Raw genomic sequence first — 111,161 nt, forward strand, 5'->3', positions numbered from 1 at the left:
CCAACATGGCCCTCGGTGGTATTACGCCAAAACAGAAACTGGCGCTCGCCGCTTAACCTCTACTTTTAGCGTGCTCTAAAAATGGGGGGATTACCCGGGAACAAGCTCGTCAATACAAGCTGATGACAGATAAGGGCATTGATCCTAGGGAGGCGGCTGCAACTAAACGTGCTGATGAAGCAACCGCCGCTACGGCTCTAGCTCGGACTACAGCACGCGACTCCATGACACTCGGGGATGTGTGGCCCACGTACATCAATGACCGCCAAGGGCAATGGAGCGAAGGCCATCTGCGCAACCACATCACTCTAGCCTCCCCTGGCGGCGAAACACGAAAGCGCAGTAAGAGCTTAACCACAGCAGGCCCACTCTCCGTACTTATGCCTGTTCGCCTGTCAGAGCTAACCAGCGACTACGTTGCCTCATGGCTCAACCGCGAAGCAGCTACCCGGCCTACAAGCGCCGCTCAGAGCTTCCGAATCCTACGCGCTCTGGTCAAGTGGATGGAAGATCAGCCTAGCTATCGCAGTATCGCACCCGAAGGAGTCTACAGCTCGACCAAAGTACGCGACGTAGTACCAAAAGCAAAGACTAAAGCGAATGACAGCCTCCAGCGTGAACAGCTGAACCTTTGGTTCAAGGGCGTTCGGGGAATCGATAACGGTTACCGGTCAGCCTTCCTGCAAGTTCTACTGCTTACAGGAGCAAGACGCACAGAAATTCTCAAGCTACGTTGGACAGACGTAGACCTGACGTGGAAAACGATGACGATCAGCGACAAGATCGAGGACACACGAGTCATCCCACTCACTCCCTACGTTTCACATCTTTTGTCAATGCTTCCACGTAGAAACGAGTGGGTGTTCTACAGTGCGGCCTCATCGTCAGGCCACCTTGAAGAACCAAAAGACGCACACGCCAAAGCGCTACAATCTGTCGGCCTGCCCCATCTTTCGATACACGCATTGCGGCGGTCGTTTGGCACACTAGCAGAGTGGATCGACCTTTCACCGGGAGTAACGGCTCAAATCATGGGCCACAAACCGAGTGCCATTGCGGAAAAATACTACAAACGACGCCCAATCGATATGCTGCGTGAACAGCACGTACGGCTTGAACACTGGATTCTGAACGAAGCTAAAGTTACATGGAACACATCAAACTGACCGCACTCCGGGACTTCGCTATTGAGTACATCCCGCGAGCGCAGCACACAAGAAGCCAGTCACACGCCAACATAGACGATTACCACCGTGCTTTGTACGGCGTGGCCGTGCTTACCCTCGCCGCCCCGAAATCGTCAGCCGTCGAACAGACTGCGGCTCAATTACTCCAAGTTGTGACTTCCATGCTGGTAGCTTGGGACGAGTTCCGACGCATGACGCCACAGCTTCAGAAGGAAAACGATGACGAAGCGGTGTCGAACGCCCTTGAGCTTTCCACGCTTACGGGCATCTCCTTACCGTTCTTGAGCGCTCCAACAGATCGCCCGACGTTACCTGATGAACCTAAAAAGCAGCCACGGTTAGCGTCAAGTCACAATCAAGAGCAGACGATCGACCTACCGCCGTTGAAACCCGGCCTGATGTTGACTACACGAGAAGCAGCAGACTATCTAAGGTTGGAGGTGCAAACGCTGCACAAGTGGTCGAGCTCCGGAAATGGGGCAGTTACGCCGGTTAAGATAGGGAAACGGCCTCTGCGATGGCCCTCTACTGACATCCTGCGGATCATGGAAGGCAAGACATAGAAATTACAAACTTGATGGGAAGGCTACTACATACCAATTAGCTTACCTTCCCCGGCTTCCTGGCCCTCCTGGCCTCTCCTGGCCGCTCCAGTAGTCCACAGAGTAGCCACTTATCCGGCGATCCTGGATATGCCCTCCTGGTTGAGCAAAACCAGTTGCGCCCTTCTTCTTTTACCGCGTGAAATTCTACGAAATCCAAAAGTCTCTCTCTATAGGATACCCCCCGTTTTACCTGCCTTGGGGAAACTAAATTAATTTGTAACAGAAGTTGACAGGTATGGACTACTATGAAAAAAACTTGACAAGCAGCAGGTCATCGAGTATAATTTCACATATAGAGCTTTCGTACGCAATTAACCGCTCTACCCCATCCGATTCAAACCCCATTTGAACAAACTAATTTATCCGATTCACCTTGGAGGAACCCTTATGCACGCAACAAACGCAACAAACGTACTCCCACCTTCATTCGGTGGAAAATTGAGAACCGATGACTACTACGAAAAAGTGTCGTCCATTGTTCGTATCCTGAAAGGCAAGAGCAGCCTACGTATTATGGCTATGCATCTCAATAGTCAAGGCTTTACCACTCCGCGTGGTATGCCATTTACTCGTGACCGCCTTGTACGTTTTATCAAATCCAATCCACTCTAATAAGGAAACTATATGACCAAAACCATACCCGCAGTAGAAGTAACCCAATCGACGCCACTAGCTGAAATTATCAAACGCCCGGACAGCATCACTTTGTTCGGCAACGCCTATCAGGTACTAGAAGAATATGCAGTGCACGCTAGAAACGGCTACCACTTGTTCCCCGGTGTGACACCACAGTTCTTCCAGCACACCGGCACCATGTCGCTTCTCTTGGCACTGGGCGAGCCTCTTCCACTTGCTAGCCAACGAGCCGCCGAGAGCATGGCCCAGGCACAGAAGCAGGAAGCCGCCGAATTCAGCCGCCGAGTGACGAAGGAAGCCCAGCGAATCGCCGCAGAGAACGCCAAAGCCGAGCTGGAAGCGCGTGTAGCCGCTGCGCAGACTATTGCTGACGAACAGGTAGCACGCATCCGTGCAGACGCAGACGCTGCCATCGCCCGTATCACTGCCCGCGCGTAAGTCACCTGCCTCCCATAGTAGGAGCGCACCCCGCCGACCTCCGGCACCAGTAACACCGACAACTAGAACCGCAGCCCGTACCGGCTTACCCACTGGTAGCTTTCTGTGCGCCTGCGCGTTCGCAAACTATTGAAAGAACTGACCATGTACAGAACAGACCAACTAGAGGACAAATTTCGCATTACAGAGAACTTTTCTGTCTCGTTGTCAGGCCACGCCTGGAGCCTGCTACGAGAAATGACCATGCGAACAGGAATGACAGTTCCTACCCTGATCGAAACCGCTCTGACGGGCTATAGCCATGCGTGGAAGGAGTCAGAATGACCGTACGCCGCATTCCCAATACTAATCGCCAGGAGTTGACATCTTCAAATGGAGGGGTAATCGAGCGTAGCTATGTGTACCTCCCCGCTCCGATTTGGGCACAACTTCAAGAGTTGGCACGTAGTACCGGAACCTCCGTCTCGCAAATCATCGAATCTTTTGCCATCAGTGGCACAGCTAAATTAAAGGATAACCACAATGTTCGCACAACTCGCTCTAGCACCTAAATCTACAGCTTCTAATACCGATATCCGCACGGTTTCCGCTTCACAAGCTGCACAATTGTATGCGCGATACAAAGAAAGTCAGTCGTGGTGTGTTGATATGAGCGGTAATTTCCCGATTTTATTACACGCTCTATCGAACCGCACAGCCACTCCACAGGACTTAAAACTTGATTTCCCGCAGTGGGCGCAGCTTTCAAAGCTCCGAGTAGAAGGCAAAGAGTTTGCTAAATTCTTGACTTCGTTGCCAGACCGTGTGATGTCAATCCTTCCTCGCGTCTACGGAATGGGTATGCGTCCTTGCGCCCAGCGATTCATCGTTGATGACGATGGAATTGCATTGGCAAATACGTACAACCCAGTGAAGCACGACCCGGTAATGCCCCTGCCAGCTCTATACGTCAAGACAGTAGAACTATTCGGCCAAAATGTGCCAGCCATACTTGAGGAAATGCTTGTACGTGTGTTCCCGGTTGAAGATGAGCGGAAATTCATGGTTCAGCGACTCGCAGCGATTATTCAGACGCCTATGAAGCGTGCAAAGCACGGCGTATTCCTGTGCGGTCAAGGTGGCTCCGGCAAAAGCAGCATCCTAGACATTCTCGAAACAGCACTAGGCCGGAGGCACATCGATAGATCGTCTAGTTATGCAGGCGCAAACGACAAACACTCTGAAGTCTATTGCAACAATATCGTCGTAGCGCACGAAGATAAGGCAATTGGCAGCAATGCAGATTTATACACATATACCAACCTGAAGCAAGTGATCGACTATGGACGGCGGAATGTAAACATCAAACACGGCCAGCGTGCGGTGATGCGTGAAGTTTACAGCAACATTTTTATCACGACGAACAAGCCTGACCTGTTCCCTTGGGATAGTAATGAGCGTCGATTCTACGCGCCGCAAGAAACACGACATAAGGTAGACGAAGAAGAATCAAAGACGTTCTTCACAAAGTTCCATGATTTTCTAGCACTCACAGAGACTCCAGCATTCTTGCATGAATGGCTCATGGAAGTTGATCTAACCGGTTTTAACTATGGTAGCTGCCCTCGCACCCCGTATATGGAAAGTCTGATTAACGATGCTGGCTCTATGTTAGACAAGCATCTTGAAGAATTTCTTGAAGAAAGAGACATATTCCATCCGCTATTACTGGATGACTATTTGAAGACAAAGAAACAGTTTTGTAAATCTGACGAATTGAAGAGTGCATTGATCGCTTTGGGGTTCGAATATCAGCGGATGATGTTCAAATGTGAAGGTATTAAGGAAGCGCGTTTCCGGGTATGGCGAAAGAAGGGGCCTCCGGGCCGTCATTTCAGGCCACTAACCGAGGCAGAGAGCCGGGAGATGATGACCTTGGAAGGATGCACATTCTAAAAGCCAGATAAAAACCAACGAAAAGCCAGCTCGGTCTATTGGAACAAAGCATTTTAAATCAACGACTTACGATCAAAAAGCCTTAAAAACCCTAGAAGCCAGCTTGCTCGGAGCCGCTTATACAATACGAAGTGCAATCTTTTCTGCACTGAGGAATGAAAGGAATCATCATGGCTTATAAATCGCCAGAACAGAAAGCAGCAGACGTACTGCTCCCGCTAGGGTGCATTCACCAGAAAAACACTTATTTGCCGTTCAGTTTCGTAGACAAGGAAGATAGGGAGTTTCCCGCCAAGGGAGATTTTTACCATCCTGGGCTAGACCTTTACATTGAAGTAAAACATAGCCATTTGAACGGCAAGACTAGTAAAACAAAGGCGGAAAACGCTTACAACCGGATCGAGCCGTTCAAGCGCACTGGTCGATATGCAACGCACTATCAGATTCAGTCCGGATGGAACCACGCAGCCAGCAAACATGCAATCGTTCAATCTAAAATTGGACGCGCTCAATACGCAATTGTGTTCACCGAAGAGCCTGACGAGGAAACTATAAGCCGAATCGAGAAGCAAGGCATCCAAGCATTTAGTCTCTCTCGATTCGTTGGAATGCTTCAGCTACAACTAGAATTTGAAACGGAACCGACGTGACCGAATCACATCGACTCCAATGGCTATGAGGCGATTCCGTAGTATGCGCTTAGTGCGTTCGTTAAGACTCCAGTTGCAACACCCAACTTGACTTCCCATACGCCACTTGCAGCTTTATTTATCATGCCCCCGATCCATTTTTTTACTTTTGGTCCGTAATCGGATTCAACCACTGGGAAGTCTCTGTCCTCGGCAATGGCTGCATCGAGATCATCAATATCTGCCTCTTGCACCTTGATATCACGAAGCTTGTCATGTAAAGCTTTTCGGTCACCTTTAACGGTGACATTGTGAATGCTCTGTTGGTTATGGCTACCATTAATCTGGAAAGTAGCATTGTTTCCAATCACAGCGCCATTAAACATCGAGGTTACATCGGTATTAGCAGCAGCGGCCTTTGCTTCATTATCACTCACGGAATCTCCAATCTCATCTTGTAATTTAAGAATAAAAGTAAGCAATCGAGACCTAACCTCGATCAGAATTTGCTGGAACTGTCCAACCTGAAAAACCGTTGATGCTTGCTGGATAGCATAGCCATTTTCGTAAACGCTGCTCAGTCCTGCACAAATCTCCGGTTCAATCGGCGTCCCGTATGTGCTTCCCTTCTCGACGCCATTAACAGTCGACTCAATCACGCTAATGGATCTCATCTCCAGGTTCTGCTCAAGAAAGTTACGATGTTCCTCAGACAGGTGTCCTAATGCAATCTGTTGCTTGTAGTGGAAATAGAATCCATTTGTGATCGTTCCAATAACTTTACCGTGCAACCGACGATATTCTGGAACTGATTCACGTGTTGAGTAGCCAGTAAGTTCCGCATCGACCCATTCCACTAATTCGGACTGGCCAATCCGATAGAGCAGCACCTTCGTCTTTAGTAGTGCAGTACTGAGCGATCCATCATCCGCCATCAACAGATCGATAATTTCATTTAACAGTTTCAAAACAAAACCTTTCGCCCGAGTATTCAACCTATATTAAAGGAAAAAAATGAAAGACACCTTACGCCGCCACGCGGCCCTGCAAGCAGCAGCACAGGCTAAGACACCGCCACCGGCAGCCCAGAAAGCCGTTCCAGCGGCCCGACACTGGGGTTTACCGGACCCAGGCCACGAGTACCGTATCCCGGCTCCAGCACCGGCACCGAAGGCGAAGCAATCCAGCCTAGATACCAAGATGGTAGAGAGACTGGCGAAGTATCGATGACAAGTGTATGGGAGTTGGAAAAATTTTACTACGCCCTCAAGAAACCGTTTCTAGGGCAGAATCGAATCAACAACAAGGAGATTTTATGAGAAAACAATGGACCAAAGCTGAACGCATCTCACTGTCAATGCTGGATCGGCTTCTTACGACCCAAGGGACCCGACCGATGTATTGTCCTGATATTGTCGACTCACCTGATGCCCTGTTCCTAATTGGTGGGGAAAAAGTTGCAATCGAATGCCGTTACGTGACCTCCGAAAATTTGATGAAATTTATGGGCCGCTTCCCTAAAAAGGATTCAGTGTACGAGGTTGTTCTGCCGCGTGAGCCTCACTTGTGGGTGAAGGATGCCATCGAGGACAAAAATCGTAAGATTGAGAAGTATATGGCCAATACCGGTTCGACGGAAGCGTGGCTACTACTTCATTCATCGCCATATCACTCTATTTTGACAAATGGCGACAACGACACGATCACCCGTACGCTACTGACAGTAGGCACATACCTCGTGAAACATCACTTCACGCGAATTTGGTTTGCCGAGTTAAGTAACAGCTCATCTGAGCTAATCGAAATCTTTGGCCCTGGCATTGCCAAACCATCGTTAGATTGGGATGAGTACGTTGCTACGTTTACTCCCGACTACCCACACGACACCTACTGGTTTTCACCGACCACTGTTCAAGAGAACGACGAGGTAGGGAAACACACTAATATTAACTTGAATAACTTGGGAGGCAAGCCAATTGGGCTTCAACCTCTCGATCCGAAGTACAAGCTAGACTACAGCTACTTGAGCGATCCTGAGCGACACGCAGGCAAGAGTCTGACTTACCGATTCTATGACAACAAACCAGACTACTGATGCAAAGGGTCAAATAGGGTCGTCATCACATGAACAGTCAAAAACTCAACAATTGAGCCCCTTTCTTACCCTAGAGTTCTCTTGTAAACGGTTGGCTAGTTAGGGTATACTCTATTTAACTTCTCAACCAAGCAAAAGGAAGCCAGCATGAACAAGCCAAACGCCCGGATTTATCAACGAGTCTCGACAAAGGGCCAAGACCTGAGCCGTCAGGACGCACTCCGGGCTGAGGCCGAAGCGAAAGGCTACCGGGTTGTAGCCACTTACAGCGAGAAGGAGTCGGGTACTACTGAGAAGCGCCCAGAATTGCAGCGTATGCTGGCAGACCTGAACGAAGGCGACATCATCATTGCTGAGCACCTTGACCGGATCACCCGCTTGCCGATGGATAAGGCTGAGGCGCTCATGGCAGCGATCAAGGCTAAAGGCGCAACAGTGTCGGTCCCCGGTCTGATTGACTTGCCAAAGGCGGAAGATGGTATGACGGGCATCGTCATGGAAGCAATGCAAGCGATGCTGTTGAAGATGGCCCTGTACCAGTGCCGTGCGGACTGGGAAACCCGCCGTGAGCGTCAACGCCAAGGTATCGAGCGGACGAAGGCTGAGGATGCCGGTAAGCCACTGGCTGAACGTAAGAATCAGGGCCGGAAGGCTGACACGTTCACCAATGCCAAGATAGTAGAACAGCGTGGCCTAGGCTTCACCATCGCTGCGATTGCCAATAAGCTGAGTGTCAGCGAATCTCAGGTCAAGCTCATCTTGAAGAAGGATGCAGCAGCAAAGGCAGCATAAGCCACAGGGGGCGCTACAAGCCCTCCAGCACCAATCGGGCTACGAACCCCTAGCTAGCCTGATTAAATTCAACTGAGAGGCTCTCATGGCATCCTTGCCCCACTCCAAGGCTAGAATGATCCCAGACTTGAAGCGCATTCAACTAGCATACCCTCTCAGACGCGATTACAGCCCCGTAGAGACGTTTGCAGCTATAACCCTCCCTTACTACCCTTGACCCTCTCCGGCCCTCTGTCAATATTTCAGGCGAGCTGGAGAGACATTCCAAAGGCACCCGCTACCTGTTAAGCACCCCCCTCGATCCCGTTGAGATATTAGTGGCCTGACGACAGGCTTAGACGACAGGCCCCATTTCTGAAAATTATTTTGGAAAAAATCGAGCCAAAGTGTTTTCCCGGACGGCACGACACACACTCAGCAAATAGCTTACAGAGCGCTTACAGGTCAGTTTATGAGGGACTAGCTTACAGGCCAAAAACGCTGTAAGTCTTTGATTTTATTGGCCCGCCCTGAGGGAATCGAACCCCCGACCCACAGCTTAGAAGGCTGTTGCTCTATCCGACTGAGCTAAGGGCGGTGCAAAACGGTGTGACCGGAAAACAAAACAGGCCGTCGATGACGGCCTGTTCTGATGAATCTTGCTGGTCGGAGTACAAGGATTCGAACCTTGGACCCCCTGGTCCCAAACCAGGTGCGCTACCGGGCTGCGCTACACTCCGCCGTGGGCAACATTATATGCCAATCGTTCGCGAAACGCCAGCCCTTGTCAGCCCCTCGATGCGTCGCCAATTCCAGCAACGCAGTCAACGCATTTACGCCGACAACTTGGCGGCAATGCGACGTGCCAGGCTGTCCGCAAGTTCCGCCTCTTTCGCCTCGACCATCACCCGGATCAATGGCTCCGTGCCCGATGCCCGGATCAGGACGCGGCCGTTGTCGCCCAGCTCGCGCTCGACTGCTTCTTTCTCGGCGACCATCGCCGCATCGGCGGTCCAGTCGAAGCCCGGCGCGACTTTCTTGTTGATCAGGGTTTGCGGGAAGAGCGTGAGCTCGTTGCAGCATTCGGCCAGCGACTTGTTGCCACGCACCAGCGCCGACAACACCTGCAGGGCCGAGACGATGCCGTCGCCGGTGGTGTGCTTGTCCAATGCCAGCAAGTGGCCCGAACCTTCGCCGCCGAACAGCCAGCCGCGCTCCCTCATCACTTCAAGCACATAGCGGTCGCCCACCTTGGCACGCGCAAAGCCGATACCCATTTCCTTGAATGCCACTTCGAGCGCCATATTCGTCATCAAGGTGCCCACGGCGCCGGCCACGGGGCCGGTGCTCATACGGTCGCGCACCATCACGTACAGCAGTTCGTCGCCGTTGTAGACCCGGCCAGTGGCGTCGACCATGATCAGGCGGTCGGCGTCGCCGTCGAGCGCGATGCCCAGGTCGGCCTTGTTGGCCACGACAGCTTCGGACAGCGCTTGCGGCGCAGTGGCGCCAAAGCCGGCGTTGATGTTGAAGCCGTCTGGCTGGGCGCCAATGGAAATGACTTCGGCACCGAGCTCATGGAACACGTGCGGCGCGATGTTGTACGCAGCGCCGTGGGCGCTGTCGACGACGATCTTCAGGCCGCGCAAGTCGAGCTCGCTCGGGAACGTGCTCTTGCAAAATTCAATGTAGCGGCCCTGGGCATCGCGCAGGCGCGATACGCGGCCCAGTTTCTCGGACGACACGCAGCCCATTGGCTGGTCGATCGCGTCTTCGATCTCGAGTTCCACAGAGTCCGGCAGCTTGGTGCCATGGCCGGAGAAGAACTTGATGCCGTTATCCTGGAACGGGTTGTGCGAAGCCGAGATCACGACGCCGGCCTGCAGGCGCAACGCACGCGTCAGGTAAGCGATGGCAGGCGTTGGCATCGGGCCGGCCAGCATGACGTCGACGCCGGCCGCCGAGAAGCCCGACTCCAGCGCTGCCTCGAGCATGTAGCCCGAGATGCGCGTGTCCTTGCCGATCAACACGACGGGACGACCGCTGCTCGATTTTTTTCCCTTTGCCAGCACGGTGCCGGCGGCGTAGCCGAGGCGCATGACGAAATCAGGGGTGATTGGCGCTGCGCCCACGAGGCCGCGAATGCCGTCGGTGCCGAAATATTTCCGTGCCATCTAGTTCTCTTTTCTCTTATTGAAACGAATTTTTATGGATGCATGGCCGCGTGCCACACCTTCAGCGCATCGACCGTCTCCGCAACATCATGCACACGCACGATTCTAGCGCCCTGTGCTACCGCAGCCAATGCCGCGCCGACACTACCAGCGGTGCGCTGCTCGACCGGGCGCCCGGTGACGGCGCCGATCATCGACTTGCGCGACATGCCGGCCAGCACCGGCAAGCCGAGTTCGTCCCGGATGCGACCCAGGCCGCGCAGCAAGGCATAGTTGTGCTCGACCGTCTTGCCGAAGCCAAAGCCCGGATCGACGCAGATGCGTGCGCGCTCGATGCCTGCCGCGGTCATCGCCTCGATGCGCGCGGCCAGAAACGCAATCACGTCTCCCACCACGTCATCATACCGGGGCGCCTGCTGCATGGTGGCCGGCGTGGCTTGCATGTGCATCACGCACAGGCCGCAGTCGCTGTCCTGCACCGCTTCGAGTGCACCCGGCGTGCGAAAGCCGTTGACGTCGTTGATCATGTCGGCGCCGGCGATCAACGCTTCACGCATGACTTCTGGCTTGGTGGTATCGACCGACAGCGCGACGTCCAGCGTACGCAGTGCGTACAGCGTCGGCATCACGCGGCGTAATTCTTCATCGAGGGGCACGCCAGGAGAGCCAGGGCGGGTCGATTCGCCGCCGATATCGATCATCGTGGCGCCATCGCGGATCATGGCTTCGGCGTGCGTCAGCGCAAATTCCAGGCCCTGGTAGCGGCCGCCATCGGAAAAAGAATCGGGCGTGATGTTCAGGATGCCCATCACGACAGGTTCGAGGGAGGCGGCGCCGTCGAGCGCGAAGCTGAACTGGCCGCATTGCAGTGTCTTGTTCATGGTGTCAGTGGTGCTGGCGCCCCGAGCGGGATCGGCAAGCGAGCGTCGCAAGCGGGTGCCGTCAACAAAAAAGGCACCCTTGCGGGTGCCTTCGTGGGGTAGCGCGAGCGTCAGGCCGGTGCGGTGGCGTTTGGTGCCACACCACCAGGACCGCTGTCGCCTGGCGGCGTGCGCTTGGTCAGCACCGTCGTTGGCTTGCGTGGCTCTTGCCCGGCCATGATGTCGTTGATCTGGTCTGCATCGATGGTTTCCCAGTCGAGCAGCGCCTTCGTCATCATCTCGACCTTGTCGCGGTTTTCTTCAAGCAGGCGACGCGCCAGGGCGTACTGCGTGTCGAGGATGGCGCGAATCTCGGCGTCGACCTTTTGCTGGGTCGCTTCCGAAATGGTCTTGGTGGCGCCGCCGAAGAAGCCTTCGTTCTCGCTGTCTTCGTAGACCATCACACCCATGCTGTCGGACATACCGAAGCGCGTCACCATCGAGCGGGCCAGCTTGGTGGCACGCGAGAAGTCGTTCGACGCGCCGGTGGACATCTGGCCGACGAAAATCTCTTCGGCGATACGACCGCCGAACAGGATCGAGATTTCCTCGAGCATCTTGTCTTTGTAGCCAGACAGTGCGTCGTGCTCAGGCAGCTGCCAGGTCAGACCCAGCGCATAACCGCGCGGCATGATCGTGACCTTGTGCACCGGATCGGCCTTCGGCAACAGCTTGGCGATCACCGCGTGGCCCGACTCGTGGTACGCCGTGTTGCGACGTTCTTCCTCGCGGATGACCATCGACTTGCGCTCCGGACCCATGAAGATCTTGTCCTTTGCATCTTCGAAGTCGATCATCTCAACCAGGCGCTTGCTGCGGCGGGCTGCGAACAGCGCCGCTTCATTGACCAGGTTGGCCAGGTCGGCACCCGAGAAACCAGGCGTACCGCGGGCCAGGATGTCAGCTTTCACGTCGGTGCCAATCGGCACTTTGCGCATGTGCACGTTCAGGATCTGTTCGCGGCCGCGGATATCCGGCAGGCCCACCATCACCTGGCGGTCGAAACGGCCCGGACGCAGCAGCGCTTTGTCGAGCACGTCGGCACGGTTGGTGGCAGCGATGACAATCACACCCGACTGCGCTTCAAAACCATCCATCTCGACCAGCAGCTGGTTCAGTGTCTGTTCACGTTCGTCATTACCACCACCCATGCCGGCGCCGCGGTGACGACCAACAGCGTCAATCTCGTCGATGAAGATGATGCAAGGCGAATGTTTCTTGGCGTTCTCGAACATGTCACGCACACGACTGGCGCCGACACCGACGAACATTTCGACGAAGTCGGAGCCCGAGATCGAGAAGAACGGCACCTTGGCTTCGCCGGCGATAGCGCGGGCCAGCAGCGTTTTACCGGTACCCGGAGGGCCGACCATCAGCACGCCGCGCGGGATACGACCGCCCAGTTTCTGGAACTTGGTCGGGTCGCGCAGGAAGTCGACGATTTCGGAGACTTCTTCTTTCGCTTCATCGCAACCGGCGACGTCCGAGAACGTCACGGTGTTGTTGGTGTCGTCGAGCATGCGTGCCTTCGACTTGCCGAAGGAGAACGCGCCGCCCTTGCCGCCGCCCTGCATCTGACGCATGAAGAACACCCACACGCCGATCAGCAGAAGCATCGGGAACCACGAGATGAAGACCTGCTGCAGGAACGAAGGCTCTTCTGGCGGCTTGACGTCGAAACGTACGCCGTTTTCGCGCAGGTCGCCGATCAGGCCGCGGTCGAGACCGGTTGCGGTCGCGCGCACCTTGGTGTCATCAGCGCGCGTGGCGGTGATGTTGGTGCCTTCGATCAGCACTTCCTTGATGCGGCGCGACTTCACTTCATCGAGCAACTCGGAATAAGCGATGGTCTTGCTGCCGCCGGCGACACTGTGGGTGTCAAACTGCTTGAACAGCATGAACAACAGCAGCGCGACGACCACCCAGATGGCGGATTTGGAAAACATATTATTCACGAGCACTCCTCCGATGCGTACGCATCTCTACCGATTTCAGTATTCTGATTTTACCCGCAATAAGCCAACGCTGCCACGCAACGCTGGCGGTAGTGTGGAAATACCATCGAATGACTGTCTTATTCATTCCCCTCATTGCCCACCGCCCAAAACGCAGTTGCAATGCAAGGGGTCACGCGGCAGATGTGGTGGCCGCGCGAGGGAATTTCAAGGGGCGATCTGTCGCCACACGCTATTTACGCACTTGGATTTTTCAAACCCCGGCCCAGCAGGAAAATCTCGGACGATTTATCGCGGCTGGCCTTGGGCTTGATTTGCTTCACGGTGGTGAACTCGAGCCGGAATTTTTCCAGGATCTGGGTAAAACCCATGTCCTTGAAACACTTCACCAGAAGCGCCCCGCCCGGCTTCAGATGCGCTTGCGAGAATTCGATCGCCAGATCGATCAGATGTTCCATGCGGGCGGCGTCGGCATGGCCGATACCCGACAGATTGGGTGCCATATCGGACAGCACCACATCCACCTTACGGTCGGCCAGCACGACGTCGAGCTGCGTCAGCACTTCTTCTTCGCGGAAGTCGCCCTGGATATATTGAACATCGGCGACAGGTTCCATTGGCAGGATATCCAGGCCGATGATGGTGCCGTGGATGCCGCCGCCGTCCTTGCCGGCCAGCTTGCGCCGGGTGTACTGGGCCCAGCTGCCGGGGGTGCAGCCAAGGTCGACGACAACATTGCCCGCCTTGATGAGTTTTTCTGCCTCGTCGATTTCTTTCAGCTTGTACGCGGCACGGGCGCGGTAGCCCTCTTTTTGCGCGAGTTTGACGTAGGGATCGTTAATATGGTCGTGTAACCAGTTTTTGTTTAATTTGTTCTTGGCCATTCGCGTAGAATACTGCTTTTATAGGTCCATCAAAAATTTATTATGCTTAAACTCACTCCGGCCGAGCGCAGCGCTCTGCGCGCAGAAGCCCACGGGCTCAGTCCTGTTGTCATGATCGGCGCCGACGGCCTGACCGAATCCGTGATGAAGGAAGTCGCCAACAGCCTCGACTCGCACGGCCTGATCAAGGTGCGCGTGTTCGGTGACGATCGCGAAGCGCGCGTTGCCATGTACGACAAGATCAGCGCCGACCTCGAAGCGGCCCAGGTCCAGCACATCGGCAAACTGCTGGTGCTGTACCGCCCGAAGGTCGAGACGGCCAAGGAACGCAGCAGCAAGTCCGGCCCGGGCATGCGTGAAGTCACGATCGTCAAGGCCAGCGCCAGCGGCACCAAGAAGCCGAGCGTCACCAAGGTCATGCTCAAGGGTAACGAGCGCGTCACGGCAGGCGGCAACATCAAGCGCGCCAAGCCGCGTCAGACCAGCTCCAAGAAGAATTCGCTGAACAAGTAAAAAAAACCGGGGCAACCCGGTTTTTTTACGGCAACCTGGCGGTGAAATCGTCAGGTTAGCGCAACCTGACCAGCAGCCACGCGCCCAGCACACTCTGGATCATGTGGAACACTTGCGACACGCCATGCATCACGGCAAACTGCGTCCAGTATGGCGAGGCGCGCACGCCTGCCTCACCGGCCAGCACGCGCAGATGTGCCATCCCGGGCTGCAGACCCACGAAGATCACCAGCGCGCACGCCAGCATCGCGATCACGAGCCAGCCGAGAAAGCGCCGACGCGGCGCGGCGAGATCCTTCGACAGCCACAGCAGCACCAGCAGCACGACCGCACAGGCGATCGACAGCCACGCCTGGCGCGTGAGCAGCACCGCGACCAGATCGCCCGCCTGCCCGCTACCGAGCACCTTGAACGCCGCTGGCGCGGCGATATAGCCCAGCGCCCACAGGCTGCCGGTCCACAGCGCCGCCACCAGCAGGCGCGCTGCCGGCACGCGCGCTGCCCAGCCTCGCACTGGCCCCGCCGTGAGCCGCTGCGCGCCGCTGTCCATCAGATGTAGCGCACTTCCAGGATTTCGTATTCGCGCGGGCCGGACGGCGCCTGCACTTCGACGACGTCGCCGGCGTATTTGCCGATCAGCGCGCGCGAGATCGGCGAGGTGATCGACACCTTGTTCATCTTCAGGTCGGCCTCGTCCATCCCGACGATCTGGTACGTCACCTTCTGGCTCGACTCGAGGTCTTCCAGATCAACGGTGGCGCCAAACACCACGCGGCCTTCGGCGTCGAGCGTGGTCGGGTCGATCACCTGCGAGGTGCTCAGCTTGCTTTCCAGCTCGGCGATGCGGCCTTCGACGAAGGCCTGGCGTTCCTTGGCGGCGTCGTATTCGGCGTTCTCGGACAGGTCGCCATGCGAACGCGCTTCGGCGATCGCGTCGATCACGCTGCGGCGTTCCTTCGTCTTGAGCTGGTGCAGCTCTTCTTTCAGGAGTTCTGCGCCGAATTTGGTCAGTGGTGTGGTCATGGTTCTCTGCTTGTGATTTATTTGACGAATGTACCGAAGCCGCAAGAAAGCGAAAACCACAGAGGCACGCGGCGCCAAGGCCGCGCGAGCTCTGTGGTTGACTGGACTTCCAGTGTGACGGGTACTGCGTCTGCTTAGTTTAAGGTTTTATGCAGACCTTGTAAATCATACACACGCAGTTCGTCGATATGCGGCATGCCTTCGATGGCCGCTTCGGCGCCGGCGATCGTCGTGTAGGTCACCACATGGGCGGCCAATGCCGACGTGCGGATCGCGCGCGAGTCGACGATGGCGCTGCGCTTTTCTTCCACCGTGTTGACGACCATGACGATTTCGCGGTTCTTGATCATGTCGACGACGTGCGGACGGCCTTCCAGCACCTTGTTCACGGCGCGCACCGGAATCCCGGCGGCAGCAATCACGGCGGCCGTGCCCTTGGTCGCGACCAGGTCGAAGCCCAGCGCCACCAGATCACGCGCCACGCTCGTTGCGCGCGGCTTGTCGGACGACTTCACCGACAGGAACACGGTGCCCGAACGCGGCAGCTTGATGCCGGCTGCCAGCTGCGACTTGACGAAGGCTTCGCCGAAGGTCATGCCCACGCCCATCACTTCGCCGGTCGATTTCATCTCGGGGCCCAGGATGGTGTCGACGCCCGGGAATTTCACGAACGGGAACACGACTTCTTTCACACTGTAGAACGGCGGGATCACTTCTTTCGTGATGCCCTGCTGCGCCAGCGTCTGACCGACCATGCAGCGCGCTGCGATCTTGGCCAGTTGCAAACCGGTGGCTTTCGACACGAACGGCACGGTACGCGACGCACGCGGGTTCACTTCCAGCACAAAAACAGTATCAACCGTCTGACCGTTTTCTTCCTTCTGCTGGATCGCGAACTGCACGTTCATCAGGCCGACCACGTTCAGGGCCTTGGCCATCAGCGAGGTCTGGCGCTTGAGCTCATCGATCGTTGCCTGCGTCAGCGAGTACGGCGGCAGCGAGCAGGCCGAATCGCCCGAGTGCACGCCAGCCTGTTCGATGTGTTCCATCACGCCGCCGATGAAGGTGGCCTCGCCGTCCGAGATGCAGTCGACGTCGACTTCGATGGCGTCGTTCAGGAAGCGGTCGAGCAGCACCGGCGAATCGTGCGAGACCTTGACCGCTTCGCGCATATAGCGCTCGAGGTCACGCTGCTCGTGGACGATTTCCATCGCCCGACCACCCAGCACGTACGATGGACGCACGACCAGCGGATACCCGATTTCTTCGGCCAGCGTCAAAGCGTCGGCTTCGGTGCGGGCGGTGCGATTCGGCGGCTGGCGCAGGCCCAGCTCTTGCAGCAGTTGCTGGAAACGCTCGCGGTCTTCGGCGGCATCGATCATGTCCGGCGAGGTGCCGATGATCGGCACGCCGTTCGCTTCCAGGTCCAGTGCCAGTTTCAACGGCGTCTGGCCGCCGTACTGCACGATGACGCCGACCGGCTTTTCGATCTCGACGATTTCGAGCACGTCTTCCAGCGTCAGCGATTCGAAATACAGGCGGTCGGACGTGTCGTAGTCGGTCGAAACCGTCTCTGGATTGCAGTTGACCATGATGGTCTCGTAGCCGTCTTCGCGCATCGCGAGGGCCGCGTGGACGCAGCAGTAGTCGAACTCGATGCCCTGGCCGATGCGGTTCGGACCACCGCCCAGCACCATGATCTTCTTGCGGTCGGTCGGGTTCGATTCGCACTCTTCGTCGTACGTCGAGTACATGTACGCGGTGTCGGTCGAGAACTCGGCGGCGCAGGTGTCGACGCGCTTGTAGACCGGACGGATGCCCAGCGCATGACGGCGCGCACGCACTTCTTCCGGCTTCACTTTCAGCAGGAACGCCAGGCGACGGTCAGCAAACCCTTTTTGCTTGAGCTTGTACAGCAGCGGCTTGTCGAGCGCTTCGAGCGTCTGCGTCTCGAGCCACAGCTCGATGTCGACGATCTCCTTGATCTGCACGAGGAACCACGGATCGATCTTGGTCAGGTTGTGCACTTCTTCGAGCGTGAAGCCCTGGGCAAACGCGTCGCCCACGTACCAGATGCGGTCGGGACCAGGCTCGCCCAGCTCTTCTTCAATCTTTTCGCGGTCACGGGTTTTTTCGTTCAGGCCATCGACGCCCACTTCCAGGCCACGCAGGGCTTTCTGGAACGCTTCCTGGAAGGTGCGGCCCATGGCCATCACTTCGCCCACCGATTTCATCTGCGTGGTCAGGTGCTTGTCGGCGGTCGGGAACTTCTCGAACGTGAAGCGCGGGATTTTCACGACGACGTAGTCGATCGACGGTTCGAACGAGGCCGGCGTGGCGCCGCCCGTGATGTCGTTGCGCAGTTCGTCCAGCGTGTAACCCACGGCCAGCTTGGCCGCGATTTTCGCGATCGGGAAGCCGGTGGCTTTCGAGGCCAGCGCCGACGAACGCGACACGCGCGGGTTCATCTCGATGACGATCATGCGGCCGTCTTTCGGGTTGATCGCGAACTGCACGTTCGAGCCGCCGGTATCGACGCCGATTTCGCGCAGCACGTCGATCGACGCGTTGCGCAGGATCTGGTATTCCTTGTCGGTCAGGGTCTGCGCCGGTGCGACCGTGATCGAGTCGCCCGTGTGCACGCCCATCGGATCGAGGTTCTCGATCGAGCAGATGATGATGCAGTTGTCGTTCTTGTCGCGCACGACTTCCATCTCGTACTCTTTCCAGCCCAGGAGCGACTCTTCGATGAGCAGCTCCGAGGTTGGCGAGGCTTCCAGGCCGCGTTTGCAGATCGCTTCGAATTCTTCTTCGTTGTAAGCGATGCCGCCGCCGCTGCCACCCATCGTAAACGATGGACGAATGATGGTCGGGAAGCCCATCTCGCGTTGCACGACCCACGATTCTTCCATCGTGTGCGCGACGCCCGAACGGGCCGAACCCAGGCCGATCTTGGTCATCGCGTTCTTGAACTTCAGGCGGTCTTCGGCCTTGTCGATCGCTTCCGGCGTCGCGCCGATCAGCTCGACATTGTATTTCTCGAGCACGCCATGGCGGTGCAGGTCGAGCGCGCAATTGAGCGCGGTCTGGCCGCCCATCGTCGGCAGGATTGCGTCCGGACGTTCTTTCTCGATGATGCGCTCGACGACCTTCCAGGTGATCGGCTCGATGTAGGTCACGTCCGCCGTTTCCGGGTCGGTCATGATCGTGGCCGGGTTCGAGTTGACCAGGATGACCTTGTAACCCTCTTCGCGCAGGGCCTTGCAGGCTTGCGCGCCGGAGTAGTCGAATTCCACGGCCTGGCCGATGACGATCGGGCCGGCGCCGATGATGAGGATGCTTTTGATGTCACTACGTTTTGGCATATTATTTTTTCTCCGCTGCTTGCATCAGGCCGATGAAGCGGTCAAACAGGTAGGCGACGTCGGTCGGCCCAGGCGAGGCTTCCGGGTGACCCTGGAAGCAGAACGCGGGTTTGTCGGTACGCTCGAAACCCTGCAGCGAGCCATCGAACAGCGACACGTGCGTGACGCGGCAGTTGGCCGGCAAGGTCGCGGCATCCACAGCGAAGCCGTGGTTCTGCGACGTGATCAACACCTTCTTGGAATCAAGATCTTGCACCGGGTGATTGGCGCCGTGGTGGCCGAACTTCATCTTCATGGTTTTCGCGCCGGAGGCCAGCGCCATGATCTGGTGACCCAGACAGATGCCGAAGGTCGGGATGCCTTTTTCAATCAGCTCGCGCGAGGCTGCGATGGCGTAGTCGCACGGTTCCGGGTCGCCCGGGCCGTTGGCCAGGAAGATACCGTCCGGATTGAGCGCCAGTGCGTCGGCGGCGGTGGACTGCGCCGGCAGCACGGTGACCTTGCAACCGCGCTCGGCCAGCATGCGCAGGATGTTGCGCTTGACGCCGTAGTCGAAAGCGACCACGTGGTATTTGGGATTGGTCTGCTTGCCGAAGCCTTCGCCCAGCTTCCATTCGGTTTCGGTGAACTCGTACGGCGCCTTCACCGACACGACCTTGGCCAGGTCCATGCCGGCCAGGCCCGGGAACGAGCGCGCCAGTTCGAGCGCCTGCGCTGCCGACGGCTCGGCGCCCTGCGACGACGTGAGAATCGCGCCGGCCTGGGCGCCCTTCTCGCGCAGGATGCGGGTGAGCTTGCGAGTATCGATGCCAGCAATTGCCACGACGTTCTCGGCCTTCAGGTAGTCGCCAAGCGACTGCGTGGAGCGGAAGTTGGACGCCAACAGCGGCAGGTCGCGAATGATCAGGCCAGCGGCATGCACTTTCGAGGCTTCGACGTCGCTCGTGTTGACGCCGTAGTTGCCGATGTGCGGGTACGTCAGCGTGACGATCTGGCGCGAATAGCTCGGGTCAGTGAGGATTTCCTGATAACCGGTCATGGCGGTGTTGAACACCACTTCGCCGGTCGTGTGACCGACGGCGCCGATGGAATAACCTTTGAAGATGGTCCCGTCGGCAAGGGCCAGGATGGCTGGGACAGAGGGGCCGGAAAAGAATGGCGGCAAGGGCAACTCCCGTAAAAGTTGCCGTAGCTGCGCCACGTCAGACCGACATCCAGCTAACCCCGCTGCACTGCTTGCGCCGGGTGTTGGAGGTCATGTTGAATGATGGTTGGTGGGTATGCGCTACGGCGAAGTTTGAATTAGATAAACTTCCGAATTATAGCGCGTAGAACGACGTTCGGCAATGCGGCGTTGCAGCAAATACGGGCGCGAATCGTGCACAAATTGCGCGCCCGCCGCCTTGAATCGTGCTGATTCAGGCCGCGCCAAGGGCGGCGATACCCGCCTTGGCGATCTGCACATCCTCGTTCGATTTCACGCCCGAGACGCCGACGGCGCCGATCACGTGGCCATCGACAATCACCGGCACGCCGCCCTCGAGCATCCCTTCGAGCTTCGGCGCGCTCAGAAACGACATGCGCCCGCCATTGATCACGTCTTCATACACCTTCGACTCGCGGCGGCCGAGTGCGGCCGTATTGGCCTTGCTTGGTGCGATGTGCGACGAGATCGGCGGCGCGCCGTCGAGCCGCTGCTGCCACAGCAGGTGGCCGCCGTCGTCGACGATGGCGATCGACACGGCCCAGCCGTTGGCAAGGGCTTCGGCTTCGGCGGCGGCGCCGATCTGTTTCGCATTAAGCAGGGTCAGATAAGGTTTGGTGTTCATCGTGGGCTTTCTCAGGGAACTTGCTGTTTGAGTTTCAGTTTGGCCTTAATTTGCGGCATGACCGCGGCGGCGGCCTGTTCGCCCGCCAGGATGGCCAGGTTGCGGCCACCGAAGTCGCTCGATCCCATATTGCCCAGCGCGGGCGTGATGACGATGTCGGCATCCTTGAGTTCGAAGTGATTCAGGCGCTGACCCATGATCGAGAAGGTCTGCATCAGCACGTCGAGCGAGCTGGCCGTGGCTGCGCCCTCGGTCGCGCTCGAGATATTGACTGCGATAATAAAATCGGCGCCCATGTCGCGCACGTAGCGCACCGGCACCGGCGCGACCAGGCCACCATCGACATAGCTCTTGTTGCCGATGACGACCGGCTGGAACACGCTCGGCACGCTCGATGATGCGCGCACGGCCATGCCGGTATTGCCGCGGCTGAACAGGATCGGCTGGCCCGTTTTCAGGTCGGTGGCCACGGCGCCAAAGCGCAGCTTCAGCTTTTCAATGGGCACGTTGTTGACGGCCTTGTTCACATAGCCCTGCAACGCTTCACCCTTGAGCAGGCCGGTCGATTTGCTGAACAGCGGCAGCGCCCAGTCCGAGATGGTGGCTTCGTCCATCGTCATCGCCGTCTTTTGCAGGGCAAAGCCATTCACGCCCGACGCATACAGCGCGCCGACGACGGAACCGGCGCTGGTGCCGACGACGATTTCCGGGTAGATGCCCTGGGCTTCGAGCGCCTTGATGACGCCGATATGCGCGAACCCGCGCGCGGCGCCGCCGCCGAGGGCCAGGCCGATACGGATTTTCTTGGGAGGCAATGGCGCCGCCTTCGGGGCGGCGACGGGAACGACAGGGGCCGGCGTTGGGGTGCTGCCGCAGGCGGCCAGCAACAGTGCGGCGCAGGCCACGAGGGAAGTACGTCGAGAGAGCATAGATGGGCCGATAAGAACGAGGCACGATTGTACATCGGCTGGTTCTTGGCGGCATGCATGGGCTGGCACGACAGCAAGCAGTGACCCGATCCGATCGGAAGGGCCATAAATTTGTTTTGAAATGAGAATGATTCGCATTATAATTCCCGTCGCAATACTGCTCGTCTGATCCGATCAATAACCAGAAAGCGCTCGCCATGAACAAAATGCTGCTCTCCTCCCTCGTCGCCATGCTGGTGGCCGCGCCTGCCGCACAGGCCCACCACATCTGGTTCGAGCAGGACGGCAAGGCGGTCAAGCTGCAATTTGGCGAGTTCGCGCTGAACCAGCGCGAAACCACACCAGGCCTGCTCGACAAGTTCGGCGCCCCGGGCGCGATGCTGCTGGGTGCCAAGGGCGAGCGCGCGCTCAAGCTGGAAAAAACGGCCAAGGGCTATATCGTCAGCGGCGCCACGCCGGTCGCGGGTGACGCCATCGTCGCTCAGGACAATGCCTACCCGAGCTGGGAAACGGATGAGGCGGGCAAGAAGCTGAACCACATCTGGGTGCCTGCCGCGCGCATGGCCACCGGCTTTGCTGCGCAGCAGCCGAAACTCACGCTCGACCTCGTCCCGACCGGCAAAGCCGGCGAATTCAAGGTGTTCTACAAGGGCCAGCCACTGCCGAAAGCGAAGGTCAATGCAATCGTCCAGAGCGGCTGGGCGAAAGAAGCGGAGTCGGATGACAGCGGCATCGTCAGGTTCGACATGCCATGGAAAGGCATGTATGTGCTGGAAACCGAGCACACGGACAAGACGGCGGGCGAGCGCGCCGGCCTGCAATACGCAACGTCCAGCTACACCACGTCGCTGAGCGTCGTGCAGCCAAAGGGCATCGCGGCGGTAGCGGCCGGCCCGGCCATGGCGCCAAGCGCCGATCACTGATCCGGGCGAGCGTGTCTCCAGTGAACCAATCTGCCGTCTGACGAAAGGCCCGGGCTTCATGACCACGATCACCTGGCGCTACCGTGGCGGCGTCACCGCCCGCGCGGTGGCCGCCATCGGCGGCGGCTATGTGCTTGCAGCGCTCGCCGGCGCACTCATTGCGCTGGCACTGCCGCTGCCGCGCGCCGATGCCGTCACCATCGCCACGCTGCTGTCGTTCGTCATCTATCCCTGCGTCATCCTGTGGGTCTTCGCCACCGGCAGCGCGCTGCGCGCCTGCGTTGGCGTGGCGACGGCGGGTGCGCTGCTGGGCGCGATGCTTTGGCTGGTCGGAGGAACCGCATGAAGGACGGCTTGCGGCAATCGATGGCGTGGGTGCACACGTGGGCCGGTCTGCTCGTCTGCTGGCTGCTGCTGCTGGTGTTCATGGCCGGCACGGCGGCGTATTACCGGCACGAGATCACGTTCTGGATGACGCCCGAACTGCACGGGGCGGCCGCGGCGCCGTCGACGCTCACCCCGGCGCAGTCGGCGCAACTGGCCGTGCGCGTACTGCAGGAACGCGCGCCCGACGCGACGCGCTGGTCGATCGACCTGCCCGACGAACGCAATCCGCTGATCCAGGCCAGCTGGCAAAATCCGCCGAAGAAAGACATGTCGCGCGCAGAACGCCGCAATGCGCTGCGCGACCAGAACGTCACGCTCGATCCAGCGACGGGCCTGCCGACGGCGAGGCCGCGAGACACCCGTGGCGGCGATTTTTTGTATCGGATGCACTTCGATTTGCACTACATGCCGGCAATGTGGGGCCGCTGGATCGTCGGCATTGGCGCGATGTTCATGCTGGTGGCGATCATCAGCGGCGTGATCACGCACAAGCGCATCTTCAAGGACTTCTTCACGTTCCGGCCAAAGAAAGGCCAGCGTTCGTGGCTGGACGCGCACAACGCCACCGCCGTACTGGCGCTGCCGTTTCACCTGATGATCACCTACACGGGCATCGTGACGCTGATGTTCATCTACATGCCCGCGCCCACCAAGGCGCTGTACGGCGACGAGCAGAACACGATGTTCAGTGACGTCTTCGGCAACTTCGAGCGCGGCGAGCCGGCAACCATCGCCGCCCCGCTGGCCGACATCGCGCCGATGCTGCAGCAGGCAGAGCGTGCGTGGGGCATGACGCCGTCACGCGTGGCGATCAGCCATCCGAACGATGCGGCGGCGCGCGTGGAACTGTATCGCCCGTCGGGCCGGCAGTTGTCGAACCTCGAGCCGGCGATGACGTTCGATGGCGTGAGCGGCGCTCTGGTGTCGGCAACGCCGCCCTTGAGCACGCCGCTCGCCACGCGCGCCGCGATCTACGGCATGCACCTGGCGCACTTCGCCGATCCCCTGCTGCGCGCGCTGTTCTTCGTGTGCGGCCTGGCCGGCTGCGCGATGGTCGCCACCGGCGCGCTGCTATGGGGCGTGCGGGAGCGCCAGTCGTATGCCAAGATCGTGGCCAACGGCGGGCGCGTCGGCTACGGCGTGCGTCTGGTCGACGCACTGAACATCGGCGCCATTGCCGGCCTGCCGATCGCGTTCGCCGCCTACTTCTGGGCCAATCGCCTGCTGCCGGTGGAGATGGCGCAGCGCGCCAGCGCCGAAGCCAACTGGTTCTTCATCGCCTGGGGCGCCGCCGCCATCCTCGCGCAGATCCGGCCGACACGCGCGATGTGGCGTTTCCAGCTGATGGTGGGCGCGGCGCTGATGGCGGGCATCCCGATCCTTAATGCATTCACGACGGAGTCGCACCTTGGTGTGTCGCTGTTCGGCGGGCCGGGACTACTGCGGGTGGCGGCGTTCGACATCGTCGTTCTTCTGCTGGGCGCGTTGCTCGGCTGGGCCGCCTGGTGGCTGGGGCGCCAAGCGCAAAAGAAGGCAGCCACCAAACAACCGGCGGCTGGTGCCGGAACCACATCGACCATGGAGCCGGTATGAGCATGCTGTTCCTCAGCAGCGTTTCCCTCGCCTTCAGCGCATTCGCCGCGAAAGGCATCGTGATGGACCGCCACTACGCCGACTTGCACGGCCGCGGCAAGGCGCCGGCCCCAGCCCTGAGGATGCGCATGCGCGCACTGGCCTGGCTGGGCCTCGCACTATCCTTTGCCGCCTGCATTGCCGCCCGCGGCTGGCACGTCGGCCCGGTGCTGTGGTGCGGTGTGCTGTCGGTCGCTGCCTGGACCGTCGCCGCAATGCTGCAATATGCCCCCCGCAAAGTCGCCCAATGCGCATGGGTCGGCATCCCGGCAGCAGCACTGGCCACCGCCCTCCTCCTGCTGCCCTGATAACAATTAGGGTCAGAGTCGAATTGTTGGGCAATTTCCCATCCCCGCCTCGAAAATTTGCCTCCCCTCAATTCCCTCGCTTCAGCTTGCCCAAAAGACAATTAGGGTCAGAGTCGAATTGTTTGACAACTTTCATAGTCGCTCATTAATTCGACTCTGACCCTCATGTTTTTTTAGGCAAAATCGCCAAAAAAATTCACCCACTATATTGGACGGCGGCTTTGCTTGCTCGTGCCCATCGTTCCTATCAAAATCAATTGTTTCACACGTTGAAGTGCCGAAAAAATAATGAGGGTCAGAGTCGAATTATTGAGCAATTTCCCAGAATTGCCGTTAATCCGACTCTGACCCTTATTGTCCTAAACAAACATTTCCGTGCAATTTTTGATCCGCTAAAAGATCTTCCAAGCATGTCAAAAAGTTGTCAAACAATTCGACTCTGACCCCAATTGGAATGCAATTTCTTTTGGGGTTGGACGGTTATGCTGGCAGGGATGTGTTGGGGAGCGTCGCGGCGAAGGTGCTGCCTTTGCCTGGTTGCGACGTGATCGTCAGTTTGCCGCCGTGGCGCAGCAGCACGTGCTTGACGATGGCCAGGCCCAGGCCAGTGCCCTGCGTTTCGCGCGAGCGGCTCTTGTCGACGCGGTAGAAACGCTCGGTCAGACGCGGGATGTGTTCCGGGTCGATGCCGATGCCGCAGTCGGTCACGGCAAACGACAGCGCGTCGGGGCCGCGCGACCAGGCCAGGCGGATCGTCCCGCCGTTGGGCGAGTAGCGCACGGCGTTCGACGCCAGGTTGGCGAAGGCGCTGCGCAGCTCTTCCATGCTGCCCATCACGTCAGGGCCATCCACCGCCACCTCGATCGTGTGCCGGCCGCCCGACAGCGCGCGCGCCTCGGCGGCGATCGATTCGACCAGGTTCTTGATGTCCACCCGTTCGCGCTTGAGCGGGAATTCGTCCGATTCCAGCCGCGACAGGGTCAGCATGTCCTGGATCAGCCGCTGCATCCGCTGCGCCTGCTCGGTCATCAAGGTCAGGTGCGCCGTGCGCGTGGTCACGTCCAGGCCCGGATCGGCCATGGCGATTTCGAGGAAGCCCACGATCACCGTCAGCGGCGTGCGCAGTTCGTGCGACGCGTTGGCGATGAAGTCGCGCCGCATCGCTTCGATCCGCTCGGTGTCGGTCGCGTCGTGTGTGACCAGGATCTGGCGCCGGTTCTCGAACGGAATGATGCGGCATTCGATCTTGCGGCCCCTGAACGCCAGCGTCAGCGGCTGCTCGTAGCGGCCCAGGATGATGTAGTCGATGAAGTCGGGATGGCGCACCAGATTGGTCACGCGCAGTCCCTTGTCGCGCTCCATCGTCAAGCCCAGATGGCGCTCGAGCGCCGGGTTGCACCACTCCAGGAACAGCACGTCGTCCATGATCGCGACGCCTTCCGGCAGCAGGTGCATCGCCTGGCGGAAGCGGGCCAGCCACTCGGTGAGTTCGGCCTGGTGCTTCTTGTCGTCACGCCGCAGGTGGTACAGGCGCGCGAAGGCTTCGGTCCAGGCGCCCCACCCGTCGGGCAGGCGCGTCTCTTGCGGATGCTCGAGCCATTCGCCCAGCTTTTGCAGGTACGACAGCTGCACGATGATGGCCGTGACGGCCGCGGCCAGCGCCAGCGACAGCCCGGCGATCGGCCCGGACCACCACCAGACCAGGCCGGCGCAGGCAAACAACAGCCCCAGGCGCAACAGCGCCGGGACCCAGAACAGCAACTTGGGATTCATCGCGTCCTTCGACACAGACTATTTTTCGGACAGCATGTAGCCGACGCTGCGCACCGTGCGGATCAGGCCATCGGCCGATTTCAGCGCCTTGCGCAGTCGCAGCACGTGCACGTCGACCGTGCGCTCTTCGATCACCGCATGGTCGCCCCACACCTTGTCGAGCAACTGGGCGCGCGAAAACACGCGCTCACGGTGCGCCAACAGGTACTTGAGCAGCTTGTATTCGGCATTGCCGATATCGATCTGCTGGTTCTCGACCGTCACGGTGCAGCTGTTCGGATCGAGTGTCACGCTGCCGGCGCGCAGCGGCGCTTCGGCCAGGTGCGGGCTCTTGCGGCGTAGCAGCGCGCGCGACCGGGCCAGCAGCTCACGCGGCGAGAACGGCTTGGTGATGTAGTCGTCGGCACCGCTGTTCAAGCCCGCCAGCTTGTCTTCTTCCATGCTCTTGGCGGTCAGCATGATCACCGGCAGCTCCTGGAAGTCGCGGTCGGCGCGCAGGCGCGACAGCAGGCGCAGGCCACTCTGGTCGGGCAGCATCCAGTCCAGCAGCAACAGGTCGGGCTTGCCCCGGCTGATGCTGTCCCAGGCACCGGCCGCGGTATCGGCGGTGCGGATTTCCCAGCCCGCTTCGCGCAGCGAATAGGTCACCAGTTCGACGATCGCCGGCTCGTCCTCGACCACGAGGACGGAGGTGGTGTCGGCCATGCTCACAGTACGGGCGGCTCGCCGAGCGTCGGCTTGCTGTGGCGGATATCGCGCCCCTCGACCACGTAGATCACGTATTCTGCGATGTTCTTGGCATGGTCGCCGATGCGCTCGATGGCCTTGGCTACCCACAGCGTGTCGAGTGCCGATGAAATCGTGCGCGGGTCTTCCATCATGAACGTGACCATCGTGCGCAGGATGACACGAAATTCATGGTCGACCACTTCGTCGCCCGCGATGATCTGCAAGGCCTGCTTGCCGTCCAGGCGCGCGAACGCGTCGAGCGAATCGTGCAGCAGCTCGGACGTCGCCTTGGCGATCGTGCGGATCATGTCGAAATGGGCAAAGCCCGTCGCGCCCCGCTCGTGCAGGCTTTTCGCCGTGCGCGCAACCTTGGTCGCTTCGTCGCCGATGCGTTCGAGGTCGGTGATCACCTTGATGGTGGCCATCACGGTGCGCAGGTCGTTCGCGGTCGGCTGGCGTTTCACGATCAGGTGGCTGCAGGCGTCGTCCAGCGCGACTTCAAGCTGGTTGACAGCCTGGTCTTCGGCCATCACGCGCTCGGCGCGCGCGATGTCGCCGATGCGGAAGCACTCCAGTGCTTCTTCGAACTGGGTTTCCACCATGCCGCCCATCAGCAAGACCTGGGAACGGATCCCTTCGAGTTCCTGGTCGTACTGCTTGGATGAATGCTCGCCTGTCATACAAACTCTCCGTCAATATTCTTGTGAAGTCGTCCATGGGGACGACCGAAAAAGGTCAGCCTGCTCGATCAGCCGAAGCGGCCGGTAATATAGTCTTGCGTTTCCTTGCGCGCCGGATTCATGAAGATCTGGTCGGTCTCGCCGAATTCGACCAGCTCGCCCAGGTACATATAGGCGGTGTAGTCGGAGCAGCGCGCGGCCTGCTGCATATTGTGGGTCACGATGGTGATCGTGTAATCCTGCTTCAGTTCGCTGATCAGTTCCTCGATCTTGGCGGTCGAGATCGGGTCCAGCGCCGAGGTTGGCTCATCGAGCAGCAACACATCGGGCTTGACTGCCACGCCGCGCGCGATGCACAGGCGCTGCTGCTGGCCGCCCGACAGCGACAGGCCGCTCTTGGACAGCTTGTCCTTGGCTTCTTCCCACAGCGCCGCTTTTTTCAGGGCCCACTCGACGCGCTCGTCCATCTCGCCTTTCGACAGGTTTTCGTACAGGCGCACGCCGAACGCGATGTTGTCATAGATCGACATCGGGAACGGGGTCGGCTTCTGGAACACCATGCCGACCTTGGCGCGCAGCATGTTCACGTCCACGCCAGCATCGAGAATATTGCCGCCGCGGTACATGATCTTGCCTTCGGCGCGCTGGCCCGGGTACAGGTCGTACATCCGGTTGAGCGTGCGCAGCAGCGTCGACTTGCCGCAACCCGACGGGCCGATGAAGGCCGTCACTTGCTTGGCGTGGATGTCGAGGCTGACATTCTTCAGACTCTGCGTTTTACCGTAAAAGAAGTTCAGGCCTTCGATTTCGATCGTCTTGGCTTTGGCCGCAGCCGGGGTCGGAGTCGTATTGAGCATGGCTTGGTTCATCACTTTATCGTTTATCAGAGTGAATTAATTCGGGGTTTTTTGGCTGAACAGCGTACGCGACAGAATGTTCAGCAGCAACACGGTCGTGGTCACCAGCAATGCACCGGCCCAGGCCAGCGAGCGCCAGTCGTCATACGGGCTCATGGCGTAGGTGTAGATCACCACCGGCAGGTTCGCCAGCGGCGCATTCATGTCATGGCTGTAGAACTGGTTGTTCAGCGCGGTAAACAGCAAGGGCGCGGTTTCACCAGTGACGCGGGCCACGGCCAGCAGCACGCCGGTGACGACACCGGCCTTCACGGCGCGCAGGCGTACCGTCAGGGCCACTTTCCAGTGCGGCGCGCCCAGCGCGTAGGCCGCTTCGAGCAGACTGGCCGGCACCAGGCGCAGCATATTGTCGGTGGTACGCACGACGACCGGGACCGCGATCAGCGACAGCGCGATCGTGCCGGCGTAGCCCGAGAAGTGCTGGACCTTGGCCACATAGATGGCGTACACGAACAGGCCGATCACAATCGACGGGGCTGACAGCATGATGTCGGTCACGAAGCGCGTGACTTGCGCGAACTTGTTGTTCTCGCCGTATTCAGCCAGATAGATACCGGCCAGGATGCCAACCGGGGTGCTGATGAGCGTCGACAAGCCGACCATCATCACGCTGCCCAGGATGGCGTTGCGCAAGCCGCCACCGGGCGTGCCCGGGGCCGGCGTGTCGGCCGTAAACAGCGTGGCCGACAGACCGCCCAGGCCGTTGTACAGCAGCGTGAACAGAATCCAGGCCAGGAAGGCCAGGCCAATGCCCATCGCGCACACCGACATCGTGATGCCGATGCGGTGCGCCAGAAGGCGACGGCGATACACCGGGTTCTTGGTAGCAGTGTTCATCTTATTTCGTACCTTCGTTACGGGACATACCGAGCAGCATGATCTTGGCCGCCGACAGCACGATGAACGTGATGCCAAACAGGATCAGTGCCAGCGCAAACAGCGACGACGAATGCAGCGTGCTGGCCGCTTCGGCAAATTCGTTGGCCAGCGTCGACGAGATCGAATTGCCGGGCGAGAACAGCGAGGCCGACAGCGAGTGCGCATTGCCGATCACGAACGTCACGGCCATCGTTTCGCCCAGCGCGCGGCCCAGACCCAGCATGACGCCGCCCACCACACCGTTGCGGGTATAAGGCAGCACGACCTTGCGCACCACTTCCCAGCGCGTGCAACCCAGGCCATACGCCGATTCCTTCAGCACGGTCGGCACGATCTCGAACACGTCGCGCATCACCGAGGCGATGAACGGGATGATCATGATTGCCAGGATCAGGCCGGCGGTCATGATGCCGATGCCCATCGTCGGGCCCTGGAAGATGACACCGATCACCGGCAACTGGCCGATGGTTTCCTTCAGCAGCGGCTGCACGTGGTCGGCGAACATCGGCGCGAACACGAACAGGCCCCACATGCCGTAGATGATCGACGGCACGCCGGCGAGCAGCTCGACGGCAGTGCCCAGCGGGCGGCGCAGCCAGTTCGGGCAGATCTCGGTCAGGAACAGCGCGATGCCGAAGCTGATCGGGAAGGCAACGGCCAGCGCGATGATCGAGGTGGCCAGCGTGCCCCAGATGGCGATCATGGCGCCGAACTCGTCGTTCACCGGATCCCACTCGACGCGCGTGATGAAGCCCGGACCAAACTGCGAGAATGCCGGCGCAGCGCCGATCGCCAGCGAGATGATGATCCCGATCAGCACCGCCAGAACCGTTGCAGCGAACAGCAGCGTGATTTTGTGGAAGAAGAAGTCCTGGATGCGCTGGTTGCGCATCGTCGTGCGCAACGCGGCGTAACGGCGGGCGTCTTCGGCTGCTGCCTGATCAGGCAGGTCCTGCACGGACAAGGATGGGTGGGCGCTCATATTTGGGGAAGCTCGCTATAAGACTCGTTATCAATATCGTTTTGTCAATATCGCTGGCGTGCAGAAGGACCGGTCTGGCCGGTCCTTCCAGAGTGACAATGTGTGGATTACCAGAGCGCCTTGCCGGTGGTGTCTTTCAGATTGGCGCGCCAGGCATCCTGCACCAGCTTGATGACCGGCGCAGGCATTGGCACGTAATCGAGTTCAGCAGCCGATGCGGTACCGTTCTTGTACGACCAGTCAAAGAACTTCAGCACTTCCTTGCCCTTGGCGACATCCTGTGCCTTGTGCACCAGGATGTACGACGCGCCCGTGACTGGCCAGCTGTCCTTGCCCGGCTGGTCGGTCAGGATGACCGCAAAGCCCGGGGTGCCGGCCCAGTTCGCGCCGGCAGCGGCGGCCTTGAAGGCGTCGTCGCTTGGCTGCAGGAATACGCCATCCTTGTTCTGGAGCTGGGTGTGCGACATCTTGTTCTTCTTGGCGTAAGCCCACTCGACGTAGCCGATGCCGCCCTTGATGCGCTGCACGTTGGCGGCCACGCCTTCGTTGCCCTTGCCGCCCACGCCAACCGCCCACTTGACCGTGGTGCCGGCGCCGACTTTGGTCTTCCATTCAGGGCTCGACTTCGACAGGAAATCGGTCCACAGGAACGAGGTGCCCGAGCTGTCGGCGCGGCGCACGACGGTGATCTCGGCGTCAGGCAGCTTCACGCCCGGGTTCAGCGCGGCGATCTGCGGCGCATTCCACTTGACGATCTTGCCCATGTAGATGTCGGCGATGACGGCGCCGCTCAGTTTCATCTGGCCCGGGGCGATGCCGGCCAGGTTCACGATCGGCACGACGCCGCCCATGACAGCAGGGAACTGGAACAGACCAGCGGCGTCGAGTTCAGCAGCGGGCAGCGGCATGTCGGAGGCGCCAAAGTCGACGGTCTTGGCCTTGATCTGCTTGATGCCGGCGCCGGAACCGACCGACTGGTAATTGAGGCCATTGCCCGAAGCTGCCTTGTACAGCTCGGCCCACTTGGCGTAGATCGGATAAGGGAATGTCGCGCCTGCACCGGTGATGTTGGCGGCCTGGGCGGTTGCGGCGAATGCCGAAGCGGCAACGGCAATCGAAACGAAGAGATGCTTCATGCGCATATCTGATCCTCTGAAAATAGAACGACGGGACGATCCCGCTGACGATGAAGCGCAGTCTAGCGGGCGAATATGACAAGTTCATGACATATTCTGAAATGTGACATGAACATGACACGGTCGCAAGCATGGCATTGCAGAGGCCGGCGTGGCGCGCGGCTGGCGATTGACCGCCATGTTCCAGCAGCGCCATCCTTGTAAATACGGCGAGGCCTGCTAACCTGACTGTGTTGTTCTTACATGGAGGGGATGCCCAACGGCGTTGATGACCAAATGCTGGACATGATGGTGATGGGGATTCTGGGCGGGCTGGCTGCATTGGTCGCGTTTGAAATCTACCAGGAAGTACGTGGCAGTTCCAGGCAACTCAAAGACCGCTATCACGAATAGCGACAAGCCCGCTCAGCGGGTCAGACGGCAAGCGGTGAGGCCTCAGGGCGCTCGCCGCTTGTCGTATGGCGCATAGATGCCAGCGCGTTGATGTCAGCGCGTCGGTGTGAGCGATCCGCTGTCAGCGCAGGAAGCGCGCCAGCGCGGTCACCCCTGCCAGATCAAGGTTCTGGAACCTGAACCCCACTTTGTATTCGCCGCCACTGAAGATGCAGTGCAACGCCTGGGCGTGGGTGTCGATGGTCGTGAATTGACCGTCGATCATCAGGTCGAAACGGAGTTGGCTGGCGAGCCCGACCGGCACCGGATCGGGCGTATTGACACTGATGCCATTGGCGTTGACATCGACGCTCTTGCCGGTAAATGGTCGCTGGCCGTCAATGGCCAGCAAGACTTTGGTGCGCAATACTTTGCGCGGGGACTGCCTCTGCTCTTGTAACACGTGTTTCCCATGATGCCTGAAAAGAGACACTATTATAGGAACATCCACGGGATCCGGCACGGCATTGTTGGGCCGTGCCGGTTGGCCACGCGGTTAGTCGAGTTCGCGCAGTTTGTTAAACGCTTCCTCGATGCGTTCGACGGCGATGATTGTCATGCCTTCAATTTTCTGCTTCGGCGCATTCGCTTTCGGGATCACCGCGATGGAAAAGCCCAGCTTGGCCGCTTCGCGCAGGCGCTCCTGACCACGCGGCGCCGGCCGGATTTCACCGGCCAGGCCCACTTCGCCGAACACCACCAGCCCGCGCGGCAAGGGTTTGCTGCGCATCGATGAATTGATCGCCAGGAGCACGGCCAGGTCGGCCGCCGGTTCGGTGATCTTCACGCCGCCAACCGCGTTGATGAACACGTCCTGGTCGAACGCGGCGATACCGGCATGCCGGTGCAGCACCGCCAGCAACATCGCCAGGCGGTTCTGCTCGAGGCCGACCGACAGGCGGCGGGCATTGGGCAGGTGGCTCGTGTCGACCAGCGCCTGGATCTCGACCAGCAGCGGGCGCGTGCCCTCCTGCGTGACCATGACGCACGAGCCCGGCACGGGCGTGTCGTGCTGCGACAGGAACAGCGCGGACGGATTCGATACGCCTTTCAGGCCCTTTTCGGTCATCGCGAACACGCCCAGTTCGTTGACGGCGCCGAAACGGTTCTTGATCGCCCGCACCAGGCGGAAGCTCGACTGCGTATCGCCCTCGAAATACAGCACCGTGTCGACGATGTGTTCGAGCACGCGCGGGCCGGCCAGCGCGCCCTCTTTCGTCACGTGGCCGACGAGGATGATCGTCACGCCGGTCTGCTTGGCCACGCGCGTCAGTTGCGCCGCGCATTCGCGCACCTGGGCCACCGAACCGGGGGCCGACGTCAGGGCATCGGAATACACGGTCTGGATCGAATCGATTACCGCGACGTCGGGTTTCAGGTCGGCGATCGTGCCGAGGATTTTTTCGAGCTGGATCTCGGCCTGCAATTTCAGGTCTTGCGCGTCGACTGCGAGACGGCGTGCGCGCAATGCGATCTGCGCGCCGGATTCTTCACCGCTGACATACAGCGTGGAGCGCGTTTTCGAGAGGCTGGCCAGCGCCTGCAGCAGCAGCGTGGACTTGCCGATGCCCGGGTCGCCGCCAATGAGCACGACGCCGCCGGCCACCAGGCCACCGCCCAGCACGCGATCAAATTCTTCGATGCCGGTGCCAAAGCGCGGCACGTCGATCGCCTCGATATCGGCCAGCGACAGCACCGGTGCGGTCTGCGCCAGGGCGCGGTGCGGGGTTTGCGACATGCGGTTCACGCCGGGCGCCTCGATGACGGTTTCGACCATCGTGTTCCAGGCCTTGCAGTCGGCGCACTGACCCATCCAGCGGGTGGCGATTGCGCCGCATTCGGAGCAGGTGTAATTGGTTTTTGCTTTTGCCATGTTCTCTACCGGTTATCCATCGGTGCCCAGGCGGCCTTCGGCGATGCGCACGCGCGGCGCGACGGCGCACATCAACTCGTAGCCGATCGTGCCGGCGGCCTGCGCCACGTCGTCGATCGGCAGACCGTCGCCCCACAGCGTGACCTTGCTGCCGATACGCGCATTGGGTACTAGCGACAGATCGACCGTCATCATGTCCATCGAGACGCGGCCGATCAGCGCCGTGCGCACGCCATCGACGATCACCGGCGTGCCATGCGGCGCGCTGCGCGGGTAGCCGTCGGCATAGCCGCAGGCGACGACGCCGATCGTCATCGGGCCTTCGGCCACGAAGCGGCTGCCATAGCCGACCGTGTCGCCGCGCTCGATGTGCTGGATGCCGATGATTTCCGAGCGCAGCGTCATGGTCGGGCGCAGACCGAAATCACCCGCGCTGCGCCCGCCCGGCGTGCCGCCGTAGAGCATGATGCCGGGCCGGACCCAGTCGTTCTGGAGGTATTCAGCCAGTTCGGCTTGATGCAGCACGCCGCCCGAATTGGAGAGGCTGCGCTCGCCGGGCAAGTCGCCGGCGCCGATCTGGAAGCGGCGCACCTGCTCGGCGATGGTCAGCAGCGGGTGCTCGAGTTCGTCGGCGTTGGCGAAATGCGTCATGTGCGTGATATTGCGCACGTCGGGGATCGCGCGCAGCCGTTTGTAGGCCGCCGCGTAGTCGTCAGGGCGCAAGCCAAGGCGATTCATGCCCGTGTTCATCTTCAGGTAGACGTCGATCGGGCGGTAGAGCTGCGTGTATTCGAGCAGCTTGATCTGTTCGACCGAATGCACTGCCGTGACGATATTGTGTTCGGCCAGCAAGGGCACATCGGCGGCTTCGAAGAGTCCCTCTAATAAGAGGATCGGCTTGATCCAGCCAAGTTCGCGCAGGCGGATGGCGCCTTCGAGCTCGATCAGCGCCAGGCCGTCGGCGGTGGCGAAGCCGTGCATGGCGCGTTCCAGGCCGTGCCCATAGGCGTCGGCTTTGACGACCGCCCAGATCTTCGCCATAGGCGCGCAGGTGCGGGCCTGCGACAGATTGTGCTGCATCGAGTCCGGGTGGATGGTGGCAAAGAGTGGGCGCGGCATGGTGGGGGATCGAGGTGAAATCGGTACGCAAAGTTGGAGTGGCTATTCTACCGGAGCAGACCCCGGGCCGTTGCCGGTCCAGCCACGGTGCATCGTATGGGCTTCGCCACGCCAGCCATTCATGGTATAAAGCAACCCGGACCGAACTTTAGAATTTTAGAATGAACCGTGGTTTTTATACCATCATGGCGGCGCAGTTCTTCTCGTCGCTGGCAGATAACGCGCTCCTGTTTGTCGCGATCAGCCTGCTCGTCGCAATGGACGCCCCGGCATCGCTGACTCCGCTGCTGAAGCTGTCGTTCGTTCTTTTCTATGTGCTGCTGGCCGCATTTGTCGGCGCCTTCGCCGACGCGCTCAACAAGGGCCGCGTGATGTTCATCGCGAACATCATCAAGGTGTTCGGCTGCGCGCTGATGTTCTTCACGGTTCACCCATTGATTTCATACGCCGTCGTGGGCTTTGGCGCGGCCGTGTATTCGCCCGCCAAGTACGGCATCCTGACCGAGCTGCTGCCGCCGGAAAAACTGGTGCCGGCCAATGGCTGGATCGAGGGCTTGACGGTGATGTCGATCATCTTCGGCACGGTGCTGGGCGGCACGCTGGTCAGCCCGCGCGGCTCGGGCTTTTTGCTCTCGTTCGACCTGCTGCCACGCTTTGGCATCGACACCCCGGCCGAGGCGGCGATGGCCGTGGTCGTCGCGATCTATATCCTGGCCGCCATTTTCAACCTGCGCATCCCGGACACCGGTGCCCGCTACGAACACCAGGAACGCAATCCGATCAAGCTCATCACCGACTTCGCCAATTGCTCCGCCACACTGTGGCGTGACAAGCTGGGCCAGATTTCGCTGGCGGTGACGACCCTGTTCTGGGGCGCCGGCGCGACGCTGCAATTTATCGTGCTCAAGTGGGCCGAAGCATCTCTCGGCTTGCCGCTGGACCAGGCGACCAATCTGATTGGCGTGGTCGCGATCGGCGTCGCGCTGGGCGCCGCGATGGCAGCCCGCATGATCCCGCTGCGCAAGTCACTCACCGTGATTCCGATGGGCATCATCATGGGCCTGGTGGTGACGAGCATGGTGTTCGTGACATCGGTCACGCTGGCCTACCCGCTACTGGCCTTCATCGGCTTCCTGTCGGGCTTCTTCGTGGTACCGATGAACGCGCTGCTGCAGCACCGCGGCCACGTCCTGATGAGCGCCGGCCACTCGATCGCGGTGCAGAACTTCAACGAAAACCTGTCGATCCTGACGATGCTCGCTGCCTACGCAGTGATGATCACGCTGAACCTCGACCTGAACATCATCATCGTCATCTTCGGCCTGTCCGTCGCCGGCATCATGCTGCTGATCCAACGCCGCCACCTGATGAACCAGCGCGAACACGACTCCCTCGGCCTGATCGGCGAAGGCAAACACTAAATTAGGGTCAGTGTCGAATTGTTTGACAACGTTTCGCCTGGCCCTTTTCCCAGTGGCTTCCCCTGCTCGGCATATGCAGCAGGCAATAGCTCGAGCCAGTCACTCTGTCCCCGCTTTTTCCGCATTCGCGAGAAATTGCTCAATAATTCAACTCTGACCCTAATTGCTTGGCAAGCCTGAACTTGCCGGCTCACACGCATTTGTCAGCGGTTTCCGAACCGATTCAGTCATCGGCTGAATTAGATGCTGGCAGTCAATCTAGACGAATCCAGCAAGCAAAAAAATAATGGGGGTCAGAGTCGAATTGTTTGACAACTTTGAGGAATTGCCCATTAAATCTACACTGACCCTAGTTTGTTTACCGGGCTAAACAGCTGAGCGGGAGGCAGGGTCGGGGGCGATTTATCAGGCAATTCGAAAAATTGCTCAATAAATCGACACTGACCCTATTTGTTGGGGGCGGTTTTGGGGGTGGCGCGGGTGCGCCAGTCGTTGGGGACGATGAAGCCGCGGTCGACTTCTTCCAGCGCGTTGTCTTGTGTGCGAACGCGCGCGATCAGGGCGGGGGTGTTTGAGATGGCGAAGCGGTCGGTCAGTTCGGCTGCCAGTTGTGCGCGGGTGGTGGTCCAAGTCGGTGAAGCGGTGCGTAGCGGCGCCAGCCATTCGAGTTTTGGCAGGATGACGTAGCTGTCGTCGGGCAGATTGCCCAGCTCGCTAATTGCGCACCAGAATCCGCGGCAATGGCCTTGGGTGATGCCTTGCATTGCCGGCCAGTTGCCGGCGGGATAGAACAGCCAGCCTTTCACCAGCGCGCGTGCTTTGCTGACGGGACGTGGTAGCTGCGCTTGCGCCGCCGGGTGTTGCCCAAGCGCCAGTTGGCGCTCGAAGATCTTGCGCATCTTCAGGCCCAGCGTGTCGGCCAGGTTCGGGCCCACCAATGTATCGAGGCCCCCATCTGCGCTCTCGCCTTGCAGATAGAACTTTGTTGCGAATTCGATGTGTTCCAGCGCATCCGGACCGTTTTCCAGCAGGAAGTCGAATTCGCCGACCGTGTCGTTGCGGTTGGCGCGAATTTGCAGGCCGTGCGCGACCAGCCGCCCCTGCTGCGCGAAGTAGAACGCCATCAGCTTTTCAGCGTACAGCCCCAGTCGCGTGTACGGTTTGTCGCCGAGCGCGGCGTTCAGCGCCGATGGGTCGGCGTCGAGCTGCGCCAGCCAGGTAGCCACGTCATGCGTGACCGGGGCCAGCGTGGCCACGCGCCCGGCCCATGCGGGTGCGGCGCCGTCGAGCAGGTCGGGCGAGTCGAGCAGCCAGGCCAGGGCGCGCACTGGTGGCAGCGTCAGGTGCCGCCAGCGCGCGTGGAACGCGGCCTGGTAACTAGGTGCGGGGTTCAAGCGAGCGCGCCCGGCACAGGTCGGCCCAGGCCAGCGCCTTGTCGGCGCCGCGCAGCAGCAATTCGCCGGGATGCAGTGTAGCGACCAGCGGCACTGCATTCAACGCGTGCACCTGACCGCGCACGCCTGCCAGCGGCTCGTTCAGCGCGCGGCCCAGCAGGCCGTTGGCCGCGACCTGGCCCATCGTCAGCACCGTGGTGGCGCCCGTCAGTGCCAGCTCGCGCTCCAGGAATGGCCGGCATGCCGTGATTTCTTCAGGCGTCGGCGCACGCTCGCCACCCCTGGCATTGACCGGACGGCACTTCACCAGCGGCGTGACATACGCATCGCGCTCGCGCGACAGGCCGACCGCGTGCAGCATATTACCCAGCAGCGTGCCCGAATCGCCCGTCAGCGGCTGGCCGGCCTGCTCGTCGAGCGCGCTTGGCGTGCCGGCGGCGATCAGCCAGCGCGCCTGGCGCGGTCCGCTTCCGTACACCGGCTTGCGGCCGTCACCGCATGCGCACTCCTTGCAGCCGGCAATCGCCTGGCGCAAGCCCGCCCAGTCGAGCGTTGCGACGTCGGGCGCGGTTGGCGCGGCAGGACTGCCATCGTCCCACGCGGCGTCGGTGTCGACGGGTGGCGGATTGCGATACGGCGGCGCCGACAAGGGCGTCATGCCGCGCGCGACCGGCGCAGGATCGGGCACCGGCACGGGCGCAGAAGCAGACACCACCACCGGCGCAGCATCAACAGCGGTGTCAACAGCGGTGTCAACAGCGGTGTCAACAGCGCTAGCGACAGCATCGCCAGCAACCGCATCGGCCACCGGCCCGGCCGCCGTGCGCAACTGCCACAACGGCCCGATCCCCATCTCGTTCAGGAACAGCGCATCGCGCCCGCTCACGGTTTTCATAAATCCAGCCTCATCACGATGGCATCCTCGCGGCCCGCAGCGCCGGCCGGATAATAGCCCTTGCGGCGCCCGATATGGACATAGCCATGGCGCCGGTACACGTCCAGTGCGCGCTCGTTCGATGGCCGCACTTCAAGCAGGATCGACGTCATGCCCTGGCTGCGCGCGCGCGCCGCGAGCACGGCCAGCAAACGCCGCCCCAGTCCCTGGCGCTGGCGCGCTGGCGCCACCGCGACGTCGAGCAGGTGCGCCTCGTCGAGCGCATACATCAACAGGTAGTAGCCGACCAGCGCGCCCGCGGCATCGCGCACGGTCCAGCAATCGTAGCCGCTGTTGAGCGAGTCGATGAAGTTCCCGCGACTCCAGGGAAAAGGAAACACGCTCACCTCGAGCGCGCACACCTCACCCACGTCGGCCGCCGTCATCGGCGCCAGTTGCAGGCCGAGATCGAGCAGGTCGCTCATGCGCCGGCCTTGGCGGCATTGATCACCAGGCGCTCGGCCGTGGTAAACGCGATCTTGTTGCGCAGGTAAATCGGCTGCGCCTGCGCCGCCGGTACGCCCTGCCCGGCCGCCAGCGCGCCAGCGGCGAGCAGCGCCATCTCACGCGCATGCGGCACGATGTCCGCCATGGCGCCAGCAGCGAAGGCCTGCTCGGCGAAGGCATCGGCATACGCCCCGAAGCCATTCCCGCATGCCTGCAGACCAGCCACCGCCAGCGGCGCCACGGCCTGCGGCGCGCTCAGCGTAGGCGCCACGACTTCGCGCCATGCGCCATCGAAGCGGTACTGCGCCCAATAGACTTCGCCCATGCGCGCGTCGAGCACCGCCAGCACCTCGGTCGCGCCGCAGCGCGCCCGGCAGCTTTCGGCCATCGCAGCCAGCGTCACCATCGGCAGCACGGGCAGGCTGGCGCCGTACGCCAGCCCCTGCGCCACGCCGCACGCCGTGCGCACACCGGTGAACGAACCGGGCCCGGCCCCGAAAGCAATCGCGTTGCAGCCGGCCAGCGCAATACCGGCTTCGCGCAGCAGTTCCTGCACCATCGGCAGGATCGATTGCGAGTGGCTTCGCACGCCGGCCGTAGCGCGGGCGATGACGACGTCGTTGACCAAGAGCGCGCAAGACGCCAGCTCGGCCGAGGTTTCAATGGCAAGGATGGTAGGCATGCGGTATTTTAACCGCTTGGCCGGGCGCCATCCATGCCGCTCGGCCTTCCCCGCCACATTGCAGCGCAACACGGAGTAAAATGCGCTCCATGCATAGCCTGACCCTCGATTCCTCGACCCTCGATGCCGCCGTCGCCGCCGTCCATGACGACGCCTGGACGGTCGCCTGCCTGTGCGCCGCCTGGTGCGGCACCTGCGCGACCTACCGCGCCACGTTCGAGAGCCTGGCCGCGCGCCACCCGGACAAGCACTTCATCTGGATCGACATCGAAGACCAGGCCGCCCTGGTCGGCGACCTCGATGTCGACAACTTCCCGACGCTGCTGCTGCAGCGCGGTGACACGGTGGCCTTCTTCGGCACGATGGTGCCCGATGGCGGTGTGGCCGATCGCCTGATACATGCCCAGGCCGACATCGCGCCGGCCGAACTGGCGCGTCTGGCCCAGTCGAGCGATGAGCGCCGCCAGTGGCAGCGCGACTGCAATCTGCGTGTGCTGCTGGGTAGCGCGGACTAACCCTGCCCGCCCCAGCGCGCCAGAATCTCATCCGCCGCCACCGGCTTCCCATACAAATACCCCTGCGCCAGATTGCACCCATGGCGCAGCAAAAATGCCGCCTGGTCGGCCCGCTCGACACCTTCAGCGATCACCGACAGGTTCATGCTCTTGCCAAGCTGGATGATGGCAACCGCAATGGCCTCGTCGTCCGGCCCCTGCGAGATATCCTTGATGAAGCTGCGGTCGATCTTGAGCGTCTGCACCGGCAACTGCTTCAGGTAGGCCAGCGATGAATAGCCGGTGCCGAAGTCGTCGATCGCCAGTCCCACGCCGATCGCATGCAGGTCCTTCACATACTGCAGCGCGTCGCCCGTGTTCATGATGATCGACTCGGTCACTTCCAGCTGCAGGCGCTGTGGCGCGAGGCCGGTCGATTCCAGCACCTCGGTCACGATCGCCGCCATGCCGCCGCGCTCGAACTGGCGCACCGACAGGTTGACGGCGATCTTCGGCATGATCAAGCCCTGCGCTTCCCACGCCACCATCTGGCGGCAGGCCTCCTGCAGCACCCACTGGCCAAGCTGGCCGATGAAGCCGGTGTCTTCGGCCAGCGGGATGAATTGTCCCGGGCCGATCTGGCCCAGTTCGGCGCTGTTCCAGCGCACCAGCGCTTCGGCACCGGTCAGGCGGCCGCTGTCCATTTCAACCTGCGGCTGATACGCCAGGTAGATCTCGTGCTTCTCGATCGCGCGGCGCAGCAGGCCTTCCATGCGCAGGCGCTCGACGCCGTCGCCGCTCATCGACGCCGCGTAGAACCGGTAACCGTTGCGCCCGCGCGCCTTGGCCTGGTACATCGCCACGTCGGCGTTGCGGATCAACATGTGCATGTCGTGCGCGTCCTGCGGATACAGGCTGATGCCGACGCTGCCGGTGACGAACAGCTCGTAGCCGGACACCATGAACGGCTGCTCGAACATCGCGATCAGCTTGGCCGCCACGCGGGTCGCGCCGGCGACGCCGCCGATATCCTCGAGCAGCACGATGAATTCGTCGCCGCCCAGGCGCGCCAGCGTGTCGCCTTCGCGCAGGCACCGGGCCAGCGCACTGGCGGCCTGTTTGAGCAGCTCGTCGCCGACGTGGTGCCCCAGCGTGTCGTTGACATTCTTGAAGCGATCAAGGTCGATGAACAGCACCGCGAGCTGCTGGCCGTCGCGCTGCGCGCGCGTCATTGCGTGGCGCAGGCGGTCGTGGAACAGCAGGCGGTTCGGCAACGCGGTCAAGGGATCGTGGTGCGCCAAGTGGTCGAGCTGGTTCTGCGATTCACGCGCGCGCGTGATGTCGCTAAAGACCGACACATAATGCGTGATCGCGCCAGCGTCGTCCCGCACTGCGGTGACGGTCAGCGATTCCAGATACGCTTCGCCATCCTGGCGCGTATCCCAGATCTCGCCGCGCCAGAAGCCCGTTTCATCCAGTTCGCGCCACAGCTTGTGATAGAAGTCGTCATCCTGGAGCCGGCCACGCATCATGCTCGACTCGCGCCCCACCGCCTGCTCTTCGCTGTAGCCGGTGATGCAGGTAAAGGCCGGGTTGACGGCGGCGATCCGCCCCGTCACGTCCAGCACCATCACGCCATCGGCAATGTGCTCGAGCACCGTGGCCGACAGGCGCAGCTTTTCTTCGGCCAGCTTGCGTTCGGTGATGTCGGCGAACACCCAGATGCTGCCTTCGTTCGGATGCGCCGGGTCAAGCGCCGAGCCGCTCACCAGGCACCAGAACAGACTGCCATCGCGATGGCGCAACTGGTGTTCCTCGCCCAGGTCGAGGCGCCGCGCCAGCATTGGGTACTGCGTCATGGCAGTCTGTTCGTAGGCCGCGCTCGTGGGATACAGGATCTCGGTCGATTGGCCAACCATCTGACCCTCGTCGTAGCCGAACAGCGCTTCGCCGCGCCGGTTGCTCGAGACGATGCGGCGCTGGCGCACGAACAGCACGCCGAACATCACGTTGTCGAGGATCGCGCCCTGCTCGGCCAGCAGCGCTTCGATGCGCACCTCGTTGTGCTTGCGCTCACTGATATCCGAGATGATGCCATCGATCCGCACCGCGCCGTCCAGCGCGGCCGAACCTGACAAGCCTTGCGGTTGCCCGCTTTCCTGCACCCAGCGCTCGACGCCGTGGGCATCGATGATCCGGTATTCCAGCTGATAGGCGTCGCCGACGCGCGCGGCATGGCGCACCGTGTGACTGTACCTGCGCCGGTCTTCCGGGTGCACGATATCGGTCCAGTCGTGGGTCGTGGCGCCCATCATGCGCTCGGCCGTATGGCCCGTGATGTCTTCGATCGCATCGCTGACAAATTCAATGGACCCGCCGGCGCGCACACGGAACACCGCCCCCGGCACCTGGTTCACGATGCTGCGAAACTGCTCTTCGCGCCGCGCGATGTCGGCGAACAGGTCGCGAATGGCCAGGCGCATCCGTTCCATCTGCCGGCCCAGGCGTCCCAGTTCGTCGGATACCGACAGCGCCAGCGGCGTATCGAAGTCGGCGCGCGCGAGCCGGTCGGAAAAGCGCATCAGGCGGCGCAGCGGCGAGAGCAGGCGCCGCCGCAGCAGCAGCGCGATCAGCAACAGCGAGACCGCCACTTGCCCCGCCACGACCAGCGCATAGTTGCGCTGCTTGCTGCGCAGCTCCTGCTGGCTGAGGTAGTCGTCCATCTCGAGGCGCACGCTGCCGATGGTCTCGCCGCGCATCACGACCGGCCGTTCGGCGCGCAGCACGCGGCCGAGCGGGCGCGCCGGCGAGCGCACCTGCAGCGCGACCTCACCTTTCGGACCATGGACCTCGACCATGACCACGGCCGGGTCGCGCAGTATCGCATCGAGCAGCGGCCGCGCCGTTTCCGGGTCGAGGTTCCAGAGCGACTGCTGCACGCCGAGCGCGAGGATCTCGGCATGGCGCTGGAGGGATTCGTCGAGCTCTGCGGCAACCGCGGCGCGCTCCTGCACACCAATCAACAGATAACTGCCCACCGCCGCCGGCCCCGCCAGTCCGACGAACACCACCAGCAGCAAGGCGCGGTACAGCGAGCGGCTATACAGGCTGCGCAGGCTTGACAGGATGGTGGGCTTCGTGGATGCGGGATTGGACATGACGTTGACGCCGCCGGCGCTCGCCGCTGGCACTGCCTTTACTGACATTATGTTGGAGACGCAATTATGCGCTGTCGCTTGCTATGCGTCACTCGCTAACGGCGGGTCACCGCGGCATGCCGATCGGCCGGACGCTCGCGCCGGCAGTGCGCGGCAGGAATTGCTATGATGGATTGTCATGTACACGTTTTCAACGGAGGAAAATCTGATGAGTCATTCCCTGTATGCCGCTTCGGTGCCGGTATTTCGCCAATTGCTCAACGCGCTGGCTGACGTCCTTGAAAAGACCGAGGCCCATGCGCTGGAGCGGCGCATCGAACCGGACGCCCTGCTCCAGGCCCGCCTGTTCCCCGACATGTTCCCGCTCGCACGCCAGATCCAGCTCGCCACCGATTTTGCCAAGGGCGCCGGGGCGCGCCTGGCCGGCATCGAATCGCCGCGCTATGAAGATGGCGAGCGCACCTTTACCGAACTGCAGCAGCGCATCACGCGCACCGTCGGTTTCCTGGACACGCTGGCGCAAGCCGACATCGACGCCGGTGCAACCCGCCCGATCACCCATGGCAGCGGCGAACGCGCACGCCACTTCGACACTGGCGCCGTCTATCTGACCCACTTCGCGATGCCGCAGTTCTGCTTCCACGTGACGACCGCCTACGCGATCCTGCGCCACAACGGCGTGCCGATCGGCAAGCGTGACTTTATCGGCAGCTATTGATAAGGCAATCAATAAGACAACGGGGCCGCGGTCACTTGTTGCGGCGCGGGTAGCCCTGCGCCAGGATGCGCTGCCAGACCAGTTCCTTGGCGTCGGCGCTCATCGACACCCAGTGGGCGACCTCGGCGACCGTACGGCCGCAGCCGCGGCAGATTTCATCGAACGTGGTCGAGCACACTGCCACGCAGGGCGTATCCGGGCGCCCGGCTGGGGTGCCAGGCGTCGCAGGTGAAGACATCGATGCGGGGCCGGCCCCGCCTGCTTCAGGCCGGTCCGACATGGAGCTTGTCCCAACCGTCGTGCCCGAGCTGTTCCATCGTCTCGATATTTTTTTCAAAGATATCTTCCGCCTGCGGGAAGGCTTCCACGGCGCGCGCGATGCTGTCCTCGCGCAGCAAGTGCAGGATCGGGTACGGCGCGCGGTTCGTGTAGTTCGAGATGTCGTTGATATCGGTATCGGCGAACTGGTACAAGGGATGGAAGCTGGCGACCTGCAACTCGCCGTCGAGCTGCATATCCTCGAGCGCGGCGTCAGCCACGTCCAGAAACTCGTTGTAATCCTCGAAGTCGCCCAGCACGAACGGGTGAATGATCAAGGTGGTGTCGATCTTTTCGGCATCAGTGTCGGACAGGTGCTGCAGTTCGTCCATCAAGGTTTCAAGCAATTGTTCGGGCGTGGTTGCGCTCGCAACGATGTAACGGACCTGCTCCTTGACATACACGGCCTTGGCAAACGGGCACAGGTTCAGGCCGATCACGGCGCGCTCGAGCCAGTTGCGGGTTGCCGCGACGATGGCGTCGTCGTCGGCGTTGGGGTTGGGGGTACTCATGGAAAACTTTCGATAGCAATGCAGACAGCAAAACCCGGATTGTACGCACTCTTTGCGTGCCCTCATAGATCGGCCCCGATCCGGGCGTAACGTTGGCGGGTCGGTCCGCAAGCACGCCGGATAACGATACCGGATCATCCCTGCTGCTGACCGAAAACGCCCTCAGTTCATTAATTTCGATGATCCTGGTGGCATCTTCTGTTTTCATGATGTTAACGTACGCGATTCTGAGGGCCATTTTTATTGTAACGAAGACGTCATACATCTTGACTCGCTCAACAATCCCTCCGTACACTGCCTCCTTGTCCTCGGTCCGTTCGTTCCTGAACGCAACACTGGAAAGCTATGCACAACACGAAACGTCCTACCTTCGCACTGGCTGCATTGGCCCTCCTGGCAGCGTCACCCCTCAGTTTCGCCATCGACGCAGCCACGCTGCCAACCATCCAGTCTGGTGCAGTGGGCAGCCGTACCGCTCCAGCACCGTTGCAACTCCAGGGCAAGCTTGATGAATACCGCGAGACCGACGTCTGGGGCCGCATCCGCAGCGGCTACGCGATTCCCGATCTGAGCAACGCACTCGTCACCCGTCATACCCAGGCCTACGCCAATCATCCCGCCACGCTGTCCCGCATTTCCGGCCGTGCCTCCCCTTACCTGTACCACGTGGTGTCCGAGCTTGAAAAGCGCGGCATGCCGACCGAACTGGCACTGCTGCCGGTGATCGAATCGGCCTTCAACCCGCAAGCCATGTCGAGCGCCAACGCGGCCGGCCTGTGGCAGTTCGTGCCGGGTACGGGCAAGGATTTCGATCTCAAGCAGAACATGTTCAAGGACGAGCGGCGCGGCGTGGTGGCATCCACCGATGCCGCCCTGAGCTACCTGCAACGCCTGTACACGATGTTCGGCGACTGGCCGCTGGCCCTGGCCGCGTATAACTGGGGCGAAGGCAATGTGCAGCGCGCCATCAAGAAAAACCAGGCCGACGGCAAGCCAACCGACTTCGAAAGCCTGGCCGATCTGATGCCAGCCGAGACGCGCAACTACGTGCCGAAACTGCAGGCGGTCAAGAACGTGATCGCCAATCCCGGCCTGTATGGCGTCGTGCTGCCAGCGATCGACAACCAGCCCTACTTCACCACGGTCGACAAGACCAGTGACATCGATCTGGCGGTCGCAGCCCAGCTGGCCGAAATGCCGCTCGATGAATTCAAGGCGCTCAATCCGCAATTCAAGAAGCCGGTCATCATCGGCGGCGCGCAGACGCAGATCCTGCTGCCGAAAGAAAACGCCGAGAAATTCCATGTCAATCTGGCGCAATGGGGCCAGGCGCTGTCCACCTGGACCACGCACAAGATCACCGGCGCGCGCGTGAGTATCGCCTCGCTGGCCTCGAAATTCGGCACCACGCCGGAAGTCATCCGCCAGGCCAACAATATTCCAGCGCAGTCGCTGCTGAAAGTGGGCTCGACGATCCTGGTGCCCAAAATCTCGACCTCGAGCCACAACGACATCGCCGAGAACATTATCGACAATGCCGTCGTTGCATTCGAAGCTGACCGCGGCATCGTCAAGCGCACTGCGGCGCGCTTCAAGACCAAGGCCAGCGCCAGCACCAACACCAAGCGCATCGCCCGCAATACGTCGTCCAAGCGCAAGCAGCGCTGATCACGTGCCGGCACCCCCGCCCCGGGGGTGCCGGCTGTGATCGACAGTGCCCGCAGTTATACGATTTTCAAAGGGTCCGTGCACGAAGGCCGAAAAACCTGTATAGTTCGGTTTGTGCACTGCGACATCGCGCCGTTTCCTGAAAACCTTCAGGTCAGGCAGCAGCAAGGCAGTCATCCAAGCAGCACCGCAAACCCCAGGCAGCTCATTAGAGCGCCTTTCTAAAGCCCTCCCGCCCTGTGTGTCGTTTTCAGACACCGTCCCGGCGCAAAGCTTTTGTGCCGAAATTTCTTTCATTCTGAGTCATTTCGTTTGTTGGTTCGCGTTGCATTTTTTCGTTCGCGCCCTCCGTGCGAGCGTATTTGATTTATTCCGAAAGTACAGATCACATGAGTTTTGAAGCCCTAGGCCTCCACGCGTCCCTCGTCCAGGCTGTTGCCGATACCGGCTACACCACCCCAACGCCAGTCCAGGCGCAAGCCATTCCTGCCGCCATCGCCGGCCGCGACCTGCTGGTCTCGTCGCAAACCGGTTCGGGCAAGACCGCCGCCTTCATGCTGCCAGCACTGAACAAGCTGGCCAACGCTGAAGAAACGCCAGCCGGCAAGACCGCTGCGCAAGAAGCGCAGGCTGCCCGCGCCAAAGGCGAGCGCGTCCGTTTCAAGGCTGCCCAGCCAAAAATGCTGGTGCTGACCCCGACCCGCGAATTGGCCCTGCAAGTCTCGGCTGCAACCGAACAGTACACGGCCCACATGCGCCGCCTGCGCTGCGTCTCGATCCTGGGCGGCATGCCGTACCCGAAACAGATGCAACTGCTGGCCAAGAATCCTGAAATCCTGGTCGCCACCCCAGGCCGCCTGATCGACCACATGGAATCGGGCAAGATCGACTTCTCGCAGCTCGAAATCCTCGTGCTCGACGAAGCCGACCGCATGCTGGACATGGGTTTCATCGACGACATCGAGAAAATCGTCGCCGCGACCCCGTCGGCCCGTCAAACCATGCTGTTCTCGGCCACGCTGGATGGCGTCGTCGGCAACATGGCACGTCGCATCACGACCGATCCGATGACGATCCAGATCGCCAGCGCGACCAACCGCCACGAGAACATCTCGCAGCGCGTCCACTTCGTCGACGACCTGTCGCACAAGAATCGCCTGCTGGACCACCTGCTGCGCGACGAATCGATGGACCAGGCCGTGGTCTTCACCGCCACCAAGCGTGACGCCGACACGATCGCCGACCGCCTGAACATCGCCGGTTTCGCTGCTGCCGCACTGCATGGCGACATGCACCAGGGCGCCCGTAACCGCACGCTGGACAGCATGCGTCGTGGCAGCATCAAGGTGCTGGTCGCGACCGACGTCGCCGCACGCGGTATCGACGTGCCGAGCATCACCCACGTCGTCAACTACGACCTGCCGAAGTTCCCGGAAGACTACGTCCACCGCATCGGCCGTACCGGTCGTGCTGGCCGTAACGGTGTCGCCGTCTCGCTGGTGAACCACGCCGAAAGCATGAACGTGCGCCGCATCGAGCGTTTCACGCGCCAGCCGATCCCGGTCGCTGTCGTCGAAGGTTTCGAGCCAAAGCGCGCCGCAGCACCAGCGCGCGCCGGCTGGAAGCCAGGCGACGGTCGCAGCCCGTCGGCCAAGCCGGCATCGCGCGGTTTCTCGAAGCCATCGGGCGCGCGTGAAGGCTACGCCGACCGCGCCGCCAGCGGTTCCCGTGGTGCGCCATCGGAAAGCCGTTACGCCGACCGCGGTCCGCGTGAAGCCGGCCCGGCGCGCGCGCCAGGCGCTGCACCACGTGCGCCAAGCGCGCCACGTGACGGCAACCGTTTCAGCGCCCCGCGTGAAGGCCAGCCGGCCCGTCGCGAAGGCGGTTACAAGGGTGCCCACCCACGTTCGGCCGACGGCGTGCGTCGTTCGTTCGGCGAGTAATCACCCTGCGTGAACCAGGAAACGGCTGCTTCGGCAGCCGTTTTTTTATGGGCGCCGAACGCGAGGGCTTGAACCTTACGATGTAGGGTGGACGGCTATGCCGTGCACGCGTCCAAATCAATCTCGCTCTGTGGCATGCGAAAGCGAGTTGAACGCGTGGGCGGTAAACCCGCCCACCCTACCCGGCAGCGGTTTTTCATGGGCGCCACTTCCATTTCAGGCACCCCGCCTGGCACGTCCACGCCACATGGTGGATAATCCAAGACGATCAACGATTACCGGACATCCCATGAGCATCAGCGACCAACCCATCAAACTCACCTCGTTCTCGCACGGCGGCGGCTGCGGCTGCAAGATCGCGCCCGGCGTGCTGGCCGAGATCCTGAAGTCGTCGCACGGTTTTCCCGTGCCGAAGGAGCTGATGGTTGGCATCGAGACCGCCGACGACGCCGCGGTCTATAAGCTCAACGATGAACAAGCCCTGATCGCCACCACCGACTTCTTCATGCCGATTGTCGACGATCCGTTCGACTTCGGCCGCATCGCCGCCTGCAATGCGATTTCCGACGTCTATGCGATGGGCGGCACGCCGATCATGGCGCTGGCGCTGGTCGGCATGCCGATCAACAAGCTCCCGCTCGACACGATCGGGCAAATTCTGCGCGGGGGCGAGTCGATCTGCGCCGAAGCGGGCATCCCGATTGCCGGTGGCCACACGATCGATTCGGTCGAGCCGATCTATGGCCTGGTTGTGCTGGGCCTCGTGCATCCGTCGAAAGTCAAACGCAACGCCGACGCCCGCGATGGCGATGTGCTCATCCTCGGCAAGCCGCTGGGCGTCGGTGTACTGTCGGCTGCGCTCAAGAAGGACAAGCTGGACGCCGACGGCTACGCGGCGATGATTGCCAATACCACCAAATTGAACAAACCCGGTCGCCTGCTGGCCGACATGCCGGGCGTGCATGCGCTGACCGACGTCACCGGCTTTGGCCTCCTGGGCCACTTGCTGGAACTGTCGCGCGGCGCGAAGCTGCATGCCACGCTGGACATGCCGGCCATCCCGCTGCTGCCGGGCGTCCTGCAGCTGGCGCAGGATGGCTACTTCACGGGTGCCTCGGGCCGCAACTGGGAAGCGTATGGCAAGGACGTGCAGCTCGACGCGGCGATCCTGCCCGAGCAGCGCGCGCTGCTGACCGATCCGCAAACCTCGGGCGGGCTGCTGGTGGCCTGCGACCCGGCGGCCGCCGACGAGGTGCTCGCGCTGTTCGCGCGCGAAGGCTTTGCCGACGCCGCGATCATCGGCCACATGGCTGCCGGCGAGCCGGGCGTGAGCGTCAAGCCGTAACTGGACGCATGGCAGGCATGGCAGGCGTCAAACGAACAGTTTGTCGCGCGCGAGCGTGCTGATCGCCACCGTCGCCGGGTGACTCATCCGGCGCTCGGTGGTGATCGCATACACCTGCTCGACCACCCCGTCGATCTGGCCCAGCGCCACCACCTGGTATTGCTGGCTCACCTGCGCCGCAATCACCGTCGGCACGAAGAACACCCCTGCCCCTGACTGGCCGAACGCATTCATCATCGCGCTGTCGTCGAATTCGCCGACGATGTGCGGATGCACCTCGGCCTGCTCCAGCCAGCGCAACAGGCGCTGGTGAATCGCAAAATCCTCACCCGGCAATAACATCGGTGCATTGTGCAGGCAGGCCGGAAACGGCTGATCGAACGTGGCCGCCAGCGCCTGCGTGCACAGCGCCGTCATCGGACTCTGGCCGAGAAGGTGGTTGTACGCGCGCACGCTGAAATGCCCCGGGATCGGGCGGTCGGCAATGACCAGGTCGAGACGGTGCACGGCCAGGTCGGCGATCAGGCTATCGAGCCGACCTTCGCGGCAGATCAGCCGCACCGGCTCCTTGAGTTTCAGGGCCGGCTCAACAAGCTGGCAGGCAATCAGTTTCGACACCGAATCGGCGCAGCCAATACGAAACGACATCGTGGCGAAGCTTTTGTCGCGCACCAGTTCAAGCAATTCGTCACCGGTGCTGAAGATCGTCTCGGCATAGCTGACGATGCGGCGGCCCGTGTCGGTCAGCTCGAGGCTGCGGCCCGACTTGCGAAACAGCGCCACGCCCAGCGCTTCAGCGAATTCGGACAATTGCCCCGAGATCGAATGGGGCGTCAGGTTCAGCTGCGAGGCCGCCTTGGCGATGCTGCCCGTCTTGGCCACCATCCAGAAGTAACGCAGGTGCTTGTAGTTCAGCGCAGACATGGATTCTCCAATACATCGAGAAATTCGATTTAATAGGAAATTATATTCGATTTGTACGATGCTTCCTACTGCCCTATAGTCAAGCCTTCACCACAAAACTGAAGGTGCCATACCAATGACACATCCTGTCCAACATTCCTGCGCAAGGGCGCAGGGCAACCGGCCGCTTGCTGCGCGATCTGAAGGGAGCACCCCATGAACGGTCTGGAAACAATTGCAAGCCCCATGATGTGGGCTGGCTTCGTCGGCTTCGTGCTGGTGATGCTGGCGCTTGACCTGTTCGTCTTTGGCGGTAACAAGGCGCACAAGGTCAGCGTCAAGGAAGCGGGTATCTGGTCGCTGGTCTGGGTCAGCATGGCCCTGCTGTTCAATGCCGGCCTCTGGTGGTATCTGAAAGGCAGCGTCGGCTCGGAAATCGCTGACCAGAAAGCGCTGGAGTTCTTCTCCGGCTACCTGATCGAGAAAGCCCTGTCGGTCGATAACGTGTTCGTGTTCCTGCTGATCTTTACCGCATTCCAGGTGCCGCAGCAGTATCAGCGCCGCGTCCTGATTTACGGCGTGCTCGGTGCGATCATCATGCGCGCCATCATGATCAGCGCAGGTGCGTGGGTCGTGAGCGAATTTAGCTGGGTGCTGTACCTGTTCGGTGCGTTCCTGCTGTTCACGGGTATCCGCATGCTGGTGGCCGTCGATGCAGAGCCTGACGTCGTCAACAACCCGATCCTGAAGTTCGCCCGCAAGCACCTGAAAGTGTCCGAAGGCGACCACGGCGAGAAGTTCTTCGTGCGAATCAACGGCGTGCGTTATGTCACCCCGCTGTTCCTGGTGCTGATCCTGATCGAAGTGACCGACCTGGTGTTCGCGGTCGACTCGATCCCGGCAATTTTCGCGATCACGACCGATCCGTTCATCGTGTTCACATCGAATATGTTCGCGATCCTGGGTCTGCGTGCGCTGTACTTCCTGCTGGTGGACGTGGCTGATCGCTTCCACCTGCTCAAGTATGGCCTGGCGATGGTCCTGACCTTCATCGGTGTCAAGATGCTGATCATGCCGTGGTACCACGTGCCAGTGCAGGCTTCGCTGACCGTCGTGGCCGTGCTGATTGCCGGTAGCTGTATCGCCAGCCTGTTCATCACGCAGAAGGACAGCGGCAAATAAGCTCGTTGTTAGCCAGTAGCGCCCGAACGGCGCCAGGAGCACCCGGACTTACCGGGCTGCGCCTGGCGCCGTTGTCATTGGGGCTTGCGCGGCGTCGTCGGGCGTCTTGCCGACCCGCTCATATTCTGCAATCACCTGCGCGCCCAGCAACAGCAGCGTCGCCGCGATCTCGAGCGAAAACATGACGACAATGGCCGTCGTCATCGAGCCATACACGAGGTTCACCTGCGACAGCGTCGAAAAATACCAGACGAGGATATGGCGCGCCGCTTCCCACAGCAGCGCTGCCGTCACGCCGCCGATGGCGGCATGCCACAGCGACAGCCGGCCCACCGGCATCACCAGATAGATCGAGGTGAGCACGAGAATCTCGCCGATCAATCCAAGCAGATACAGCAGCGCACCTGACACGCCATTCAGCGACCACTGATAATTGAACAGCCACACGCTTTCGCGCCCCATGACCTGCAGCGCGCCGGCCACGAGCGTGACGACCATGATTCCCACGCCCAGCGCCAGGATGTAGCAGTACGGCAGCACGGCCGAAACCAGATAATGCCGGCGCCGGATTGCCACGCGGTGCACGAAGATCACGCTCATCGCGTTTTCCAGCACCGTGAAGGCAAGCGAGCTGAAGAACAGCATCGTGACCGCCAGTACCCAGGTGATGAGTTGGCGGTCATCCAGAAAGTGGGCCACCTCGGCGACGATCGGGGCCGACTGCCCCGGCATCAGCAGTTGCAGGTAGCGGCTGAGCGTTTCCAGCAATTCGGCCGGGTCGATGAAGTGCGACAGCACGACCATCACCAGCATCAGGAACGGGACGATCGACAGCAGCGCGTAATAGGCCACGGCGCCCGCCAGCAGCAAGCCCTGGTTGGCGCGAAAACCTTTCAGGACTTGCAGCGTGAACTTGAGCGGATGGTTCAGAATATAGACATTGGCGCGCTGATCTTTCAGACGCGCCGTCCAGTCACGCCGACGACTCATCGTGCGAGGCGAATGCCGGAAAATTGCCAGCGTGCGCCTGTCGGGAAGAAGTTACGGTAGCTGGGCCGGGCGTGACCGCCAGGCGTGGCGCAGGACGAGCCACGCAAGACATACTGGTTGATCATGAACTTGCCGTTGTATTCGCCGATGGCGCCCGGCGCCGGTGCGAAGCCGGGATACGGTGCGTAGCTGCTGCTGGTCCATTGCCAGCAGGCTCCGAACATCTGTTGCAGGCCGGCGCCGCTGGCGGCGTCCGGGTGGTGCGCCGGGCCGCTGCCAAGGCAGGCCTGGCGCGCCGCGAATTCCCATTCGAACTCGGTCGGCAGGCGCGCCCCGGACCAGCGCGCGAACGCATCGGCCTCGTACATCGAGACATGGGTGACGGGCAGCTCTGCATCCAGCGGTTGCAGGCCATGCAGCGTGAACTCGTACCAGCCATCGGCCTCTTCCAGCCAGTACAGCGGATGCGTGATCTCGCCGCTGCTGACGCGGTCCCAGCCCTCGGCCAGCCACAGCGCCGGATCGCGGTAACCGCCGGCCTCGATGAAGGCGCGGTATTCGCCATTGGTGACCAGGCGCGATACCAGCGCGAACGGTGCCACATAGGTGCGGTGGCGCGGCAATTCATTATCGAAGCAAAAGCCCTTGCCGCCATAGCCGGCCTCGGCCAGGCCACCTTCAAAATCGAGCCACGCCAGCGCCTCGGCCGGCACAGACGGGGCCATGGCATCCGTCGCATACGCCGGGTACAGCGGATTTTGCGCGAGCAGATGCTTGATGTCGGTAAGCATCAATTCCTGGTGCTGCTGTTCGTGCTGCAGGCCCAGTTCGATCAGCGTGGCCAGCGTCTCGTCGATCCCGCCAGCCAGCAAGTCGGCGATGCGGCGGTCGACGTTCGCGCGATACTCTCTGACGACATCCATCGCCGGGCGCGTGAGCAGCCCGCGCTGGGCGCGCGGATGCTTGTTGCCCACGCCGTTGTAATACGAATTGAAAAACACCCGGAACGCCGGATGAAACGGCGCGAAATTAGCCTCGCGCGGCTCGAGGATGAAGGTTTCGAAGAACCACGTCGTGTGCGCCAGATGCCATTTCATCGGGCTGGCGTCCGGCATCGACTGCGCAACGCAGTCTTCGTCGGACAAGCCCTCGGCCAGCTGCAGCGAACGGGTACGTACCTGCGCAAAGGCGCGCAGCAAGCTGTCATCGCGCATCATGTTCATGATGCGATCGCCTGTGCGTGAATGACCGCGAACCAGCGCTGCGGATCGGTCCAGACGCGCGTGGCCTCGAAACCGGAGCGCTCCAGCAGCCCGATTGCATCGGCCTGCTGGTATTTGTAGCTGTTCTCGGTGTGAATGCGCTCGCCGGCCGCGAAGCGGCGCTCGCCGCCGCGCCAGTGCACGGTCTGCGCCGAACGCGCCTCGAGGTGCATCTCGATGCGGCCCATGGCCGCGTTATAGGCGCCCCGATGTTGCCAGCCCTTGATGTCGAAGTCGCCGTCGATCAGGCGGTTCACGTGGCGCAGCAGATTGAGGTTGAAGGCCGCGGTGACACCCAGCGCGTCGTCGTAGGCGGCGTCGAGCGTGGCGGAATCCTTGGCCAGGTCGATGCCGATCAGCACGCCCCCGTCGTTGCCGCACTGCGCGCGCAGGCGCGTCAGAAAACCCTGCGCTTCGTCGGGCGTGAAGTTGCCGATCGACGAGCCGGGATAAAAGAACAGGCGCCTTTCGTCATTGACCTGGGGCGGCAGTTCGAAGGTTGATGAGAAATCCATCCCCAGCGCCTCCATCGCGATCTGCGGGAACCGCTGGCGCAGGCGCGTCAGTGCGTCGTGCACGAAGTCGGTGGAGATATCGATCGCCACGTACTGCGCCGGCTGCAGCAACGGGAACAGGCCCGCCGCCTTGGCGCAATTGCCGGCACCAAGGTCGATTAGCGTGGCGCCGGTGCCGGCAGAGCGGGCGATTTCGGCGCCATAGCGCTCGAAAATCGACGCTTCGGTGCGCGTCGGGTAATACTCGGGCAGCTCGCAGATCGCCTCGAACAGTTTCGAGCCAAGCGCGTCGTACAGGTATTTGGGAGATATCCAGGCGGCTGGCGCCTGCAGACCGGTGTGCAGTTCGTCGGCGTCGTGCGCGCTGTGACGGGGCGCGGCGACGTCTTCAGGTGTACAGGATGTCAGCATAGGGTTTATCATTCGTGCCGCCACGACGCACCATGCGAGATGGCCTGTGAGTTTTGCTTCGCGTAGTTCTGTGTAATTCTTCGCGTATTGCTTTGTGTATTGCTGTTTTAGCTATCATAGCGGATTCCCCGGATTCGCCTAGCCTGCCTCACGCCAAGCGTGCTGCCCCCCGGGTCAGCCCCGTTTCATTACTTTTTAGACAAGAGCCTCCATGACCCTGTCCTTCCGCCGCAATGTCCTTAAAACCCTGTGCGCCGCCGCTGCCGGCACGCTGCTGATCGCAGGCGCCGCCCACGCACAGAGCAACGGCGTGCTGCGCGTTTCGGCCATCCCCGACGAGTCGCCGACCGAACTGCAGCGCAAGTTCAAGCCGCTGGGCGACTACCTGGCCAAGGCCACGGGTCTGAAGGTGGAATTCACCCCGGTGACCGACTACGCCGCTTCGGTCGAAGGCCTGGTCAACCGCAAGATCGACATGGTCTGGTTTGGCGGCTTCACCTTCGTCCAGGCCAACGTGCGCAGCAAAGGCCAGGTCACGCCGCTCGTGCAGCGCGTGGAAGACGAAAAGTTCCGCTCGGTGTTCATTACCACCGTGCCAACCATCACCAAGCTGGAAGACCTGAAGGGCAAGACGCTGGCCTTCGGTTCGGAATCGTCGACCTCGGGTCACCTGATGCCGCGCTCGTTCCTGCTGCAAGCCAACGTCAACCCTGACACTGACCTGAAGCGCATCGCGTTCTCGGGCGCGCACGACGCGACCGTGGCTGCGGTTGCCGGCGGCAAGGTCGATGCGGGCGCGCTGAACATCTCGGTCTGGGAAAAACTGGTCGAAGCGAAAAAAGTCGATCCAAAGCAGGTGCGCGTGTTCTACACGACCCCTGGCTACTTCGACTACAACTGGACCGTGCGCACCGACATGGACCCGGCCCTGAAGAAGAAAATCACCGACGCCTTCCTGACGCTGGACGCTTCGACCCCGCAGGGCAAGGAAATCCTCGAACTGCAACGCGCCACCAAGTTCGTGACCACCAAGACCGCCAACTACGGCGCGATCGAAGCCGCGGCGAAAAACGCCGGCCTGCTGAAGTAAAGACGTCATGGCAACCTTTCGCCTGCGCGGCGTGACCGTGCGCCACCTGGCAGGCAGCCGCGCGCCTGCCCTGCACGCGCTCGATCTGACGATCGGCGCCGGTGAACAGGTTGCCCTGATCGGCCCGTCCGGGGCCGGCAAGACCACGCTGCTCGCAACGCTGGCTTGCGCGCACCGACCGAGCGAGGGCGCGCTGGAGATCCTGGGCCAGGATCCATGGAACCTGTCGCACGATGCGCGCCATCGGCTGCGCGCGCACCTGTTCCTGGCGCCGCAAACACCCCCGCTGCCGGCGCGCCAGCGCGTCGTCACCGCCGTGCTGGCCGCGCGCTTGCCGCACTGGACGCTGTGGCAGGCTTTGAAGTCGCTCGTGCGCCCGCATGACCCAGACGCGGCGCATGCCGCGCTGTCGCGCTTTTCGCTGGGCGACAAGCTGTATGCGCGCGTCGACCGGCTGTCCGGTGGCGAACGCCAGCGCTGCGGCCTGGCGCGCCTGCTGCTGTCCGATGCCGAAGCATTACTGGTCGACGAGCCGATCTCGGCGCTCGACCCGGCCCTGGCCCGCCACACGCTGGCCACGCTGCGCCAGGAGGCCGCGCAGCGCAACGCCACACTGGTATGCAGCCTGCACCAGGTCGATCTGGCGCGCGAACAGTTTGCCCGCCTGGTGGGCCTGCGCGACGGGCGCATCGTGTTCGACGCACCGCGCGAGCAGGTCACCGACACCATGATCGCCGACCTGTACGCCAACGAGAACGTCGAGCCGCACGTGGCGCCGCCACACGACACGCCCGCACAAATCGCCGTCGGCGCCTGTTTCTAGGCATGACGAGCAAGGCAACACTTCATCCCGACCCGGCCTGGCGCGCGCGCCTGATGGGCGCCGTCGTCTTCGTCCTGCTGCTCTATCCGCTGTTGGTCGCAGCCGAATTCAAACCATGGCTGCTATTCGACGCGCAAAGCCTGCGCGCGGCCGGCGGCTTCCTGAGCGATTTCCTGACGCCCGAAACCGATCCCGCCTTCCTCGCGATGGTGCTGCGCGAAACCTGGCAGACGGTGGCCATTGCCACCGCCGGCCTGACGCTGGCGCTGATCGTCGCCATTCCCGCCACCTTCGTCATCAGCGAACGCCTGTCGATCTCGCGCCTGGGCACGGGCCGCATTCGCCCGCTGGCCGGCGTGGTGCGCCAACTCCTGCGCTGGATCCTGATGGTGCTGCGCTCCGTGCCCGAGCTGGTATGGGCGCTGCTGTTCGTGCGCATCGTCGGCCTGGGGCCCACGGCCGGCGTGCTGGCGATCGCGCTGTCGTATTCGGGCATGCTGGCCAAGGTGTATGCCGAAATCCTCGAATCGTCCGACGCGCATGCGACCGACGTGTTGCTGGCCAATGGCAGCGCTCGCCTGCCGGCGCTGCTGTACGGCGCCCTGCCCGATGCGAGCGCCGAACTGGTGTCGTACACCGTGTATCGCTGGGAATGCGCGATTCGCGGCTCGGCCGTGATGGGCTTCGTCGGCGCCGGCGGCCTGGGCCAGCGGCTCGATGAATCGACCAAGATGATGGCCGGCGGCGAAGTGGCGACCATGCTCATCATGTTCGTGCTGCTGGTCGCCGGCGCCGACCTGGTCTCGAAACTGCTGCGCCGGAGGATCGGATGAAGGCAGACACCACCCCGCTCACCCCAGCCACAGCGATCCCGGCCCCGCCGCCGCGCCAGATCGGCACCTGGCTCATTCTCGGCGGCCTGCTCGCGCTGATCGTCGCCAGCTTCGCCTCGCTCCCGCTGCAGTGGAGCGCGTTCTTCACGCGCGAAGCGATCGATTCGGCCTCCGAATTCCTGGCCGGCTTTGCGCCGCCCGACACCGCCCCGGCCTTCCTGGCCAAGACACTCGTCGCATTCTGGGAAACGCTGGCCATGTCGGCCATCGGCACTATCCTGGCGGCGCTGGTCGCCCTGCCGCTGGCGCTGGCCGGCGCCGGGCGCATGGGCCGCGCGGCGCGCGCCGTGACGCGCCTGGTGCTCAATGTGCTGCGCTCGATCCCCGAGCTGGTATGGGCGGCAGTGCTGCTGGTGCTGGCGGGCCTGGGGCCGCTGGCCGGGACGCTCGCGCTGGCCGCGCACACGGCCGGCGTGCTGGGGCGCCTGTTCGCCGATGCGCTGGAAAACATCGAGCCGCACGCCGAACAGAGCCTGCGCACGAATGGCGCGCGGCCGCTGGCGGCGTTCTTGTATGCGACGCTGCCCCAGGCGCTGCCGCAGATGCTGTCGTACACGCTGTACCGCTGGGAAAACAATATCCGCGCCGCGGCCGTGCTGGGCGTGGTCGGGGCCGGCGGCCTGGGCCAGATGCTCAAGTACCACCTGTCGCTGTTCCAGATGCCCAGCGCTGCCACGGTCGTGATCGCGATGCTGGTGCTGGTGGCCCTGGTCGACGCTGCCAGTTATGCGCTGCGCCGCGCCCTGATGCGTTGATCTTCGTGCGCTAATACTGATGCGCCAACCCTACTCACTGACCCCTCACCCGATGCTCGAACTCGACCAGCTCACCAAATCGTATGGCGGCCGCACCGTGCTGGCCGAACTCTCGCACGTGTTCCAGGCCGGCGAATTCGTCGCGATCATGGGCGAATCGGGCGTCGGCAAGTCGACGCTGCTGAACCTGATCGCAGGCCTGGACACGCCCGACGGCGGGCGCGTGATCATCGACGGCACGCCGATCTCGAACCTGGACGATGACGCCGCCACGCGGCTGCGCCGCACCCGCATGGGCTTCATCTTCCAGGCCTTCCACGTGCTGCCGCACCTGACGCTGCGCCAGAACGTCGCGCTGCCGCTGCTGCTGAACAAGGCGCCGCTCGATCGCGCCGACGCGATGCTCGACGCGGTGGGGTTGCACGGGCGCGGCGGCGACTTCCCGCGCCAGCTCTCGGGCGGCGAGATGCAACGCGTGGCGATTGCCCGCGCGCTGGTGCATCGCCCGGCCCTGCTGCTGGCCGATGAACCGACCGGCAACCTCGATCCCGAGACCGCCGGCAGCATTTTGAAACTGCTGCGCGACGAGACGCGCGCGCACGGCGCCGGTGCCATCATGGTCACCCACTCCCACGCCGCAGCTGCCATGGCCGACAAGGTCCTGCTACTGACCCACTCGGGGCTAAAATTAGCGTAAGTTCCGAGAAGAAACGCTCGATTACGCCGAATTTAGTTAAATGACCCGAATCGTGCGCGACGCAATCGTAGTAATATCGCAACGACCTGCCACAAACGGCTGTCAAAACAGGCAGGAATTATCCAGAACCACCGGTCTGTCTTGAATCATGTTTTCATCGGGGAGAATCGACATGACCGTACGACAGAAAAAACAGGAATTGCTCGAAGCGATGCAACGAGCGCGCGAGCTGGAGCCGCCGAGCTTTGTGCCCAACAAGCTGCTCGACACACTGATCGAGCGCATGCAACTGAAAAATGACGCTGAGCTGTGCCGTGTACTGGAAGTGCAGCCCCCGATCATCAGCAAGATCCGCCATCGCAAGCTCAATGTCGGCGCGACGATTCTATTGCGCATGCACGAAAAATCGAACATCCCGATCCGCGAGCTCAAGGAACTCACCAACGCCTCGGCGCTGCACTGACGGCGCGAGCGTCACGCCGTCAGTCCTGCAGCGTCAATCCTGGGCCGGTGGCCGCCCGGTCTTGAGCTGCGGCAGCGCCGCCAGCACGCCTTGCAAGGTCGCCACGTCAAGCTGGCCCAGCAAAGCCACGCCAATCCGCAGCAGCTCGCTCTTCTTGACGTCGACACCGGCGCGCAGGCAAGCCTGCTTTACCTCCAGCAGCACCGCATACTCGCTCTCCGGCATCGTGAAGCTGTCGCGCACCAGCGCCGGGCGCGCTTGTACCGCAGTTGCGCGCTCCACGATCGGCACGACTGGCGGCTTGGCCGCGCTGCGTGGCGTGGCCGGTTTTCGGGCCGGGTTGCTGGCCAGCGCCCTGGCCGCCGACTTGACGACCGACTTCACGCTGGCTTTTGCTGCGGGCCTGGTGGGCGCAGCTGGTGGCGCGACGATCTTGGCGGGCTTGGCCGCTTTGGCGGCGGCCTTCACAGGCTTGGCCGGTTTGGCAGGCTTGACGGTGTTTGCAGCTGCAGGCGCGGCGCGGGGTGCTGATTTGGCGGCAGGTGTGCGGGGCATGAGCCGCTCCGTCGTTGAGAAGGCAAACAATATAAACGATTTGGCAGTGTGCTGTCGGACAAGAATGCACGATGGGTAAAGACATCGCGCCGGCAGCCGACGCCAATCCGGGTGACAATACAGGCCTCATAGAGCGATGCTTCTGTTTTTTCGAAGTAAAACTTCGGCAAACTCCTCTTTTACAGGAGATACACCTGAATTATCCTGCCAAAGAGACGACTCTGCTGTAAACTTGTCGACGCCGCGAGATGCGTCTCGCAGGCACCCTGCGCACCCCAGTAATTTATGAACCCGACCCAGGCCAGTATGCGCACCAAGACTCAATGGATCCTGCCGGTGCTGTTTGCCGCCGCGCTGACCCTGCTGCTCCAGCATTTTATCGGCTCGATCGCGTGGGCCGGCCTCCTGGCCGTGATCACGTGGCCGCTGCACCAGCGCATGCTGCGCCGTGGCTGGCCGCCGCTGGCCAGCGCCACCTTCATGCTCGTGCTGCTGCTCGTCAGTTTCGTAGGGCCGTCCGTCCTGCTGTTCCATACGCTCAGCAGCGAACTGGCCAGCCTGCAGCGCCTGCTCATCAGCTTCAACCAGACCGGCGTGCCGGTACCGGCCTGGCTCAGTGGCCTGCCGCTGGTGGCCGAACCGGCCGTCACCTGGTGGCTCGAACATCTGTCCGTGCCGGGCGGCCTGAACGCGCTCGTGCGCACGACCCTGGGCGACTTCATGCCGCACCTGACCGACACGGCGCGGGTCTGGGGCTCGACCATCCTGGCCAATGCGCTGTACCTGTTCCTGACGCTGCTGACGCTGTTCGTCCTGTACCTGCACGGCGCGGCGGTGATGCACTACATCGACGGCGCCGGCCAGCGTCTGGCGCCCGTCCAGTACGCCAAGCTGCGCCGCGTGCTGCCGCTGTCGGTGCGCGGCACGGCGCTCGGTCTGGGCTCGATCGCGATCCTGGAAGGCATCGTGCTGGGCGTGGCCTACTGGATCGCCGGCGCGCCGGCCCCGGTGCTGCTGGGCGTGATCACCGGCTACCTGGCCCTGATCCCGGGCGGCGCGCCGCTGTCGTTTACGATGGTTTCGCTGCTGCTGTTCGGTCAGGGCAATTCGGCCGAGGCGCTGGGCCTGTTCACCTGGGGCGCGGTGGAGCTGTTCCTGGTCGATAAATTCATCCGCCCGAAGCTGATCGGCAAGCGCGTCAACCTGCCGTTTCTGGCGGTGCTGTTCGGCCTGCTGGGCGGCGTGTCGACGCTGGGCGTCATCGGCCTGTTCGTCGGCCCGTTGATGATGGCGATCCTGTTCGGCTGGCTGCGCGACAGCACGCCGGCAGCGCCGCTGGTACTCACCCCGGTGGCAACCAACACATCAAGCGATACCGAGCGGGTGCGCTAGCGCTCCAACGACGGCCCCGGCGCGCTGGTGCATGTCCCACAGCGCGCCAACGCGCAGGCCGGCAGTCACCGGCGTGACCGCCGCGATCCCGAGTTCTTCCATCAAGCCAGACAGCAGCGCCAGCCCGCCCGCCAGATGCACGCCCTGGCGGGTGGCGATCAAGGCGTCGCGCAACCCCGCCAGATCGGCCTGTGTCAGCGGCTTGCCCACGTTCTCGTCCCGCTGCGCGAGCCCGGCCAGCGCGCGCACCGTGCCGCACGCGCCATACGCCATGTCCCAGCCGCGCGCGCCAAACCCGGCTTCGGCGAAGCGGCTGCGGCTCGAGCGCACCGCGGCATCGAAACCCGCCGCGTCGATCCGTCCGTTGGCGAAAAACGTCAGGCTCTGGCGTACTGCGCCGAGCGCGAACGATTCGATGCGCTGGATCTCGGCGCCCTCCCCGATCACCAGCTCCGTCGACACGCTGCCGATGTCGAGCACGAGCCGTGGCGCACAGTCGGCCGCGCCCAGGGTATTGGCCACGCCCAGATAGACCAGGCGGCCGGCTTCGTCGCCCGCGATGATGTCGACCGGATGACCGAGCGCACGTCCGGCCGCCGGCAAGAACAGGGATGCGTTACGCGCCATGCGCAAGGCGGCCGTGGCCACGACCCGCACGCCGTGCGGCCGCCAGGCGTCGAGCACATCCCGGAACTGCGCCAGGCAGGCCAGCGCATGCCGTAGCGCCACGCTGCCGAGCATGCCGTCTTCGTCGAGCGACGCCGACAGCGCGACCTTTTCGCACATGGTCGCGACGAGCTCGAGCACGCCATCATTGAAACGGCCGATGTGCAGGCGAAAACTGTCCGAGCCAAGCTCGACAGCTGCATAGGTGGGGGATTCCTGATCGATGGGCGACATGGCTCATGAGCATAAGCTGCCACCGTGACGGGCTCGTTACATGGACCTGCGAGAAACGTCCGCGCGCCAGATATCGGCGAGCGCTAGATATCGGCGAGCGCTTCGCTGGCGGGCGCGACGCGGTTGCGCCCGGCCTGCTTGGCTTGCTGCATGGCCTCGTCGGCGCGCTGGAACAGCGAGGTCGTGCTGTCTTCGGGGCGGATCGTCGTCACGCCGAAGCTGGCCGTGAGCTTGATCATCGCCCGCTCGCTCTTGACCGGCGTGGTGTCGATGACCGCGCGGATGCGCTCGGCCACCATCACGGCCTCATCAAGGCTGGTGCGCGGCAGCAGGACGGCGAATTCGACCCCCACCACGCGCCCCAGCTGGTCGCTATCGCGTAACTGGCGCCGGCACAGCGCCACCATCTGGTGCAGCACCACGTCGCCGGCCGGATGGCCATAGCTGTCATTGACGCGCTTGAAGCCGTCCAGGTCGAACACGATCAGCGCCGTCGGCAGCCCGGGCCGGCGCGCCAGCGCCAGCCATGGCGCGAGCAGCTGGAAGAAGCCGCGGCGGTTCGGTGCATCGGTGAGCGGATCAATGGTCTCGAGACGCTCGAGCGTGTCCTGCAGACGTTCACGCGTCAGCAGCAGCACGCCGAACGCATTGCCCAGCAGGAGCAGGTACAGGGCGCCGCTGGAGAATTGACTCAGCAGGTCGTTCGAGAGCCAGCCCCAGCCACGCGGCAGCAGCAGCACCGACAGTCCGCGCGCCGCGACCACCAGCGCCAGCGCCGCCGTGGCCAGCGCCAGGAAGCGTTGCAGCAGGCTGGCATCGCGCCAGCGCCAGGCGAGTGCCACCGCGCCGGACAGGTAGAACGCGCCCAGCAGGAGCGACGCAGCGACACTGCGCAAGCCTTCTTCATCGACCAGGTAGCACAGGAAGAAAACCAGAATTGCCACGCCGCACAGGATCAGCGTCGGGGTGCGCCAGGCAGGCCGGCGCGCCGCTTCCCACGAGGCGCCCGCCTCGATCGCCACGCCGGCGAACAGCAGCGCGTAGCCACCGGGGATCGAGATGGGGGCCGGCACGACGCCCGAGTCGCCCAGTGCCAGCAGCAGCCAGGCGCCGCCCTGGACCTGTTTCGACAGACTCCAGAACGTCATCGCAGGGGCGCGAACGGGACCATGATTGAAAAAGGTCAGCAGCGCGCACAGGGTCAGGTTACCCAGCGCGAGCACCAGCACCATCGTCGACGCATCCAGCATAGGCATGTCATTACTCATGTTCGGCGTTCCGGGGTGCCGGCACCAGGCTGGCTGGCCGGGGCGCGGGGTCAATAATTCGCGCCTGGGGGCCGGCAGACGGCGCACGGGCGGCTGAGGGCCAGCTTATCAGAAAGAGATGCCTTGCAACAAGCCAACCCTGCCCTCAGCCGGCGAAGCGGTTGAAGACCTCGCGCACGGCCAGGCCACCACCGCCAATGAGCACGCTGAAATAGATAATCGTCACGACATTGCTGATGTGGCCCAGCAGGATGCAGACGCCATCGCGCTGCAGCAAGCCGATGGCCAGGAACAGGATCGCCACGGCCGGGAACGTATTGCTGAACGGGATCAGGCCGAACGGCATCATGAGCAGCACCGCGCCCAGGATCAGGGCCGCGTTGTTGAAGAACGCGACCGGACCGACTGCGACCAGCCACTGGATGCGGTTGGGCTTGCTGACGCGCTCGAGCTTTTTCAGCCACGACAGCGCCTTGCGCAGCAGTGGGCGCAGCTTGCGCGTACCGATGACGCGGTGCTCGAGCTTCGACGGAATCCACAAATCGCGCCCGGACAGGCGGCTCACGCTGATCAAGAGGATCGCGGCGCCAAACACGGTGCTCACGCCGGGAATCGAAATCGGGATCAGGAACACCAGCGTGAGCAGGGCCACGAGGATCAGCAGGCCGTCGTTGCCGACGCTGCGGATCAGTTCACTGAGGGTGATGCCGGTGCGCGGCATCGAGCGGACCAGCGCGCGCAGGCGCTGGGAAACGGGTGGTTCACTGTGCATGGTGTTTTCTTGTGGTGCGTTCGGCTAGCCGAACAGGGTGGCTACTGGCCGACGCAAATGATCCGGGTCTCGTACTCGGCCGCTTTTTCTTTCTTGGTCGCGGCCCAGGCGATGACTTCGTCGGCTTGTGCGATCGTCATGATCGTCGCCTTCTCCTTGTTCTTGATGAAGGAGACGCCTTCGAACTTGCCTTCCTTGCTGCGCATGACCTTCGCGAAGACCGGTGGTTTCTTGCCGTCGTCCGACCGTTTGTCCTGGCGGACGAGATAACGCTGCTCTGCTGGTTCCATAAAATAATCCGTGCTTGATCGATCAAACCGCTATTTTACGGTGCGCGCATTGGCCGCACGTGAAAACTTCACCGCCCCACGACGCCGATCACCTGGACCAGCACGATCTTGAGCACCGTCATCGACGGAAAAATCATCGCATAACCGATATCGGGGCGGTCCGTCGGCGCGATCCGGTTGGCAAACGCGAGGATGGCCGGATTGCCCGTGGTCCCGGCCACGATGCCCACCACGCTGTCGAACGGCAGGCGAAACACGAACAAGGCAATCACCATCGTGACGACCACGAGCGTGGCCGCAATCGCGCTACCCAGCAGCAGATACAGCAAGCCATCGTTGGCGATCGCGGCGGCGAACGTCGCGCCCGACGAGATGCCCACGACCGCCAGAAACAGCGTCAGGCCGAAATTGCGCAGGACGAGGTTGGCCGGGATCGGCATCGCCCACTGGAACATGCCGCTACGGCGGCGCCAGCCAAGCACCAGTGCCACCAGCAGCAAGCCGGCAAACCCGAACGAAAACTGCCCGATCAGCGGCAACGGCCACACGATCGCGCCGAATGCCAGCCCCAGCGTCACGCCGACACCGATCCCGATATAGCTCACCTCCCCCGTGCTGCGCACCGAGTCGCCGAACAGCTTGCGCAGCGCAGGAAAGCTGCTGCGCGGCGCGAGCACGCCAATGCGGTCGCCCAGTTCGAGCAGACGCGCAGGGGTCAGGACCAGGTCGGCATCCCCACGCCGCAAGTGCAGGATGCGCGCATTGAGTGCGACCGGGAGGATCAGCGCACTTAATGGCAAGCCGGCCATGCTGGCGCTGGAAACGAAGAAGCGATCGTAGTCCAGATCGCTTCGGTCGTGCAGCATGGCGCCCGGATTGGCCGGGCCGAAGCGCGTGGCCACCTCGTGCAGCACCCCCTGGTCATTGCCCGCGACGAGCAAGCGGTCGCCTGGCTCGATGCGCATCGCGTTGTCAGCCACCAGATTGTGCTCGCCGCGCCGCAGCGCGACGATGGCAACACCGTCGGGCAAACGCGCTGCGGCTTCAAGCAGGGTCATGCCCAGCACGGAGAATTCGGCCACGTCGATTTCTTCGAGATGCAGCGCGGAGGATGCCGGCGCGGCGGTTTTAGGCTTGAACACGGCGTTGTACAGTCCGAGCAGCAGGATGGGCACGGCCACGCCGACCGGGTACGCGACCGAATACCCGGTCGCAGCGGACGTGCCGAACACGGCCAGCGCCGCTTGCAGCGCGGCAGTGCTGGTGCCCGCGCCGGCAAAGGCGCCCAGCGCTTCGGGCAAGGCAAAGACCGGGAACAGCCAAGCCACGCCGACCGCGAGCGCCAGCGCCGTGATAACCGCCAGCAGCGCTGCCAGGTTCGCCTTGATGCCGTCAGGCGTCGTCAAGCCGCGGAAGAACTGGGCGCCGTAGGCGATGCCGACGCCGTAAAGAAACAGCAGCAGCCCCAGGTTGCCGAGCATGCCGGGCAGAACCAGGTCGGGCACCGCTGCACCGACCGCCAGGCCGACAAACAGCACCGCGCCGGAACCGAGCGACAGACCCTTCACGCTGACCGCCCCCAGCAGGTAACCGGCAGCGATGGTGAAGAACAGCGCAAACATCGGCTGGTGGCTGAAGAACGTGGTGATGGCGGTCATTGGCGTTGCCTGGTTGCATATGTGTGATGCAGTCTACGGCATGGGGAGGTGATTGCCCGGGGTTACTGCGATATAAACGCCGTGGGGATAGCCCGATGAGCACAGTCAGGGGCAAATACGCATAAATTGCGATAATAAACTTCGATCAACGCTTACGATTTCAACAACTAGTTATGCGCCGTTCAAGATATATGCCAAGAGCATCATCCGCACGTCCGTGACAGGTGTTATTGCAGAAGGCTGATCACCTTGTAGGTGATGCCCGTGTTTCCTGCGTTTAAAACCTCCAAGCGCGCGCCTTGATAGCCAATCACACGATGTTGAGAAAGGTCGTATTTCAGTTCCTGGGTAAATGCCGGACGGGCAGAGCTGTCCTTGAATTCCCGGTAGACTACCGTAATCGTGTTTTGCGATACGCCGCTATAGACAAGTTCACGGCGAAAGCTCTCCGACGTGATTTTAATGATTTCCTTCGGTACATAAGCCACTGGTTTCGTGCCATATCGGTAGCGCTGTACGAAGTTATAAATCACAGCAGACCTGGATTTGTCGTCAGGGACAAATACCCCCGCGCGTTCACTGACTGAAATTGACGTGCCCGGCACCGAATACGTTGATCTTCCGTGATAGTAGTCTCCTTCCAGGCTGGTGGCGAACAGTTCATAGTCGCCTCGGACAACAGAAGTAATCCCAGGCGGATTCACAGTCTCGGACACCGTTTCGGCAATGCTGATCCCACGGACTCGCGACACCCACTCTGTCGAAATCATAGGATCGCCCACTCCCGCCTTACCAGTCGCGTTGAGTTCCGGAATGTGGCGAGTTTCCATTCTCGGGAAAGCGTTTCGCAAAGGGAACGGTGCCGGGGTAGCGCAGCCAGCCAGCGCGATGAGTGTCCCTGCCGTGGCGACAAAAGAGCGATTTATAACCGACATGGCGAGAGAAAAGAAGGTGTCGAGATTTGAATAATAAAACAACGATTAACCCAAAGCAAATTTCCCGTGCGATCTTTTCTGATATGGGTACTGGCAGTTCACATATAACGTGGCAGTGTCACCAGTGAACACGCAGCTTTTCCGATCTTCATATTGCGTACAATGAAAGCGGCGATTTGCCATTCACCTTGCATTTTTCAATTTCTCAACAAATATCTCGCCACCAAATTTCCTCGACGCTCAAAAAGACATGCTGATCGAGTACGTACAGCCAGGGCAGGAATCGGTCGTCTCTGACAGCGCGCGATTTTTTACCCCCGCCTACGGCTCCCGCAACAACTTGAACTGCCTCGCCTGCCGATGATACGTATCCACCGACTGCTTGACGTACCGCGTGAGCGCCTCCCCCGTCAACGCAAACGGGTACAACCCCGCCTGCGAGCGCATCTGCGCGAACGCGGGCGAGGTTTCGACCCCGTCGAATGCCTTCACCCAGCGCCGGTAATCCGCCTCGCGCACATCCGGTCCCATCCAGACGCCGCGAATCACCGGCCATACGACGTCATACCCCTGCTCGCGCGCCGTGCGCACGCCGGCCAGCGCGCCCGGCAGGCGCTGCTCGGACAGCACCGCCAGCACGCGCACATTGCCGGCGCGAGCCGCCAGCAGCGCTTCGGACGTGTCGCCCGACACCGCCTGCACGTGTCCCGCCCCCATCGCGATGAATTGCTCACCGCCGCCTTCGAGGGCGACAAAGCGCAGCTTGCGCGGGTCCACGCCGGCCATGCGCGCGAGCAGCGCCATCTTGATCCAGTCCTGGCTGCCGACGGTGCCGGACATGCCGATCAAGACCTGCTTCGGATTGCGCTTGATCGCGCCCAGCAGGTCGGACAGCGTCTTGTAGGGCGAATCGGCGCGCACGGCGACCATGCCGTAGTCGGCGCCGAAGGCAGCGACCCAGCGCACGTCGTCGACGTCGGCCTTGCCGAATTTGCCCAGTGCGAGATTGAGGACCGAGCCGCCCGAGAACGTGACGAGCGTATTGGCTTCGCTGCGCCGCTGCGAGACGACCGAGTGCCAGGCCACGGCGCCGACGCCACCCGGCAGGTAGCGGAGCGTGAGTTCGGGCGCGCCCGGTTGATCGTGCAGCGCTTTTTGCGCCAGCTTGCAGGTGAGGTCCATGCCGCCGCCGGGTTTTGACGGGATCAGGCATTCGGCGGCGTTGGCGTGCGGCAGGCCGCCGAACGCCAGGATGGTCAACAGGAGAACGTGCGAGGATTTCATGGCACCCATGATACCGCCGCACGGTAAGGCGTGGAATCAGAAGCGGTGCTGCATGCCCGCGGTGATGCCGCTCTGGGTCGATCCGAACCCCGGATCGTCGCGCGACAGGCCGATCAGCTGGCCGTTGTCCGCCTTTGCGTGCGCCAGTGACAGGTACAGGTCGGTGCGCTTGGACAGCGCCAGCATGGCGCGCGCGACGAACATCGTCGGGTCGGCGTCCACGCTGGCAGGCAGGTTCTTCGTGTTGATGTGATACACCGCGCCCGTCAGCGTGACCGCGTCGATCGTGCGCGTGATGCCGCCCCAGTAGGTGTCGCCGCGCAGGTCGGCCAGGTTGGTGCGGCCCTGCGCCAGCTTGTAGCCACGCTTGCCGGCCGTGTAGCGCCATGGGCCGCTGCGGTAGTCGAGTGCGACGTGATACGCCGTCGTTTCGTCCAGCGCATTCGTGACGACGCCGTCGATTGGCGTGCCGTCGATCCGCTCCCACGAGGCCATCACGCCCAGGCCGTCGCCGAACCACGAGCCGCCCAGGGCCAGCTTGCGGCCTTCGCGTGAGCTGCCCGAACGTTCGCCCAGGCCGACCGTGGCGCCGTATGTGAAGCCGCCCGTGCGCCCCGTGTACTTGATCATATTGTCGAACTGGGTCGTCATGCCGTAGCGCGATGGCCGGGTGGCGCTGCCGCCCGTGGCCCACGAATAATTGGGCGCAAAGCCCAGCGGATCGAACTTGATCACCAGTTCATACACGGTGGTAAACGAGCGACCGATGACGATCCGGCCCAGATCGTTCTCCAGCCCCACGTAGGCCTGGCGCTTGAAGATTGCGCCGTCGCTGGCACCGGTGTCGAGCAGGATGCCGCCTTCGAGATTGAAGACGGCTTTCAGGCCGCCGCCCAGGTCTTCGCTGCCGCGAAAGCCCCAGCGCGACGTGTTCTTGCCGCCCGAGATGACGCGCACCGCGTTGCCGCCGTCCTCGCCGGCATGGTTGACAAATTCCGCGCCGGCGTCGATCAGGCCATAGACCTGGACGTTGCTCTGGGCGAGGACGGGTGCGGAAAGGGACAGCGCTGCCAGGACGGCAAGCGCGAGGGCCGATTGTTTCATGTGTCTCCGAACGTTGTTATGGGTATCTGCTGCAGCTGGGTCGCTGCTTGTGGGCCGACTATATGTGCGCGCGCCTTTCAGTTCGCTTTCAGTGGCGCTTTTCGGGAAGGTCGCTTTGCGTTTACACTGGCGCGATGAGAATCCTGCTCGTTGAAGACCATGTCGAACTGTCCCACTGGGTGTCCAAGGCCCTGCGCGACGCCAAGCTGACCGTTGAATGCGCCGCCACCGGCGCCGATGCCGACGCCCTGCTCCATACCCAGGACTACGCCCTGGTGATCCTGGACCTGACGCTGCCCAAGATGGACGGCCTGGACGTGCTGCGCCGGCTGCGCGCGCGCGGGGGCACGCGTGGCGGCACGCCGGTGCTGATCCTGACCGCCCGCGGCGGCCTGGAAGACCGCGTGCAGGGCCTGAACCTGGGCGCCGACGACTACCTGCCCAAGCCGTTCGAGCTGGCCGAACTCGAAGCGCGCGTGAAGGCGCTGCTGCGCCGCCGCAGCGGCAACGAAGCGCTCGTGCACGAATGCGGGGGGCTGCGCTTCGACACCGTCTCGCGCATGTTTACGATGTGCGGTGAGCCACTTGCGCTGACGCCGCGCGAGCACGCCGTGCTCGAAGCACTGATCGCCCGGCCGGGCCGCGCGCTATCGAAAGAAAAGCTGTTCGACGAAGTGTTCGCGCTGGCCGACGACGTCAACCTCGACGCCATCGAGCTGTATATCCACCGCATCCGCAAGAAGCTCGAAAAGTTTCCGGATGCCCGCGCGATGATCGTCACGCTGCGTGGCATCGGCTACCTGATGCAGCAACGGCCCGATTGAAACGCCGCACGCGATGACTCTGCGCGCATCCCTGCTCCAGATCACCGCCGGCCGCCCATTGGGCAGCCTGCGCGGGCAGCTGCTGCGCTGGCTGATCCTGCCGCTGGTGCTGCTCGTCGCGCTCAATGCGGTCTCGCTGTACCGCGATGCCCTCGAGGCGGCCGATGTCGCCTACGACCGCTCGCTGCTCTCGTCCACGCGCGCGCTGGCCGAGCGGGTCTCGGTCCAGGACGGCAAGGTCGTCGCCAACGTGCCCTACGTGGCGCTCGACAGCTTCGAGACCGACACGCTGGGCCGCATCTATTACAAGGTCACGGGCCTGCACGGCGAGACCGTGTCGGGCTATGACGACCTGCCGCCCGTGCCCAAGAACGTGCCGCGCACCGACCTGTATCCGGCGCTGGTGCGGTTCTACCACGCCACCTACAACGGCGAGCGGGTACGCATCGCGGCGCTGCTGCAACCGGTCTACGACGATTCGATGCGCGGCATCGCGCTGATCCAGGTCGGCGAAACGCTCGACGCGCGCCAGGCGCTGTCGCGTGACATCCTGCTGAGCACCCTGCTGCGCCAGGCCCTGCTCGTGCTGGCAGTGGCGGCGATGGTGTGGTTCGCCGTGCGCCTCGTACTGCGGCCACTGATGCTCCTGAAGAACGAGGTTGAAACGCGCGCGCTGTCCGACCTGTCGAACATCGACCCGGCGCTCGTACACAAGGAAGTGCGGCCGCTGGTAGCGGCAATGAACGGCGCGATGGCGCGCACACAGGACCTGATCGCCAGCCAGCGCCGCTTCATCGCCGACGCCTCGCACCAGTTGCGCACCCCGCTGGCGGTGCTCAAGACGCAGGCCGAACTGGCCCTGCGCGAAAACGATCCGGCCGCGATGCGCGCGATCGTCGGCTCGATTGCCGGCACCACCGATGGCGCGATCCACCTGGCCAATCGCCTGCTGACACTCGCGCGCATCGAGCATGGCGGCGCCATCGCGCCTGCTGCGCCGGTGTCGCTAACAGCGGTGGCGCGCCAGGTCGGACTCGAACTGGCGCTGCCGGCAGTGCAGAAAGGGATCGACCTGGCGCTCGAAGCCGATGCCGACGATCACACCACGATTCAGGGCCAGGGGTTGCTGCTGCACGAACTGGTGTCGAACCTGGTCGACAATGCGATCCGCTATACGCCGGCCGGCGGCAGCGTGCTGCTCCAGGTCGCACGCGACAGCGACGGTGTGGTGCTCGCGGTCAGCGACAGCGGGCCGGGCATCGCGGCAAGCGATGCCGACAAGGTGTTCATGCCGTTCTACCGCGCCCAGGCGACCCTCGAAGCCAATCCGGGCGGCACCGGCCTGGGACTGGCCATCGTGCGCGATATCGCCAACCTGCATGGCGCGAGCATCGCGCTGGGCCAGGCCGATGGCGGGCATGGCCTGAGCGTGCGCTTGCGGTTTCCCCTGCCAGCGATCGTTGAAGCATCAAGTGCATTGAAAGCCAATTGAAAGGCACGCACGCCTATAGTTGGTGCAAACAGCAGCACACCAACGACAACGATCGGAGACACCATGCACAATCCCGCCCCCGCGCGCGCCGCCCTGGCCGCGCTTTCCCCCGTTTGAACCGCGCCTGAAAACACGGCGCGCGATCGACCGTGCATCCGTCTGCATGAAGCAGCGATGCACCGCCACCCCACGCGCCACCTGCACCAACACCACGGGCCCCAGCGGCCCACACACCGCGTGCGGCAAGCGCACCGGCAAGGAGAAAAATGATGATGTTGACCATCCTGGCGTATTCCATGGTCGTCGTGTTCATGTACCTGATCATGACCAAGCGCCTGCCGGCGCTCGTGGCCCTGATCGTGGTGCCAATCGGGTTCGGCGTGATCGGCGGCTTCGGCCCGCAACTTGGCCCGATGATGCTCGACGGGATCCGCAACCTGGCCCCGACCGGCGTGATGCTGATGTTCGCCATCCTGTACTTCGGCATCATGATCGATTCGGGCCTGTTCGATCCGGTCGTGCGCCTCATCCTGAAGCTCGTCGGCGGTGACCCCTTCAAGATCGTCGTGGGCACCGCCGTGCTGGCGATGTTCATCTCGCTCGACGGCGATGGCGCCACGACCTACATGATCACTGTTGCCGCCATGCTGCCGCTGTATGTGCGGCTCGGCATGAGCCGCCTGGTGCTGGCCTGCGTCATCATGCTGGCTGGTGGCGTCTTCAACATCCTGCCGTGGGGCGGCCCGACGGCACGCGCTGCCACCGCCCTCGGCGTGGACGTGGGCGACATCTTCGTGCCGATGATCCTGCCGATGGCCGTCACCTCCCTCTGGGTCGTGTTCGTGGCCTGCGTGCTGGGCATGAAGGAGCGCAAGCGCCTGGGCATCATGACGCTGCCGACACAGGCTGAAAAAGTTGCCAAGGAGGCGCAACATGTCGCCGTGCTGCAGCCGGCCGTGGCCGGCGTCGCGGCAGCCGCCGAAATGAATGGCACCACCGGCCACTGGAGCCCGGCCGCTGCCGGCACGGCACGCGACGGCAACGTGCACCAGTTGGCGGGCGGTCGTGTCGAATCGACAGCAACCCCGTCGGCCGAACCGGCGCTGGCCACCGGTGGTGGTCATGGTGGCGGTGATGACAATGGCGTCGCGAACGCCGCGATCAAGCGCCCCAAGCTCATCTGGGTAAACTTCGCGATGACCGCCCTGTTGATGGCATTCCTGATCAAGGGCGTGCTGCCGCTGCCCGTGCTGTTCATGATCTTCTTCGCCGTCGCGATCATGATCAACTACCCGGGCCTGGAAGAGCAGAAAGAGCGCATTGCGTATCATGCAGCGAACGTGGTGCCGGTGGTGTCGCTGATCTTCGCGGCCGGTATCTTCGTCGGCATCCTGCAAGGCACCAAGATGGTCGATGCCATCGCGCTGTCCGTCATCGCGGGCGTGCCCGAGTGGATGGGGCCATACATGGCGGTCGTCACGGGTCTGCTCAGCATCCCATTCACGTTCTTCATCTCGAACGACGCGTTCTACTTCGGCATCGTGCCGGTGCTGGCCAAGGCGGCCGAAGTGTATGGCATCACGGCGGCAGAAATCGGCCGCGCCTCGGTGATCGGCCAGCCGGTCCACCTGCTCAGCCCATTGGTCGCATCGACCTACCTGCTGGTCGGCATGTGCAAGGTGGAGTTTGGCGATCACCAGCGCTTCACGCTGATGTGGTCGATCTCGGCCTCGCTGGTCATGCTGGTGGCGGCGCTGGTGTTCGGCGTGGTCCCGCTGATGGGCAGCGCCGGGTAAGGCGGCGGGGTGCGGGGGCATATACTTGCCCCATGCCCGCACCCGACCATCTTCCCGCACCACCTGCCGTCGCCGCGCCGCTGGTCGTCAGCGACGGCAAGCACCGCACGCTTGCATTCTCGCCGGGCGACGTGCAAAGCGAGATGCTGCTGGCGCAGCCAGACGCCCTCGTGCTCGACTACACCCGCGCCATGATGTGCTTCGCGCTGTTCGCGCCGCGCCCGCGCCACATCGTGATGGTGGGCCTGGGCGGCGGTTCGCTCGCCAAGTTCTGCTACCGCCACTTTCCCCACGCCCGCATCACGGTGCTCGAGATCCGCGCCGACGTGATCGCGCTGCGCGACCTGTTCTGCCTGCCGCCGGACGATGCGCGCCTGCGGGTGCTGCATTGCGACGCGGCCGACTACCTGGCGCGCACGCCGGGCGACGCCGATGTTCTGCTGGTGGATGGCTTTGACCGGAACGGCCTGCCGCCAGCGCTTGCCAGTGGCGCGTTCTACGCGGCCAGCCGCCGAGCACTGCGTCCCGGCGGTGTGCTGGTGGCCAATATCTTCAGCTACGACCCGGGTTATGTGTCTTTTTTACAACATCTACGGGATGCGTTTGACGGGCGCATCATGTGGTTCAGGCGCATTGCCGGCAACAACCGTATCCTGTTCGCCGTGCGCCCCGCCACACCGCCATCACGCGGACAACGCCTGCTGCTAAGGCTCGTACGGCGTCACCGGGACCGTAACGGCACCGGCTTTGGCTGGAGCAACCGGCTGCTTGCACGCGGCGTGGTGGTCTGGCTGGAAAGGCGCGGTAGCTAGCATGGTTTTACCCACGGCGGGCAGCTTGTCCTTCACAATAGAATAGTTTGCGGTGCCGGGCCCATGTATGACACACTGGCGCGCATTAATGCTCGCTGGCAAGCACTGAGTGCCGCGCGCGCCCCTGACTGACTTGTACGGATTGACCTGGACCTTTGCTACGATGCCGCGCCGACTGCCCCGTTCGCTGACCCTCGCGGCAGCCCTCACGCTGGGGGGCGGCCTGGCTGCCTCATCCGGCCTGTTCATCGGTGTCAGCCACCTCGAATGCGACAATATGGCGCTGGCCTTCGGCCAGCGCGCCGACGAGCGCGTGGCGGCAGTGCGCCAGGGCATGGGCCAGGCCTTCGAAGTGCTGGCCGTGACCAACCAGCTGTTTTCCAGGGGCGAGCCAGTCAGCCGCGAACGCTTCGCCGATTTCACGTCGGCCCTGCTGGAGCGCCATCGCTTCGTGCAGGCGTTCAATTTCCACCGGGTGGTACCGGGCCATGAACGTACTGCGATCGAAGCCGAACTGCAGCGCGTGCGGCCCGGCACGATCCTCACCGAAATGACACCTGGCGGCCTGGTGCCGGCGCCGCTGCGCACGCGTTACCACGTCATCGAGTACGTTGAACCGATGGCCGGCAACGAACCGGCTTTCGGCCTGAACCTGTCCCACAACGTCGCCGTCATGAACGCGCTCGAGCTGGCGCGCAGCACGGGCCAGCCGGCCGCCAGCGGCCTGTTCGCGCTCGCCCAGGCCCCCGCCGGCAAGGCCAACTTCGACCTGGTGCAGCCGGTATTCGACACGCACGGCGTCATGCGCGGCAACACGGCCGTTGTCATCCGGGGCCAGGAACTGGTGCGCGAGTCGCTCGCTGCAGCCGGCCTGCTCGGCCGCAGAGACATCTTCGTGTCGGTGTACGCCAGCGACCAGGCGGAACCGGGCGCACTGCTGTTCTCGAACGGCCCCACCTCAAATACATCGCGCCGCGGATTTGCCCACTGGCTGCGCACCGACCACGGCATGCACAGCACCGTGCTGCACGCTGGCGGCCGGCCCTGGCGTGTCGACGTCGCGGCGGCGCCGCGCCCGTTTCTGGCCGACCATCTTGCCTCGCTGTCGCTGCTGATCGGCGGCATCCTCGTCACGCTGATGGGCACCGCCTTCGTGCAGTCGGCCGGCGAGCGGGCGCGCAAGGTGCAGCAATTGGTGCGCCAGCGTACGTCGGAGCTGCGCCGCAGCAACCGCCGGCTGATCGACGACATGGTCGCGCGCGAGCGCGCCGAAAAAGCGCTGCTGTACAGCGAGCAGCGCTTCCGCCAATTGGTCTCGATGTCGTCGGACTGGTACTGGGAACAGGACGCCGAGCTGCGCTTCACGATGATTACCGGTGGCTTCACCGAAAAATCGGGGGTCGCCGTCGAAGGGCTGATCGGCAAGACGCGCTGGGAATACGTGCCGGGCCTGCGCGACAGCGAATGTGGCCGCGCGCACCTGACCAAGATGCAGGCGCGCGAAGCCTTCAACAATCTCGAGTACGAAGTGGTCGACGACGATGGCAACGCGCGCTGGTTCTGCGTCAACGGCGAACCCGTGTTCGACGACGCGGGCGCGCTGACCGGCTACCGTGGTACCGGCAGCGACATCACCGAGCGCAAGCTGACCGAGCAGCGCGTGCACCACGTGGCCCAGCATGACGTGCTCACCGGCCTGCCCAACCGCTCGCTGCTGCAGGACCGCCTGAGCCAGTCGATTGCGTTTGCCAGCCGCAGCGACCGGCCGGTATGGGTCATGCTGATCGACCTGGACCGCTTCAAGTTCGTCAACGACAGCATGGGCCACAAGGCCGGCGACGTGCTGCTGGTCACGGTCGCGCAGCGCCTGCGCGCGGCACTGCGCGACGCCGACACCGTGGCGCGCCTGTCGGGCGACGAATTCGTCGTGATCCTCAACGAGCATGCCGACGAGCCATTGTCCCCCGCCGTCGTGCAACGGATCATGGATGCGGTGGCCCAGCCCGTCATGCTGGCCAACAAGGAATTTTTCGTTACCTGTTCGGTTGGCGTGGCCGTGTTCCCAACCGAAGGCACGCTGAGCGAAAACCTGATCGAGCACGCCGACATCGCCATGTACCGTGCCAAGAAGCTGGGGCGCAACAACTTCCAGTTCTTTACGCCAAGCATGAACGACGAGGCGATGGAACGGGTGCGCATCGAAGGCGCACTGCGCAATGCGCTCGAGCGCGACGAATTCGTGCTGCACTACCAGCCACAGGTCGACATGAAGACGGGCCAAATCGTTGGCATGGAAGCGTTGATCCGCTGGAATCACCCCGAACTGGGCATGGTCCCGCCCGGCCGCTTTGTTGGCGTGGCCGAAGAGACCGGCCTGATCGTGCCCATCGGCGCCTGGGTCATGCGCACTGCCTGTGCCCAGAACAAGGCCTGGCAGCTTGCCGGCTACCCGCGCCTGCGGGTAGCGGTGAATTTGTCGGCGCGCCAGTTCGGCGCGGCCGACCTGATGGCCAGCCTGGAAGCGACGCTACAGGAAACCGGGCTCGATGCGGCCTGCCTGGAAATCGAGTTGACCGAGAGCCTGTTCATGAGCGACGTGACGCCGGCCGTGGAATTGCTGCACCGGATGAAGGCGCTCGGGATCAATCTGTCCATCGACGACTTCGGCACCGGGTATTCGAGCTTCTCGTACCTGTCGCGCTTCCCGATCGACGTGCTCAAGATCGACCGCTCGTTCGTGGCCGACATCACGCACGATGCCAATGACGCGGCGATCGTCACCTCGATCATCGCGCTCGCGCACAACCTGAAGCTGGCCGTGATCGCCGAAGGTGTCGAGACGCTCGCGCAACTCGATTACCTGCGCACACACGGCTGCGACGAAATGCAGGGCTATTACTTCAGCAAGCCGGTACCGGCCGGCGAATTCGAAGCGCTGCTGGCCGAGGGACGGTGCCTGCCGGCGCCGGCGCCATCACCGGCACCAGCGCCTGCCACGCTACCCGCCTAGGGCAGCTTCAGTTGCATGCCAGCCACGCGTATCGTGACAACGCCATGTCATTAAATGACCAGCGAAACATTTGTATAGCTAAATAAACATTATTGGTCGTACAATCATCGGGCTAATGGAGCAACCCCGATACCTGGACACAATAATGAACATGAATGACATGCCCGACATGGCCATGACAACCAACACGACCACGACACGCCACCAGCGCGTCGATGGTCGCACGTCCGATCTGGTCAACCAGGCGATCGCGTCGATTCCAACGCTGGGCCTGCAGCGTGCGGCGGAGTTTCTGGCGACGATGAACGTGCCGGCCGAAGTTGCGGTGCGGGCGCTGGTATATCCGGCCCGCCGCCGCGCGCACTAGACTGGCGCGAATCACGTCAGAAAGAGGCACGCAAGCGGCATGGAGGCAGCAGGCAAGCTGCTGCCGGGAATGCCGTAAATAGCCAAAGGTAATGCAGCGGCCGTGCGCGATGCACGGCCGGCAGCGTCAGCGACGCTCTTCGTTCAGGGCGATGTCGGCCAGCGATTCACGGCCCTTGTCGCTCAGGCCATGGCCACCGCCTTCGAGCGGCACGATATGCGATTTGCGGTTCAGGAAACGCAGCACGTCTTCGTCGAGCGCCACCTGCGGATCGGCAGCCAGCGCGCGCAAGCCCGTCACGCAGCGGCGCAAGAACAGCACTTCTTCACCCTTGTCGGTCAGCGTCAAGCGCTTGTCACGACCGTAGGACATCAGCTTGATGCCACACAGGCGCTTCGAATTGCGCCCGACACAGGCGCTGGCCATCTCTTGTTTACCGCCGCGGCGCACCATGTCGAGTGCGTCGTATTCGTCCGTCGTGAGCTTTTCGTTTTTCATTACCGCATTTCGTTGACCAAAGGGCGCATGGTACGCGTCGCAGCGCGCCGGAGCAACCTTCAGCGCAGCGAACGCAGAATCAGCCAGCCCAGCCCGGCGCTGGTCAGCACGCCCAGCACGAGCGCAAGCTGCACGCTGCGCGAGCCCAGGGGCGAGCTGCGGCCCAGGTAAATTTTGTTGTACAACGTCGATCCCATGATTTCCCCCTGTTTTTCGTGTCATCCACATTATAGAAACCGCCTTGTTGCGGTTCTGTGACAGGAAGCACAAGCGGCCTGCGCGCGACGAAAAAGCAACAGTTTTCACCTTGGCCTGGCGCGCGACATGGCTGCACGGGGGCTGTTAGGATCGTATAACATTGATAACGCTATTGGAGCCCCGCATGAATGACACGCCAAACAACGTCGATCCCGAGAACAAAGGTCACGCCATCTTCGACGAAGCCGACATCGGCAGCGGCGAACGCTCGCCCGGTCAGCACGACACCGAGCAAATGATTCGCGAAATCCCGCCATTACCACCAGCCGGCAGCGATGACAAGCAAGACAATGAAGAAGGCAAGCGCCAGGAAACCGGCGCTTGATGGGGCAGCCCGGGGCTAGTGGGCCCGGATCGGTGGTACGGGCATGCTCGGCTCTTCGACCGGCGCATTGACCGGATCGGGGACATCGTCCGGCACCGGCGGTTGCGCTGGTGGCGCCAGGGGATCGTTCGGGGCATCCGGGTCCGGCGTCGTGTGCGCATGCTGGATGACCGGTTCGCGCGAGGCGGCGTTGGAAGTGAATGAATTCATGGTCGCCTTTCGGTAAGTGATGGAGTCATGGGCAGACTAGCATGGCCTTCACCCCGGGGCCGTACGATTGCCCGACACTGGCCGACCGACATTGGGAGATGGTGCTGCGGCTTGGCGACTCGGCTATAGTGATGTTTTCACCACTTTCGCCGCTCCGCCATGCGCTTTTCCAGCCTGCTGCTTGCCCTGGTGCTTGGCGCCGCCTCGAGCGCCCACGCCGCCCCGATGAAACTCGACGACTACCTGGCCCTGCGCGGCCCTGCTCCGATCACCAAACTGGCCTACGGCCCCGCCCCGTCGCAATACGCAGAACTGTTCGTGCCAACCGGCGCCGGACCGTTCCCCGTCGCGGTGCTGGTGCACGGCGGGTGCTGGAACAGCAAGTTCGGCGGCATCACCCAGTTTCGCAATATGGCCGGCGCACTGGCCGAGCGCGGCATCGCGGTCTGGAACGTCGAATACCGGCGCATCGACGAACCGGGCGGCGGCTACCCCGGCATGTACCTCGACATGCACGCCGCGCTCGATCTGCTTGCGCAGCACGCGCCCGCGCACAAGCTCGACCTCGAACGCATCGTCGCCGTCGGCCACTCGGCCGGTGGTCAGCTGGTGCAATGGATCGCGGGCCGTGCGCGCATTCCGGCCGGCAGCCCGCTGCACCATGCCAACCCGCTCAAGGTTGACCGTATCGTGAGCCTGGGCGGTCTGGCCGACCTGCGCCACGAAGCAACCCTGATCAAGTCGAGCTGCGACCGCGATCTGGCGCAACTGGCCGGCACGCCAAGCGCCGCGCGGCCCGATGTGCTGGTCGATACCAACGCCGCCGACCTGATGCCCAATGGCAGCCGAACGTGGCTCGTCACGGGGGCGCTCGACACGATTTCGCCGCCGCGCGTGGCGCACGACTACGCGGCAAGGGCCGTGAAACTGGGCGATGTGGCGGATGTCGTGATCTTGCCGGAGGCCAGCCATTACGATGAGGTGGCCACGAGTTCGCCGGCATGGCCGACGGTGCTGGGGGTGATCGAGGGCGCGCTTGGCCTGTCTGCCGAAACGCCGTAGACGACGCGGCGATGCAGGGTCAAGATGAGATGACTCCCGGGGTTGCTCCCGGGGTTGCCCCCGGGGTTACTACAGAGCTTACTGCTGGCGTGACTTTTCTTCTTTCTTGACCTTCTTGGCTTCCTTCTTTTCCTTCATGGTCTTGGCCGGTTCCTTCTTGGTCGTCTTCTTTGCATCCTGACTTTTGCTCATGGTGGTGCTCCATTCATGGTGATTGCTGCGGATGTCATGAGAACGTGCCGGACAGCGCGTCGGGCATCATGCGGATAGTACCACCATGCTAATCCCTACCGGTAGCGACTCGCCGCGCCAGCGGGACGTCCAGCACCAGATCGGCGCGCGCCAGCGCCACGCAGGGCAGAATGTCACCATCACGGCGTTCGTCGACCGACAATCCCGGCCAGTCGATCGTGTAGGTCACCTCCCCGGCGCGCAAGCGGCACAGGCAGGTACGGCAGGTCCCGTTGCGGCACGAGCTGGGCAGGTCGATGCCGGCGGCCTCGAGCGCCTGCAGCACCGTCGTGGAGGCGTCGACGATCACGCTGGCGCCCAGCGGCATGACGGTCATGGTGTAGACAGGGTGATCCATCACGCAATTGTAGCCTCAATGAAATAGTTGACCGAGTCTGAGTACGTTGACGCACAGACCCACGCCGTGCATTTCACTAGTCTGTAGTTTTCCAGAAGCAAACCCGGAGACCGCATGAACAAAATGACCGCCCTGACCCTGATCGCCGCCCTTGGAGGCACGCTGACCCACGCCATCGCGCAACAGCCTGCTACGCTGCCACCGGCTGCCCAGCCGGCGACGACAGCCCAGAACACGACGATGTCGACGGCGGTCACCGCTGCGCCCGGCGCCGTGCAGGATCCGGCGATTGCCGAGCAGGCCGAATTCGAAAAAATTCTGCGCGCCCAGGTACTGCTGGAGCGCATTTACCTGTCGCCGGGTGAGCTGGACGGCGCCTACGGCTCGAACCTGCGCCAGGCCTTGACCACGTTCCAGACCCTGCGCAAGCTGCCGGTCAGCGGCAAGCTCGATGACGCGACCTGGAACGCCCTCGCCGTCGACACGACCCCGACGCTGGCCGAATACGCGCTGATCGCCGAAGACGTCGAAGGCCCGTTCCAGCCGGTGCCCGACACGATGATGGAGAAAGCCAAGCTCGCCGAGCTGGGCTATGCCAACGTGCTCGAAGGCCTGGGCGAAAAATTCCACGCCAGCCCGGCCCTGCTGCAACGCCTCAATCCGGGCAAGACGTTCACCCGCGCCGGCGAGCGCATCATGGTGCCGAACGTGAGCGGCAAGGAACCGCTGGCGCAGGCGACCAAGGTCGTCGTGCGCGACGGCGCCAAGACGCTGCAACTGTTTGACGCATCGGGCCGCCTGCTGGCCCAGTATCCGGCCTCGACCGGCAGCAGCCGCGATCCGCTGCCGATCGGCACCTGGAAGATCGAGGGCGTGCACGCCAATCCGGTCTATAACTACAACCCGAAACTGTTCTGGGACGCCAAGCCGGGCGACAAGGCAACCCCCGTCAAGCCAGGCCCGAACAATCCGGTCGGCGTGATGTGGATCGACCTGTCCAAGCCGCACTACGGCATCCACGGCACCCCGGTGCCGGCCCACGTCGGCAAGACCGAATCGCATGGCTGTATCCGCCTGACCAACTGGAGCGCCGCCGAAGTGGGCGCGGCCGTCTCGGCTGGCACCGAAGTGATCCTCGAAAAATAAGCAGCGCCCCGGGCAGATGTTGCACCTAAGCGGCGCCCGTGGCGCCGCACGGAGAACAAGATGAAATGGTTGATCACATTTATCATCGGCGCCCTGGTCGGCGCCGCGATACTGTTCGTCGCCCTGCAGGACGTGCCGGAGACCCCGGCACCAGCAGTGGCCGCTGCTGCGCCCGCAGCGCCCGGCATCCCGGCATCCCAGATCGATGGCCAGTTGCCGCCCGCGCCGGTGGTCATGCCGAATTTGGAAGATGCCGACCTGCCGCTGCGTCCCACGCCTGATGCAACTGCGGCGCCTGGCGCGGCAGCCACGACCACCATGCCGGGCAAGCTGCTGGTGCCGGTGCAGGGTATCAAATCGGCGCAGCTGACCGATACCTTCTACCAGCCGCGCGGCGAGCAGCGCCAGCACGAGGCGCTCGACATCATGGCCCCGACCGGCACCCCTGTCGTGGCGGTCGCCGACGGCAAGGTTGCCAAACTGTTCCAGAGTAAGCCGGGCGGCCTGACCGTCTACCAGTTCGATCCAACTGAGCAATTCGCGTATTACTACGCTCACCTGGACCGCTACGCCGACGGCATCGCCGAAGGCATGGACGTCAAGCGCGGTACGGTGATCGGCTATGTCGGCGTAAGCGGCAACGCCGATCCGAATGCACCGCACCTGCACTTCGCCGTCGTTGCCCTGACGGCCGAGAAGCAGTGGTGGAAAGGGACGCCGCTCAATCCGTTTCCACTGATGAGCGATCAGTAACCGCTGCGCTGGCCGCCCCCGCAACGGGCGCGGCCGCGGGTTCATCGATGTCGGCCCCGACATTGATTGCGGCGTAGGCACGCGTGACCGCAACGGTTTCGCGACTTCCCGGCCCGTACAACTCCCCCGCCGACTCGATCATCCTGGCCCGCGCATCGGCGTAATTGGTGGTGGCCGTGAACTTGGTCGTGTTCGCGCGAAACCAGATGCGAAACGCCTTGTCGATGCCAATGCCTGTCATCGCAGCCGGTCGCTTTTTCAGGTAGCCGCTCCACGCGTCACCCGTCTTGTCGGCATCCGAACCCCGCGCGAGAAAATAAAACATCCGGTTGTTCGGGCCGCTGCTGTAATGCACGTCCAGGCGCTTGAGGCCCGTGCTCCAGGCATCGCGGCTGCTGCCATCCTTGCTCGGCTTGATCATATAGCGCAGCGGTTTGCCGTCGCGGGCGATCTCGGCCCCCAGCATCCAGTCGTTGCCCAACTCGGGCACCACCTCGCCCTTGCCGCCGGCGCGCGCATACGCTTCGACCACTTCGCCCGCGATGTCCGAGCTTGACTCGTTCAGGCCGCCCGATTCGCCCGTGTACACCAGGTTCGACGTGGCGGCCGTGATGCCGTGGCCCATTTCGTGGCCGACCACGTCGATCGCGGCCAGGTTCGTGAAGAACGTGCCATCGCCGATGAACATGCAGCGGCATGTGTCGCTGTAGTAGGCGTTGTCATAGCCGCGATTGACGTGCACGGCGATGTGGGTGGCCGTGTCCTGGCCATCGAGCGCGCGCCAGCCCAGTACGTTCTGGTGCAGGTCGTAGGTATTCATCAAGCCCCACATGGCGTTGACGGCGGCGGTCTGGCCGTTGGCGCCCGTCGTGCTCCCGCCTTCGACGAACTGCTTGCCGTCGCCCCAGGTGTTGGTGCCGTTGGTATACACGCGCCCGCTCGTGGTGGCATGGTTGGCGTTGGTAATCGCCATCGCGCCGAATGCGCCACCCTTGCCACGCAGCGGGTCGAGCAGTTGGTACACGTTGCCGGCAAAGGTCGTGCTGAGCGGAACGTTGCCGTTGTACTGGCTCCGGCCAACCCCTTCCACCGTTTGCAGCGTGTTCCAGCGATCGATGACGGCGCCCGTGCGCGCATCGACGATGACGTCGTAGTAAATCGGCTGCTCGCCGCTGCGCATGCGCACGCGCACATGCCAGGCCAGTGCGTAGCGCTCGACGGTTTCGATCAGGTCGAGCGCGTTCAATTCGTTATCGGGCTTGGCGACAGCGCTCGGGGCGCGTTCGTCGCGCATCACGGGATAAATCACCAGTTCGGCGGCAGGGAGCTTGACCTTGACGGCGCGGGGCGGACTGTCCTTGAGGGCGGCGCTGACGGCGGCCTTGCGCTTGATGACCGGTTTGGTATCGAAGCCGGTGGTGACGGGACTGAGCGCACCGGATGCGCCGCGCCCCAGTTGCAGGCGGCGGGGCGAGGCGCTTTCGGACACGACTTGCTGGCGCGCATCGAGCACGACCACGGATTCTGAGCCGAAGATGCGCACGCCCTTGTACAGGTGCGCCGCGCGCACCACGTGCGTGCCCTGCACGCCGGGATGCTGCGCGACGACCCGGTAGCCGTGATCGGCATCCAGGCCGATGGCCGGGCGGCGTGCCGTGAGTTGGCTGAGGACCTGCGCCTGCGCCTGACTGTCGAGCTGAAGTGGTGCGCTCATCATCGGCGCGCCGTGGACGCCGGGCGCCAGCGCAATGGCGGCACCCAGCAGGGCTACCCTGAACAACGGTTGAGGAATCATCTCGGCTCCATCCGGTAAGCCGGGCCAGATGGCGCCGGTCATCGACCATGATGGACGCGCAAATAAACGAGTATTTGCTTGAGAACAATGTCTCCTACCTAAGGCGCTTTATCAGATACAGCGCCTTGCCAAGCACGGCCGAGCCTAGTGCGATCCGCTTTCTTCGACGATGCCGATGAATTCGCGGACAACTGTATGGGGCAAATTAACGCCTGCACCTCAACCGACAGGATACTTTTTGCTGCCTGTTACAGAGTTCTGGCGTCAAACGTATTGCAAGAGGCCACATCGCCACTCTCCATTCCGCGCTCGAACCAGCGCACGCGCTGCGCCGATGTACCGTGCGTGAACGAGTCCGGGACCACCACGCCGCGCGACTGCTTTTGCAGTGCATCGTCGCCGATGGCGCTGGCCGCGTTCAAGGCGGCTTCGACGTCGCCCTGCTCCAGGATCTTCGCACGCTGGTCGGTGCGCTTGGCCCAGACACCGGCAAAGCAGTCGGCTTGCAGCTCGAGCTTGACGGACAGGACATTACCTTGCTTTTCGGATGCGTTCTGCTGGGCAGAATGGACCTTGTCGGAGATCCCGAGCAGATTCTGGACGTGGTGGCCGACCTCGTGCGCGATCACGTAGGCCTGGGCGAATTCGCCACCGGCGTTGAAGCGCTGCTGCATCGTGCGGAAGAAGTCGAGGTCGATATAGACCGACGCATCAGCCGGGCAGTAGAACGGTCCGGTGGCGCTCTGGCCGACACCGCACGAGGTGCTGGTTCGGCCGTCGAACAGCACGAGTTTCGCCGGCTGGTATTGCGCATTCTGTTCGCTGAAGATCTGGGTCCAGGCATCTTCGGTGTAGCGCAGCGTGACCTTCACGAACTGGCTTTCGCGGTCGTCGAGCGGCGCCGCGCGCGGCTGCGACGACTGCTGCACTTGCGGCGCGCCGCCACCCGACAGCAGGCTCAGGATTGTGGCCGGCGAGACGCCCAGAAAGTAGGAGCCCACCAGTGCAATGACGATGGTGCCGATGCCGATCGAACGCCCGCCAATGCCGAAGCCACCGCCACCGCCACCGCCACTGTCGCCCCGACGGTCTTCGACATTGTTACTTTCCGGATCACCTTCCCAACGCATACGTTCTCCTTGTCGTCCAGTGACGGGTTCAGCGGCTGGTGCGCTTGAGGTTGCAGGTATCGGCGCGCTCGCGCGCATCCTTGCCGCGCAGGTCGTCGATCGGCGCCAGGCCGGCGCGCTGCTCGTCGTTCAGCGCGCGCTCGCGGCGTCCGCGGGCGATTTCGCGGTCCATGCGCCCGCGCGGGACGTCGTCCATGTCAAAGCTTTTCATATTGTCCGTTCTCTCTCGTTATCGTTGTCGCTGACGTTGCGCGACTATGTTAATGAGTATCGTTGGTCGCCATCATCCGGTATGTTCGAGCGATCACATAGTGCATCAAATTTCGTCGCTACAGGGCACGGTTGGTGTGCGTCAATCCCGCCATTTTCGTGCGATGCTTCGGCCATGACACCTTTCCAAGCCAACGCCCTGCTCACGCTCGGCACCACCCTGCGCCAGACCGGTTACCGCTTCATGACGGTCACGCCGTCGACGCACCGGCGCCTCAACGGCCGGCCCGGCAACGAACAGGCGCGCGACCTGCGCGATGTGTTCGGCTGGAGCCGGCCGTTTTCCGCCGCGGTGCTGCCGCCCGGCATGCTCGAATTGATGACGTCGGCCGGGGTGCTGGCCGGCGAAGGCGATGCGCTGCGCTCGACCGTGCGCGCCTCGACGCTGGACGACCTGCTGCTGTTTCATTCGGCGTTTCCAACGCACGACGACGATGCCGTGTTCTTCGGACCGGATACGTACCGCTTCATCGGCGCCATGCAGCGCGCGTTCGTGGCAGACGAAGCCGGGCCGGCGCCTGCGCGCGCGATCGATGTCGGCTGCGGCAGCGGGGCCGGCGCGCTGACGATCGCGCGCGCATTCCCGGCTGCCCGCGTCATCGGCGCCGATGTCAACACGGCCGCGTTGGCGCTGGCCCGCGTGAACGCCCGGTTGAACGGGACTGTCAATGTCACGGTCTGCGAGAGCGACCTGTTCAATGGTGTGACGGGCGAGGTCGACCTGATTGTCTCGAATCCGCCGTTCGTCGTCGATCCGGATCAGCGCCGCTACCGCCATGGCGGCGGCGAACGCGGCGCCGAGCTGTCGCGGCGCATCGTCGACGAAGGCCTGGCGCGGTTGCGCCCCGGCGGGCGGCTGCTGCTGTACACCGGTGTGGCGCTCTCGGGGCCCGATGACCATTTTCTTAACAGCATCCGCGCGCGGCTCCAGGCAGAATGCGCATCCTGGTCGTACGAAGAACTCGATCCCGACATCTTTGGCGGGCAACTCGGCGAGCCCGGGTATGAAGAGGTCGAGCGGATTGCCGCAGTGTGGCTGCAGGCGCGCAAGCGCTGAACAGCGATCAGTCCCAGGCCAACGTGCAGTCCACCCAGTCACGCAATGAAAAAAGCCACCTTGCGGTGGCTTTTTTTTGCTACTTGGCGGAGAGGGTGGGATTCGAACCCACGGTACGCTCGCGCGTACGCCTGATTTCGAGTCAGGTACATTCGACCACTCTGCCACCTCTCCAGATTCGGTCGTCTCGCATCGCTGCGAGAGGCCGCATTATACCGGCAGCCTGGCGAACCTTGCAAGTAATGCTGTGCAACTTTTTTCGATGGCGGCACCGTGGCGCGCTGGTTCGCTCAGGCGCCGATGCGTAAGCCAGTGATCGCCGGGCCGTCCAGGCTGTAATCGAAGACGATGCGCGCGGGGCTGCCAGGAAAATTTCCCGTGACCGCTGCCTCGACGCGACAACCGGACGGCGTCGATTCACACCCTGCCGGATGCGCCGTTGAGCCGTAGCGGGCGCTGGTCGCCCGCTGCCATGCGCGGATCGCGTCGCGTCCACGGTACACGTGCCCCTCGTCACGTACTTCGGCATCCTGGCTGAAGCACGCTGCCACCGTATCGGCATCGTGCGCATTCGCATGCAGGAAGTAATTGGCGACCGGTGCTGGCATTGGGATTGTCATGGTATCTCCTGAAAGTCAATGGAAGTCCCCATCCTGCCAGCCATGATTACGTCGCGATACGCCTCTCGAGCAGATAGACTATCAACTCCAAGTTCATGATCGCCGCGAGGAAAACGACTTCCCTGGACGCTATCCGCATCTTTCTCGCCGTTGCCGAGATGAAGAGTTTTACTGCCGCCGCCATCCGCATCGGCGTGACGCCAGCCGCCGCCAGCAAGGCCGTGAAACTGCTCGAAGCGCAACACGGCGTCATCCTCCTGACGCGCAACACGCGCCGGGTGACGTTGACCGAGGCCGGCAGCGCGCTATACGCCGACCTGCTGGCCGCGACTTGCCAGATCGACGACGCGTTTGCCACCCTTGCCCGCTTTGGGGACCGGCCAGCCGGCACCTTGCGGCTGACAGTCCCGCGCGCACTGGGCGCGCTGGTGCTCAAGACGCTGGCGCCGCAGTTCCGGCGCGCGCATCCCGACGTTGCGCTCGATATCTCGCTCGACGACGGTGAGGTCGATTTGCTGGAACGGGGGTACGACGCCGGCATACGTCTCGGCCAGTCGGTCGCGCAAGGCATGGTGGCCGTGCGGCTGACGCCCGACCTTTGCTGGTCGGTCGTCGGCGCCCCTGCCTATTTCGCCGATGCCGGCCGGCCGCGCATACCGGAAGACCTCGTGCGCCACGCGACGATCCGCTACCGCTTCCATACCTCGAGGCTGCTGGCGCGCTGGCAGTTCATGCGCGATGGCGGCGCGTTCCACGTCGAGACCGGGCACACGCTCGTCGTCAACGACACGGGTCTGATCGCCGACTTCGCCCGCTCGGGCCTGGGACTGGCCTACCTGCCCGACATCGAGATCGCGCACGACCTCGCCAGCGGCGGGCTCGAACGAGTCCTTGCACCCTTCGTGCCGACCACCTCGGGTCTGTTCCTGTACTTTGCCGCGAAAGCGCAAGGCCAGCCCAAGCTGCGCGCCTTCATCGACATGGCCACCGCACTGCGCGACGCTGCGGCCTGAACGCGCGCTGTCCATGCCGGGGCACGTTTACACGGCATTGACAAACGCACGCACGTCTTTTGCCCCCTTTTTACGGCCGCATCGCTACGCTGGATAGATCGAATCCAGCCAAGAGGCCTGCATGATCATCGCCATCGTCAATCAGCACGACAACCCCGAGCGCACGGTCGTCGCGCGCAACCTGGCGGTGCTGCGCGCGCGCGCAGGGCGGCGCGTGTACCTGATGACCACCGCCGGCAACGGCGACAGCGACTGGTCCGCTGAACGCAACGGGGCCGGCGTGCAGCCGTGGATCGAGACGCACCAGGTGGGCAGCCGCGCGGTCAAGATGCGCCTGGCGGCGCTGCGGCCCCTGGTCGACGACATCCTGATCGACGCCGGCATGCGCGACGCCGACGGCTGCCGCTGCGTGCTGGCAGAGAGCCGGCTGGTGGTGGTGCCGGTGCGCGGCGGCGCGCGCGATCTTGACCTGCACGACCGGCTGCTGGCGCGCCTGAATGGCGCGCGCACGTTCAACCCCGCCATGCGGGTGCTGTTCGTCGCCGTCAGTAGTCCGGTCGACCCCACCGAGATGGGCGCGCTGTACGACGAGGTGTATCCGGCTGCGCCGTCGATGGTGTTCAGGGTCGGCGCGCAGGCGGGCGCCGCGCACGCACTGTGGCGCTGACGGCGCCGCTCACGCAAGTCGGCCAGGCTTTTTACATGCCGGATCGCACGGCAACCGAGGGAGAATGCACGATGAAGCACCTTGTTTTCCACAGCCCCGCCCTGCGGCGCCAGCCACCGGCCGATCACACGATGCTCGTCTGGCTGCAGGTCGATACGGCATCGGCCACGAGCCTGCGCGAAGCGGTAATGCGCGCCGGCCTGGACGCGGTGCGTTTTCTGCGCATCGATGCCTGCCCAAGCGGACGCACGGTGCGCGCATTGCTGTGCGTCGAGCGCGACGCCGCTCCGGCGCTGCAGTCGCAGCTCTTGCAGCGCCTTCCCGGCTGCAAGTGGCATCCGGCGCCGCGCCGTCAGGCTTAGGCGATATCGAGGCGCTCGTGCGGCGCGAAGTCGTGATAAATGTCGGGCTGGTGGGTCGGGATATACACGCTCAGGCGTTTGCCGCGATGGAAGACGCCGCGCAGGCTGTTACAGGCCGCCCAGGCGTGCTCGTACGAATCGGCAACGTGCAACACGGCCCAGGGACTGTCGGGCGATCCTTCGCGGATCATGTCCACCTGCGTGATGTGAAAGTACGGGGTGAAGCTGTCGATGATGGCGCTTTCGCAGGCATCGGCGTGCAAGCCGGACAGGATGACTTTCATGGGTATTCTCCAGGTTCAGGCAATGGTGGATCGATCAGTTCACGCAGATCACACGTATGGCGCGCGATCATCAGTTCTTCATTGGCGGGCACCAGCCAGACCGCGACCCGGCTCGATGCCAGGCTGATGCGGGCAGGCCCGGCCGGCGGCGCGGTGTTCGCGGCCGGGTCGAGTTCGACGCCGAGCCAGGCCGCGGCGCGGCATACGGCGGCGCGCAGCCGCGCGCTGTTCTCGCCGATCCCGCCCGAGAATACCAGCGCGTCCAGTCCGCCCAGGCTGGCCGCCAGCGAACCCAGTTCGCGGCCGATCCGGTAGACCATCAGGTCGATTGCCAGTTGCGCGCGCGGATCGCTGCTTGCTTCCAGCACGCGCATGTCGGACGATACGCCCGACACGCCCAGCAAGCCCGATTCGTTGTACATCATGCGCTGCACGCTTTCCACCGTCATGCCCAGTTCCTCGATCAGGTAGATGACCACGCCCGGGTCGAGCGCGCCGCAGCGCGTCCCCATCGGCAGGCCATCGACCGCCGTGAAGCCCATCGTGCTGGCCATGCTGCGTCCGCCCTGCATCGCGCACATGCTGGCGCCGTTGCCCAGGTGCGCCGCCACCACGCGCGCGCCTGCCAGCGCCGGATCGCACAGCGGCAGCGTGGTCGCGATGTATTCGTAGGACAGCCCGTGAAAGCCGTAGCGGCGGATGCCCATGCCGGTGATCGCCTCTGGCAGCGCGAACGCCTGCGCCAGCGCCGGCTGCGCCGTGTGGAACGCGGTGTCGAAGCAACCGACCTGCAGCAACCCGGGGCGCAGCGACGTCAAGGCGCGCACCGGCGCGAGATTGTGCGGCAGGTGCAGCGGCGCCAGCGGAATCAGGCGCGCAAGCCGGGCCAGCACCGCCTCGTCCAGTTGCACCGGTCCGCTGAAGTCGACGCCGCCGTGCACGATGCGGTGACCGACCGCGCACACGCGGAAGCCATCCAGGTGGCCCTCGGCGAAATCGATCAGGAACCGCATCCCGGCCGCGTGGTCGAGCGGCGTCGTCCAGGCCTGCTCACCGACCGTGCCGCCGGCGGCGTCGCGGGCGATGAAGCGCGCGGCGCCCCGATACAACCCGTCGATCTTGCCCGTGAAGAGCGGCGCCAGATCAGGCAGCGCATGCAGTGAAAACTTGATGCTCGACGAGCCGGCATTGATGACCGCGATGCAGTCCTGCGTCGCCATCTCAGCGCCCAGCCGAGCTGGCGCTGGCGCTGGCCAGCTGATGCCGCGCCAGCAGCACGGCGACCGCGCACGATGCCAGCCGCGCGGCCACCGAATCGGCGCGGCTGGTCAGGATCAGCGGCACGCGCGCGCCGAGGACGATGCCGGCCGCCGCCGCGCCGGCCATGAAGGTCAGGCTCTTGGCCAGCATATTGCCGGCTTCCAGGTCCGGCGCGACGAGCACGTTGGCGCGCCCGGCCACCGGCGAGTCAAGCCCCTTGATGGCGGCGGCCTGCGGGTCGATCGCATTGTCCATCGCCAGCGGGCCATCGAGAATCGCGCCGGTGATCTGGCCGCGATCGGCCATCTTGCACAGCGCCGCCGCATCGATCGTCGATGGCATCTTGTCGCTCACGGTTTCCACCGCCGCCAGAATCGCCACGCGCACGCCCTCGAAGCGCAGCACGTGCGCCAGGTCGATCGCGTTCTGCACGATGTCGCGTTTCTCGGCCAGCGTCGGAATGATGTTGATGGCGGCGTCGGTGATGATGAGCGGTTCGCTGCGCCCCGGCACGTCCATCACGAAGCAGTGGCTCAGGCGCCGCGCCGTGCGCAGGCCGGTCGTGGCAGCGACCACGGCGCCCATCAGTTCATCGGTGTGCAGGCTGCCTTTCATCAGCGCAGCGGCCTGCCCTTCGCGCACCAGTTCGACGGCGCGCGCGGCCGAAGCGTGACTGTGCGCCGTGTCGACCAGGCGCAGCGCGCCGATGTCCAGGCCGGCCGCATCGGCCGCGGCGTGGATGCGCGCTGCCGGCCCGACCAGGAGCGGCGTGATCAGCCCGATGCGGGCTGCGTCGAGCGCCGCTTCGAGCGCGTAGCGGTCGCACGGGTGCGCCACCGCCACCGTCACCGGGCCGTTGGCGCGGCCGGCCTCGATCAGGCGGTCATAGTACGGATGCGCGGTCACAACTGCTGTCATCAATCTCTCCTTGAACGTGGATACATCACCAGTACCCGAGCAACTTCCACCACAGGCCGCCGACAACGGCAAACACCGCCAGCTCGAACAGGCACATGACGAAGCCGACCTTCCACCACAGGCCCATGGTGACATACCCGCTGCCGAAGATGATCGGCGAGGTGCCGGTGGCATAGTGGGTCAGCGTCATCATGATGCCGGAAGCCGCGGTCATCATCAGCAGGAACAGCACCAGGTACTGGCCAGGCACCAGCGCGGCGCCGACTGACAGAAACGCGAACATCATCGCGCTAATGTGGGCCGTGGTGCTGGCAAACAGGTAGTGCGACAGCACGAACGCCAGCACCAGCACACTGGCTGCGGCGCCCCACCCCATGCCGCTGGCGACGATGGCGTCGCGCATGCCGTTCGAGGCCCAGCCAATGACGCCCATCTTGTTGAGCTGCTCGGCCAGCATGACGAGCGCGCCGAACCAGATCAGCGTATCCCACGCGCTTTTCTCGGACAGGATATCGTCCCAGTCGAGCGTGCCGGTGATGATCAGGACGAACAGGCCGACAAAGGCCACCACGGTCGGGTCGAGCGTAAACGCGCTGCCAAAGAGCATGGCTGGCACGTTCGCCCACAGCACCAACAGCAGGCCGAAGGTCCCGAGCATGACGCGCTCGCTGCCCGACAACGGCCCCATACGCGCGAGCTCACCCCGCGCGAAGCCGATCGCATCGGGCGTCTGTTTGAGCTCTGGCGGCGCCAGCAGGTAGACGATCAGGGGCATCAGGAACAGGCACACGAGGCCCGGCAGCACCATGCACAGCGCCCACGTGGTCCAGCTCAGCTGAAACGTCTGGCCACTGGCGCGCGCGACGAAGTCGACCACCAGCGGATTGGGCGCGGTGGCGGTGACGAACATTGTCGAGGTGATCGGATTGGCGTGGTAGTTGACCAGCGCCAGGTAGGTGCCCACCTTGCCCTCGGTGCCCTTGGCCGGATCGGAATCGAACGACGCGGCAATCGACTTCATGATCGGGTGGACGATCCCGCCGCCGCGCGCCGTGTTACTTGGCGTGAACGGCGCCAGCACCAGTTCGCACACGGCCAGCCCGTAGCCGATGCCGATCGTGCGCTTGCCCAGCAGCGCGATGAAGTTCAGCCCGATGCGGTTGCCCAGGCCCGTCTTTTTCAGGCCGCGCGAGATCAGCACGGCAACGACGATCAGCCAGATCAGCGGACTCGAAAAGCTGCCCAGCGCGTCAGCCATCGCACCCTTCGATGACCCGGACGTCACTTGCGACAACGCCACGATCACGATCGCCATCAGCGCCATGACGCCGATCGGCATGACTTTCAGAATGATGGCGACGATGGTGGTCAGAAAAATCGCCACCAGTGTCCATGCGCTGGCGGTCAGGCCAGACGGATGCGGAATGGCCAGCAGCGTAAGGAGTACGGCGGTGGTGACCAGTGCAGGAATCAGGCGAAACGGTACGGCCTGATTGAAATAACGAAACGCAGCCTGCAAGCGCAACAGCATGAACTTCCTTCTACGTAACCGACCGGACAGCGAAAATATTGACTACTGGTCTGGATAGTAACAGGAATATGTTGCATCGCATCAATCATCGAGCGGTTTGGTCGGGTATTCACGTAGTTCGTGGTCGGCGGCCTGGCTTGTCTTATGATGCGTCTTTACATGGCCTTGCACCCGACGATGACCGCTATCCGCCCCGCATGCCCGCTTGACGCCGCCCGCATCTGCGCCATCTACAACCCTTATGTCGACGGCACGACGATCTCGTTCGAGGACGCGCCGGTGAGTACCGACGACATGGCGGCGCGCATCGCCGACGTCATCGACGGCGGCCTGCCCTGGCTGGTGCTGACGGACGGCGACGCCATCATCGGCTACGCCTACGCCACCAAGTGGCGCGCGCGCCCGGCCTATCGCCACGCGGTCGAGAGCACGATCTATCTCGATGCCGCTCTGGCCGGCCAGGGCCATGGCATGCGCCTGTATGCCGGCTTGCTGGACGAGTTGCGCACGCGCGGCCTGCACACGGTGATTGCCGGCATCGCGCAGCCGAACGAGCGCAGTGTCCGGCTGCATGAACGCCTGGGCTTTGCCAAGGTCGCGCACTTTTCAGAAGTGGGCTTCAAGCTCGGGATGTGGCTCGATGTCGGGTACTGGCAGATGCGTTTGACGGCAGGATAGATGGACGCTCGAGCGTCCACACCTCATGCTCTCAAGCTTATCTAAGCTTCCTCGGTGGTCCGTTTATCGACGAGATGTCGAGAAAATTTACAATTATGCATCGTTCATACAAGTGGTTTTTGTAAGCTATTGACCAAAAACACAATTTCGTAGTGGCATGTTAATTGCTTGAAAAAGTTGCCCTTTAATAAATCAACTTTGACGAGACATATAATGAAAAAGATTCTTGCGCTTGCTGTGGGTGCACTGCTTTCCCTGAATGCTACAGCGGGCTACATCCAATACGAACTTAGCGGGCTTCCCAAGGCTTACGGGCCAGTTATTTCGACGAGCACCCTGGTAATTCGCGACGAAGACAAGTCGATTGCATTTTTCGCCATCGCTACTGATCGTGACTATTTCCGTCCAGCGGACACTGGCGAGTACTACCACAAGAATTCGCTGCTGGAAACCACCACGAGCTTTACCGGTCTTGGACCAACCAATATGTACTTTCGGGACGTCATGCTCGAGGAGCACACCAAGCACGTATGGCTGCTCTTCAGTGAAGGTGCTACTGCTGGCACCTATAATTTCACCATGCGGGTCGTCACTGACCCAGGCCCGCAGTCGCCTTACCCTGAGTTAATTCCACATTCAGATGTTAGTTACTCTGGCACCGCGAAGGCAGTACCTGTTTATCCATGGATGGCAGGACTGGATGCGAGAGGCGAGTTAGACATTATTCGGGATATTCCTTACTACGATCCAACGCAAGTACCTGAACCAACAAGTTTGGCTCTCATGGCGATCGGTGCGCTTGGTGCAGCTGGAGTCGCTCGCCGGCGCAAGGTAAACATCCCGGTGTAATAGTAATAAAACTCTGCCCGCTTTCACAGCGGGCTCAGAAATCAATAACGCTTCGCCAATTTTGTCCCTTGATTTGGCCGCTTATTCAGCCCAGATGCACTGGGGGTCGTCGGCTGTATATTTTATCGGCGGGTACTAAAATTCCACGGTCTCCGGACGCCGGCAGCTCGGTAATGGCCAGCGTCCCAGGCGCCATTGTGGTTACAGCCGCAACTGGCGCAGGGGAAAAACCCGTCACGCAGCCGGATGTACCGGTTGAACACAGCGTGGACGTCCAGAAGGTGCTCGGCTCGCGTCTTCAGCTTAGCCTTGGCGTCGCGGGTCTGTTTGGCGTGCACCTGATGCCAGGCTAGACCGTTTGGACGGGCTCGACGGGCTCTACCGCGCGCCGCGCGTAGCGGCCTGCGATGACCGCGCAGACGATCAGCTGGATCTGGTGAAACAGCATCAGCGGCAGCACCACCATGCTGATGCTGGCGGCGGGGATCAGCACATGGGCCAGCGGAATGCCGGTGGCCAGGCTTTTCTTCGAGCCGCAAAACACGATCGTGATTTCGTCAGGCTTCGAAAAACCGAAGCGCCGTGCCAGCCACGTCACCACCAGCATGACGACGGCCAGCAGGACGATGCAGACCAGGATCAGGTTGACCAGCATGGCGGGCGGCACCCGCGACCACAACCCTTCCACCACCGCTGCGCTGAACGCGGAAAACACCACCAGCAGGATCGAACCCTGGTCGACGCCCCTGACCAGGCTCTTGTGGCGATCGACCCAGCCACCGATCCAGCGCCGCGCAATCTGGCCCGCAACGAATGGCAGCAACAGCTGGTAGACGATCATCAGGACCGAGTCGAGCGATGCGCCCGCGCCGGACGAGGCCGGCATCGCCACATTCACCAGCAATGGCGTGAGGACGATACCGAGCAGGCTCGATACCGAGGCGCTGCAGACTGCGGCCGGCACATTACCGCGCGCCGCAGCCGTGAACGCGATCGACGACTGCACGGTCGAGGGAAGCAGGCACAGGAACAGGATGCCGAGATACAGCTCGGGCGTGAGCAGCAGCAGGATGCCGGGCTTGAACAGCAGCGCCAGCACGGGGAACAGTGCGAACGTGCACAGCAGCACCAGCAGGTGCAGACGCCAGTGGGTCGCACCGGCGATGATCGCGGCGCGCGACAGCTTGGCGCCGTGCAAAAAGAACAGCACGCCGATCATCACCATCGTGACGACCTTCAGCACGGCAGCCACGTCGCCCTGCGCCGGGAAGATGCTGGCGGCAGCCACGACGGCCAGCAGCATCAGGGTCATTCGGTCCGGCAGAAATCGGGAAGGAATTCGAAATGGCATGCGGCGGTCCTGGCAGCGTTCGGGAATGAAAAAAGCCACCTTGCGGTGGCTTGTTCCATGCTACTTGGCGGAGAGGGTGGGATTCGAACCCACGGTACGCTCGCGCGTACGCCTGATTTCGAGTCAGGTACATTCGACCACTCTGCCACCTCTCCTGATTCGGTCGATTCTTGCTGTGAGCTGCAAGAGACCGCCATTATAGCGGATTGATCGAGAAATGGAAGGGAGAAAATGCGCGGTGACTTATTTCTCCTTCCCTTACCCGATTCACGCTGCTGGCGTCAGGCGTTCCAGGCCACCCATGTACGGGCGCAGCACTTCGGGAACGATCACGCTGCCGTCGGCCTGCTGGTAATTCTCGAGCACGGCCACCAGCGTGCGGCCCACGGCCAGACCCGAGCCATTGAGCGTGTGCACCAGCTCAGGCTTGCCCTGGGCATTGCGGAAGCGGGCCTGCATGCGGCGCGCCTGGAACGCTTCGCAGTTCGACAGCGACGAAATCTCGCGGTAGGTGTTCTGCGCCGGCAGCCAGACTTCGATATCAAAGGTCTTGGCGGCCGAGAAGCCCATGTCGCCCGTGCACAGCAGCATCACGCGGTATGGCAGGCCGAGCGAGGTCAGGATGAATTCGGCATGGCCGACCATCTCGTCGAGCACGGCGTACGACTGCTCCGGATGCACCACCTGAACCATCTCGACCTTGTCGAACTGGTGCTGGCGGATCATGCCGCGCGTGTCGCGGCCGTAGCTGCCCGCTTCGGAGCGGAAGCATGGCGTGTGCGCCGTCATTTTGAGCGGCAGCGCGTCCAGCGCCAGGATCTCGTCACGCACGACGTTGGTCAGCGACACTTCGGACGTCGGGATCAGGTAAAAGGTCTCGCCCTCGCCTTCGACGCCGCCCTTTTTCACCGAGAACAGGTCAGCTTCGAATTTCGGCAGCTGGCTGGTGCCGCGCAGCGAATCGGCGTTGACCATGTACGGGGTGTAGCACTCGGTATAGCCGTGGCGTTCGGTGTGCGTGTCGAGCATGAACTGCGCAAGCGCGCGGTGCAGGCGCGCCATGCCGCCCTTCATCATCGAAAAGCGCGAGCCGGTGATCTTGGTGGCCGTTTCGAAGTCCAGGCCAAGGCGCTCGCCGATGTCGACGTGGTCGCGCACGGCGAAATCGAATGCCGGCACATCGCCGACCTTGCGCACTTCGACGTTGCCGCTTTCATCCTGGCCCTGCGGGGCACTCTCGTGCGGCAGGTTCGGCATGGCGGCCATGAACTGGGCCATGCTCTCCTGCACCTTCGCCAGCGCCGCTTCATTGGCCTTGAGTTCGTCGGCCAGGCCCGCCACTTCTGCCATCACGGCCGTCGTGTCTTCGCCTTTGCCCTTGAGCATGCCGATCTGCTTGGACAGCGCATTGCGCTTGCCCTGCAGTTCTTCGGTGCGCGTCTGGATGGCCTTGCGTTCGGCCTCCAGTGCACTGAAGGCGGACACATCGAGCTGGTATTTGCGGGTCGCCAGGCGGGCGGCAGCGGTGTCGATGTCTTTGCGGAGAAGTTGGATGTCAATCATGTCGGGTTGGACCAGGCTGTGTGTATCGAAACCACAATTGTACCAAGCCGACTGGCATTCCTTGCGAGATTTGGCAGTGACGCTGCCGGGCCCTCGCCTGCCCACCGGTCGGCGGCGAGTTACAGCGTGGCGGCCAGGCGCGGCGCACTCACGACGACGGTCTGGATGCTGGCCATGTCGAGTGCCGGTGCGGTCGATGCAGCGATCGTGATCGGACGTTCGCTGGCGGTGACGTAGCTGCCAACCAGGCCCAGTGCAACAACGGCCAGGAACAGGGCTTCGAAGTTTTTACGGATGTTCATGATGGCTCCTCGGTGGTGGTTTCAGGGTCCGCAAACTTGCTGCGGTATGGTGGTACTGTAGTCACCACGCCCCTGCACCGCCATCGACATGCGACGAAGCGCACGATCCGCAGCGCAGAATGCGCCAATGTCCGACCGACCGCATCATCGCCCGCGTCGCCGCCCGCGTCACCACCCGCGTCACCACCCGCGTCATCACCCGTCACTCAGCGGCGGCGTGCCATGGGCCCGGGCGAGAACACGTTCAGTGCGAGCCTGGCGCCGTACAGCACGATGAGCGTGCCGGCCAGGTCACCGATGAACATGACCACGAAGCCATGCCACAGATCCTGCCCGCCCGTCAGCGCGAACCAGACGTGGTGCATGGCCGGACTCATGACGGAAAACAGCAGCGCAAAGCAGAACAATCGCTGGCCGCTCATGCCGCGCAGCGAGGCGCCAATACCCGACGCCAGCAATGCGCGATAGGCAAGATACGGTGCCAGCGCCGACAGGATGCCGCCGATGAACGAGCGCAGCGGATCATCCGGAAACATGTAGAAGAAGCAGATACCCCAGGACGCCAGCAACAGGCCGATGGCGCCGGCTTCGGCAAACAGCAGAACGCTCAGCAGGCGCACCCCGGCGGGCAGATAGATCATATTGATGCCGGGCGCAAACTCGAGGTGCGTAAACAAGACTTCGTTCAGCAGGATCGTTGTCAGGAACAGGATCGCGGTACCCGCGACCATCGTGAATTCAAGCTGCAAGTGACGCATGACCGGAAGGCTTTGGTTACAATGTCCATACACCGGACAGACGCGGGATTATAAACAATCGGATGGTATCTCGATGTTATCTGAGGTGCAACAATTTACGGGCGTAGCACCAATGCAACAACCATCCCCGACGGGGGCACGGACACTCGATGAGTCACGAAAAACCACTGACGCGACCGGCTGATATCTACCTGCGCTTCCTGCATCTGGTCGATGCCTTGCGCACGTTGCCCACGCTGGGTCCGCTGGACGCACGCGAGGAGCGTGTGCTGACCGTTGTCGCCCGCGCAGCGCAGGCCCAGCAGCGCCTCTCCGTGCGCGACCTGATGGCGCAGGAACATCTGGGCGCGCCCGCCACCATCCATGCGCGGGTCACGGCGATGCGCAAGAAAGGCTGGCTGACGCTCGCCGACACCGAAGACACCCGGCGCAAGCAGGTCGATCTCACGCCAGCCGCGCTGGCGTATTTCGATGAACTGTCCGGCCTGCTGGTGAAGGCCGCCGAGGGCCGCTAGCGCCGCGCCTCGTCATCCAGCCCGCGCAGCCACGCCATTTTTTCGGCGATCTTGGTCTCGATCCCGCGCGGCACCGGCTGGTACCAGCCCGGCTCGGGCATGTCGTATGGCAGATAGGTCTCGCCGGCCGCATACGCGTTGGGCTCGTCGTGCGCATACCGGTAATCGTGACCGTAGCCCAGTTCCTTCATGAGCTTGGTCGGCGCATTGCGCAAATGAACTGGCACTTCGCGTGACTTGTCCTTGCGCACGAACGCCATCGCCGCATTGAAGGCGTTGTAGCCGGCATTGCTCTTGGCTGCAATCGCCAGATAAATCACCGCCTGGCCCAGCGCCAGTTCGCCTTCGGGCGAACCGAGCCGCTCGTAGGTGGCGGCCGCATCGTTGGCCAGCTGGATCGCACGCGGATCGGCAATGCCGATGTCTTCCCAGGCCATGCGCACGATGCGGCGCGACAGGTATTTGGCGTCGGCCCCGCCATCGAGCATCCGGCACAGCCAGTACAGCGCGGCATCGGGGTGCGAACCGCGTACCGACTTGTGCAGCGCCGAGATCTGGTCATAGAAATTGTCGCCACCCTTGTCGAAGCGGCGCACGTTCAGCGTCAGCGCATTCTCGACAAAGTCGGCCGTGATGTGCGTGATCCCGGCCGTCTCGCTCGATGTTTTCGTTTGCTCGAGCAGGTTCAGGAAGCGGCGCGCGTCGCCATCGGCGTAGCCGATCAGCGTGTCGACAGCGACGTCGTCGAATTCGAGGTGCTGCAACACGGATTCTTTCGCGCGCGCCAGCAACTGGCGCAGCTCGTCATCGGTGAGTGCCTTGAGCGTGTACACCTGCGAACGCGACAGCAGCGCCGAGTTGACCTCGAACGACGGGTTCTCGGTCGTCGCGCCGATCAGCGTCACCAGCCCGCTTTCGACGAACGGCAGCAAGGCATCCTGCTGCGATTTGTTGAAGCGGTGGATTTCGTCGATGAACAGGATCGTGTGCTTGCCGCGCGCCAGATACTGCTCGGCCTGGTCGATCGACGCGCGGATATCCTTCACGCCCGACAGCACCGCCGACAGCGCGATGAATTCACAGTCGAACGCATACGCGGTCAGGCGCGCCAGCGTGGTCTTGCCCACGCCCGGCGGGCCCCACAGGATCATCGAATGGGGCTTGCCCGACTTGAAGACCAGGTTCAGCGGCTTGCCGGGGCCCAGCAGGTGGCTCTGCCCCACGACCTCGTCGATGGTGCGCGGACGCAGGGCTTCGGCCAGCGGCGCCGCCGGTTCGGTTTTGAACAGGTCATCCACGGCGCTCTCCGTACGGCTTACTGGTTGACGACGTCGGCGCCCTTAGGCGTCTCGAACTTGAATTGCTGCGCGCCCAGGGCCGGGTTGCGCTGGAAGTTCGTGAACGTCAGGCGCGAAGTCTGGCCGAACGTGTCCTTCAGTTCCATCGCCAGCGGCACGCCGCCCTTCAGGCCGATGCTGATCTGCTCGAACGACGTGTCCTTGGCTTTCGGGACGGCGTTGAGCCACTCCATGCCGTCGCGCTCGCCGGCTTCGCTGAGCGTGAAGTTTTCTTCCAGCTTGTTGCTGCCAAACAGGATTGCGGCCGGGGATGAACCCAGCGCGTTACCGAGTTTGCGCACGGTGACCTGATTCAGGTCCTTGTCGTAGATATACAGCTGGTCGCCATCGGCTTGCAGGACTTGCTCGTACGGCTTCTGGTAGGTCCAGATGAATTTGCCGGGGCGGGCAAAGACGAAGCTGCCGCTCGATGCGGGGCTGGCCTTGCCGCTTTTGGATTTGCCCAGCTGCTGCTGGGTGAATTCGCCCTTGGCCGACTTGGTGCTGGCGACGAAGGATTTGAATTGGTCGAGTGCGGCGGCGCTGGCCGTGGTCGAGAATGCGAAGGCGCTCGTGGCCAGCAGTGCGGCGATGGTGAATTTGGTTGTTTGCATGCGTGGGGCCTTTTCTTGTTGTTGGGGCCTGCTCGGGCAGGTTGGACGCGTGGACGGCAGAGCCGTCCACCCTACGTGCGACAAGGGTGCTTGGCGAGCGGGATATTATTCCGCGCTGGCCGCCGGCACCAGGATGTCGCGGTTGCCGTTGGACTGCATCGGCGAGACGACGCCGCTGTTTTCCATCTGTTCCAGCAGGCGCGCGGCGCGGTTGTAGCCGATGCGCAAATGACGCTGAACCAGCGAGATCGATGCGCGGCGGTTCTTGAGCACCACCTGCACCGCCTGGTCGTACAGCGCGTCGGCCTCGCCGCCACCTTCGCCTGGTGCGGCCCCGTCGGCTGCGCCGCCTTCTTCCAGCGTGCCGCCTTCGAGGATGCCCTCAATATAGTTGGGCTCGCCCAGCGATTGCAGATGTTTTACAACTCGATGCACTTCTTCGTCGGACACGAAGGCACCGTGCACGCGCACCGGCAGGCCGGTACCCGGCGGCATGTACAGCATGTCGCCCATGCCCAGCAGTGCTTCGGCGCCCATCTGGTCGAGAATCGTGCGCGAGTCGATTTTTGAGGACACCTGGAATGCGATGCGGGTCGGGATGTTCGCCTTGATCAGGCCGGTAATGACGTCGACCGATGGCCGCTGCGTCGCCAGGATCAGGTGGATGCCGGCCGCGCGCGCCTTTTGCGCGATACGGGCGATCAGCTCTTCGACCTTTTTACCGACGACCATCATCAGGTCGGCCAGTTCGTCGATGATGATGACAATGGTCGGCAGCTTCTCGAGCGGTTCCGGGTTGTCCGGCATGATCGAGAACGGGTTCGGGATATGCTCTTCGCGCTTGGTGGCTTCGAGGATCTTGTTGTTGTAGCCGGCCAGATTACGCACGCCCAGCTTGCTCATGAGCTTGTAGCGCCGCTCCATCTCGTTGACGGCCCAGTTCAGCGCGTGGCCCGCCTGGCGCATGTCGGTCACGACCGGCGCGAGCAGGTGCGGAATGCCCTCGTAGACCGACATTTCGAGCATCTTCGGGTCGATCAGGATCAGGCGCACGTCGGCCGGATCGGACTTGTAGAGCAGCGACAGGATGGTGGCGTTGATACCGACCGATTTACCGGAACCGGTGGTACCGGCCACCAGCAGGTGCGGCATCTTGGCCAGGTCGGCCACCACCGGCTTGCCGGCGATGTCCTTGCCCAGCGCCACGGTCAGGCTCGACGCACTGTCACCATAGACCTTGGAGCCGACGATTTCGGACAGGCGCACGATCTGGCGTTTCGGGTTGGGCAGTTCGAGCGCCATGTAGTTCTTGCCGGGGATGGTTTCCACGACGCGGATCGAGGTCAGCGACAGCGAACGCGCCAGGTCGCGCGCCAGGTTGACGATCTGGCTGCCCTTCACGCCGGTGGCCGGCTCGATCTCGTAGCGCGTGACGACCGGGCCCGGGTAGGCGGCAACGACCTTGGCATCGACGCCAAAATCGGACAGTTTCTTTTCAATGAGACGACTGGTAAATTCCAGCGTCTCGACGCTGACGGTTTCCGTGACGGGCGGCGCTTCATCCAGCAGCGCCAGCGGCGGCAGGCCGGTATCGCCCCGGTGATCGGCGAACAATGGCGTCTGACGTTCTTTTTCGGCGCGCTCGGACTTGGGCACGCTGACCATCTGCGGCTCGATCTTGATCGGCTGCAGTGCAGGCTGGACGCTTGGCGCGCTCCCCGATGCGGCGCCAGCGACCGACGCTGACGTCGACTTGGCCATCGATACCGGCGCCATGTCGAGCGACGGCTCGGCCTTGACGACCGGGATCGGCTCGTTCGAATGCTTTTCGGTGAATTTGGCGCGGCCGTGGTCGACGACCTCGTCGCGCTTGACGGCCGCGACTTCGCCCTGCTTGCGGTCTTCGATGTCTTCCATGCGCAGGTGGAACCAGTCGAATGCGTCGTCGAACACGCCGCCGATGCGCTCGGCCACGGCCAGCCACGACACCTGGAAGAACAGCGAGAAGCCCAGGCCGAACAGCAGCAACAGCAGCAAGGTCGCGCCGGTGGCGCCGAACGTGACCTGGCTTGCATGCCCGATCAGTTGCCCCAGCACGCCGCCCGGCGCGCGCGGCAGTTCGACATCCCACGACCACATGCGCAGGTATTCCAGGCCGACGCTGCCGGCAAACATCAGCGCAAAACCGATCCAGCGGACGTAGATTTCACCATGGTGCACGGGTTCGGCGGCTGCGGCGGTGCCGAGCTTGTCGGTCAGGCGCCGCCAGCCGCGCCAGACCTGGCGCAGGAAAATGACGCTCCACCACCAGGCGGAAAAGCCGAAGATGAACAGCAGCAGGTCGGACAGCCAGGCGCCGGCAGCGCCGCCCAGGTTGTCGATGCGCGGCACCGAATTGGCGTGCGACCAGCCGGGATCGCCCTTGCTGTAGCTGAGCAAAATCAGGACGAAATAGAGGAACGCGACGGCGCCGGCGATCCAGCGCGCTTCGGACAGCAGGCGCGACAGGCGGCCTGGCAGCGGCGCGCGGGCCGTTTGCTTGGTGCGGGTGTATCCGGAGGTGGCGGCTGGACTATTCTTGCTCATTGCAGGCACTACTAGGTAACTACGTGGTAAGTACGAATCGGCTATCCGGACATTCTAAGCGATATACGCTCGCGCCGGCCCCACGATTCATGCCCGCGCGCCGCATCGTCTATAATCTGCCCTCTTTCGCACACCCCGACCGGCGCCCGCGTGGGCCTTGATTCTTCTCAAGCCGCCCCCAATTGCCGTGTGTCTATTAACAATCATTGAAGCGCCGCCATGACTACAACTAAACACGCCAAAGTCCTCATCCTCGGTTCCGGTCCTGCCGGCTACAGCGCTGCCGTGTACGCCGCGCGCGCCAACCTCAAGCCAATGCTGGTGACGGGTGTCGAGCAAGGCGGCCAGCTGATGACCACCACCGATGTCGAGAACTGGCCGGGCGATCCGCTGGGCGTGCAGGGCCCGGAGCTGATGCAGCGCCTGCTGCAGCACGCCGAGCGCTTCAATACCGAGATCGTGTTCGACCAGGTTCACACGACGTACCTGAACGAAAAGCCGATCCGCCTGGTGGGCGACAGCTTCACGTTCACCTGCGACGCCCTGATCATCGCCACCGGCGCATCGGCCCAGTATCTGGGCCTGCCATCGGAACAGGCGTTCATGGGCAAGGGCGTGTCGGCCTGCGCCACCTGCGACGGCTTCTTCTACCGCAACCAGGAAGTCGCGGTCATTGGCGGTGGCAATACCGCCGTCGAAGAAGCGCTGTACCTGGCCGGCATCGCCTCGAAGGTCACGCTGATCCACCGCCGCGACAAGTTCCGCGCCGAGCCGATCCTGGTCGACCGCCTGATGCACAAGGTCTCCGAAGGCAAGATCGTGCTGGAATACAACCAGACGCTCGACGAAGTTCTGGGCGACAACAGCGGCGTGACCGGCCTGCGCCTGAAGTCGACCCAGACGGGCGAATCGAAGGACCTGACCGTGCATGGCCTGTTCGTGGCGATCGGCCACAAGCCGAACACCGGCATCTTCGAAGGCCAGCTCGAGATGCACAGCGGCGGCTACCTGGTGACCAAGTCGGGCCTCGAAGGCATGGCAACCGCCACCAGCGTGCCGGGCGTGTTTGCTGCCGGCGACGTGCAGGATCACATCTACCGCCAGGCGATCACCAGTTCGGGCACCGGCTGCATGGCCGCGCTCGACGCCCAGCGCTACCTCGAAGCGCTGGAAGACGACCCACAGTAAATCCTCACCAGGAACCGCATTCGATGGCAGGCATGAAAGACTTCGCCGAGCTCAAGGGCTTGCGCGACCAGCTCAAGGAAACCGAGCGTGTGCGCGCCATCGAACAGGCCGAGCGTGAACAACGCGAACGCCTGGCGCGCGAACGGGCGGTCGAATTTCGCAGCTCGATGCAGGGCGTGCGCAAGCTGCCCGAATCCGACCGCTACGTGCACCGCCCGGTGTACGTCGCCCCGAACCGTCCCATCCGCAAGGGGCCGGTGCTCTCTGCCGCCGAAGAAACCGAAGCCGTCCTGCGCGAATCGCTGTCGGACCAGTTCGACGTCGAAGGCATGCTCGACGAAGACCCGGCCCTCAGTTACTCGCGCGACGGCGTCGGTCCCGATGTCGTGCGCAAGTTGCGCAAACGCCACTGGCCGATCCAGGACGAGCTCGACCTGCATGGCCTGAACCGCGACGCCGCGCGCGACGCCCTCACCGACTTCCTGCACCGCGCCAACCGGCGCGGCGTGCGCTGCGTGCGCATCATCCATGGCATTGGCTACGGCTCCCCGGGTGGCGAACCGGTACTGCGCGGGATCGTGCACAGCTGGCTGGTGCAAAAGAACGAGGTGATTGCCTTTTGCGCGGCCGGCCGGTCCGACGGCGGCCATGGCGCGCTGATTGCCTTGCTGCGCGCTGCACTCCTGGAATAACACGCGTCTGTATGGGTAATGCAACATGCTCGTGTAACAGTTGCAATGTTCGTGGTTGCAGTGCCGGCCCCTTTGGCAGGTTGAATGTAGAATTCTTCTCGGCCGGTCTGTTGCCGGTCATTCGACTAGGGGTGGTGTGATTTGAAGGCAATGCAAGCGGTCATCATGGAGCATGGGCAACGGGTCGATTTGTCGTCCTGTGCCGCGGAGCCGATCCATATCCCTGGCTCGATCCAGCCCCATGGCGCAGTACTGTTCTTCACCGAAGATGCACGTCTGGCCGGCTGGAGCGAAAACGCCCCCGGCATGCTTGGCGTCTCCCTGCAACTGGGCCTGGCGCTGGAGGCGCTGACATTGCCGGTGGCTGCTGCCGACGCCATTACCGACTGCATTGCCGCTCTCCACGACGCCGACGCCGGCCCGCTGGTGGCCGGCCTGTCCATCGGCGCGACCGAGTACGATTGTGTCGTGCATGCCGCCGACGGGCGCATCACCGCCGAATTCGAATTGCGCGAAGCCTCGACCGAAGAAGTGTCGCAGTTCGCCGTCAAGGCGCACAGCTCGATTGACCGCCTGCGCCGCCAGAAAACCATCGAGGGGCTGCTCAGCGTCGCCGTGACCCAGGTACGCGATTTCACCGGCTTCGACCGCGTGATGGCCTATCGCTTTCGCGCCGACGACAGCGGCGACGTCGTGGCCGAAAGCCGGCGCGATGACCTGGTGCCGTACCTTGGCCAGCGCTACCCGGCCGGCGACATCCCGGCCCAGGCGCGCCGCCTGTACACGCTCAACACGCTGCGCATGATCGGCGACATGGACTACACGGCCGTGCCGCTGTGCGGCGCACCGGGCGCCCCGCCACTGGACATGAGTTTCGCCGTGCTGCGCAGCGTTTCGCCGGTCCACATCGAGTACCTGAAGAACATGGGCGTGATGGCGTCGATGAGTGTGTCCATCGTCATCAACGGCCGCCTGTGGGGCCTGATCGCCTGCCATCACATGTCCAAGAAGCTGGTGCCCTACGCGGTGCGCCTGGCGGCCGACGTGCTGGCGCAGGTGATGGCCTCGACCATCCTCAGCATCGAAGCGCGCGCCGACGCCACGCTGGCCGAACAATCGGCCCGCGTACGCACGAGCATCGTCGAATCGCTGCTGCTCGACGACGATCCGGTCGACACGCTGGGACAGCACGGCAAGTTGATGATGGCGGCGTCGGGCGCCCAGGCGATGATCGTCGCCCAGCACGGCAAGGTGGTCACGCATGGCGATCTGCCACCCGAACTGGCGAAGGCCATCATCGGGCTGCTGCCGGACAACCAGCACGATTTGCTGATCCGCGAATGCAAGAACGAGTGGCCCGAGGCCCTGCACGAGCAATTGGGCAAATGGGTCGGCATGCTGGCCCTGCCCTTCGATCCAATGGGCCAGGGCTGGTGCGTGCTGCTGCGCGTCGAACAGATCGAGACGGTGGCCTGGGGCGGCCGTCCCGACAAGATTGCAATTTTTGGTCCGCTGGGCGAACGCCTGACGCCGCGCGGCTCGTTCGATGCCTGGCACGAGACGGTGCGCGGCCGCGCGCACCCGTGGGAACCCACGGTGTTGGGCAATGCCCGCCTGACGCTGGCCGAACTGGTACGCGCAATGAACTCGCAACGCTCGCAAACGGAGGCGACCCGCGCGCAACTGCTGGCTATGCTCGGCCATGACCTGCGCGACCCGCTGCACTCGATCAATATGGCCGGCATGGTGCTGGAACGCACCGGCAACGGCGGTGGCAATGGCCAGCCGACGCTGGGCAAGCGCATCCAGTCGTCGACCAACCGCATGCAGCGCATGATCAGCCAGGTGCTGGACATGAGCCGCATCGACAGCGGCATGGGCCTGGGCGTCTCGCTCGTGCCCGTCGACCTGAAAGAATTGCTGATCGATCTGATGGACGAAGCGCGCATGGCGTATCCATCGATCCCGCTCGATCTGATCTGCGACGACGACGCCACGGTCAGGGCCGACGGCGGCCGGCTGGGCCAGGTCCTGTCGAACCTGATGAGCAATGCGCGCCACCACGGTGAGCCGGGCACGCCCGTGACCGTGTGCCTGCGCGCCCACGAGCGTGATGCTTCGGTCGAGGTTTCCAACGCCGGCCAGGCGATCCTGCCCGAAACCGTGGCCACGCTGTTCAACCCGTTCAAGCGCGCGTCGATGAACAATCCGCGCAACCGCACCGGCATGGGCCTGGGCCTGTACATCGCGCAGCAGATCGTGCGCGAGCACCAGGGCGAGCTGGCCTACCGGTATGCGGATGGGCGGGTCATCTTTACGCTGCGGCTGCCACTGCTGGCGCAGTAAGCCCCGGGACGATCGGCACATCGGTCACGTCGTTGGGTGGGTAGTTGAAATAGCCATTACCCACCCAGTCGTTGTCGGTCACGAAGAAAGCGCTGAACGGCGTTTCCAGGGTGCCGATCGCCGGCGGTTTGAGCGTCGTGAAGATCGTCCCCTTCAGCGACAGCGCCTGCGTTGCCGGGCCGAACCCCATCGCACGCACCTGCCCCGTGATATCGGAAACCGACAGCTCGCCGTACGGTGGCGCCAGGGCCTGGGTGATCTTGCCCTTGCCCTGCACGGTGCCATCGGCGCCGTCGATCATCAGCGCCATCGTCAGGATCGGGGCGCCAGGCATGCCCTGGTTGCCTGCGGTCAGCGTGATCACTCTTACGGACTCGAACGTATTCGCCATCATCTACTCCTTCATCTGGGTTGGTCTGCAGGAATTGCCCGGCAGGAATTGCCCGGCGGTTGCGCCAGTCGGGCCTGATTACCTTAAGCAGACCTGGCCGCAATGACCTTCCGGCCTCCTTCCGACCGTCAGCCCGAATGTCGCGGATAGCGACGGGGGCGCATAATTCTCTTATGCAAGCGCTTAGCCCGTGGTAATCTCACAACACCATTCCCTGACCTCTGCTGCATGACGCTTATCAAGTTCATCGAAATCATGGCGATCCTGGTCGGCGCGTTTTCCGGCTTCATCGAAGCCCGGCGCAAGCGCATGGATCTGGTGGGGGTATTCACGGTGGCCTTCATCACCGCATTCGGCGGCGGCACGCTGCGCGACATCCTGCTCGACAAGCGCCCGCTGTTCTGGGTGACGCACCAGGAATATGCGATCGCGATCTTCGTGCTCGCGCTCGTCGCCTCTCCCCTGATCCGCACGCTGCGTCAGATCGTCTCGGAACGCCTGATCGTCATTGCCGATGCCGTGGGCCTGGGCCTGTTCTCGATTGCGGGCGTATCTGCCGCGCTGGCGGCGGACATGCCGATCTTCATCGCCTCAATGATGGGCGTCATTACCGGGATTTTCGGGGGCGTGCTGCGCGATATCGTCTGTAACGAAGTGCCGATGGTGTTCCGGGACGGCAAACCGTATGCGATTTGCGCCTTCATCGGCAACTGGCTGTTCCTGCTCATGGGCAAGTACGGCGTGCCGGACGATTTCGCGCTGTGGTCGAGCTGCCTGTTCATCAGCGGCCTGCGGCTGTTGACGTGGAAGTTCGATATGCGGATGGGGCGGTAACGACGCACCGCCCCGGTGGATCAGGCAGGCGGGCTTAGACTGCGTCGGGGCCGGTCTCGCCGGTACGAATGCGGATGACCTGCTCGATGTTCTGGACAAAAATCTTGCCGTCCCCGATCTTGCCGGTGCGCGCTGCCTTGATGATGGCGTCGACGACGCTGTCGGCCATCGGATCGTCCACCACCACTTCGATCTTCACTTTCGGCAGGAAGTCGACGACGTATTCGGCGCCGCGATACAGCTCGGTGTGCCCCTTCTGGCGGCCGAAACCCTT

The 111,161-nt window shown here is 62.8% G+C and carries 111 protein-coding genes and 4 tRNA genes (1 of these 115 running past the window's edge); 48 read left to right on the plus strand and 67 right to left on the minus strand.

Features of this window, described 5'->3' with window-relative positions; all coding sequences use genetic code 11:
* Positions 1-224: 224 nt before the first annotated feature.
* From RCH14_RS19035 to RCH14_RS19055, 5 genes are all read left to right on the plus strand, one after another.
* A complete protein-coding gene (locus RCH14_RS19035) occupies positions 225-1,166 on the plus strand; it encodes a tyrosine-type recombinase/integrase (RefSeq protein WP_343027675.1) in 942 nt (313 codons plus the stop codon).
* Entirely contained in the window at positions 1,148-1,750 is a 603-nt protein-coding gene (locus RCH14_RS19040; RefSeq protein WP_343027676.1) for a helix-turn-helix domain-containing protein, read from the plus strand. The genes RCH14_RS19035 and RCH14_RS19040 overlap by 19 nt, the downstream gene beginning before the upstream one ends.
* 666 nt (positions 1,751-2,416) lie before the next feature.
* A complete protein-coding gene (locus RCH14_RS19045; RefSeq protein WP_343027677.1) occupies positions 2,417-2,866 on the plus strand; it encodes a hypothetical protein in 450 nt (149 codons plus the stop codon).
* 522 nt (positions 2,867-3,388) lie between these two features.
* The gene (locus tag RCH14_RS19050) at positions 3,389-4,801 is read left to right on the plus strand and encodes a DUF5906 domain-containing protein (RefSeq protein WP_343027678.1); all 1,413 of its coding nucleotides are present in this window, start codon (positions 3,389-3,391) and stop codon (positions 4,799-4,801) included.
* A 170-nt stretch (positions 4,802-4,971) separates the two neighbouring features.
* On the plus strand, positions 4,972-5,451 hold the full coding sequence (locus RCH14_RS19055) for a hypothetical protein (RefSeq protein WP_343027679.1): 480 nt from the start codon (positions 4,972-4,974) through the stop codon (positions 5,449-5,451).
* Positions 5,452-5,474: 23 nt separating this feature from the next.
* Here RCH14_RS19055 and RCH14_RS19060 read toward each other — a convergent pair whose 3' ends face one another.
* Positions 5,475-6,398, minus strand: coding sequence for a hypothetical protein (locus tag RCH14_RS19060; protein ID WP_343027680.1), 924 nt, complete (start codon positions 6,396-6,398; stop codon positions 5,475-5,477).
* A gap of 269 nt (positions 6,399-6,667) precedes the next feature.
* Between RCH14_RS19060 and RCH14_RS19065 the strand changes: the two genes are divergently transcribed.
* Together RCH14_RS19065 and RCH14_RS19070 are read left to right on the plus strand one after the other, a co-directional pair.
* Positions 6,668-7,525 (plus strand): hypothetical protein, encoded by an 858-nt coding sequence (locus tag RCH14_RS19065; protein WP_343027681.1) that lies wholly within the window; start codon positions 6,668-6,670, stop codon positions 7,523-7,525.
* Positions 7,526-7,672: 147 nt separating this feature from the next.
* Entirely contained in the window at positions 7,673-8,317 is a 645-nt protein-coding gene (locus tag RCH14_RS19070) for a recombinase family protein (RefSeq protein ID WP_343027682.1), read from the plus strand.
* A gap of 500 nt (positions 8,318-8,817) precedes the next feature.
* On the opposite strand, the gene RCH14_RS19075 is transcribed toward RCH14_RS19070, so the two are convergent.
* The 6 genes from RCH14_RS19075 to RCH14_RS19100 form a co-directional block, all read right to left on the minus strand.
* Positions 8,818-8,894, minus strand: a tRNA-Arg gene (locus RCH14_RS19075).
* Between the two features lie 65 nt (positions 8,895-8,959).
* Positions 8,960-9,036 (minus strand) — tRNA-Pro (locus RCH14_RS19080).
* A 93-nt stretch (positions 9,037-9,129) separates the two neighbouring features.
* On the minus strand, positions 9,130-10,470 hold the full coding sequence (gene glmM / locus RCH14_RS19085) for a phosphoglucosamine mutase (RefSeq protein WP_343027683.1): 1,341 nt from the start codon (positions 10,468-10,470) through the stop codon (positions 9,130-9,132).
* 32 nt (positions 10,471-10,502) lie between these two features.
* Entirely contained in the window at positions 10,503-11,351 is an 849-nt protein-coding gene (gene folP, locus RCH14_RS19090; RefSeq protein WP_343027684.1) for a dihydropteroate synthase, read from the minus strand.
* A 110-nt stretch (positions 11,352-11,461) separates the two neighbouring features.
* A complete protein-coding gene (ftsH, locus tag RCH14_RS19095) occupies positions 11,462-13,345 on the minus strand; it encodes an ATP-dependent zinc metalloprotease FtsH (RefSeq protein WP_343027685.1) in 1,884 nt (627 codons plus the stop codon).
* 236 nt (positions 13,346-13,581) lie between these two features.
* Positions 13,582-14,229 carry an RlmE family RNA methyltransferase gene (locus tag RCH14_RS19100; protein WP_343027686.1) on the minus strand — a complete coding sequence of 216 codons (648 nt, stop codon included), beginning with the start codon at positions 14,227-14,229 and terminating at the stop codon, positions 13,582-13,584.
* Between the two features lie 42 nt (positions 14,230-14,271).
* Between RCH14_RS19100 and yhbY the strand changes: the two genes are divergently transcribed.
* The gene (yhbY, locus tag RCH14_RS19105) at positions 14,272-14,742 is read left to right on the plus strand and encodes a ribosome assembly RNA-binding protein YhbY (RefSeq protein WP_343027687.1); all 471 of its coding nucleotides are present in this window, start codon (positions 14,272-14,274) and stop codon (positions 14,740-14,742) included.
* 55 nt (positions 14,743-14,797) lie between these two features.
* On the opposite strand, the gene RCH14_RS19110 is transcribed toward yhbY, so the two are convergent.
* The 6 genes from RCH14_RS19110 to RCH14_RS19135 form a co-directional block, all read right to left on the minus strand.
* On the minus strand, positions 14,798-15,292 hold the full coding sequence (locus RCH14_RS19110) for a DUF4149 domain-containing protein (protein WP_343027688.1): 495 nt from the start codon (positions 15,290-15,292) through the stop codon (positions 14,798-14,800).
* Positions 15,292-15,765 carry a transcription elongation factor GreA gene (gene greA, locus RCH14_RS19115; RefSeq protein WP_343027689.1) on the minus strand — a complete coding sequence of 158 codons (474 nt, stop codon included), beginning with the start codon at positions 15,763-15,765 and terminating at the stop codon, positions 15,292-15,294. Before greA ends, RCH14_RS19110 begins: the two co-directional genes overlap by 1 nt.
* A 134-nt stretch (positions 15,766-15,899) precedes the next feature.
* The gene (gene carB, locus RCH14_RS19120) at positions 15,900-19,130 is read right to left on the minus strand and encodes a carbamoyl-phosphate synthase large subunit (protein ID WP_343027690.1); all 3,231 of its coding nucleotides are present in this window, start codon (positions 19,128-19,130) and stop codon (positions 15,900-15,902) included.
* A gap of 1 nt (position 19,131) precedes the next feature.
* Positions 19,132-20,295 carry a glutamine-hydrolyzing carbamoyl-phosphate synthase small subunit gene (gene carA / locus RCH14_RS19125; RefSeq protein ID WP_343027691.1) on the minus strand — a complete coding sequence of 388 codons (1,164 nt, stop codon included), beginning with the start codon at positions 20,293-20,295 and terminating at the stop codon, positions 19,132-19,134.
* Between the two features lie 253 nt (positions 20,296-20,548).
* The gene (locus RCH14_RS19130) at positions 20,549-20,959 is read right to left on the minus strand and encodes a heme-binding protein (RefSeq protein ID WP_343027692.1); all 411 of its coding nucleotides are present in this window, start codon (positions 20,957-20,959) and stop codon (positions 20,549-20,551) included.
* Between the two features lie 11 nt (positions 20,960-20,970).
* On the minus strand, positions 20,971-21,888 hold the full coding sequence (locus RCH14_RS19135; RefSeq protein WP_343027693.1) for a patatin-like phospholipase family protein: 918 nt from the start codon (positions 21,886-21,888) through the stop codon (positions 20,971-20,973).
* A gap of 197 nt (positions 21,889-22,085) precedes the next feature.
* On the opposite strand from RCH14_RS19135, the gene RCH14_RS19140 reads away from it, so the two are divergent.
* From RCH14_RS19140 to RCH14_RS19155, 4 genes are read left to right on the plus strand one after another with little or no spacing between them, the layout of a single operon-like run.
* Complete coding sequence (locus RCH14_RS19140; protein ID WP_343027694.1) at positions 22,086-22,811, plus strand: DUF4198 domain-containing protein; 726 nt, start codon at positions 22,086-22,088, stop codon at positions 22,809-22,811.
* Between the two features lie 58 nt (positions 22,812-22,869).
* Positions 22,870-23,157 carry a DUF3649 domain-containing protein gene (locus RCH14_RS19145; protein WP_343027695.1) on the plus strand — a complete coding sequence of 96 codons (288 nt, stop codon included), beginning with the start codon at positions 22,870-22,872 and terminating at the stop codon, positions 23,155-23,157.
* Positions 23,154-24,791 (plus strand): PepSY-associated TM helix domain-containing protein, encoded by a 1,638-nt coding sequence (locus RCH14_RS19150; protein WP_343027696.1) that lies wholly within the window; start codon positions 23,154-23,156, stop codon positions 24,789-24,791. Before RCH14_RS19145 ends, RCH14_RS19150 begins: the two co-directional genes overlap by 4 nt.
* Positions 24,788-25,138 carry a DUF3325 domain-containing protein gene (locus RCH14_RS19155; RefSeq protein WP_343027697.1) on the plus strand — a complete coding sequence of 117 codons (351 nt, stop codon included), beginning with the start codon at positions 24,788-24,790 and terminating at the stop codon, positions 25,136-25,138. Before RCH14_RS19150 ends, RCH14_RS19155 begins: the two co-directional genes overlap by 4 nt.
* 480 nt (positions 25,139-25,618) lie before the next feature.
* On the opposite strand, the gene phoR is transcribed toward RCH14_RS19155, so the two are convergent.
* From phoR to pstS, 7 genes are all read right to left on the minus strand, one after another.
* Positions 25,619-26,911, minus strand: a complete 1,293-nt coding sequence (phoR, locus tag RCH14_RS19160) for a phosphate regulon sensor histidine kinase PhoR (protein ID WP_343027698.1) — start codon at positions 26,909-26,911, stop codon at positions 25,619-25,621.
* A gap of 18 nt (positions 26,912-26,929) precedes the next feature.
* On the minus strand, positions 26,930-27,616 hold the full coding sequence (locus tag RCH14_RS19165; protein ID WP_183551095.1) for a response regulator: 687 nt from the start codon (positions 27,614-27,616) through the stop codon (positions 26,930-26,932).
* A gap of 2 nt (positions 27,617-27,618) precedes the next feature.
* Positions 27,619-28,320 carry a phosphate signaling complex protein PhoU gene (gene phoU, locus RCH14_RS19170; protein WP_183551093.1) on the minus strand — a complete coding sequence of 234 codons (702 nt, stop codon included), beginning with the start codon at positions 28,318-28,320 and terminating at the stop codon, positions 27,619-27,621.
* A gap of 68 nt (positions 28,321-28,388) precedes the next feature.
* Positions 28,389-29,177 carry a phosphate ABC transporter ATP-binding protein PstB gene (pstB, locus tag RCH14_RS19175; protein WP_343027699.1) on the minus strand — a complete coding sequence of 263 codons (789 nt, stop codon included), beginning with the start codon at positions 29,175-29,177 and terminating at the stop codon, positions 28,389-28,391.
* Positions 29,178-29,213: 36 nt separating this feature from the next.
* Positions 29,214-30,074 (minus strand): phosphate ABC transporter permease PstA, encoded by an 861-nt coding sequence (pstA, locus tag RCH14_RS19180; RefSeq protein WP_343027700.1) that lies wholly within the window; start codon positions 30,072-30,074, stop codon positions 29,214-29,216.
* 1 nt (position 30,075) lies between these two features.
* Positions 30,076-31,098, minus strand: a complete 1,023-nt coding sequence (gene pstC, locus RCH14_RS19185) for a phosphate ABC transporter permease subunit PstC (protein WP_343027701.1) — start codon at positions 31,096-31,098, stop codon at positions 30,076-30,078.
* Between the two features lie 107 nt (positions 31,099-31,205).
* Positions 31,206-32,240: a phosphate ABC transporter substrate-binding protein PstS gene (gene pstS / locus RCH14_RS19190; protein ID WP_343027702.1), complete on the minus strand. Its 1,035-nt coding sequence runs from the start codon at positions 32,238-32,240 to the stop codon at positions 31,206-31,208.
* A gap of 246 nt (positions 32,241-32,486) precedes the next feature.
* Here pstS and RCH14_RS19195 point away from each other — a divergent pair, with 246 nt between their 5' ends.
* Positions 32,487-32,627 carry a hypothetical protein gene (locus RCH14_RS19195; RefSeq protein ID WP_343027703.1) on the plus strand — a complete coding sequence of 47 codons (141 nt, stop codon included), beginning with the start codon at positions 32,487-32,489 and terminating at the stop codon, positions 32,625-32,627.
* A 121-nt stretch (positions 32,628-32,748) separates the two neighbouring features.
* Here RCH14_RS19195 and RCH14_RS19200 read toward each other — a convergent pair whose 3' ends face one another.
* Genes RCH14_RS19200 through alr form a run of 3 tightly spaced genes read right to left on the minus strand, consistent with a single transcriptional unit; the run spans position 32,749 to position 35,658 of the window.
* Positions 32,749-33,117, minus strand: a complete 369-nt coding sequence (locus RCH14_RS19200) for a PilZ domain-containing protein (RefSeq protein ID WP_407070096.1) — start codon at positions 33,115-33,117, stop codon at positions 32,749-32,751.
* A 45-nt stretch (positions 33,118-33,162) separates the two neighbouring features.
* Complete coding sequence (gene radA / locus RCH14_RS19205; protein WP_343027705.1) at positions 33,163-34,539, minus strand: DNA repair protein RadA; 1,377 nt, start codon at positions 34,537-34,539, stop codon at positions 33,163-33,165.
* A gap of 12 nt (positions 34,540-34,551) precedes the next feature.
* Positions 34,552-35,658 (minus strand): alanine racemase, encoded by a 1,107-nt coding sequence (alr, locus tag RCH14_RS19210; protein WP_343027706.1) that lies wholly within the window; start codon positions 35,656-35,658, stop codon positions 34,552-34,554.
* 161 nt (positions 35,659-35,819) lie between these two features.
* On the opposite strand from alr, the gene lplT reads away from it, so the two are divergent.
* Positions 35,820-37,079 carry a lysophospholipid transporter LplT gene (gene lplT, locus RCH14_RS19215; protein WP_343027707.1) on the plus strand — a complete coding sequence of 420 codons (1,260 nt, stop codon included), beginning with the start codon at positions 35,820-35,822 and terminating at the stop codon, positions 37,077-37,079.
* A 446-nt stretch (positions 37,080-37,525) separates the two neighbouring features.
* On the opposite strand, the gene RCH14_RS19220 is transcribed toward lplT, so the two are convergent.
* From RCH14_RS19220 to tsaB, 4 genes are read right to left on the minus strand one after another with little or no spacing between them, the layout of a single operon-like run.
* Entirely contained in the window at positions 37,526-38,473 is a 948-nt protein-coding gene (locus RCH14_RS19220; RefSeq protein ID WP_343027708.1) for a DUF1853 family protein, read from the minus strand.
* Positions 38,457-39,368, minus strand: a complete 912-nt coding sequence (locus tag RCH14_RS19225; RefSeq protein WP_343027709.1) for a uracil-DNA glycosylase — start codon at positions 39,366-39,368, stop codon at positions 38,457-38,459. Before RCH14_RS19225 ends, RCH14_RS19220 begins: the two co-directional genes overlap by 17 nt.
* Positions 39,365-39,832: a ribosomal protein S18-alanine N-acetyltransferase gene (rimI, locus tag RCH14_RS19230; protein ID WP_343027710.1), complete on the minus strand. Its 468-nt coding sequence runs from the start codon at positions 39,830-39,832 to the stop codon at positions 39,365-39,367. Before rimI ends, RCH14_RS19225 begins: the two co-directional genes overlap by 4 nt.
* Entirely contained in the window at positions 39,829-40,536 is a 708-nt protein-coding gene (tsaB, locus tag RCH14_RS19235; RefSeq protein ID WP_343027711.1) for a tRNA (adenosine(37)-N6)-threonylcarbamoyltransferase complex dimerization subunit type 1 TsaB, read from the minus strand. The genes rimI and tsaB overlap by 4 nt, the downstream gene beginning before the upstream one ends.
* An 89-nt stretch (positions 40,537-40,625) precedes the next feature.
* Between tsaB and RCH14_RS19240 the strand changes: the two genes are divergently transcribed.
* A complete protein-coding gene (locus RCH14_RS19240) occupies positions 40,626-41,051 on the plus strand; it encodes a thioredoxin family protein (RefSeq protein ID WP_343027867.1) in 426 nt (141 codons plus the stop codon).
* Here the strand turns inward: RCH14_RS19240 and RCH14_RS19245 are convergent.
* Positions 41,048-44,188 (minus strand): EAL domain-containing protein, encoded by a 3,141-nt coding sequence (locus RCH14_RS19245; RefSeq protein ID WP_343027712.1) that lies wholly within the window; start codon positions 44,186-44,188, stop codon positions 41,048-41,050. The two genes, RCH14_RS19240 and RCH14_RS19245, sit on opposite strands and share 4 nt — an antisense overlap.
* A 208-nt stretch (positions 44,189-44,396) precedes the next feature.
* Between RCH14_RS19245 and RCH14_RS19250 the strand changes: the two genes are divergently transcribed.
* Positions 44,397-44,906 (plus strand): DUF1993 domain-containing protein, encoded by a 510-nt coding sequence (locus tag RCH14_RS19250; RefSeq protein ID WP_343027713.1) that lies wholly within the window; start codon positions 44,397-44,399, stop codon positions 44,904-44,906.
* 31 nt (positions 44,907-44,937) lie between these two features.
* Here RCH14_RS19250 and RCH14_RS19255 read toward each other — a convergent pair whose 3' ends face one another.
* Together RCH14_RS19255 and RCH14_RS19260 are read right to left on the minus strand one after the other, a co-directional pair.
* A complete protein-coding gene (locus RCH14_RS19255) occupies positions 44,938-45,144 on the minus strand; it encodes a DUF1289 domain-containing protein (protein ID WP_343027868.1) in 207 nt (68 codons plus the stop codon).
* A 25-nt stretch (positions 45,145-45,169) separates the two neighbouring features.
* The gene (locus RCH14_RS19260) at positions 45,170-45,736 is read right to left on the minus strand and encodes a DUF1415 domain-containing protein (RefSeq protein ID WP_343027714.1); all 567 of its coding nucleotides are present in this window, start codon (positions 45,734-45,736) and stop codon (positions 45,170-45,172) included.
* Between the two features lie 345 nt (positions 45,737-46,081).
* Between RCH14_RS19260 and RCH14_RS19265 the strand changes: the two genes are divergently transcribed.
* The 3 genes from RCH14_RS19265 (at position 46,082) to selD (ending at position 50,692) form a co-directional block, all read left to right on the plus strand.
* Positions 46,082-47,404, plus strand: coding sequence for a transglycosylase SLT domain-containing protein (locus RCH14_RS19265; protein WP_343027715.1), 1,323 nt, complete (start codon positions 46,082-46,084; stop codon positions 47,402-47,404).
* Positions 47,405-47,793: 389 nt separating this feature from the next.
* Positions 47,794-49,347 carry a DEAD/DEAH box helicase gene (locus RCH14_RS19270; protein ID WP_343027716.1) on the plus strand — a complete coding sequence of 518 codons (1,554 nt, stop codon included), beginning with the start codon at positions 47,794-47,796 and terminating at the stop codon, positions 49,345-49,347.
* A 289-nt stretch (positions 49,348-49,636) separates the two neighbouring features.
* A complete protein-coding gene (gene selD / locus RCH14_RS19275) occupies positions 49,637-50,692 on the plus strand; it encodes a selenide, water dikinase SelD (protein WP_343027717.1) in 1,056 nt (351 codons plus the stop codon).
* Between the two features lie 27 nt (positions 50,693-50,719).
* On the opposite strand, the gene nhaR is transcribed toward selD, so the two are convergent.
* Positions 50,720-51,616, minus strand: a complete 897-nt coding sequence (gene nhaR, locus RCH14_RS19280) for a transcriptional activator NhaR (RefSeq protein WP_343027718.1) — start codon at positions 51,614-51,616, stop codon at positions 50,720-50,722.
* 195 nt (positions 51,617-51,811) lie between these two features.
* On the opposite strand from nhaR, the gene RCH14_RS19285 reads away from it, so the two are divergent.
* The gene (locus RCH14_RS19285; RefSeq protein WP_343027719.1) at positions 51,812-52,777 is read left to right on the plus strand and encodes a TerC family protein; all 966 of its coding nucleotides are present in this window, start codon (positions 51,812-51,814) and stop codon (positions 52,775-52,777) included.
* A 48-nt stretch (positions 52,778-52,825) separates the two neighbouring features.
* Here RCH14_RS19285 and RCH14_RS19290 read toward each other — a convergent pair whose 3' ends face one another.
* The 3 genes from RCH14_RS19290 to egtD are packed head-to-tail and all read right to left on the minus strand — an operon-like array spanning position 52,826 to position 55,955.
* Complete coding sequence (locus tag RCH14_RS19290) at positions 52,826-53,767, minus strand: YihY/virulence factor BrkB family protein (RefSeq protein WP_343027720.1); 942 nt, start codon at positions 53,765-53,767, stop codon at positions 52,826-52,828.
* Positions 53,764-54,990 carry an ergothioneine biosynthesis protein EgtB gene (gene egtB, locus RCH14_RS19295; protein ID WP_343027721.1) on the minus strand — a complete coding sequence of 409 codons (1,227 nt, stop codon included), beginning with the start codon at positions 54,988-54,990 and terminating at the stop codon, positions 53,764-53,766. The genes RCH14_RS19290 and egtB overlap by 4 nt, the downstream gene beginning before the upstream one ends.
* Complete coding sequence (egtD, locus tag RCH14_RS19300) at positions 54,987-55,955, minus strand: L-histidine N(alpha)-methyltransferase (protein WP_343027722.1); 969 nt, start codon at positions 55,953-55,955, stop codon at positions 54,987-54,989. The genes egtB and egtD overlap by 4 nt, the downstream gene beginning before the upstream one ends.
* Positions 55,956-56,166: 211 nt before the next feature.
* Here egtD and RCH14_RS19305 point away from each other — a divergent pair, with 211 nt between their 5' ends.
* From RCH14_RS19305 to RCH14_RS19330, 6 genes are all read left to right on the plus strand, one after another.
* On the plus strand, positions 56,167-57,045 hold the full coding sequence (locus tag RCH14_RS19305; RefSeq protein ID WP_343027723.1) for a putative selenate ABC transporter substrate-binding protein: 879 nt from the start codon (positions 56,167-56,169) through the stop codon (positions 57,043-57,045).
* 7 nt (positions 57,046-57,052) lie between these two features.
* Positions 57,053-57,868: an ATP-binding cassette domain-containing protein gene (locus tag RCH14_RS19310; RefSeq protein ID WP_343027724.1), complete on the plus strand. Its 816-nt coding sequence runs from the start codon at positions 57,053-57,055 to the stop codon at positions 57,866-57,868.
* A 2-nt stretch (positions 57,869-57,870) separates the two neighbouring features.
* Complete coding sequence (locus tag RCH14_RS19315; protein WP_343027725.1) at positions 57,871-58,701, plus strand: ABC transporter permease; 831 nt, start codon at positions 57,871-57,873, stop codon at positions 58,699-58,701.
* A complete protein-coding gene (gene phnE / locus RCH14_RS19320; RefSeq protein ID WP_343027726.1) occupies positions 58,698-59,516 on the plus strand; it encodes a phosphonate ABC transporter, permease protein PhnE in 819 nt (272 codons plus the stop codon). The genes RCH14_RS19315 and phnE overlap by 4 nt, the downstream gene beginning before the upstream one ends.
* 52 nt (positions 59,517-59,568) lie before the next feature.
* Positions 59,569-60,213: an ABC transporter ATP-binding protein gene (locus RCH14_RS19325; protein WP_343027869.1), complete on the plus strand. Its 645-nt coding sequence runs from the start codon at positions 59,569-59,571 to the stop codon at positions 60,211-60,213.
* 172 nt (positions 60,214-60,385) lie between these two features.
* A complete protein-coding gene (locus tag RCH14_RS19330) occupies positions 60,386-60,676 on the plus strand; it encodes a hypothetical protein (protein ID WP_343027727.1) in 291 nt (96 codons plus the stop codon).
* 33 nt (positions 60,677-60,709) lie between these two features.
* Here RCH14_RS19330 and RCH14_RS19335 read toward each other — a convergent pair whose 3' ends face one another.
* On the minus strand, positions 60,710-61,231 hold the full coding sequence (locus tag RCH14_RS19335; RefSeq protein WP_343027728.1) for a hypothetical protein: 522 nt from the start codon (positions 61,229-61,231) through the stop codon (positions 60,710-60,712).
* Between the two features lie 306 nt (positions 61,232-61,537).
* On the opposite strand from RCH14_RS19335, the gene RCH14_RS19340 reads away from it, so the two are divergent.
* Entirely contained in the window at positions 61,538-62,623 is a 1,086-nt protein-coding gene (locus RCH14_RS19340; protein ID WP_343027729.1) for an AI-2E family transporter, read from the plus strand.
* Here the strand turns inward: RCH14_RS19340 and RCH14_RS19345 are convergent.
* From RCH14_RS19345 to RCH14_RS19380, 8 genes are all read right to left on the minus strand, one after another.
* Positions 62,597-63,523 carry a hypothetical protein gene (locus RCH14_RS19345; protein ID WP_343027730.1) on the minus strand — a complete coding sequence of 309 codons (927 nt, stop codon included), beginning with the start codon at positions 63,521-63,523 and terminating at the stop codon, positions 62,597-62,599. The genes RCH14_RS19340 and RCH14_RS19345 overlap by 27 nt on opposite strands.
* An 83-nt stretch (positions 63,524-63,606) precedes the next feature.
* Positions 63,607-64,779 (minus strand): GGDEF domain-containing protein, encoded by a 1,173-nt coding sequence (locus tag RCH14_RS19350; protein ID WP_343027731.1) that lies wholly within the window; start codon positions 64,777-64,779, stop codon positions 63,607-63,609.
* A gap of 157 nt (positions 64,780-64,936) precedes the next feature.
* Positions 64,937-65,563: an exopolysaccharide biosynthesis protein gene (locus RCH14_RS19355; RefSeq protein ID WP_343027732.1), complete on the minus strand. Its 627-nt coding sequence runs from the start codon at positions 65,561-65,563 to the stop codon at positions 64,937-64,939.
* A 41-nt stretch (positions 65,564-65,604) separates the two neighbouring features.
* Complete coding sequence (locus RCH14_RS19360; RefSeq protein WP_343027733.1) at positions 65,605-65,853, minus strand: hypothetical protein; 249 nt, start codon at positions 65,851-65,853, stop codon at positions 65,605-65,607.
* 68 nt (positions 65,854-65,921) lie between these two features.
* On the minus strand, positions 65,922-67,511 hold the full coding sequence (locus tag RCH14_RS19365; protein WP_343027734.1) for a TrkA C-terminal domain-containing protein: 1,590 nt from the start codon (positions 67,509-67,511) through the stop codon (positions 65,922-65,924).
* Between the two features lie 227 nt (positions 67,512-67,738).
* Positions 67,739-68,488, minus strand: coding sequence for a hypothetical protein (locus tag RCH14_RS19370; protein ID WP_343027735.1), 750 nt, complete (start codon positions 68,486-68,488; stop codon positions 67,739-67,741).
* 279 nt (positions 68,489-68,767) lie between these two features.
* A complete protein-coding gene (locus RCH14_RS19375; RefSeq protein WP_407070097.1) occupies positions 68,768-69,739 on the minus strand; it encodes a tripartite tricarboxylate transporter substrate binding protein in 972 nt (323 codons plus the stop codon).
* A gap of 27 nt (positions 69,740-69,766) precedes the next feature.
* On the minus strand, positions 69,767-70,834 hold the full coding sequence (locus tag RCH14_RS19380; protein WP_343027737.1) for a porin: 1,068 nt from the start codon (positions 70,832-70,834) through the stop codon (positions 69,767-69,769).
* A 134-nt stretch (positions 70,835-70,968) separates the two neighbouring features.
* On the opposite strand from RCH14_RS19380, the gene RCH14_RS19385 reads away from it, so the two are divergent.
* From RCH14_RS19385 to RCH14_RS19410, 6 genes are all read left to right on the plus strand, one after another.
* Entirely contained in the window at positions 70,969-71,658 is a 690-nt protein-coding gene (locus RCH14_RS19385) for a response regulator (protein WP_343027738.1), read from the plus strand.
* 13 nt (positions 71,659-71,671) lie between these two features.
* Entirely contained in the window at positions 71,672-73,150 is a 1,479-nt protein-coding gene (locus RCH14_RS19390; RefSeq protein ID WP_343027739.1) for a sensor histidine kinase N-terminal domain-containing protein, read from the plus strand.
* A gap of 272 nt (positions 73,151-73,422) precedes the next feature.
* The gene (locus RCH14_RS19395) at positions 73,423-74,946 is read left to right on the plus strand and encodes a citrate:proton symporter (protein ID WP_343027870.1); all 1,524 of its coding nucleotides are present in this window, start codon (positions 73,423-73,425) and stop codon (positions 74,944-74,946) included.
* Positions 74,947-74,978: 32 nt separating this feature from the next.
* On the plus strand, positions 74,979-75,758 hold the full coding sequence (locus RCH14_RS19400; protein ID WP_343027740.1) for a transferase spermidine synthase: 780 nt from the start codon (positions 74,979-74,981) through the stop codon (positions 75,756-75,758).
* Between the two features lie 163 nt (positions 75,759-75,921).
* Positions 75,922-78,768 carry an EAL domain-containing protein gene (locus tag RCH14_RS19405; protein ID WP_343027741.1) on the plus strand — a complete coding sequence of 949 codons (2,847 nt, stop codon included), beginning with the start codon at positions 75,922-75,924 and terminating at the stop codon, positions 78,766-78,768.
* A gap of 145 nt (positions 78,769-78,913) precedes the next feature.
* Positions 78,914-79,135 (plus strand): hypothetical protein, encoded by a 222-nt coding sequence (locus RCH14_RS19410; RefSeq protein WP_343027742.1) that lies wholly within the window; start codon positions 78,914-78,916, stop codon positions 79,133-79,135.
* A 126-nt stretch (positions 79,136-79,261) separates the two neighbouring features.
* On the opposite strand, the gene RCH14_RS19415 is transcribed toward RCH14_RS19410, so the two are convergent.
* Together RCH14_RS19415 and RCH14_RS19420 are read right to left on the minus strand one after the other, a co-directional pair.
* Positions 79,262-79,633 (minus strand): hypothetical protein, encoded by a 372-nt coding sequence (locus tag RCH14_RS19415; RefSeq protein ID WP_343027743.1) that lies wholly within the window; start codon positions 79,631-79,633, stop codon positions 79,262-79,264.
* 59 nt (positions 79,634-79,692) lie between these two features.
* Positions 79,693-79,830, minus strand: coding sequence for a hypothetical protein (locus tag RCH14_RS19420; RefSeq protein ID WP_343027744.1), 138 nt, complete (start codon positions 79,828-79,830; stop codon positions 79,693-79,695).
* A gap of 185 nt (positions 79,831-80,015) precedes the next feature.
* On the opposite strand from RCH14_RS19420, the gene RCH14_RS19425 reads away from it, so the two are divergent.
* The gene (locus tag RCH14_RS19425) at positions 80,016-80,216 is read left to right on the plus strand and encodes a hypothetical protein (RefSeq protein ID WP_343027745.1); all 201 of its coding nucleotides are present in this window, start codon (positions 80,016-80,018) and stop codon (positions 80,214-80,216) included.
* A gap of 15 nt (positions 80,217-80,231) precedes the next feature.
* On the opposite strand, the gene RCH14_RS19430 is transcribed toward RCH14_RS19425, so the two are convergent.
* Positions 80,232-80,426 (minus strand): hypothetical protein, encoded by a 195-nt coding sequence (locus tag RCH14_RS19430; RefSeq protein ID WP_343027746.1) that lies wholly within the window; start codon positions 80,424-80,426, stop codon positions 80,232-80,234.
* Between the two features lie 159 nt (positions 80,427-80,585).
* On the opposite strand from RCH14_RS19430, the gene RCH14_RS19435 reads away from it, so the two are divergent.
* Entirely contained in the window at positions 80,586-81,488 is a 903-nt protein-coding gene (locus RCH14_RS19435; protein ID WP_343027747.1) for an alpha/beta hydrolase, read from the plus strand.
* Positions 81,489-81,768: 280 nt separating this feature from the next.
* Here RCH14_RS19435 and RCH14_RS19440 read toward each other — a convergent pair whose 3' ends face one another.
* On the minus strand, positions 81,769-82,080 hold the full coding sequence (locus tag RCH14_RS19440) for a 2Fe-2S iron-sulfur cluster-binding protein (protein WP_407070098.1): 312 nt from the start codon (positions 82,078-82,080) through the stop codon (positions 81,769-81,771).
* A gap of 111 nt (positions 82,081-82,191) precedes the next feature.
* Between RCH14_RS19440 and RCH14_RS19445 the strand changes: the two genes are divergently transcribed.
* Entirely contained in the window at positions 82,192-83,223 is a 1,032-nt protein-coding gene (locus RCH14_RS19445) for a L,D-transpeptidase (RefSeq protein ID WP_343027748.1), read from the plus strand.
* 60 nt (positions 83,224-83,283) lie between these two features.
* Entirely contained in the window at positions 83,284-83,976 is a 693-nt protein-coding gene (locus RCH14_RS19450) for a M23 family metallopeptidase (protein ID WP_343027749.1), read from the plus strand.
* Here the strand turns inward: RCH14_RS19450 and RCH14_RS19455 are convergent.
* From RCH14_RS19455 to RCH14_RS19465, 3 genes are all read right to left on the minus strand, one after another.
* Positions 83,945-85,771 carry a M4 family metallopeptidase gene (locus RCH14_RS19455; RefSeq protein ID WP_343027750.1) on the minus strand — a complete coding sequence of 609 codons (1,827 nt, stop codon included), beginning with the start codon at positions 85,769-85,771 and terminating at the stop codon, positions 83,945-83,947. The two genes, RCH14_RS19450 and RCH14_RS19455, sit on opposite strands and share 32 nt — an antisense overlap.
* A gap of 248 nt (positions 85,772-86,019) precedes the next feature.
* Positions 86,020-86,901, minus strand: coding sequence for a neutral zinc metallopeptidase (locus RCH14_RS19460; protein ID WP_343027751.1), 882 nt, complete (start codon positions 86,899-86,901; stop codon positions 86,020-86,022).
* A 28-nt stretch (positions 86,902-86,929) separates the two neighbouring features.
* Positions 86,930-87,112 carry a hypothetical protein gene (locus tag RCH14_RS19465; RefSeq protein ID WP_343027752.1) on the minus strand — a complete coding sequence of 61 codons (183 nt, stop codon included), beginning with the start codon at positions 87,110-87,112 and terminating at the stop codon, positions 86,930-86,932.
* 174 nt (positions 87,113-87,286) lie between these two features.
* On the opposite strand from RCH14_RS19465, the gene RCH14_RS19470 reads away from it, so the two are divergent.
* On the plus strand, positions 87,287-88,228 hold the full coding sequence (locus RCH14_RS19470) for a class I SAM-dependent methyltransferase (RefSeq protein WP_343027753.1): 942 nt from the start codon (positions 87,287-87,289) through the stop codon (positions 88,226-88,228).
* Positions 88,229-88,312: 84 nt separating this feature from the next.
* Here RCH14_RS19470 and RCH14_RS19475 read toward each other — a convergent pair.
* A tRNA-Ser gene (locus tag RCH14_RS19475) sits at positions 88,313-88,402 on the minus strand.
* 116 nt (positions 88,403-88,518) lie between these two features.
* A complete protein-coding gene (locus RCH14_RS19480; protein ID WP_343027754.1) occupies positions 88,519-88,848 on the minus strand; it encodes a nuclear transport factor 2 family protein in 330 nt (109 codons plus the stop codon).
* 95 nt (positions 88,849-88,943) lie between these two features.
* Between RCH14_RS19480 and RCH14_RS19485 the strand changes: the two genes are divergently transcribed.
* The 3 genes from RCH14_RS19485 to RCH14_RS19495 all read left to right on the plus strand — a co-directional run bounded on the left by RCH14_RS19485 (position 88,944) and on the right by RCH14_RS19495 (position 90,890).
* Positions 88,944-89,861 carry a LysR family transcriptional regulator gene (locus RCH14_RS19485; RefSeq protein ID WP_343027755.1) on the plus strand — a complete coding sequence of 306 codons (918 nt, stop codon included), beginning with the start codon at positions 88,944-88,946 and terminating at the stop codon, positions 89,859-89,861.
* 121 nt (positions 89,862-89,982) lie between these two features.
* Positions 89,983-90,528: a hypothetical protein gene (locus tag RCH14_RS19490; protein ID WP_343027756.1), complete on the plus strand. Its 546-nt coding sequence runs from the start codon at positions 89,983-89,985 to the stop codon at positions 90,526-90,528.
* 71 nt (positions 90,529-90,599) lie between these two features.
* Positions 90,600-90,890 (plus strand): hypothetical protein, encoded by a 291-nt coding sequence (locus tag RCH14_RS19495; protein ID WP_343027757.1) that lies wholly within the window; start codon positions 90,600-90,602, stop codon positions 90,888-90,890.
* Here RCH14_RS19495 and RCH14_RS19500 read toward each other — a convergent pair.
* The 4 genes from RCH14_RS19500 to RCH14_RS19515 are packed head-to-tail and all read right to left on the minus strand — an operon-like array spanning position 90,887 to position 94,883.
* A complete protein-coding gene (locus tag RCH14_RS19500; RefSeq protein ID WP_343027758.1) occupies positions 90,887-91,174 on the minus strand; it encodes an RNA-binding protein in 288 nt (95 codons plus the stop codon). The genes RCH14_RS19495 and RCH14_RS19500 overlap by 4 nt on opposite strands.
* Positions 91,171-92,394 carry an acetate/propionate family kinase gene (locus RCH14_RS19505; protein WP_343027759.1) on the minus strand — a complete coding sequence of 408 codons (1,224 nt, stop codon included), beginning with the start codon at positions 92,392-92,394 and terminating at the stop codon, positions 91,171-91,173. The genes RCH14_RS19500 and RCH14_RS19505 overlap by 4 nt, the downstream gene beginning before the upstream one ends.
* 1 nt (position 92,395) lies before the next feature.
* Positions 92,396-93,352 (minus strand): phosphate acetyltransferase, encoded by a 957-nt coding sequence (locus RCH14_RS19510; RefSeq protein WP_343027760.1) that lies wholly within the window; start codon positions 93,350-93,352, stop codon positions 92,396-92,398.
* 25 nt (positions 93,353-93,377) lie between these two features.
* The gene (locus tag RCH14_RS19515) at positions 93,378-94,883 is read right to left on the minus strand and encodes a DASS family sodium-coupled anion symporter (protein WP_343027761.1); all 1,506 of its coding nucleotides are present in this window, start codon (positions 94,881-94,883) and stop codon (positions 93,378-93,380) included.
* A 144-nt stretch (positions 94,884-95,027) separates the two neighbouring features.
* Here RCH14_RS19515 and RCH14_RS19520 point away from each other — a divergent pair, with 144 nt between their 5' ends.
* Together RCH14_RS19520 and RCH14_RS19525 are read left to right on the plus strand one after the other, a co-directional pair.
* Positions 95,028-95,561 (plus strand): arsinothricin resistance N-acetyltransferase ArsN1 family B, encoded by a 534-nt coding sequence (locus RCH14_RS19520; protein WP_343027762.1) that lies wholly within the window; start codon positions 95,028-95,030, stop codon positions 95,559-95,561.
* 213 nt (positions 95,562-95,774) lie between these two features.
* Positions 95,775-96,410, plus strand: a complete 636-nt coding sequence (locus tag RCH14_RS19525) for a PEP-CTERM sorting domain-containing protein (protein ID WP_343027763.1) — start codon at positions 95,775-95,777, stop codon at positions 96,408-96,410.
* Positions 96,411-96,532: 122 nt separating this feature from the next.
* Here the strand turns inward: RCH14_RS19525 and RCH14_RS24060 are convergent, their stop codons facing one another.
* From RCH14_RS24060 to RCH14_RS19550, 6 genes are all read right to left on the minus strand, one after another.
* Positions 96,533-96,748 (minus strand): recombination protein NinG, encoded by a 216-nt coding sequence (locus RCH14_RS24060; RefSeq protein ID WP_407070099.1) that lies wholly within the window; start codon positions 96,746-96,748, stop codon positions 96,533-96,535.
* Between the two features lie 11 nt (positions 96,749-96,759).
* Entirely contained in the window at positions 96,760-97,722 is a 963-nt protein-coding gene (locus RCH14_RS19530; RefSeq protein ID WP_343027764.1) for a bile acid:sodium symporter family protein, read from the minus strand.
* 104 nt (positions 97,723-97,826) lie between these two features.
* Positions 97,827-97,916: transfer RNA gene (locus tag RCH14_RS19535), tRNA-Ser, on the minus strand.
* Between the two features lie 112 nt (positions 97,917-98,028).
* Complete coding sequence (gene serS / locus RCH14_RS19540) at positions 98,029-99,324, minus strand: serine--tRNA ligase (RefSeq protein WP_343027765.1); 1,296 nt, start codon at positions 99,322-99,324, stop codon at positions 98,029-98,031.
* Positions 99,325-99,443: 119 nt separating this feature from the next.
* Positions 99,444-99,626 (minus strand): hypothetical protein, encoded by a 183-nt coding sequence (locus tag RCH14_RS19545; protein ID WP_183550899.1) that lies wholly within the window; start codon positions 99,624-99,626, stop codon positions 99,444-99,446.
* A gap of 206 nt (positions 99,627-99,832) precedes the next feature.
* Positions 99,833-100,384: a hypothetical protein gene (locus RCH14_RS19550; RefSeq protein WP_343027766.1), complete on the minus strand. Its 552-nt coding sequence runs from the start codon at positions 100,382-100,384 to the stop codon at positions 99,833-99,835.
* A 167-nt stretch (positions 100,385-100,551) separates the two neighbouring features.
* On the opposite strand from RCH14_RS19550, the gene RCH14_RS19555 reads away from it, so the two are divergent.
* The gene (locus RCH14_RS19555; protein ID WP_343027872.1) at positions 100,552-100,899 is read left to right on the plus strand and encodes a winged helix-turn-helix domain-containing protein; all 348 of its coding nucleotides are present in this window, start codon (positions 100,552-100,554) and stop codon (positions 100,897-100,899) included.
* On the opposite strand, the gene RCH14_RS19560 is transcribed toward RCH14_RS19555, so the two are convergent.
* The 3 genes from RCH14_RS19560 to RCH14_RS19570 form a co-directional block, all read right to left on the minus strand.
* Complete coding sequence (locus RCH14_RS19560; protein WP_343027767.1) at positions 100,896-102,197, minus strand: replication-associated recombination protein A; 1,302 nt, start codon at positions 102,195-102,197, stop codon at positions 100,896-100,898. The genes RCH14_RS19555 and RCH14_RS19560 overlap by 4 nt on opposite strands.
* A gap of 17 nt (positions 102,198-102,214) precedes the next feature.
* Positions 102,215-102,850, minus strand: coding sequence for an outer membrane lipoprotein chaperone LolA (lolA, locus tag RCH14_RS19565; RefSeq protein WP_343027768.1), 636 nt, complete (start codon positions 102,848-102,850; stop codon positions 102,215-102,217).
* A 105-nt stretch (positions 102,851-102,955) separates the two neighbouring features.
* A complete protein-coding gene (locus tag RCH14_RS19570; RefSeq protein WP_343027769.1) occupies positions 102,956-105,436 on the minus strand; it encodes a DNA translocase FtsK 4TM domain-containing protein in 2,481 nt (826 codons plus the stop codon).
* Between the two features lie 219 nt (positions 105,437-105,655).
* Between RCH14_RS19570 and trxB the strand changes: the two genes are divergently transcribed.
* From trxB to RCH14_RS19585, 3 genes are all read left to right on the plus strand, one after another.
* Entirely contained in the window at positions 105,656-106,624 is a 969-nt protein-coding gene (trxB, locus tag RCH14_RS19575) for a thioredoxin-disulfide reductase (protein ID WP_343027770.1), read from the plus strand.
* A gap of 23 nt (positions 106,625-106,647) precedes the next feature.
* Positions 106,648-107,316, plus strand: coding sequence for a Smr/MutS family protein (locus RCH14_RS19580; RefSeq protein ID WP_343027771.1), 669 nt, complete (start codon positions 106,648-106,650; stop codon positions 107,314-107,316).
* A gap of 150 nt (positions 107,317-107,466) precedes the next feature.
* Positions 107,467-109,662 carry an ATP-binding protein gene (locus tag RCH14_RS19585; protein ID WP_343027772.1) on the plus strand — a complete coding sequence of 732 codons (2,196 nt, stop codon included), beginning with the start codon at positions 107,467-107,469 and terminating at the stop codon, positions 109,660-109,662.
* Here the strand turns inward: RCH14_RS19585 and RCH14_RS19590 are convergent.
* Positions 109,631-110,056, minus strand: a complete 426-nt coding sequence (locus tag RCH14_RS19590; RefSeq protein ID WP_343027773.1) for a DUF1842 domain-containing protein — start codon at positions 110,054-110,056, stop codon at positions 109,631-109,633. The genes RCH14_RS19585 and RCH14_RS19590 overlap by 32 nt on opposite strands.
* 225 nt (positions 110,057-110,281) lie before the next feature.
* Here RCH14_RS19590 and RCH14_RS19595 point away from each other — a divergent pair, with 225 nt between their 5' ends.
* Positions 110,282-110,887: a trimeric intracellular cation channel family protein gene (locus RCH14_RS19595; protein ID WP_183550873.1), complete on the plus strand. Its 606-nt coding sequence runs from the start codon at positions 110,282-110,284 to the stop codon at positions 110,885-110,887.
* Positions 110,888-110,921: 34 nt separating this feature from the next.
* Here RCH14_RS19595 and RCH14_RS19600 read toward each other — a convergent pair whose 3' ends face one another.
* A protein-coding gene (locus tag RCH14_RS19600) for a P-II family nitrogen regulator (RefSeq protein WP_183550870.1) crosses the window boundary here: on the minus strand, positions 110,922-111,161 show its 3' portion. It continues 99 nt past the right edge of the window; only the last 240 of its 339 coding nucleotides appear in the window; its start codon lies beyond the right edge, outside the window — the gene reads right to left on this strand; its stop codon occupies positions 110,922-110,924.

It is taken from the genome of Massilia sp. MP_M2, assembly GCF_039123635.1.
Lineage (GTDB): Bacteria > Pseudomonadota > Gammaproteobacteria > Burkholderiales > Burkholderiaceae_D > Telluria.

What these genes read in the sequence shown, in the direction of transcription:
- RCH14_RS19035 (WP_343027675.1), top strand. Translation starts at nt 225, where the DNA reads ATGACACTCGGGGATGTGTGGCCCACGTACATCAATGACCGCCAAGGG.
- RCH14_RS19040 (WP_343027676.1), top strand. Translation starts at nt 1,148, where the DNA reads ATGGAACACATCAAACTGACCGCACTCCGGGACTTCGCTATTGAGTAC.
- RCH14_RS19045 (WP_343027677.1), top strand. Translation starts at nt 2,417, where the DNA reads ATGACCAAAACCATACCCGCAGTAGAAGTAACCCAATCGACGCCACTA.
- RCH14_RS19050 (WP_343027678.1), top strand. Translation starts at nt 3,389, where the DNA reads ATGTTCGCACAACTCGCTCTAGCACCTAAATCTACAGCTTCTAATACC.
- RCH14_RS19055 (WP_343027679.1), top strand. Translation starts at nt 4,972, where the DNA reads ATGGCTTATAAATCGCCAGAACAGAAAGCAGCAGACGTACTGCTCCCG.
- RCH14_RS19065 (WP_343027681.1), top strand. Translation starts at nt 6,668, where the DNA reads ATGGGAGTTGGAAAAATTTTACTACGCCCTCAAGAAACCGTTTCTAGG.
- RCH14_RS19070 (WP_343027682.1), top strand. Translation starts at nt 7,673, where the DNA reads ATGAACAAGCCAAACGCCCGGATTTATCAACGAGTCTCGACAAAGGGC.
- glmM (WP_343027683.1), bottom strand. Translation starts at nt 10,470, where the DNA reads ATGGCACGGAAATATTTCGGCACCGACGGCATTCGCGGCCTCGTGGGC.
- folP (WP_343027684.1), bottom strand. Translation starts at nt 11,351, where the DNA reads ATGAACAAGACACTGCAATGCGGCCAGTTCAGCTTCGCGCTCGACGGC.
- RCH14_RS19100 (WP_343027686.1), bottom strand. Translation starts at nt 14,229, where the DNA reads ATGGCCAAGAACAAATTAAACAAAAACTGGTTACACGACCATATTAAC.
- yhbY (WP_343027687.1), top strand. Translation starts at nt 14,272, where the DNA reads ATGCTTAAACTCACTCCGGCCGAGCGCAGCGCTCTGCGCGCAGAAGCC.
- RCH14_RS19110 (WP_343027688.1), bottom strand. Translation starts at nt 15,292, where the DNA reads ATGGACAGCGGCGCGCAGCGGCTCACGGCGGGGCCAGTGCGAGGCTGG.
- greA (WP_343027689.1), bottom strand. Translation starts at nt 15,765, where the DNA reads ATGACCACACCACTGACCAAATTCGGCGCAGAACTCCTGAAAGAAGAG.
- carB (WP_343027690.1), bottom strand. Translation starts at nt 19,130, where the DNA reads ATGCCAAAACGTAGTGACATCAAAAGCATCCTCATCATCGGCGCCGGC.
- RCH14_RS19130 (WP_343027692.1), bottom strand. Translation starts at nt 20,959, where the DNA reads ATGAACACCAAACCTTATCTGACCCTGCTTAATGCGAAACAGATCGGC.
- RCH14_RS19135 (WP_343027693.1), bottom strand. Translation starts at nt 21,888, where the DNA reads ATGCTCTCTCGACGTACTTCCCTCGTGGCCTGCGCCGCACTGTTGCTG.
- RCH14_RS19140 (WP_343027694.1), top strand. Translation starts at nt 22,086, where the DNA reads ATGAACAAAATGCTGCTCTCCTCCCTCGTCGCCATGCTGGTGGCCGCG.
- RCH14_RS19145 (WP_343027695.1), top strand. Translation starts at nt 22,870, where the DNA reads ATGACCACGATCACCTGGCGCTACCGTGGCGGCGTCACCGCCCGCGCG.
- RCH14_RS19150 (WP_343027696.1), top strand. Translation starts at nt 23,154, where the DNA reads ATGAAGGACGGCTTGCGGCAATCGATGGCGTGGGTGCACACGTGGGCC.
- RCH14_RS19155 (WP_343027697.1), top strand. Translation starts at nt 24,788, where the DNA reads ATGAGCATGCTGTTCCTCAGCAGCGTTTCCCTCGCCTTCAGCGCATTC.
- phoR (WP_343027698.1), bottom strand. Translation starts at nt 26,911, where the DNA reads ATGAATCCCAAGTTGCTGTTCTGGGTCCCGGCGCTGTTGCGCCTGGGG.
- RCH14_RS19165 (WP_183551095.1), bottom strand. Translation starts at nt 27,616, where the DNA reads ATGGCCGACACCACCTCCGTCCTCGTGGTCGAGGACGAGCCGGCGATC.
- phoU (WP_183551093.1), bottom strand. Translation starts at nt 28,320, where the DNA reads ATGACAGGCGAGCATTCATCCAAGCAGTACGACCAGGAACTCGAAGGG.
- pstB (WP_343027699.1), bottom strand. Translation starts at nt 29,177, where the DNA reads ATGCTCAATACGACTCCGACCCCGGCTGCGGCCAAAGCCAAGACGATC.
- pstA (WP_343027700.1), bottom strand. Translation starts at nt 30,074, where the DNA reads ATGAACACTGCTACCAAGAACCCGGTGTATCGCCGTCGCCTTCTGGCG.
- pstC (WP_343027701.1), bottom strand. Translation starts at nt 31,098, where the DNA reads ATGAGCGCCCACCCATCCTTGTCCGTGCAGGACCTGCCTGATCAGGCA.
- pstS (WP_343027702.1), bottom strand. Translation starts at nt 32,240, where the DNA reads ATGCGCATGAAGCATCTCTTCGTTTCGATTGCCGTTGCCGCTTCGGCA.
- RCH14_RS19195 (WP_343027703.1), top strand. Translation starts at nt 32,487, where the DNA reads ATGCCCAACGGCGTTGATGACCAAATGCTGGACATGATGGTGATGGGG.
- radA (WP_343027705.1), bottom strand. Translation starts at nt 34,539, where the DNA reads ATGGCAAAAGCAAAAACCAATTACACCTGCTCCGAATGCGGCGCAATC.
- alr (WP_343027706.1), bottom strand. Translation starts at nt 35,658, where the DNA reads ATGCCGCGCCCACTCTTTGCCACCATCCACCCGGACTCGATGCAGCAC.
- lplT (WP_343027707.1), top strand. Translation starts at nt 35,820, where the DNA reads ATGAACCGTGGTTTTTATACCATCATGGCGGCGCAGTTCTTCTCGTCG.
- RCH14_RS19225 (WP_343027709.1), bottom strand. Translation starts at nt 39,368, where the DNA reads ATGAAAACCGTGAGCGGGCGCGATGCGCTGTTCCTGAACGAGATGGGG.
- rimI (WP_343027710.1), bottom strand. Translation starts at nt 39,832, where the DNA reads ATGAGCGACCTGCTCGATCTCGGCCTGCAACTGGCGCCGATGACGGCG.
- tsaB (WP_343027711.1), bottom strand. Translation starts at nt 40,536, where the DNA reads ATGCCTACCATCCTTGCCATTGAAACCTCGGCCGAGCTGGCGTCTTGC.
- RCH14_RS19240 (WP_343027867.1), top strand. Translation starts at nt 40,626, where the DNA reads ATGCATAGCCTGACCCTCGATTCCTCGACCCTCGATGCCGCCGTCGCC.
- RCH14_RS19245 (WP_343027712.1), bottom strand. Translation starts at nt 44,188, where the DNA reads ATGTCCAATCCCGCATCCACGAAGCCCACCATCCTGTCAAGCCTGCGC.
- RCH14_RS19250 (WP_343027713.1), top strand. Translation starts at nt 44,397, where the DNA reads ATGAGTCATTCCCTGTATGCCGCTTCGGTGCCGGTATTTCGCCAATTG.
- RCH14_RS19255 (WP_343027868.1), bottom strand. Translation starts at nt 45,144, where the DNA reads ATGTCTTCACCTGCGACGCCTGGCACCCCAGCCGGGCGCCCGGATACG.
- RCH14_RS19260 (WP_343027714.1), bottom strand. Translation starts at nt 45,736, where the DNA reads ATGAGTACCCCCAACCCCAACGCCGACGACGACGCCATCGTCGCGGCA.
- RCH14_RS19265 (WP_343027715.1), top strand. Translation starts at nt 46,082, where the DNA reads ATGCACAACACGAAACGTCCTACCTTCGCACTGGCTGCATTGGCCCTC.
- RCH14_RS19270 (WP_343027716.1), top strand. Translation starts at nt 47,794, where the DNA reads ATGAGTTTTGAAGCCCTAGGCCTCCACGCGTCCCTCGTCCAGGCTGTT.
- selD (WP_343027717.1), top strand. Translation starts at nt 49,637, where the DNA reads ATGAGCATCAGCGACCAACCCATCAAACTCACCTCGTTCTCGCACGGC.
- nhaR (WP_343027718.1), bottom strand. Translation starts at nt 51,616, where the DNA reads ATGTCTGCGCTGAACTACAAGCACCTGCGTTACTTCTGGATGGTGGCC.
- RCH14_RS19285 (WP_343027719.1), top strand. Translation starts at nt 51,812, where the DNA reads ATGAACGGTCTGGAAACAATTGCAAGCCCCATGATGTGGGCTGGCTTC.
- RCH14_RS19290 (WP_343027720.1), bottom strand. Translation starts at nt 53,767, where the DNA reads ATGAGTCGTCGGCGTGACTGGACGGCGCGTCTGAAAGATCAGCGCGCC.
- egtB (WP_343027721.1), bottom strand. Translation starts at nt 54,990, where the DNA reads ATGAACATGATGCGCGATGACAGCTTGCTGCGCGCCTTTGCGCAGGTA.
- egtD (WP_343027722.1), bottom strand. Translation starts at nt 55,955, where the DNA reads ATGCTGACATCCTGTACACCTGAAGACGTCGCCGCGCCCCGTCACAGC.
- RCH14_RS19305 (WP_343027723.1), top strand. Translation starts at nt 56,167, where the DNA reads ATGACCCTGTCCTTCCGCCGCAATGTCCTTAAAACCCTGTGCGCCGCC.
- RCH14_RS19310 (WP_343027724.1), top strand. Translation starts at nt 57,053, where the DNA reads ATGGCAACCTTTCGCCTGCGCGGCGTGACCGTGCGCCACCTGGCAGGC.
- RCH14_RS19315 (WP_343027725.1), top strand. Translation starts at nt 57,871, where the DNA reads ATGACGAGCAAGGCAACACTTCATCCCGACCCGGCCTGGCGCGCGCGC.
- phnE (WP_343027726.1), top strand. Translation starts at nt 58,698, where the DNA reads ATGAAGGCAGACACCACCCCGCTCACCCCAGCCACAGCGATCCCGGCC.
- RCH14_RS19325 (WP_343027869.1), top strand. Translation starts at nt 59,569, where the DNA reads ATGCTCGAACTCGACCAGCTCACCAAATCGTATGGCGGCCGCACCGTG.
- RCH14_RS19330 (WP_343027727.1), top strand. Translation starts at nt 60,386, where the DNA reads ATGACCGTACGACAGAAAAAACAGGAATTGCTCGAAGCGATGCAACGA.
- RCH14_RS19335 (WP_343027728.1), bottom strand. Translation starts at nt 61,231, where the DNA reads ATGCCCCGCACACCTGCCGCCAAATCAGCACCCCGCGCCGCGCCTGCA.
- RCH14_RS19340 (WP_343027729.1), top strand. Translation starts at nt 61,538, where the DNA reads ATGCGCACCAAGACTCAATGGATCCTGCCGGTGCTGTTTGCCGCCGCG.
- RCH14_RS19345 (WP_343027730.1), bottom strand. Translation starts at nt 63,523, where the DNA reads ATGTCGCCCATCGATCAGGAATCCCCCACCTATGCAGCTGTCGAGCTT.
- RCH14_RS19350 (WP_343027731.1), bottom strand. Translation starts at nt 64,779, where the DNA reads ATGCCTATGCTGGATGCGTCGACGATGGTGCTGGTGCTCGCGCTGGGT.
- RCH14_RS19355 (WP_343027732.1), bottom strand. Translation starts at nt 65,563, where the DNA reads ATGCACAGTGAACCACCCGTTTCCCAGCGCCTGCGCGCGCTGGTCCGC.
- RCH14_RS19360 (WP_343027733.1), bottom strand. Translation starts at nt 65,853, where the DNA reads ATGGAACCAGCAGAGCAGCGTTATCTCGTCCGCCAGGACAAACGGTCG.
- RCH14_RS19365 (WP_343027734.1), bottom strand. Translation starts at nt 67,511, where the DNA reads ATGACCGCCATCACCACGTTCTTCAGCCACCAGCCGATGTTTGCGCTG.
- RCH14_RS19375 (WP_407070097.1), bottom strand. Translation starts at nt 69,739, where the DNA reads ATGGGTGCCATGAAATCCTCGCACGTTCTCCTGTTGACCATCCTGGCG.
- RCH14_RS19380 (WP_343027737.1), bottom strand. Translation starts at nt 70,834, where the DNA reads ATGAAACAATCGGCCCTCGCGCTTGCCGTCCTGGCAGCGCTGTCCCTT.
- RCH14_RS19385 (WP_343027738.1), top strand. Translation starts at nt 70,969, where the DNA reads ATGAGAATCCTGCTCGTTGAAGACCATGTCGAACTGTCCCACTGGGTG.
- RCH14_RS19390 (WP_343027739.1), top strand. Translation starts at nt 71,672, where the DNA reads ATGACTCTGCGCGCATCCCTGCTCCAGATCACCGCCGGCCGCCCATTG.
- RCH14_RS19395 (WP_343027870.1), top strand. Translation starts at nt 73,423, where the DNA reads ATGTTGACCATCCTGGCGTATTCCATGGTCGTCGTGTTCATGTACCTG.
- RCH14_RS19400 (WP_343027740.1), top strand. Translation starts at nt 74,979, where the DNA reads ATGCCCGCACCCGACCATCTTCCCGCACCACCTGCCGTCGCCGCGCCG.
- RCH14_RS19405 (WP_343027741.1), top strand. Translation starts at nt 75,922, where the DNA reads ATGCCGCGCCGACTGCCCCGTTCGCTGACCCTCGCGGCAGCCCTCACG.
- RCH14_RS19410 (WP_343027742.1), top strand. Translation starts at nt 78,914, where the DNA reads ATGAACATGAATGACATGCCCGACATGGCCATGACAACCAACACGACC.
- RCH14_RS19415 (WP_343027743.1), bottom strand. Translation starts at nt 79,633, where the DNA reads ATGAAAAACGAAAAGCTCACGACGGACGAATACGACGCACTCGACATG.
- RCH14_RS19420 (WP_343027744.1), bottom strand. Translation starts at nt 79,830, where the DNA reads ATGGGATCGACGTTGTACAACAAAATTTACCTGGGCCGCAGCTCGCCC.
- RCH14_RS19425 (WP_343027745.1), top strand. Translation starts at nt 80,016, where the DNA reads ATGAATGACACGCCAAACAACGTCGATCCCGAGAACAAAGGTCACGCC.
- RCH14_RS19430 (WP_343027746.1), bottom strand. Translation starts at nt 80,426, where the DNA reads ATGAATTCATTCACTTCCAACGCCGCCTCGCGCGAACCGGTCATCCAG.
- RCH14_RS19435 (WP_343027747.1), top strand. Translation starts at nt 80,586, where the DNA reads ATGCGCTTTTCCAGCCTGCTGCTTGCCCTGGTGCTTGGCGCCGCCTCG.
- RCH14_RS19445 (WP_343027748.1), top strand. Translation starts at nt 82,192, where the DNA reads ATGAACAAAATGACCGCCCTGACCCTGATCGCCGCCCTTGGAGGCACG.
- RCH14_RS19450 (WP_343027749.1), top strand. Translation starts at nt 83,284, where the DNA reads ATGAAATGGTTGATCACATTTATCATCGGCGCCCTGGTCGGCGCCGCG.
- RCH14_RS19455 (WP_343027750.1), bottom strand. Translation starts at nt 85,771, where the DNA reads ATGATTCCTCAACCGTTGTTCAGGGTAGCCCTGCTGGGTGCCGCCATT.
- RCH14_RS19460 (WP_343027751.1), bottom strand. Translation starts at nt 86,901, where the DNA reads ATGCGTTGGGAAGGTGATCCGGAAAGTAACAATGTCGAAGACCGTCGG.
- RCH14_RS19465 (WP_343027752.1), bottom strand. Translation starts at nt 87,112, where the DNA reads ATGAAAAGCTTTGACATGGACGACGTCCCGCGCGGGCGCATGGACCGC.
- RCH14_RS19470 (WP_343027753.1), top strand. Translation starts at nt 87,287, where the DNA reads ATGACACCTTTCCAAGCCAACGCCCTGCTCACGCTCGGCACCACCCTG.
- RCH14_RS19480 (WP_343027754.1), bottom strand. Translation starts at nt 88,848, where the DNA reads ATGACAATCCCAATGCCAGCACCGGTCGCCAATTACTTCCTGCATGCG.
- RCH14_RS19485 (WP_343027755.1), top strand. Translation starts at nt 88,944, where the DNA reads ATGATCGCCGCGAGGAAAACGACTTCCCTGGACGCTATCCGCATCTTT.
- RCH14_RS19490 (WP_343027756.1), top strand. Translation starts at nt 89,983, where the DNA reads ATGATCATCGCCATCGTCAATCAGCACGACAACCCCGAGCGCACGGTC.
- RCH14_RS19495 (WP_343027757.1), top strand. Translation starts at nt 90,600, where the DNA reads ATGAAGCACCTTGTTTTCCACAGCCCCGCCCTGCGGCGCCAGCCACCG.
- RCH14_RS19500 (WP_343027758.1), bottom strand. Translation starts at nt 91,174, where the DNA reads ATGAAAGTCATCCTGTCCGGCTTGCACGCCGATGCCTGCGAAAGCGCC.
- RCH14_RS19505 (WP_343027759.1), bottom strand. Translation starts at nt 92,394, where the DNA reads ATGGCGACGCAGGACTGCATCGCGGTCATCAATGCCGGCTCGTCGAGC.
- RCH14_RS19510 (WP_343027760.1), bottom strand. Translation starts at nt 93,352, where the DNA reads ATGACAGCAGTTGTGACCGCGCATCCGTACTATGACCGCCTGATCGAG.
- RCH14_RS19515 (WP_343027761.1), bottom strand. Translation starts at nt 94,883, where the DNA reads ATGCTGTTGCGCTTGCAGGCTGCGTTTCGTTATTTCAATCAGGCCGTA.
- RCH14_RS19520 (WP_343027762.1), top strand. Translation starts at nt 95,028, where the DNA reads ATGATGCGTCTTTACATGGCCTTGCACCCGACGATGACCGCTATCCGC.
- RCH14_RS19525 (WP_343027763.1), top strand. Translation starts at nt 95,775, where the DNA reads ATGAAAAAGATTCTTGCGCTTGCTGTGGGTGCACTGCTTTCCCTGAAT.
- RCH14_RS19530 (WP_343027764.1), bottom strand. Translation starts at nt 97,722, where the DNA reads ATGACCCTGATGCTGCTGGCCGTCGTGGCTGCCGCCAGCATCTTCCCG.
- serS (WP_343027765.1), bottom strand. Translation starts at nt 99,324, where the DNA reads ATGATTGACATCCAACTTCTCCGCAAAGACATCGACACCGCTGCCGCC.
- RCH14_RS19545 (WP_183550899.1), bottom strand. Translation starts at nt 99,626, where the DNA reads ATGAACATCCGTAAAAACTTCGAAGCCCTGTTCCTGGCCGTTGTTGCA.
- RCH14_RS19550 (WP_343027766.1), bottom strand. Translation starts at nt 100,384, where the DNA reads ATGCGTCACTTGCAGCTTGAATTCACGATGGTCGCGGGTACCGCGATC.
- lolA (WP_343027768.1), bottom strand. Translation starts at nt 102,850, where the DNA reads ATGCAAACAACCAAATTCACCATCGCCGCACTGCTGGCCACGAGCGCC.
- RCH14_RS19570 (WP_343027769.1), bottom strand. Translation starts at nt 105,436, where the DNA reads ATGAGCAAGAATAGTCCAGCCGCCACCTCCGGATACACCCGCACCAAG.
- trxB (WP_343027770.1), top strand. Translation starts at nt 105,656, where the DNA reads ATGACTACAACTAAACACGCCAAAGTCCTCATCCTCGGTTCCGGTCCT.
- RCH14_RS19580 (WP_343027771.1), top strand. Translation starts at nt 106,648, where the DNA reads ATGGCAGGCATGAAAGACTTCGCCGAGCTCAAGGGCTTGCGCGACCAG.
- RCH14_RS19585 (WP_343027772.1), top strand. Translation starts at nt 107,467, where the DNA reads ATGCAAGCGGTCATCATGGAGCATGGGCAACGGGTCGATTTGTCGTCC.
- RCH14_RS19590 (WP_343027773.1), bottom strand. Translation starts at nt 110,056, where the DNA reads ATGATGGCGAATACGTTCGAGTCCGTAAGAGTGATCACGCTGACCGCA.
- RCH14_RS19595 (WP_183550873.1), top strand. Translation starts at nt 110,282, where the DNA reads ATGACGCTTATCAAGTTCATCGAAATCATGGCGATCCTGGTCGGCGCG.